Here is a 115,343-nt window from a genome sequence, read left to right as displayed (position 1 = left end):
GGTGTTCCACCAGAAGCACTAAAAGACCAAGTAAAAGCACAAATTATTTTAGGAAACACCTATCATTTGTATTTGCGCCCAAATACAGAAGTTTTGGAAGCAGCAGGTGGACTGCATAAATTTATGAACTGGGACAGACCTATTTTGACCGATAGTGGTGGTTATCAAGTCTATTCATTAGGACAAATCCGTAAAATAAAAGAAGAAGGTGTCGTTTTTAGCTCACATATTGATGGCTCAAAACTCAATTTTACACCTGAATACGTAATGGATATTCAGCGCAGTATTGGTGCAGATATTATTATGGCTTTTGATGAATGTCCTCCTTATCCTTCTGATTACGATTATGCCAAAAAATCAATGGAAATGACGCATCGTTGGCTGACACGTTGTATCAATCGTTTTGATTCGACAGAGGGAAAATATGGATATAAACAAACACTTTTTCCAATCGTTCAAGGAAGTACTTACAAAGATTTGCGTAGAGCTTCTGCCGAATTTGTAGCCGAACAAAACAGAGATGGAAATGCAATCGGTGGACTTTCAGTAGGCGAACCTGCCGAAAAAATGTATGAATTTACGGAGCTTGTTTGCAATATTCTGCCAAAAGACAAACCTCGTTATTTGATGGGAGTAGGAACGCCTGCTAATATTTTGGAAGGAATTGCGCTTGGTGTAGATATGTTTGATTGTGTAATGCCTACTCGTAATGCACGAAATGGAATGCTTTTTACTACAAAAGGAATCATCAATATCAAAAATAAAAAATGGGAAAAAGATTTTAGTGTTTTAGATGATGGCTTGGAATGTCATGTTAGTAATACCTATTCAAAATCTTATTTAAGACATTTGAATAAAGCCAATGAAATTTTGGGAGCTTATATTGCTTCTACTCATAATTTAGCTTTTTATCTTCATTTGGTAGGAGAAGCTAGAAAACATATTTTGGCTGGCGATTTTGCAAGTTGGAAAAAAGAACAACTGGAGATTTTGATGCAGAGATTGTAGTATTTTTTAGTTATGTTGTCGTCAGTGGAGACACCATAGCCGTAAGGTTAAAATTTTTATTGTAATTCTCTTTCGTAGGAACTTCATATTGGTAGAAAAAATGAGAATAAATAATTGTTCCTTGTTCCGTAGAAACTATATATTGGTAGAATTTATGACATTTAAAGACAAAATGCTACCATGATGAAACTCCTACGGAGTAAATGAGGATGTAGCTTTCTCATTTTTTCTACCAATATACAACTCCTAAAGGAGTAAATAACTCTACTTCTATAACCTTACGGCTATGGTGGAGACACCGACAAGGGCATAGAAATTATTTAGTTCAAGCGTCGAAACTTGAACTAAATAATAAAAAAAGTTTAGTCATCATAAAGTATAGATTTTGCAAAATCTATTTGTCCATTTACAGCAGCGATAGTTATCGTAGCAGCTAAAGCAAAATCATAATCCCAATTTTTATTCATATATGCTAAAAGCATAACATTCCTTATTTCACATTCATAATCTGTTAGATACTTTTGGGGGATTTGAAAGCTATCTTCATAACGAGCAATTTCTATTACTCCTATAAGATAAATCATCTCTACATCAGAAAATTTGCACTTTAAAGCTAAACGAATTAATAAAGAAAGAGTCAAGAAAGAAACTAAGTCAACACTTCCTTGATGATAAAGATTATCACAAAACTCATTTAAAATTTCTTTGCGTAGCTCTTCATTATTACTATTCTCTTCCAGTAGTTTTAATTTTGGAATCGGATTATAGCTTCCGTAACAACCTCTGAGATTTTTGAAAATAGGGTCTTCTACTAAAATCATTTTATTTTTTTGATTTACTTTACTACACAAAAAAAGCATTTCCCTACCAAATCTAAATTTAGTAAGAAAATGCTTTTTAATATATAATTTGTCGTTTTCAGTATTTCTACCAATGACAAGTTAATAAAATTTAGTCTAATGTAATTTCAAGAGCAAGACCACGAAGTTCGTGTATCAATACATTGAAAGATTCTGGGATATTTGGCTCTGGCATGTTTTCTCCTTTTACGATACACTCATACGCCTTAGCACGTCCGAGAACATCATCCGACTTGATTGTCAAGATTTCTCTCAAAATATGCGACGCTCCAAATGCCTCTAATGCCCAAACTTCCATCTCACCAAAACGCTGACCACCAAACTGAGCTTTACCACCCAAAGGCTGTTGTGTAATGAGTGAGTAAGGTCCGATAGAACGAGCATGCATCTTGTCATCAACTAAGTGACCAAGTTTTAGCATATACATAATTCCTACCGTAACAGTTTGCTCAAATTTTTCTCCAGTACGTCCATCAAAAACTTCCATCTTACACCATCTTGGTAAGCCTGCTTTTTCGATTTCTGCTTCTACTTCTGCTTCTGTTGCACCATCAAAGATTGGAGTAGCATATTTAGTTCCCATTTTAAGACCTGCGTGTCCTAAGATAGTTTCATAAATTTGCCCCAAGTTCATACGAGAAGGTACACCTAGAGGATTCAAGACAATATCAACAGGAACACCATCGGCAAGGAAAGGCATATCTTCTTCACGAACGATACGAGCCACAACTCCTTTATTACCATGACGACCTGCCATCTTATCACCTACTTTAAGTTTACGTTTCTTAGCAACATATACTTTGGCAAGTTTAACGATTCCTGCTGGAAGTTCATCTCCAACTTCTAAAGCAAAACGCTGACGTTTGAACTCTGCTGTAATTTCATTACGTTTTTGATTGTAATTTTTCACAAGTTCTGCCAAAAGTTCGTTTGTATCTTCATCTTCTGTAAAGTCTTTCAAGATTACATCAGCAATAAAGTTCACTTCTTCTGGTACGTTGTAGTTACTCTCATCACGATATGCATTTTTGCTAGGGAAGAATGCTTGCTCAATATTTTGTTTATTGAAACCTGAATCTTTTGCCAATACAACATCGCCGTATTTATGAACAATTCCTTGAGAAGTTTTGTCTTCTAAAAGTTCTGCCATTTTGCTTATCATCTGCGAACGCATTCCGACAAGGTCACGGCTATATTCTTTCTTCAATGTATCTACTTGCTTACGCACTTTTGCACGCATATCTTTATCCTTTTTAGGACGAGAGAAAAGCTGAGTATTGATTACAACACCTTGAAGCGAAGCCGAAGCACGCATCGAAGCATCTTTTACATCACCTGCTTTATCTCCAAAGATTGCACGAAGAAGTTTTTCTTCTGGTGTAGGATCAGTTTCTCCTTTAGGAGTAATTTTACCTACCAAAATATCTTGTTCTTTTACTTTTGCACCAATACGGATAATACCGTTTTCGTCCAAATCTTTAACTGCATCTTCACTTACGTTTGGAATTTCAGAAGTCAATTCTTCTTCTCCTCGTTTTGTATCACGCACTTCAAGTTCGAACTGGTCAATGTGGATTGAAGTATAAATATCATCTCTTACTACTCTTTCAGAAATAACAATCGCATCCTCAAAGTTATAACCCTGCCAAGGCATGAAAGCAACCATAAGGTTACGACCAAGTGCAAGTTCGCCTTTTTCAGTTGCATATCCTTCACAAAGAACATCTCCTTTTTTGACTTTTTCGCCTTTCAATACAATAGGACGTAAGTTGATACACGTATCCTGATTCGTTCTACGGAATTTAGTAAGTTGATAAGTAGTATATTCATTATCAAAGTTTACTAATTTTTGTTCTTTTGTCCAATTATATTTTACTACAATTTTCTTAGCATCTACATAATCAATAACTCCGTCGTCTTCTGCTACTACTAATGCTCTAGAATCCATTGCTACACGTCTTTCAAGACCTGTACCTACGATTGGAGCTTGTGGACGCAAAAGAGGAACTGCTTGACGCTGCATATTCGAACCCATCAAGGCACGGTTGGCATCATCATGCTCTAAGAACGGAATAAGAGAGGCTGCTACCGAAACGATTTGGTTTGGTGCAACATCCATATACGTAATATTTTCTGGAGCTTCCAAAGGAAAATCTCCTTCCAAACGACATTTTACAAGGTCAGACGTAAATTTATTTTTATTGTCTAATGTTGCATTTGCCTGTGCAATGATTTGCTCATCTTCTTCTTCTGCTGTCAAGAACTTAACTTCGTCAGTTGCTTTTTGATTCTTAACAATACGGTAAGGCGTTTCGATAAAGCCCATACCGTTTACAGTTGCGTGAACACAAAGAGAAGAGATAAGACCAATATTTGGACCTTCAGGAGTTTCGATAGTACACAAACGACCATAGTGCGTATAGTGAACATCACGAACCTCAAAACCTGCACGTTCACGAGAAAGACCACCAGGTCCTAGAGCAGACATTCTACGTTTGTGCGTAATCTCTGCTAATGGATTAGTTTGATCCATAAACTGCGAAAGCTGATTTGTACCAAAGAATGAATTAATAACCGACGATAAAGTACGAGCATTAATCAAATCAACTGGCTTAAAGTCTTCATTATCACGAACGTTCATACGCTCTTTGATAGTACGAGCCATACGAGCCAAACCTACACCAAACTGGCTATAAAGTTGCTCTCCTACAGTACGTACACGACGATTAGAAAGGTGGTCAATATCATCAACTACTGCTCTTGAATTAATAAGAGTAATCAAATGTCTGATGATACGAATGATGTCTTCTTTTGTAAGGACACGAACACTCATTTCTAAATCCAAACCTAGTTTTCTGTTGATTCTATAACGACCAACTTCTCCTAAGTCATAACGCTTTTCACTAAAGAAAAGACTTTGAATTACATCACGAGCTGTTTGTTCGTCTGGTGCTTCTGTATTACGAAGCTGACGATAAATTTGCTCTACGGCTTCTTTTTCTGAGTTTGAATTATCTTTTTGTAATGTATTATAGACAATCGCAAAATCATTAATATTAATATCTTCTCTATGAAGAATGATTGATTCTGTATTCGAATCAATGATAGTTTGGATATGCTCTTCTTCAATTTCAGAATCACGCTCCAAAAGCACCTCATTACGAGTAATACTTACAACTTCTCCTGTATCTTCATCTACAAAGTCTTCTGTCCAAGTACGAAGAACACGAGCAGCTAATTTTCTACCTACTACTTTCTGAATGTTTGCTTTTGTAGCTTTTACTTCCTCAGAAAGACCAAAAAGTTCCAAAATTTCTCTATCTGTACCATATCCAATAGCACGCAAAAGCGTAGTAACAGGGAATTTTTTCTTACGGTCGATATAAGCGTACATGATATTATTTACGTCAGTCGCAAATTCAATCCAAGAACCTTTGAATGGAATAATACGTGCTGAATATAATTTTGTACCGTTTGTGTGCTTACTTTGAGCAAAGAAAACCCCTGGTGAACGGTGAAGTTGGGAAACGATTACACGTTCTGCACCATTGATAACAAAAGAGCCACGCTCAGTCATTACAGGAACATTTCCTAAAAATACTTCTTGTTCGATGGTTTCGAAATCTTCATTGTCCTCGTCATTACAAAGTAAACGTAGCTTTGCTTTTAAAGGCACTGCATAAGTAAGACCTCTATCAACACATTCTTGTACTGAATATTTTGGTGGGTCTATGATATAATCGACAAATTCCAAAACAAAGTTATCTCTTGAATCAGAAATTGGGAAGTTCTCCATAAATACTTTATAGAGTCCGTCTGCTGTTCTTTTTTCAGGAGGAGTACCTAGTTGGAAGAAATCTTGAAACGACTTTACCTGCACATCTAGGAAGTGTGGGTATTCTAAAATGGAGGTCGTTTTGCGAAAGTTTATTCTGCCGTGTTTTAATGTAGCCAAGGCTCGTATAGGTTTGAGTGAACGAAATGGAATGCTTATATTCTTGTCAATTACGAACTGTAAATCAGCATAGCTAATTACGAATTAAAAATTACGAAATGAATGTAAAAATTAATTCTGTTCGTTTTATGGTGTCTTTATTATTTAACTTTTATAGTTCTTATAACTATCCTTTTAGCACTATTTTTTAATCTGAATATATTCAAGTCAGAAAAAGCCCTAAAATTAGGTAAAGAGTTATTTTAATTAGGTTTTAATTAATGATTAGCTCTCTATTAAATTTTACGGTTTAGTTCCTTAATTAAAGAATTGTGAATTGTAGTAGTTTCAAATAATTTGGAATACTTTATATTTCTGATGTACTTTAAATAAATCTGAATAAAATGCAGATAAAAATATAAAAAATGCTATATTTCGACAATCCAAGTTTGATTTAGTCTTGATTCTGCATAAAATTAGAACCAAAGCTAGGCATTTGTAGCCAAAATATCCTGCAAAGATAGTTTTTTTTTACTAGATTCAAAAATAACTGTATAGTTTTTCTTTAATTTCTTGTGAGTTTTTTAAAGTGCTTCTAATTTCATTTCAAAGATTAGTGTTGCCAAAGGGGGAATAATTTCTCTTCCTCCTGATGTAATTCCTGATCCTTTATAGGCGTAGCGAGAAGGAATAAAAAATAGTGTTCTTTCATTTAACTTCATTTGTTTGACAGCTTCTTCAAACCCTATGACTACTGAATTTGTACCTAATTTAAAAGTCAAAGGTTGTCCTGTTTCATAAGAGTTATCAAATTGTCTTCCATACAGCACTTTTCCTATGTAATTTACTGTAACAGAACTAGCAGTAGTTGGCATTTCTGTTCCTTCTCCTTCTTCTAAGACAATATAATAGATTCCTAAATCTGTTTTTTGAGCTGTTAGATTATTCTCTTCTAAATATTGTTGAATAATTTGGTCTTCTCGTTCTGCTTGAACTGTTTCATCTATTAGAGGCTCTATTTCATCATTATTACATGAAGAAAACAGTGAAAATAAAGGAAAAAGCAAGAAAATATATTTTGATAATTTCATTCTAGGATTTAATTTTTACTTAAATTAATTATTATTTTAACTATTTAAGGAAGGGGTTTTCTATTTTTTAGGTTCTCTGACAATTTTTGTACTATGTCGTTGGTGGAGACACCAATATTCAAAATTCGAAAAAATCTAAGGTGCAAAAATTGTCAAACAACCTATTTTTTTATTCTAATTAAATACTTCTACTCTAAAAACTAAAATAGAATAAGGTGCAATACTTCCTGACCCTCTTGCTCCATATCCTAAATGTGAAGGTAGATATAATGTTCCTTTTCCACCTTTTCCAATGAGAGGAATTCCTTCATCCCAACCTTGAATAACTTGTCCTGCTCCAAGAGGAAAAGAAAAGGGAGTTCCTCTATCAAAAGAAGAATCAAATTTTTCACCTGACAGGAGTGTACCTTCGTAATTTACCGTAATTGTTTCGCCAGTTTGGATAGCTGTTCCTTGCTGATCAACAACATAATATAGACCAGATTCTGTTTTTTGAGGAGTAATATTATTTTCAGTAAAATAATCTTGAAGAATTTGGTCTTGTTCTGCTTTACTTGATGGGTTTGTGGTTTCATTATCTTTCTTACAAGAAGTAAATAAAACAAATCCAATGAAAAGCAATGAGATGTATTTTGATAATTTCATTTTGATTTAAAAATTAAATGGTAAAGGTAAAATTATACTTATTCATTAGTCTAATACTTCCACTCTAAAAACAAGTGTCGAATTTGGTTTAATTATTCCACCAGCACCACGCTCACCATATCCTAGATGAGAAGGAATATACAATGTTCCTTTTCCTCCTTTTCCAATGAGAGGAATTCCTTCATCCCAACCTTGAATAACTTGACCTACACCAATTGGAAATTCAATCGGACTATTTCTATCAAAAGAAGAATCAAATTTTTGACCATTAAGCAATGTTCCTTCGTAATGAACTTTTATAGTTTTTCCTTTTTCGATAGGAGTTCCTTGTTGTTCAATAACATAATAAAGTCCAGATTCTGTTTTTTGAAAATTTGTAATTCCTTTTTCTACAAAATAAGTATTTTCTAAATAATCTATTTGGTTTTGTACTTTTATTTTTGCTTCCATTTCTAGTTTTTGTTTTTCTTGTTGTTGTTTTTTAGCCATTTCTTCCATGTATTTTTGTTGCATGACTTCTAACTTAGTGGCATATTCTTGAGCTGTATAGTTTTTTAATAACTTTATTTCGTGTCTTAATGCGCTTCCTTCTGGAATAAAAATAGGACGTATTTGACCATTTTTAAAAACAGAGTCTGAATGAATAAATAAAGTAAGACTATCACCAACTCTACCATCATTCATCAGAATTTCTACAATAGGAATCTGTCTGGTTGTACTATCTCTCAAATCTAAAATAAGAGGGTAATCTTCATCTTCTGTACTTCTCAATAAAGAGTCAGTAGCATTGAAAATCTTCATACTTAGTTCTACAATACTAGAATCTGTAATTGTGAGTGCATTTTTACGCTCTTTTTTCTTAGTATGTAATTGATAACGAATACCTTTGAACTCCTTTTCGTCTTTATTTTTTTTACTCTTATTTTGAGCATTTGCAGTAAATGAAATGCAGCCAATAAGAAAAATGAGAATAAATCTAGATAAAAACATAAAATTCTTTTTTAGATGAGAGTTTGTTTTTTATAAAAAACATCAGACACTTTTTATTCTTACTATAAAGAGTGTCTGATGATTTAATTATTCTGCTTATTTAGGTTTTTTATTTTCCTCCACCTTGCATCATATTTTGTCCTTCTTGTTTTTCACCTTTTGTAACTTCTTCCATTACTTCTACTTTAAAAACAAGCATTGCATTTGGAGGAATTGCACCTGGTGATCCTTGCACTCCGTATCCTAAATTAGAAGGAATATACAAAGTTCCTTTTCCACCACGACCAATAAGTGGAATACCTTCGTCCCATCCTTTTATCACTTGTCCTACACCGATAGGAAACTCAATCGGTTCTCCTCTATCAAAAGAAGAATCAAACTTTTGTCCTGTTTCTAATAGAGTTCCTTCATAATTAACTTTTACCTTGTCTCCAGCTTCAATATCTGTTTTTCCTTGTTTATCTAGGGTGTAGAAAAGACCTGATTCCGTTTTTTTGAAATCTGTAATACCTTTTTCTGGAAAGTATGTATTTTCAATATATTCTACTTGGTCTGCTGATATTTTTGCTGACTCTGCTTGTGCTTCTGCTTGTTTTTTCATCATTTTCTCCATATACTCTTGTTGAAGAGCTTTTTGCTTTGCTTCAGCTTCTGTTGGAGTAAAATGTTTTACTAACTTAATTTCTTGACGTACTGAGCTTCCCTCTTCGATAAAAGGAGGACGAGGTTGTCCTTGTACAAAAATAGAATCCGAATGTATAAACATAGTTACACTATCTCCTTCTTTTCCTTTTTCCATTAAAATTTTGATGATACCCATCTCTTTAGTAGCTGAGTCACTTAAATCTACCATAATAGGCATATCTTCAGTATAAGTATCACGCAATAATGAATCTTTACTGTTATAAATTTTCATAGAAATCTGAACAACACTAGAATCTGTCAATGCTGGACCTTCTCCACGCTGACGAACCATATAACGAATTCCGTCCAGTTCTTTTTCTTTATTGAGTGAATCACAAGACCACGCAGTAAGACCAATAAAAGCAAATAGTATAAAACGATATAAAAAAAGAGATTTCATTTTTTGTTTTTTAGATAAAATAACGATTGGAATAACTAAATTAAATAAGATTTTTAAAATAGACTACATTGAGATTAGCCTGCAAAGGTCTAATATAAAAACCAAAGTAGAAAAGATTTATAGAAAATTAATTTTTTTGATAATAATTAATGAATAGTTGTAAGCTCTGAACGATGCTCTTCGATAAGCTCTTCAAAACGCTCTACCACTTTTTTGAGTGGCTCTGTACTTCTTCCTCCTGCTGCGTTGTGATGTCCTCCTCCTCCAAAGTAATTACGAGCAAAATCAGCGACTGAAAATGTTCCGACTGAACGAAAAGACATTCTGACTTCATTTCCATAATCGATTAGGATAGCTGCAAAATCAATTCCTTCGATAGAAAGGGCATAATTAACAATACCTTCTGTGTCACCTGATTGTGTGTTGTATTTACGAGTGTCTTTTTGTTTTAAGACAAAATAAGCCGTTTTCAAATCATGTCTGACTGTCAAACAATCTGAAAGAGCATGACCTAAAAGACGAACTCTGTTTTCAGTATTGCTATCATAAATCATACGCTGCACATAAGAAGAATCTAATCCCATATCTATCAAATCGGCTGCAATACGGTGTATTTTTCCTGTTGTGTTGGGATGTTTGAAAGAAGCTGTATCTGTCATTATTCCTGCATACAAACATTGTGCTGTCGGAATATCTATCAGATGTCTGTCATTCATCAATAAAATAAGGTCATAAACTAGCTCTGCTGTTGCTGCTGCTGTAATATCCCACAACTCAAAATGAGCAAAATCTGCTTTGCCTCTATGATGATCAACCATCAAAATAGGTGTATCTGGATTTTTTTCTATAAAAGAATCTAAAGGAGCTGTTCGGTTGGGACTAGAAAAATCTAAACAACAAATTAAGGTTGATTCTGCAACTAAACTTTCGACTTCTTTGTGTGTTTTGTCTGAATAAACAACTACTTTATCATTCTCAGACATCCAATTAAGAAAACTAGGGTATTCAGTAGGAGAAATAACTGTCGTTTGATGATTTTTCTTTTGTAAGTAAAGAGATAAAGCCAAACAAGAGCCTAAAGCATCAGCATCAGGGCGTTGATGTGGAAAAATAACCACTTTTTGAGGTGTGCTTAAAAGTTCTGAAAGACCTGCTAAATTTTGCATTCAAATACGCTTAATTGATAAATATTGAAAATCAAAACACTTCATTTTTTATTAATTCTATTAGTAAGAAATAACAATAATAAAACTGATTGATAGATGAATTGAAAATAAACTGTTTCGGCTTCATTGGAAAAACGTTACAAAGATACCAAAACTTTTGAGTTATTTATACTTGGAAAGGATTACGAATTAAATAAATACAAATACGAACTGTTTGAAATCAATAATCGCAAATGTAAAGGTTATCGCTTTATTTATTTTTTGTCTTTAAATATTGTTGTCATCACAACAGTTTTGAGTGATTATTCTTACTCCTATCCTTTTTTTTATTTTGATTTTAAAATTTTAGATTTTTGCTAGTTTGGAGATAATACACAGCCTTTAGGTTTGTAGTAGATAAAATAGATGTAATTTCTTATCTTGTATTTAAGAATTCATCTAGCAGATAGAGAACCTATATCCACGGCAAGATTTTGAAATCTATATCCTGAATCAGCCTCTATCTGCTTTTATTCAATCTCAAACTCAAATAGTTTTCGGAGTATTTTTATTGACCTAAAAATAAACTCATTAGATAAGGTTTTAAGTCTGATTGAATACGATGAATCACTTTAAATTAGTCACCCTAAATTAACTTTTTTATGCCAACTTACCAAAATTTTATAGGTATTGATGTGAGTAAAAACCATTTAGATATAGCTCTTTTTCAAGAAGGCAAACCCATCAAATACAAACATATTGTGAATAATTTAGAAAGTATAACTTCTTACCTTTCTTCTTTTCAAGACAAGCATGAAATTAAAGAAAGTTTGTTTTGTATGGAACATACAGGTGTTTACATTAACTGGCTTTTGGTTGCTTTTAGTGATTTTAAGTGTTCTATTTGGGTAGAAAATGCTCTTCAAGTAAAGCGTTCTGGAGGAGCTAATAGAGGTAAAAATGATAAAGTTGATGCTGGGCGTATTGCTACTTATGCGTTTCGTTTTCAAGACAAAGCAAATCTATATTGTCCACCCAGTGAACAGCTAGAAGACTTAAAAACACTTCAAAAACTACGTAAAACGCTAGTCAATCATAAACAAGAGTTAGAAACGTATGTCAATGAACAAAGTCAATTTAGTAAATCTTCTACTCAAAAACTGCTTGAAGAAAACTCTAAAGCTACTTTAGAGCATTTGACACAAAGGATAAAAGAGCTTGAAGAAGAAATGAACCAAATTATAAAAAACGACCCACATCTTAAAGAACTCTATCAATTAGCTACTTCCGTGACAGGAGTAGGAAAAGTAACTGCTATTCAGTTATTAGTAGCTACTGATGGATTTACTAAGTTTGATACAGCTAAACAATTAGCTTGTTATTGTGGTGTTGTTCCCTTTGAAAATTCTTCTGGAAAATTCAAAGGAAAAGCTAGAGTTTCAAAAATGGCTAATAAGCAACTTAAAACGGCTCTACATATGTGTGCTTTATCAGCTTTACAAGTGGAAGGAGAATTAAGAGCTTATTATTTAAGAAAAGTAGCAGAAGGTAAGAATAAAATGAGTGTCATTAATGCCTTGCGAAATAAAATTATTCAACGCATTTTCGCTTGTGTAAAAAACAAAGTTTTATACGATAGAAATGGAATAAATTTTAACAATTTTTCTAAAGGTTAGACTTGGTTTTACCATAGTTTTCAGGATGCCGAATACATAGTCCTCACTTGCTAGGAAGTAAAGTGAACACTTTTTTTGTATCTTGCGAGGTACAGTGGGGAACTTTTACATTAAAATAGTATAACTATGAATTTGCCTTTATTAAATCCTCGGAAAAAGCTTATTAATTGGTTATTTGACTGGACAATGATTTTATATTGTAAATTCAAGACAAAAGCAGCTTGGGGCATAACTACCAATCAATTACTTGAAATGCCATCTCATAGTTTAGGCTTTCATTTAGGACAACTACTTCATAAAAACAAATTTGAACTCATCCCTAAAGTAGAACGACACGATATATACCATCTAATTACTGGCTATGGCACAACTGTAGAAGAAGAAATCGCCTTGCAATATTGTTGCTTCGGAAATGGGAAGCGTACCCTTTATCTGTATGGAGTTTTGTTAGTAGGGACATTTCTACTGCCAGAATATATTTCAGAGTATATTAAAGCCTATCAATTAGGTCGTAATATCAATAGTTTTCATCACTTTGATTACAAAAAACTCCTTTCTGTAAATTATAAGGATTTTAGAAATAACATATTTACCAAAAGTCATTTTTCTGTTGTTCTTCACAATAAATAAGAAAAACAACTGTTGGGCGTTGTCTTTAGCGCAGCGATGACTACGACCTATCAGTATGGCAAATCTTAGATTTGCGAGTATAAAGTTATTTTAAACCCAAAAAAGATTTACATTTCTTTCAAAAAAAATGAATTTGATTTTACTTCTATTCTCTTAAAAATTAATTCTTATTTTTGTAAAAAATAAAATTAACACCTTTCAAAAAGCAATACCATTGAATAGTTCAGATATAAATACCCAACTCTCAAACGATTTTACAGAACACAAAACCCAAATCTCAACTTGGTTTCAAGGATTACAAAGTCGAATTTGTGAAGCCTTAGAAGAAGCTGATGGAAAATCAAAATTTCAAATCGATACTTGGGAGCGAAAAGGAGGTGGTGGAGGAACTTCTCGTGTTATAGAAAATGGGAATCTGATTGAAAAAGGAGGCGTTAATTTTTCGGCAGTTTTTGGAGAATCTCCTGCTCAAATGCTCAAACTGATGAAACTAGAACCTGCTGATTTTTTTGCAACAGGCGTTTCGATAGTTTTACACCCAAAAAATCCACTTGTTCCGATTATTCACATGAATGTTCGTTATTTTGAAATGAGTAACGGAATTTATTGGTTTGGTGGTGGAATTGACCTTACTCCTCATTATATTTTTGATGAAGATGCAACGTTTTTTCATCAATCTTTAAAAACAGCCTGCGACAAACATCACAAAAGTTATTATTCAGAGTTTAAGAAAAAAGCAGATGATTATTTTTACATTCCTCACAGAGAAGAAACACGAGGAATAGGAGGAATCTTTTTTGACCATCTAAAAGATACAAGTATAGAAAATGAAGAAATTACAAAACAAGACCGTTGGGATTTTGTACGAGAAATAGGAGAAGCCTTTGCACCTATTTACACACAGATAGCAAACAAAAATAAAATTCTTCCTTTCACAAAAGAACAAACAGAATGGCAACGCATCCGAAGAGGACGTTATGTAGAATTTAATTTGGTTTATGACAGAGGAACAAAATTTGGCTTAGAAACCAATGGCAGAACAGAATCTATCTTGATGAGTCTTCCACCAGAAGCAAACTGGCAATACGCACACGAGCCAAAAAAAGGAAGCGAAGAAGAAAGAACAATAAAACTTTTGAAAAAGGGAATTGATTGGGTTTAGAATAAAAATACAACTCCAATGAACGCCCCAGTTTGTCGCAAAATTCCCATCTTATCTCTATTATTTCAGTAAGCATATTCTGACAAAAGAACCAATACAAGATAGAATCTTGCAATAGAATAATATAGTTTTCGTATTTTTGCAATAATCATTTATCAAAATACACAAACTCTATTCAATTCTATGAAAACCAAATCAACCTTATTCCTAAATATCAAATCATTAGTTCAAGTAGAAACACAAAATCAAAAAACACCTTTATTTCGTGCAGGAAAAGAGATGCAAGATTTGCCAAGCATAGAAAATGCGTTTTTGCTAGTAGAAAATGGAAAAATAAAGGAGTTTGGTAAAATGGAAGATTTAGAAAAAATGAACAATGAGCAAAAAACGCTTTGGCTTAATTCATCAGAAATAGAAAAAATAGATGCCACAGGCAAATTTATCTTACCTTCCTTTGTAGATTCTCATACACATATCGTCTATGCAGGAAGCCGAGAAAAAGAATTTGAAGACAGAATACACGGTTTGACCTACGAAGAAATAGCCAAACGAGGAGGAGGAATCTTAAATTCTGCCAAAAGATTACAACAAACTTCCGAAGAAGAACTATACGAAGCTGCACATCAACGACTTTTCGAAATGATAGGATTCGGAACAGGTGCAGCCGAAATAAAAAGTGGTTATGGACTTACTTTAGAAGACGAACTCAAAATGTTGCGAGTAATCAGAAAACTAAAAGAAGTTTCTCCCATAGAAATAAAATCAACTTTTTTGGGCGCACATGCTTTTCCAAAAGAAATTTCAAGAAAAAGTTATATGGATTTGCTTACTCAAAAAATGATTCCACAAGTTGCTGAAGAAAATCTAGCTGATTATTGTGATGTTTTTTGTGATAGAGGTTTTTTTACAGTAGAAGAAACTGATAGAATATTAAATGTAGCCACAAAATACGGCTTAAAAGCAAAACTACACGCAAACGAACTGGATACTTCTGGAGGCGTTCAGATAGGAGTAAAACATGGCGCAAGAAGTGTCGATCATTTGGAACACATGGGAGAAGACGAAATAAACTCATTATTAAACTCTGCCAAAGTCAATAATCAAACTATGCCGACGCTTTTGCCAAGTACAGCGTTTTTCTTGCGTTTGGAGTATGCGCCTGCTAGAAAATTGATTGAAAGTGGTTTGCCTGTTTCATTGGCTACGGATTACAATCCAGGTAGTTCGCCATCTGGAAATATGCCTTTTGTGCTTTCGCTTGCCTGTATTCACATGCAAATGACACCCGAAGAAGTGATTAATGCAGCGACTTTAAACGCAGCTTATGCCATTGAATTAGAAAAAACACATGGTGTTATTCGTAAAAATACAGATGCAAATTTGATTCTTACTAAAAAGATTCCGTCACTTGCTTTTATTCCTTATTCGTTTGGTAGTAATTTGATTGAACAAGTTTTTGTTAAGGGAGTTTAGGGAGTAGATATTAGAACATGGAGAATGGAAATTAGGAATTTCAAGTTTAATTTTATTCTTATTTTCGTTCTCTGTGTTTTCTTCAACTTCTATACTTTAAAACATATTTGAAAATTGTATTTTTGTAATCTACTTCAAATTTCTTACCTCATACCTTATTAAAATGAAACTAATACGATTTGACTGGGCAGTAAAAAAAATCCTTCGCCATAAAGCTAATTTTGGGATTTTAGAAGGTTTTTTGACCGAACTTTTAAAGTTTGATTTGACAATAGAAACTATCCTAGAAAGTGAAGGAAACAAAGAAGACGAATATGACAAATTTAATAGAGTTGATATTCTAGTCCGAACTACAAGTGGCGAACTCGTTTTGGTAGAACTTCAAAATACTGCCGAGCAAGATTATTTTCAACGTATGCTTTATGGTGTTTCCAAACTTGTTACTGAATACATAAAAGAGGGAGAAGTATATGGAGAAATCAAAAAGGTTTATTCTATTAATATTATTTATTTTCAACTTGGACAAGGAAATGATTATATTTATAAGTATGTAGGTAATTTTGTTGGAGAGCATTTGGGCGATACACTTCAAGCCAGTAAAAACCAAAAAGAAAAATTTGATGTTGAAGAAGTATCTGATATTTTTCCTAAATATTATATTTTGAAAGTAAATAACTTTGATGATGTTGCCAAAAATACATTAGACGAATGGATTTATTTCTTAAAAAATAGCGAAGTGAAAAAAGATTTTAAAGCAAAAGGATTAGAACTTGTAGAAGAAAAACTAAAATATGAAAAATTAAATGAAGTAGATAAAAAAGTCTATCAACGTTTTCAAGAAAATAGAAGAATAGAAAAAAGTGTGATGCAAACAGCAATAGAAGAAGGTAGAAAAGAGGGCATAGAACAAGGTAGAGAGCAGGGCAGAGAAGAAGGTGTAAAACAAGGAGCATTACAAGCAAAAGAAGAAGTTGTGAAAAATGCTATTTCAAAAGGACTTGATAATCAAACAATTAGTTCTATTACTGATTTTTCTGAAAAAGAAGTTGAAGAAATAAGACAGAAAATGAATGGGTAAAGATTGCTTTTTTGATTTATTCATTTTCTATATTTTATTTAGCTTTGCTGCTTTGGTAATTCGTAATTTTTAATTGAATGCAAGACACTTTTTTAACAATAAAAAATCCTTCTAAAGGAGAATACAAAGAAAAAGGAAGCAAGTTTATAGCCTTTGCTTTCCAAGTCAAAACAGAAGACGAAGTAAAAGAACGTTTAGACGAAACAAGAAAAAAATACTACGACGCTCGCCATCATTGTTACGCTTATCAACTTGGGCAAGATGGCGAACTTTGGCGAGCCAACGACGACGGAGAACCTAATCACTCGGCAGGAACTCCCATTCTAAATCAAATAAAATCCTTTAATATTACTGATGTTTTGGTTGTCGTTATTCGTTATTTTGGTGGCACAAAATTGGGTGTGAGTGGACTTATCAATGCGTACAAAACTTCCACACAAGAAGCCTTACAAAATGCAGAAATTGAAGAAAAAATTATCACAAAAATTATTTCTTTTTCCTTTGATTATTTAGGAATGAATGATGTTATGAAACTAATAAAAGATTACGAGTTAGAAATCGTAGAACAAGAGTTTACAAATACCTGTCAGATTAAACTCTCTGTTCGTTTGGCTATTTTGGAAGAGATTGAAGCAAAATTACAGAATATAAAAGAAGTAAAAATGGGTTAAATCAAAACTATATTCCATTTTATTAAGTTTTTTCAGAAACTAATTTGCTCGCATCCAAACAATCAATTATATTTATAAGTCTTGAAACTTATGAAATACGATTATATGATGCGATATTTTTTTTTAATTAACTTCTTCCTCACTCTATTTTTTATTATTAATTTTGGATTTGCACAACAAACTCAAAATGACAACATCCTAAAAGTAGAGGCTCTTAATATTCAAAACGGTCTATCACAAAGTACAGTGAATGATGTTTTGGAAGATAGAGATGGCTTTGTGTGGATTGCTACCGACGATGGACTAAATCGTTATGATGGACAAAAATTTACAATCTACAAACATATCCGTAGCGATTCGACAACTATTCCAGATAATGAAGTTAAAAAGTTATATGAAGATAAAACAGGCAAAATTTGGATAGGAACAGTAAGTGGTTTATGTGTTTATGATAAAAATACAAATCAGTTTAAGAGTTATCGCAACCATGAAAAAAACTCAACTTCTCTTATCAATAATTATATAACTGCTATTGAACAAGACAAAGATTTTCTTTGGGTAGGAACGCTAAAAGGATTGAGTAAATTTGATACAAAAAAAGAAATTTTCACAAATTATTTTGTCAAAGAAAAAGACAGTTTAATCTTGGGAAATAATGAAATTACAAGTCTTCTTATTGATAATCAAAATCAGCTTTGGATAGGAACTGCAAAAGGCTTGAATGTTTGGACGGCTGATAGAAAACCAAAAGATTTATTTCGTTATACAATTTGGAAAGATTCTACAACTATTTTAGGAAGCCGAATTAGCTCTCTTTATCAAGATACAAAAAAGCGAATTTGGGTAGGAACAAATAACTGTGTTCATCTATATAATCTATCTTCAAATGATTTTCAGCGTTTTTTACTTCCTAATGAAGGAGTTTATACAGTTTATAAAATTAGAGAAACTCAGAATGGCGAAATTTGGGCTGCTTCTGACGAACTAATCTATAAAATAAACCCTCAATCTATTTCTGTATCTATTTATCGTACTTCTGTTAGTCCAATAGGAAATGTTCAAACGATGTACTCTTCCAAAAATGGAACAATGTGGCTAGGAACAAGAGATGTTGGTTTGATAAAATATAACCCTTCTGCCAATCGCTTTCGACTATACAAGGCTGAAAAAGGAAATAAAAACTCTTTAGTTGATAGAAATATATGGGCAATTTTGAAAGATAATAAAGGAATAGTTTGGGTAGGAACAGATGAAGCTGTTTCAAGAATAAATCGTAATGATACAACTTCAAAGAATCAAGTTTCTTATCATAATTTTTTAAAAGGGAATAAAAACACTGATTATCAAGGAGAAGGAGCGTATTCTATTGCAGAAACAGATAGTGGTAAAATGTGGTTTGTAGTTGGAACTACCATTATTAGAATGGACAGTTTTTCAAAAGAAAAAGGAGGAGTGTTTACTTCTCTTGTAGCTAAGGAAGATTCTAATTCTGTTCAAAGCACACTTTTATACATCCATGAAGACTCCAAAAACACGCTTTGGGCAGCTAGTTTTAATGGAATTTACCAACTTATTCCCACTCCTATTACTAAAGAAAACAAACTAGGCTATACTACAAAAGTCTATTTGAAAGATACCGAAGTTTGGCATATTTTTGAAGATTTTGAAAATACACTTTGGCTGAGTACAAATAAAGGATTAGTCAAAATGATAAGAAATGAGGAAAATGAACCTACAGATTTCGTGCATTATTCCTCTGATTTACAAGATATTGCTTCTATAAGTAGCAATACAGTTCGTTCGGTTACAGAAGATTCAAAAGGAAACCTGTGGATAGGAACAAATAACGGTCTTAATAAAATGGACAAAAAAACAAATACTTTTGAACATTGGGGAGAGCGTAATGAACTGGCAAACTATGCTATCTACGGGATTTTGGCAGATAAAAATGATAATTTATGGATAAGCACAAATAGAGGACTTTTTAAATTTTTGAATGATGAAGAAAGTCAAAATATAGCTGATGACAGGCGAATAATTGTCTATGATACCAGAGATGGTTTACAGAGTTTAGAATTTAATACAGGAGCATTTTATAAAGCAAAAGACGGAGAGATGTTTTTTGGAGGAATAGAAGGACTAAACTCATTCTATCCAAAAGATATTCAAGCCAATCAAGAAAAACGAAGAGTAATTTTGACAGGGCTAAAGGTTTTCGGAGAAAAAATAAAAGTAAATCAAGAAAAAGAAGGGCGTATTTTACTTCCCAAAGCATTAAATAACCTTGAAAAGCTCTATCTTACTTATGAAGACAAAATTATTACCTTCGAATTTGTTTCTCCTAATTTTAATAAACCTGAATATGATACTTATTTATACAAATTAGAAGGGTTTGATGAAGAATGGAACAAAACGACTAACATTAGACAAGCTACTTATACAAATCTTCCAGCAAAAAATTATACCTTTAGAGTAAAAGTAATCAATGGAGATAACATAGAAAGTGAAGAAACTACCCTCAAACTAAGTGTTTCACCTCCGTTTTGGAGAAGTTGGTGGTTTATTTGTCTTTGTGGACTGCTTGTTTTGGGAGCTTCAATAGGATTTTATAAACACAGAATGAAGACTGTAAGAGTTCAAAATGAAAAACTAGAAAATCTAGTTCAACAAAGAACCTCTCAGTTAAAAGAAAAAAATGAAGAAGTAAATCAGCAAAATGAGGAAATTTTACAACAAAACGAACAACTAGAACAACAACAAAAACTCGTCGAAACAGCATATCAAAATGTCAATCTTTTGAGTGAAGTCGGAAAGCAAATTACTTCTAATCTTTCCGTAGAAATGATTATCGAAATGGTGTATGATTCGGTCAATAAACTTTTAGATGCTTCTGTTTTTAGTATCGGTATTTATAATGAAGAAAAAAATGCCTTAGATTTTATAAATGCTAAAGAAAAAAGAAAAACACTTCCCTTTCATCAAACTTTTCTAAACGAGAATAATCTACCTGCTTATTGTTTCAATAAAAATGCAGAAATTAAGATTGATGACTTACAAAAAGAATATGATAATTATATTCCAAATCATAAAATAGAAATAATAGAGGGCGAAATTCCAGAATCACTTATCTATGTTCCTATTATTTATAAAAATGAAACGATTGGAGTACTTACTGTTCAGAGTTTTGATAGATATACATATAACGATAATCACTTAAATATAATCCGAAATATTGCTGTTTATGCTGCGATTGCTCTTGTTAATGCAAAATCATATCAACAAATTGCAGAGCAAAGCAAAGCCATCAATATTCAAAATAAAAATATTACAGCAAGTATTAATTATGCCAGTCGTATTCAACGTGCAATGCTACCACCTATTAAAGAAATCAAAAATGCTTTTGAAGAGGCATTTGTTTTTTGGCTTCCTCGTGATGTAGTAAGTGGAGATTTTTATTGGTTTGCTAAAGTTGAAAATAAAATTTGTATTGCTGCTGTTGATTGTACAGGACATGGCGTTCCAGGGGCGTGTATGTCTATGATTGGAAATGATATGCTCAATCATATTGTACTTGGAAAGAAAATTACTGACCCTGCACTTATTTTATTACATCTTCATGAACAAGTTTCATTAGCTTTGCGCCAATCAGAAACACAAAATCAAGACGGAATGGATATGGCACTTTGTGTCTATGATGAAGATTTGAAAACGATGGCTTTTGCTGGAGCTAAAAATCCAATATATTATGTTCAAGATAAAAAGCTAAAGCAAATAGCAGGCGCAAAATCTCCTATTGGTGGACGATGGAGTAGGAAAGAAGAAGATAGAACCTTTGAAACTCATACAATACAAGTAGATAAACCCACTACTTTTTTCCTTTGTACAGATGGCTATCAAGACCAATTTGGAGGAAAAAAAGACCGAAAACTCATGAAGAAAAAAATGAAATCTCTTTTTGTTGAAATAGCAGAATTAGAAGATATAAAACAAAAAGAAAAACTAGAAAATTACTTCTTCAAATGGAAAAAAGAAGAAGAACAAGTAGATGATGTGCTGGTAATGGGTTTTAAAGTGGGGTAGTTTTTTTTATAGAAAATGAAGTTAAAAAAAGTGTAAATAATAAAAAAATTATTATATTGAAAAAAAATAGAATATAAATCTATTTCACAAAATACTTATATTACCTATCATTACTAGAAATAATGAATCTACATTTTTTCCTTATAAAGAAAATAATTTCTTCCACATTATTTATTTTTCTAATTATACTTTTCTATTTTAATACTCCTTTAGTATATGCTCAATCAGATATAAGTGATAATGCAGCTCCCTTTATTCGCAACTATTCTCCTAAAGAATACCAAGCTAATATAATAAATATGAATGTCAAAAAAGATAACAATGGCATTCTATATTTTACTAATGTATCAGGAATTTTACAGTTTGATGGAAAAACATGGCGTACTATTGATATTCCTAAGGTAGCATTTACACGTAGCCTAGATATTGATAACGAAGAAACTGTTTTTATAGGAGCAATAAATACTATAGGAATGCTAGAGACAGGTTCTACAGGAGAGAAAGAGTTTGTTCCTTTAATGGATTTAATAGATAAAGGTAAAAGAAATTTTGGGGAAGTATGGAAAGTAAAAGCTACTACAAAAGGAGTGTTTTTTGTTACTGATAAGTATCTTTTTCGCTATTATCAAGGCAAAATAACTACTTGGGAAGCTAGAGGAAAATATTTTTATTCAGCCTATGAGGTATATAAAGAAACTTATGTGTTAGATAGTTATTTTGGATTATTGAAAGTAGAAGGAGATTCTCTAAATATGTTATATGATAAAGAAGATATTACTTCACTAGGTGTTTACTTTATTTTACCTTATACACAAGAAGGAAAAAAGGAAATTCTTATTGGAAGAAATAAAGATAATTTTCTTATTTATAATCTTGAAACAAATACAACCAGACCTTTTGAAAGTGAATTAACACAAGATGAAGTAAATTCTATTTATCATGGGATACTAGGTCAGGATGGAAATTATTATATTTCTACAATACGTAACGGAGTGATTTGTCTAAATCCAAAAGGAAAAAAAATATTTCATATCACAAGTCAGAATGGGCTATCAACAGATAAAGTCTATGCAGCAGAATTAGATGAACAAGGAAATTTGTGGTTGGCACTTGTAGAAGGCATAGGAAAAATAGAAACAGGTTCTCCTTTTAAAAAATATAATGAAGAAGATGACTTAGTAGGAATTGTAACAGCGATAAAGTTGTCCAATAACACAACTCTACTAAACATATATTAAACATTATTACGGTTAATTCAGTAATGTTCATTTTTAAATTAACCGTAATAATGTTTAATATTCAAGTGTTTAAGATTTGAGATAATTTTGAAATCTCTCTTCTTTTTTCTAACTCAGTCGCTGCTGGTCAGGTGGAATTGCTTCTTTTTTTTTGCGATCTACTATTCCACCTGTAATTGTAGTCTGTTGCTTTGCAGAAAGTTTTGATGCTGCAAATTTTGTGAATTGTGATAATTTTTTTGAAGTTTTCATTCTAAAAGAATTAAGTTGATTAAAAATAAATTTATTTGTAGAAATTTTCTACATGCAATACTAAGTATTATTTTTTTTAAAAAAAATATTTAAGTACTAAATTTAAAAAAAAGTATTTTTTTTTAAATTTGATGTACTATATAAAACTTTAGAAATAATAAAACAACTAGCTATCGGAACATCAGAAGGCTTATATTACTTAGATATTGATTCAAAAAACTATGCTACTACAAAATTCAATGTGTATATACGAAAAATACTCCAAGAAAATGATACTTTATTTATAGAGAATTATATAGAAAAAAACGTAAATCCAATATTAAATTATGAGCAAAACTCTCTTACTTTTTTCTATAGCTCAAATAATGCTTTTGATGAACAAAATACACTTTTTAGATATAGTAAATGGTTATGATGAGAAATGGTCAGAATGGACAACAGAAACAAAAAAGGAATATACCAATCTTGATGCAGGAAAATACTCTTTTGAAGTAGAAGCAAAAAATATCTATGACACAAAAAGTCAGATTACGAAGTATGATTTTAGAATTAAACCTCCTATTTACAGAACTTGGGGAGCTTATATTGCTTATTTTATTCTTCTAGGGCTTTTTGTATGGGGAGTAGTAAAGCTCAACCTAAAACGTCTGCAACTAAAAAACAAACAATTAGAGGAAGTTGTAAATATAAGAACAGCAGAGCTAAGTGAAAAAAACACAGAAATTACTCAGCAAAATCAACAATTAGAAACACAACAAAAACTGGTAGAGTCAGCCTACCAAAATGTAAGTCTTTTGAGTGACATAGGAAAACAAATTACTTCTCATCTTTCTGTTGAGATGATTATAGAAATGGTTTATGAATCAGTAAATAAACTTTTAGATGCATCTATTTTTATTATAGGGGTTTATAATGAGAAGGAACAAACTTTAGATTTTATCAATTCAAAAGAAAACAGAAAAACACTCCCTTTTCATCAAACTTTTCTGAATACAAATAATTTTCCTTCTTATTGTTTTAATAAAAATGCTGAGATTATTATCAACGATGTACAGAAAGAATATCATGATTTCTTTCCAAATAAAGAACTAAAAGCCTTAGAAGGTGAAATGCCTGAATCACTTATTTATGTTCCTATTATTTATAAAAATGAAACCATAGGAGTTTTGACAGTTCAGAGTTTTGAGAAAAATTCTTATACCAAAAACCACCTTAATTTAGTAAGAAATATTGCTGTCTATGCTGCCATTGCTCTCATTAATGCAAAATCTTATCAACAAATAGAAGAACAAAGTAAAGCTATCAGCATTCAAAATAATAATATTACCTCAAGTATAAATTATGCCAGTCGTATTCAAAAAGCGATGCTTCCTCCAGTAGAGGATATAAAAAATGCGTTTGTTCTGTGGCTTCCTCGTGATGTTGTGAGTGGAGATTTTTATTGGTTTGCAGAAATAGAAAACAAAATTTGTATTGCTGCCGTCGATTGTACAGGACACGGAGTTCCAGGAGCTTTTATGTCTATGATTGGAAATGATATGCTCAATAATATTGTCTTAGAAAAAAGAATTACCAACCCTGCCGAAATTCTTACTCATCTGCACGAGCAAGTTTCGACGGCTCTTCGCCAATCTGAAACACAAAATCGTGATGGAATGGATATGACTTTGTGTGTCTATGACCCAATTACAAAAGAATTACAATTTGCAGGTGCAAAAAACCCATTGTATTATATTCAAAAAGGAGAACTAAAAGATATTGCAGGAAGTAAGTTTCCGATTGGTGGAAAGTGGGGAAATGAAAGAGAGCGAACGTATGAAAATCACACCCTAAAAATAGATAAAGAAACAACCATTTTCCTTTGTACAGACGGCTATCAAGACCAGTTTGGAGGAGATAAAGGAAAAAAACTCATGAAGAAAAAAATGAAATCTCTTTTTGTTGAAATAGCAGAATTAGAAGATATAAAACAAAAAGAAAAACTAGAAAATTACTTCTTCAAATGGAAAAAAGAAGAAGAACAAGTAGATGATGTGCTGGTAATGGGTTTTAAAGTCGGAAATAGTAATATATAGTTAAGAATTGACTATTTTTGTGCAAAATTAATACACTAATTCTATATCAAGAAGGGACGTAATGAAATATTTTTTAGTAATTATATTACTATTTGCACATCATTTTGGATTTTCACAAGAAATTAATGAACAAGAACTCACTTTTGAAACAAAATCATTAGATATAGAAAATGGTCTTTCTCAAAATACAGTTAATGCTTTGTTGGAAGACAAAGATGGTTTTTTGTGGATAGGTACAGATGATGGACTGAATCGTTATGATGGGCAGAGTATTGTTGTTTATAAACATATTCGTAGTGATACTACCTCTATTCCTGACAATCAAATTCAGTCTTTGTATCAAGACAAACAAGAACGTATTTGGATTGGAACAGTTGCAGGACTAGCTCTTTATGATAATAATACCAATCAGTTTATTTCTTTTAGAAATAATGAAAAAAATAGTAATTCTTTAATAAATAATACTGTTCAAGCTATTGTAGAGGACAAAGATGGTTTTTTGTGGATAGGTACGAAAGAAGGATTATCAAAATTAGACACAAAAAATAATACTTTCACAAATTATACAGCTACTCAAAAAGATTCCTTGCTTTTGGGTGGAAATGATATAAAATCACTAGCCATTGATGCTGATAATAACCTTTGGATAGGAACATTCAAAAAGGGAATAAATAAATGGAGTGCCGATAGAAAACAGCACAAATTACATCGTTACAATCAAACTGATTCTACTTCTTTATTTGGATATACAGTTAATGATATTCTAATAGACAAAGAAAATCAAGTTTGGATAGCAACAGATAGAGGTTTTAATAAATACAATCCAAAGGCAGATAATTTCCAGCATTTTACACACAATGGCTATTTCTATAATTTACAAGCCATTACCCAAACTCAAAATGGAGTTTTGTATGGAATCAGTACAGATTATATTTATACATTAAATCCTTCTACTCAAAAATTAAGTCGTTTCAAAACTAATTTTGGTTCTATCGGAACAACGGCTGCAGTTATCGAAACACAAGAAAATACAATTTGGATTGCTACACTAAATTTGGGTGTTGTTTATTTTAACCCTTCCAAAACTAATTTTCAGCTTTATACCAAAGAAAAAAATAATCCAAATTCATTACCTAACACAAATATTTGGGGCATTACCAAAACAAAAAATGGTATTATTTGGGTAGGTACAGAAGCAGGAATTACTCGTATAGACATGGAGAAAAATAAGTACATCAATATTTTTAAAGGAAATAAAAAAAATGACTTTAAAATAAGTGGTGTTACAAGCCTTTATGGAACTAAAAACAAAAATATATGGGTAATGGGAAATTTTACCATTTGTCGTTTAGTAGATTTTTCTGAAGAGGGAGAAACAGTTAAAAGTAAATTTTTAAGTTTAGAAAGTAGCCTTACAGACACAGCAACACTTCAATCAACAAGTTTGGCTGTTTTAGAAGACAAAACCGAAACTTTTTGGATAGCTACTTTTAATGGAATCTATAAATTAGAACCAACAACAGAGTATGAGTTTGGCTATAAAACAAAACGTTTTTTGAAAGAACTAACCATTTGGTCAGTGTATGAAGATAAAAAGGGCATTTTATGGTTAGGAACAAATGATGGGTTGGTCAAAACGAAAAGAGATAACCAAAATAATATCATAGGAACTACTTTTTATACTTCTTCTCAAGATTTAAAATCTATTAGTAGCAATGTAGTTCGTACAATAGCTGAAGATTCACAAGGAAATTTATGGCTAGGTACAACCAATGGACTTAATAAAATGGACAGTAAAACCCAAACTTTTGAGTACTGGGGAGATAGAAATGAACTTGCAAACAATGCCATTTATTCTATTTTGATAGATGAAAGTGATAATTTATGGATAAGCACAAATAGAGGAATTTTTAAATTTTTGAATGATAAAGAAAGTCAAAATTTAGATGATGATAGACGAATAATTGTCTATGATACTAGAGATAATTTGCAAAGTTTAGAGTTTAATTCGGGTGCATTTTTTAAAGCTGATGATGGAGAAATGTTCTTTGGAGGAATAAATGGCTTTAATTCATTTTACCCAAAAGAGATTCAACCCAATACAACAAAAAGAAAGGTAATTCTGACAGAACTCAAACTTTTTGGAAAGACTGTAAAAGTAAATCAAGAAGAAAAAGGTAGGGTTTTATTATCCAAAGCTCTACAAAATACAGACAAACTAAATTTGACGTATGAAGATAAAATCATAACCATAGAATTTGCCTCTCCTAACTTTAATAAACCTGAATATGACACCTATCTCTACAAACTAGAAGGATTTGATGAAGATTGGAACAAAACAAAAACGATCAGACAGGCTACTTATACCAGTCTTCCAGCAGGAAATTATACATTCAAAGTAAAAGTAATTAATAGTGATAACATAGAAAGTGAAGAAACGACACTAAAAATAAGTGTTTCACCTCCTTTTTGGAAAACTTGGTGGTTTATTTCTCTTTTTGCATTGCTACTAATTGGGGTTTCATTCGGATTTTATAAGCAAAAAGTAAATTCTATAAAAGCTCAAAATACTAAACTTGAGAATTTGGTTGATGAAAGAACGTTTCAACTCAAAGAAAAAAACGATGAGGTGAATCAACGTAATGAAGAAATAAACCAACAAAATGAAGAAATATTACAGCATAATCAACAATTAGAAACACAACAAAAATTAGTAGAAACGGCTTACCAAAACGTAAGTCTTTTGAGTGAAGTTGGAAAACAAATTACTTCACATCTTTCTGTTGAGATGATTATCGAAATGGTCTATGAATCTGTCAATCAGCTTTTAGATGCGTCTGTTTTTGCTATCGGAATTTATAATGATAAAGACAATTCATTAGAGTTTATTAATTCAAAAGAACATGGACAAACACTCCCTTTTCATAAAAGGTCTTTAAATGAGTCTAATTTACCAACCTATTGCTTTAATAAAAATATAGAAATTAATATCAAAGACTTACAAAAAGAATTTCATGAGTATATTCCAAATCAAAAAATAACAACAATAGAAGGAGAAATTCCTGAATCATTGATTTATGTTCCTATCAATTACAAAAATCAAACTATTGGAGTTTTGACAGTTCAGAGTTTTGAAAAAAATAGCTATACCCAAAATCATCTCAATTTAGTTCAAAATATTGCTGTCTATGCTGCTATTGCTCTTGTAAATGCAAAATCTTATGAACAAATAACACAACAAAGCAAAGCAATTAATCTTCAAAATGAAAATATAAAAGCAAGTATAAACTATGCCAGTCGTATTCAACAAGCCATGTTGCCTCCTATCGAAGAAATAAAAGACACTTTTCAGTCAGCTTTTGTACTTTGGTTTCCTCGCAATGTAGTCAGTGGTGATTTTTATTGGTTTGCAAAGACAGAACAAAAAATATTTATTGCTGCTATTGATTGTACAGGTCATGGCGTTCCAGGGGCATTTATGTCTATGATTGGAAATGATATGCTAAATAATATCGTTTTAGAGAAAAAAATAACAAATCCAGCCAGTATCTTAACGCATTTGCATGGGCAAGTTTCGACAGCTCTCCGTCAATCCGAAACTCAAAACCGTGATGGAATGGATATGGCTTTGTGTGTTTATGATGAAGAAACAAAGGAGTTAGTTTTTGCTGGAGCAAAAAGTCCGTTATACTACATTCAAAATGGAAAATTAAAAGATATTGCAGGAAGTAAATTTCCTATTGCAGGAAAATGGGGAGTCGAAAGAGAGAGAGTCTATGAGAATCATACTTTAAAAATAGATCAAGCAACAACGTTTTTTTTATGTACAGACGGCTATCAAGACCAGTTTGGAGGGGATAAAGGAAAGAAACTAATGAAGAAAAAAATGAAAGTTCTATTTGAAGAAATAGCAAACCTAGAAGATGATAAACAAAAAGAAAAACTAGAAAACTACTTTTTGGATTGGAAAAGAAATGAAGAGCAGGTAGATGATGTTTTGGTAATGGGTTTTAAGATTGGATAATTTTTTACTCATTTGTAAGAAAATAGCTTGCCCTTTCCTAAACTACTGTATTTATAAAAATAACTATTTTTATTTATTAGAAAGAATAGTTATTTTTAGGTATAATTAAAAAAATGATACAAGTAGAGCATTTACTTCTGACTTCATAATTCTTACTTCTGATTTTACTCATTTATGCCTGATAATCCGAATTTAATTGAAATAAATAATTTGTCTGTTCTCTTCAAAGGAGAAAATGGACACCATAAAGCCGTACAAAATGTAAATCTCAAACTAAAAAAAGGAGAAACAGTCGGAATTGTGGGAGAATCTGGTTCGGGTAAAACTGTTACTTCACTTTCTATGATGCGACTTTTGCCTGATGCACCTTATTGTGATACAGAAGGCGAAATTTTATTCAATTCAAGACAATATGGAGAGGTAAACTTACTCAAAATGCCTTTCAATCAACTTCGTCAGCTTAGAGGGAATGAAATTTCAATGATTTTTCAAGAACCTATGACTTCTCTAAACCCTGTTTTTACATGTGGAAATCAAGTTTTGGAATCTATTGTAAGACACGAAGAAATCACAACAAAATCAGCTAAAGCAAGAGTCATTCAACTTTTTGAAAAAGTACATCTTAGCAATCCTGAACGTATTTATAACGCTTATCCTCACGAAATTTCAGGAGGACAAAAACAGCGTGTTATGATAGCAATGGCTCTCGCTTGTAATCCTCTTTTGCTTATCGCAGATGAACCCACAACGGCCCTTGATGTAACCGTACAGGCTGCTATTTTGGAAATTTTGAGAGAACTTAGAGAAACTGAAGACATGTCAGTTGTTTTTATTACCCATGACTTGGGAGTTGTGGCAGAATTTGCTGACCGAATTATTGTCATGTATCAAGGACAAATAGTGGAAGAAGGAGCTGTTTGGGATATTTTTTCGAATCCTCAACATCCTTATACAAAAGGTCTTTTGGCGTGTCGTCCTCGTTTGGATTTAAAGTTACGTGTCTTGCCAGTCGTTTCTGATTTTATGGCAACTGACGAACATGGACATATTTCAGAAATTACAGAAGCAAAATTTCAATCTGTTGGTCAAGCCTTAATGCTTAACTTTCAGAGTGAAGCCGAACTAAGAAAACATCACGAAAAATTAGTACAACAAACACCATTACTTCAAATAAAAAATCTGACTAAAGAATTTATCAAAACAAAAGGTTTTTTTTCAAATAAAAAAGAAACAGTAAGAGCTGTAAATGATGTTTCTTTTGATGTTTATCCAGGAGAAATTTTGGGTTTGGTAGGAGAATCTGGATGTGGAAAATCTACTTTAGGCAGAAGTCTTTTAAGATTAGTAGAGCCAACATCTGGAGAAGTAATTTTTGAAGGAAAGAATGTTTTGGGATTAAATCAGAAAGAAATGCGTGCTATCAGAAAAGACATGCAAATCATTTTTCAAGACCCGTATGGCTCACTCAATCCTAGAATGACCATTGGGGAAATTATCATGGAACCGATGCGAATTCATTCTATTATGAGTAATGATAAAGAAAGAAGAGCTTATGTCATCGAACTTTTAGAAACCGTAAATCTAAATGCGTATCATTTTAATCGTTATCCTCATGAGTTTTCGGGTGGGCAGCGTCAGCGTATCTGTATTGCTCGTGCGCTTGCTTTGCAGCCTAAATTTATTATTTGTGATGAATCAGTTTCTGCTCTTGATGTTTCGGTACAAGCACAGGTTTTGAATCTTTTGAATGAACTAAAAGAAAAATTTAATCTTACGTATATTTTTATTTCTCACGATTTGGCTGTTGTAAAATTTATTGCTGACCGTATTTTGGTCATGAAAGACGGGCAAATTGTAGAAACTGGTTTTTCAGAAGATATTTACGACAAACCAAAACGAACTTATACTAGAGAACTAATAAAAGCCATTCCTAGAGGAGATTTGGATACAATTAGAAGAATTATGCTAAAAAGAAAATTGCAAAAGTCTAGTTGATGGTTTCCCTTATTTTAGAAAAAGTCAAAAAAAGACCTTATCAAATGTAATGATAAGGTCTTTTTACGTTGTAAAAAATTATTTTTAATAAATAATCGTAACTGTTCCTGTTTGTTTTATAGTTTTACTTTTATCACTTGGACTTGTATAAGTTACTTCGTAGTAATAAACACCAGCAGGAACTTTTTTACCTTTATATGTTCCATCCCAAAATGTAATTTCATCATCATTTCGTTTTTGAAGAGCTGAATAAACTTCCATTCCCCAACGGTCAAGAACTTTGATGCGAAGATTTGAATAAAAACGTCCAAAGATTTCCCATTCTTCATTCAATCTGTCTTGATTAGGAGTGAAAGCCTGTGGAATAAAAATCTGAGGGTCGCAATTTGCTTCTACTTCTAAACTTGTGATGGCACTACAAGAATTTGCATATTCAACCGTTACTCGTGCTAGATAAACGCCTCCAAATTCAACATTTAAGAGAGAATCTTGTCCGACCAAATTTTCATTTTCATCAAACCATTGATAACGATAACGAGCCGTAGAATCATAGTTATCTATTTCTACTCCTATTTGATGGAAAATACGGTCTTGGTTTTCATCTTCAAAACATAGAATTGTATCTTTTGCACTTAAAACAGGTGGCTCAATAAAATTAATCTGAACACTATCTGTATAACTACATTCATTGATGCTCACTTCTACATAATACAAACCACTTCTACGAATACGAATAGAATCCGAAGTTTCTCCTGTATTCCATAAATAAGTTGCTCCATAAGGACGAGGCGCACCAATACTAGCCGTATCTCCTTCACAAAGCTGCTGTTCTTGACCTAAATCTATTTGAGGTTGAACCAAAACAACGGTTGTATCTGTAGAAGAGCAGCCCAAAGTGTCAAAGCCTGTAACTACGTAAGTAGTTGTATCTGTTGGATAAACAACAACCGTATCGCCACTATCTGCTGGCGACTGCGACCAAGAATAAGTAAACCCACCATTTGCAATAAATTGAACAGAATCGCCTGCACAAATACTGATTGTATCTGGCTTGTTTAAAGTAATTTTTGGAATGTCTTTAAACTGAACCAAAATACTTGTTCCTGTGCTATCACACACATTTTGATTGGTGTCATCTCCATAACTTCCAATTACTGTATATCTAAAAACACCTGCCGAATCAGAAGAAATAGTTATTTCTTGTGTTGTTTCGCCAGTATTCCATCTAAAATTAGTTGCTCCTGTTGCACGAAGCGTAATTTCTTCGCCTATACAAACAAGCGTATCAGAAGCTGTAATTTCTGTAATCGAAGTTCTATTAAAAGTAACTGTAATCAGACTTTCTGCACCACAACGACCACCACCAAGTGTATCATAAACACCCACTCGGTACGTTTGAGGTTCGTAATTGATGTTAGCAGAATCTTGTTTGAAAACGTGAATTGCTAAAGTATCGATGATTTCTCCTGTGTTTTCATTAATCCATTCATAAATATAACGAGGCTCATGAGAAGGCAAGAAAGCATTTACTTCAACTGAATCATTCTCACAAATAACTAGACTTTCTGGAATATCAATTTCAGGAACAGGAACAACTCTAAACTTAATAGTATCAGCACTTGCACCACACAAATTAGGAGTAGAGAAAATCCCATTTACAATAAATGTATAAAAACCTGCTTCAGTTGGTGTTACTTCAATCGTTGAGGTGGTTTCTCCATTACTCCATTGATATGAATCTGCTCCAACGGCTGAAAGCGTTTGTGTTTGTCCTAAACATAATGTTTTGATGAAAGTAGAATCAATCTGAACACCTGATTTTCTGTCAAAACGAACATTAATTGTATCTAAAACACTACAATTTCCTCCACCTGTTAAATTTGGGTCAGTTACTTTTACTTCAAAACGATTGGCTACATAATTATCAACCATGCTATATGTAATAGCAATTTTTGAATTTGTAGAGACTGTCTGATTACTTTCAATTACTCGCCATTGATACGTAAAATTATTGTTGTGTTCTGGTCTGAAGGCATCCAAAACTAAAGAATCTCCTTCACAAAGACGAATGGTATCACTTGCTGCTGATGTACTTATTCCTAAATCAATATTCGGACGAACAAAAACTTCAACAGATTGCGTATAACTACAATTTGCTGTTGTGCTGGTGTCGGTTACGGTTGCTGTATAAATTCCACTTACATTAACGATAGCAACTTTATTAGAATCTGAAACAGAAACAATTCCATCTCCAAACCAATTAATTATCATTCCTCTTACATTTGTTCTTTCAATTCTGAGCGTATCAAACGTGGAACAATTTGGATTTTCAGCTCCAGTAATGACAAAATCAGGAGTAGGTGCAAAATTAATCCGAACAGTATCGCTAATTCTACATCCTCTAGGGTCTTGAATAACGACACTATACATATTTTCTGCTGTTACATCCAAAACAGAATCGCTTCCAATAATCGTATTTTCTCCTGTTACATACCATTCATACGTTGTTCCGTTGAGGTGTGATAAATCACTTCCTACCAATCTATAAGGCAAATCAGATGGATCACAAACCGTTTTATCTTCTCCCAAATCTACAACTACTTCATCATCAAAATTAAAGATTTTTACTCGGTTACTTATCGTAGAACAGCCTGTAATCGTATTTTCTAAACGAATAAAATACGTTCCTGTGTCCAAAGCAAAAAGTGTATCATTGCCATTTCCTACTGAAATTATAGAACCATCCACATCCAGTTTTTTCCAATCGTAAGCAAAATCACCTTCTGGAGCAACCAGTAAAGCTGTATCAGTTTTACATTTGTACCTATCAACTCCCAAATCTACAACAGGAAGAGGATAAACAATCATTGTCATAACACGGCTAGTATTAGGACAGCCGTTATTTGCTCCTCCAATAACCCAAACACGATCTCCGTTTTGAAAAGTACCAACTGGAGGAGTATATTCATTTACTGGACTTGGAGAAGTCATTGCTACTCCATTTTTATAAAAAACATAACTTGTTGCTCCTTCTGCTCTAAAAGTAGTCGTTTCGTTTGTACAAATTACTGTATCAGGTGATGAAATGGTTACTCCTACAAAGGCTGGATCACGAGTTACATTTACAGTTTGTGTTTTGGTTACAGTATTTCCTGCTTCATCAGTTGCTCTCCAAGTTACGATTGTTGTACCTATTAGGAAATTTGTTGGAGCATCACTTGTAACACTTGCAATCGCACAGTTGTCACTTGTTGCTGGTACTGTGAGGTTATTTGTAGCTGTACATGCTCCTATATCTATAAGTAAATTTACAGAAACAGGGTCTGCCATAATTGGATCGACTGTGTCTAAAATAGTTACAGATTGTATTGCTGTGGCTACATTTCCTGAATTATCTGTTGCTGTCCAAGTTACAGTAGTTATTCCTGATGGAAAAATAGTCGGTGCATTATTAGTTACAGTTACAACACCACAATCATCTGACGTTGTAGGGTTTCCTAAAATTACATCAGCAGGACAATTAGCACTTACATTAGGGGGGGCTATAATAGTTGGGTTTTGACCATCTCTAACTGTTACAATTTGTGTAGCTGAAGATGTATTTCCTGCTCCATCTGTTGCTGTCCAAATTACGGTAGTATTTCCAATAGGAAAGAGAACAGGGGCATTATTTGTAATAGTTGGAGTACCACAATTATCAGTTGCAGTAGGCGTTACCAAAAACCCAGAAGCTGTACAAAGTCCTATATCTGTATTAGCTGTAATTGTTGCAGGAATTGTAATGATTGGATTTTCATTGTCTGTAACTGTTACAATTTGTGTAGCCGAAGATGTATTTCCCGAATCATCTGTTGCTGTCCAAACTACGGTGGTATTTCCAATAGGAAAGAGAGCAGGAGCATCATTTGTAATAGTCGGAATACCACAGTTATCAGTTGCAATAGCCGTTCCTAGAATCACAGAAGCTGTACAACGTCCTACATCTGTATTAGTTCTTACTGTTGCAGGAGCTGTAATTGTTGGGTTTTGAATTTCTGCTAATCCATTTCCACTTACACGAAATGTATATGCTCCTTCATCGGAATCATCATTCAAAATTTTAATTATAGCTTCTCTGTTTCCTACCCCAGAAGGACTAAAGGTAACTGTAAATGTTTCACTTCCACCTACTGCTACAGTTGTAGGAACAGAACTTATCACAAAATCACTTGCATTTGTTCCTGTGCTAGTAATTCCAGTAATGTTCAATACAGCATCACCTGTATTTTGAATAGTGAAACTAGCTACTACAGTAGCGTTTAAACATCCTATCACATCTCCAAAATTGGTATTATTAGTTATACTTGTAGATAAAGTTCCACTAAAGATAGTATTTCCATTTCCTACTAGGTTTATTTCTGCTCCAGAAGGACACAAAAGTGCATCACCTGTAATTGTCCAATTATTTGGTGCAGAAATCAGTGCATTCCTTTCTGTTTGGGCATTACAATATCTTAGTCCTAATGCTCCTAAATTTATATTTGGTTGTACAGTTTGTGAGTTCCAACCTATTAAAGTGGCATCGTAGTTAGCAATACTTAGACCTGAATTACGCAACATCGCTGTCATATCTGTTACTGCCTCTGTATTCCATCCACCAATATTTTGATTAAAAGAGGTAGCTCCATAAAACATACTGTTCATTACGATTACTGCCTCTGTATTCCATCCACCAATATTTTGATTAAAAGAGGTAGCTCCAGAAAACATGCCCCCCATATAAGTTACTGCACCTGTGTTCCATCCACTAATATCTTGATTAAAAGAGTTATCATTAGAAAACATGGCACCCATACCAGTCACTGCCTCTGTATTCCATCCACCAATATCTTGATTAAAAGAGTTAGCTCCAGAAAACATATAACTCATATTAATTACTGCCTCTGTATTCCATCCACCAATATCTTTATTGAAAGAAATTGCATAACTAAACATTCTAAACATGTTAGTAACTGTTGCTGTATTCCATCCCCCAATATTTCCATTAAAAGAAGTGCAATTTTCGAACATTCTTGATAAATCTGTTACTCCAGTAAGATTAGGATTGTCAGTAGCAGTATAAGTAAGGTTTGAACAACCATAAAAAGCAGATGCCATGCTACTCCATTCTATATCTCCCCATTCTTCTATAGTCCATAATTTTGTTTTCTCTATGGCATTATCATTCATATAAAAACGAGGAAAATCTCCTGTAATAGCTACTTCATACGTATCGCCATTTGTTAAGCCATTAATAATATAACTTCCTGTTTGTGCTATTGCAGAACCATTTCCTACTCCTGCATTAGTTAGGTTTGTCCAAGAAATGTCATAGTTGTATCCCCCTCCATTAGTGGGGATAGTAATTGTTCCGTCTGTAGTTATCCACGTAGTACGGAAGGCTTGAGCATTTACTGTCTGTTTGCTTAGTCCTGCAAAGAATAAAATAAGAAGCAGTAAAGAAGTGAAAAAGATTGAGGTTTTGATAGTATTCAAAGGCGATATAGAAATATGTTTCATTAGAATTAAAGGAGAGTAAGGCTATAAAGGGAATTCTTTATCAGAAATTCTCTTTTTGTAGTTATTGATGTTAGCAAATATTTTTTTAAATATTCAGAATCTGTCGTTATTGTATCTTCTTACATTTAACATTGTCTATTCAAAATAAAAATAGATTGCTTTCATTTGATTTTTTAGTGGTTGAAAGTACAAATGTACTGATTATTTATATAAATTATATTAGCTAAAAAGAATAAACAATTTGTAAATATAAATTGTAATAAAGCCACTATGAAGGCTACTTATAATGAAAACAAGACAAATTTTATTCTAGTCAAATCTGTAAAAAAATAGTAACTTATGAATTTTTCTTTGTGGTTAGAAAGTCTTTCAATGGCGTTGAGAGCATTAAAAAGCAATTTATTACGAACTCTCCTTTCGCTTTTGGGTGTAACAATCGGTATTTTTGCCATTATTGGCGTTCTTACTTTTGTCGATGCATTGGAAAAGGGAATAAAAGGCAGTTTGTCATTTTTGGGAGAAAGTGTGATTTATGTTCAAAAAATGCCTTGGATTTTTGCTTCTGATTATCCGTGGTGGAAATACATCAACCGTCCAGATCCAAGTATGGAAGAGTTTCGCTTCTTAGAAAAAAATCTAACTCAAGCACAAGCTGTTTCTGTTTTTGCTATCCGTGGTGGTTTTACAGCAAAGTATAAAAAAAATAGTCTTTCGGGTTTGGTAGTCCAAGGAATCACATTTCAACATAATGTTGTAAGTGATATTCCTATCGAATATGGTCGTTATTTTACTCAAATTGAGATTGATAGAGCCGTCGAAGTGGTTATTTTAGGAAATACAGTAGCAAAAGATTTGTTTGGAGAAGAAAATATAGAAAGTGCAATTGATAAAGTAATTAAACTCAAAGGAAGAAAGTTTAGAATCATAGGAATTCTTAAAAAACAAGGCGATAATCTCTTGGATGCTCCCAGTAATGATAATATTACAATTATGCCATATTATACCTTAGCCAAAATGATTCCTGAAGGAAAAACAGGCATTCAACCTTCTATTTCTATAAAGGGATTTGAGGAGGATAAAGATTTGCAAAACATACAAGGAGAAATTACAGGACTTTTACGAATAAAGCGAGGACTACGACCAAAAGAAGAAGAAAATTTTGCTCTAAATAGACCTGAGCAGTTTGCCGTTTTTTTGGATGGTGTAATCGGAGTTCTGACAGTTGCAGGGTGGATAATTGGTAGTTTTTCAATAGTAGTAGGAGGTTTTGGGATTGCAAATATCATGTTTGTTTCTGTCAAAGAACGCACTTCTTTGATTGGAGTTCAAAAAGCTTTAGGAGCAAAACGAGCTTTTATTTTGTGGCAGTTTTTGTTGGAAGCTATTTTACTTTGTATTATTGGAGGAATTGGAGGACTTATTTTGGTTTCTCTTCTATCCTTTTTTTCTAGTGATACCTTTGTGATTTCACTTTCAGTTAGCAATATGATTTTGGGAGTAAGTGTAGCAACTGTTATTGGAGTTGGGGCTGGAATTATTCCTGCTATTTTAGCTGCTATTTTAGACCCTGTCGAAGCGATGCGTTCGGTTTAATTCTTTTTAATATAATTAATGACAAATGAGAAATTTACTTTTTGTGCCAATTATTCTTTTTCTACTTATTGTTATTTCTTGTACAAAAGAAACTGAAATTTATGAAAATAGTATAGAAAAAGCACGATTTTCCCGTATTGTTGTGCGTAATAAAATAGATAACTCTAAAGAGTTTTATGATAAATCTAATGAAAAAAGATTTGTTCCAATGGGATATAATTATACACATGTACGCCAGTTTGTCTATGACGGCATTGAATTGACAGGGCATTGTACATTCAATATCGATATGTATGATTCGGAAGAAGCGCAACAAATGCTTGCTAAACTTCATACAGCAGGTTATAATACAGTTAGAGTTTTTCTAAATCCTTTATCTATGGCTGATAATGAAGGAAAGTTAGAATTGCAATATGTGGCAAATGTTGCTGATTTTTTAACTCAAGCTGAAAAACAAGGAATGAGTATAATCATTACTTTGGATATGATTCCTTTGAAATTGTATGGAACACCTCTAGAAAGTGAAGCAGATATTTGGTGGTGGAATCAACAATATATGGATGAAAATCAAATAGTTCTTGAAGTCAATTTTTGGACATCTTTCATTCAATCTCTCAAACAAGCAAATGCACCCTTAAATGCCATTCTTTCTTACGAACTTCGCAACGAATTCTTCTTTCACTCTGAACATGCTCCATTGAATCAAAGTGATGGACAAATAATTCATCCAAATGGAAAAATATATGATATGAGTAAAGAAGATGATAAGACAAAACTCATTGAGGATAGTTTTGTGTATTGGTCTTCTTCGGTAAGAAATGCCATTTTAGTTCAAGATATTGATGCGTTGGTTAGTGTAGGTTTTTATGCACCAGAACCTTATGGTAAGCCTTCAATAATTGCCATAGAAAAATCAGAATTAGATTTTGTAGATGTGCATTTGTACCCTAATAGTTATCAGAAAAATCAGTATGCTGATTATTTTAAATTATCTCAAAATAGCAATAAATTGATTATTATGGGCGAATTTGGAATCATAGAAGAAAATAATCATTCAACAAAAGAAATTGCTAATCAATTATTTGCTTGGAAAAATGATTTTGTAGAAGAATATAAAATTGATGGATGGTTGCTGTGGACATGGGAAACAAAAAATAGTGCAAAAATTAGTATTTCAGATACAGAACAGTTTATTTTTAAAAAGATGAGTCCAAAAAACTAATTTTTGTTTTTTACCATCTGTTGAGAAGATATAAGTAATATGTTTGCTTTAAACTGTGTATTTTCCATAAAAAACTCATGTCATTTTTCCTCGCCGTTGAAAACTATGGTAAAACCAAGTCTAACCTTTAGAAAAATTGTTAAAATTTATTCCCTTTCTATCGTATAAAGTTTTGTTTTTTACACAGGCAAAAATGCGTTGTATAATTTTATTTCGTAAGGCATTAATCACACTCATTTTGTTCTTTCCTTCGGCTACTTTTCTTAGGTAGTAATCTCTCATCTCCCCCTCTACTTTCATAGCAGATAAAGCACACATGTGCAAAGCTGTTTTGAGGGTTTTGTTCGCCATTTTTGACACTCTTGCCCTTCCTTTAAATTTTCCAGATGAATTTTCAAAAGGCACAACACCACAATAAGAAGCTAGTTGTTTGGCAGTATCAAATTTGGTAAACCCGTCGGTAGCTACTAGTAACTGAATCGCTGTTACTTTTCCAACACCTACTACAGAAGTGGTGAGCCGATAGAGTTCTTTAAGCTCAGGGTCATCTTTGATAATTTGATGCATTTGTTTTTCTATTTCTTCTATGCGAAGACTCAAGTGTTCCAACGTTGTTTTAGAGCTTTCCTCTAGAAGCTGCTGAATAGACGCTTTGCTAAATTGACTCTGCTCACTAACGTAGGTTTCTAGCTCCTGTCTATGAGTAACTAGCTTTTTTCGTAGTGTCTGCAAGGTTTTTAGGGTTTCTAGCTCTTGAGTAGGAGGAGTATATAAGTTCGCTTTGTCTTGAAAACGAAAGGCATAAGCTGCGATATTTTCAGCATCAACTTTGTCGCTTTTGAGCTTTTTGACACCCATAGAACGTTTAATTTGAATAGCATTTTCTACCCAAATGGCACAATCAAATTTCATCAAAGCGATAACAAGCCAGTTGATATACATACCTGTATGTTCCATACAAAACAAACTTTTCTCTAGCTCATAAAGGTCTTGAAAAGAAAAAAGATAGGTCTGTATTGTCTTTAAATTATTTGCAATACGCTGGTGATCTACTAACTTTCCTTCTTGAAGAATAGCAATATCTAAATGTTCTTTACTCACATCGATGCCTATAAAATTTTGGTAAGTCTGCATAAAAAGTTAATTTAGGGTTACCTAATTTAAAAAATGATTCATCATATTCAATCGGACTTAAAACCTTATCTAATGAGTTTATTTTTAGGTCAATAAAAATACTCCGAAAACTATTTGAGTTTGAGATTGAATAAAGGTAGGAAGAGGCTGTTTCGAGAGATAGATTTTTATAGTCTGGCTCGTTTCATAGGTTCTCTTCCTACTAGATGAATTCTTAAATACAAGATAAGAAATTACATCTATTTTATCTACTACAAACCTAAAGGTTGGTTTTTAGTTTCAGTTTGCCGTTACGATGACAAACATACACGCACACACTCCAGTTGGGCTTAGAATAGATCGAAAATAAAAACAACAACTGTTGGGCGTTGTCTTTAGCGCAGCGATGACTACGACCTATCATTTCAGCAAATCTAAGATTTGCAAGTCAAGTACTGGGAACTACGGAAAACTCAAAAAACTGATTATACAACATATAAATATTGTTTACCAAAAGAATAAAATTTGGATTTGAACTATAAAAGTTATTATTCGAATACTTTTTGACTGAAAAACAGAATTTTATTTTTTTAAGACTTATTTGTAAGTTATTGATAATCAATTAGTTAATAACTACTCCGTAGTTCTCAGCAAGTAGGTATTTTTGTAATTACTTTGTCACATAAATCTGAAGATTTATATAACTGATAGATCTTTGTTATAAACTAAGCTCAACAACTAAACAAGTATTTTAATACTTGTTTAGTTGTTGAGCTTAGTTTATCTACAAAAAACTGTATCTTTCCAATAAAAAAATATGAGCGAAAGAGCATAGAGTATCAATAATCCTGATGGTATTTATTTTATTACTTTTTCGGTTGTAAACTGGATAGATATTTTTGTTCGGCAACGATATAAGGATATTGTTGTGGATAGCTTGAAGTATTGTCAAGAAAACAAAGGATTAGAGATTTTTGGGTGGTTGAGTAGCCATATTCATTTGATTATACGAGCAAAGGAAGACTATAATCTGTCTAATATTCTACGTGATTTTAAAAAATTTACTTCTTCTCGTCTTATCAAATCTATTTCTGATAGGGATCAACCAGAAAGCAGAAGAGAATGGATGTTGTGAATGTTCGAAAGAGCAGCCAAGAAAAATAGTAGAAATACAAATTATCAACTTTGGCAGCAAAATAACCACGCAGAAGAGCTTTTTAGTGATAAATTTTTGCATCAGAAACTAGATTATATTCATAATAATCCAGTTGTTGAAGGCATTGTAGAGGAAGCAGACCAGTATTTTTTTTATAAAGAATCAATTTCATTTTTCTACTTTTGTAACTTTATATCTACCTTTAAATCTTTAGGTTTAAAATAAAGTCAGAAAAACACACAAATTACGTCATTCTATGCTTCATCAAATATCAAATCAAACTATTTCTATTCAAGAAATTTATCAAATAGCTAAAAATCACACAAAAATAGAGCTTTCAGAAGAAAGTAAAGCACAAATAATAAAAGCGCAAGCCTATCTAGAAAATCTTATTACACAGAGTGAAGAAGCCGTTTATGGTGTCAATACAGGTTTTGGTTATTTGTGTAATTACAAAATCCCTAGAGAACAGATTAGTGAATTACAAGAAAATTTGGTTATGTCGCATGCCTGTGGAATGGGTGATGAAGTACCTACTTTTATAGTTCGTTTGATGCTCCTTCTCAAAATTCAATCTCTTTCTTACGGACATTCAGGCGTTCAGTTACAGACTGTTCAACGACTTGTTGATTTTTATAATGAAGATATTTTACCTGTTGTGTATGAATTAGGTTCTTTGGGTGCATCTGGCGATTTAGCTCCTTTGGCTCATCTTGCCTTACCTGTTATTGGAATGGGAGTTGTTCAGATTAAAAATAAAGATGGAGTTTATCAAAAACACCAAGCAGAAGATATTTTAAAACAAAATAACTGGAATCCAATAAAATTAAAGGCAAAAGAAGGCTTGGCAATGCTCAACGGAACTCAGTTTATGAGTGCTTATGGCGTTGCGTGCATGGTAGAAGCTGAAAATCTAAATACTATTGGCGATACCATCGGTGCGCTTTCAGCAGATGCTTTTTTATGCCGTTCTGAACCTTTTGATGAGCTTACACACAAAATTCGTCCACACAAAGGACAAATTGCCACAGCAAAAACAATTAGAGAGCTTTTGGAAGGAAGTGAAATTATGGCGCAGCCCAAAGCACACGTTCAAGACCCTTATTCTTTCCGTTGTATGCCACAAGTACAGGGAGCAAGTAAAGATGCTTTTACGTATATCAATTCTGTTTTTGAGTGTGAAATTAATTCTGTTACAGACAATCCAAATGTTTTTCCTGATGAAGACAAAATTCTTTCAGGAGGAAATTTTCACGGACAACCTTTAGCTATTTCATTAGATTTTGCTGCGATTGCACTAGCAGAATTAGGAAGTATTTCGGAACGAAGAACCTATTTATTGATGGCAGGAGAACGAAACTTACCTCCTTTTTTGGTGCGTGATTCGGGCTTGCATTCAGGAATGATGATAGCGCAATATACAGCAGCTTCGATAGTTAGTCAAAATAAACAACTTTGCAGCCCTGCAAGTGTGGACAGTATTATTTCCTCAAAAGGACAAGAAGACCACGTAAGTATGGGAGCAAATGCAGCAACAAAACTCTATAAAATTCTTCAAAATGTAAAACGAATTTTGGGAATAGAACTCATGGCTGCAGCACAAGCAATAGAATTTAGAAGACCTTTAAAAACATCAGAAAAACTAGAAGAATTTTTATCAAATTATAGAAATTACGTAGAACCTTTACAAAAGGACAGAGTTCTGCATGATGATATGATAAAAAGTGTCGTTTTCTTGGAAGAATATGAACTTTAATTTTTATCTTTATGAGATAATTATATTACAAAATAGATTAAAGTAAGATGTTTTATTTATTGAAACAATTTTTTGGGCATTCTCAACTTCGTTTAAAAGTAAGTCTAGTTGTCATTTTGTGGCTAGGCTTATTTTTGTATGGAGTAAAAACGATGGCTCAAAACCTGTCTATTGAGCAAATGATAGAACAAGTATATCAACTTCCAGAGAATAAAAAGAAAGTCGATATGTTGAATGACATTGCTAAAAAATATTATACTTCTGACTTAGAAAATACACAAAAATATGCTCAAGAAGCTATCAGTTTAGCACAAAAAATAAAATATTGGAAAGGAGAAGGTTTGTCAAATAGTCATATAGGTATAGCTTATTATTATTTAGGAAAGTACGAGGAGTCAAAAAAGCTTTGGTTAAAATCACTTGAACTCTATCAAAATTGTGATTGTGAGGTAGATAAAGCAGGTATGTACAATAAATTAGGAAATTTATCCAAAAATCAAGGCAATTATTCTTTGGCTTTTGAGTATTTTGATAAATCTCTAAAAATTCGTCAAGCTAAAAGCACCTATGAAGATGTTTATGCAACTTACAATAACATAGGGAATGTACATTTCTACTTAGGTGATTATCCCAAAACCATAGAAGTTTATCTAAAATCACTCAAAATAGCAGAAGACAACGACTATAAATTTGGAATAGGAACTTCTCTATCTAATCTAGGAGTCGTTTATGAAAGAATGGGAGAGAATCAAATGGCTTTAGATTATTACAAGAGGTCTTTAAAAATCAAAAAAGAAATTGATGATAAACGAGGAATGGCTATTTCGTATAGTAATATTGGATTGATAGAACTAGATTTAAAAAATAAAAAAGATGCTTTAATAGCCTTTCAAGATGCTCTCAAAATCTTAACAAAGGATGTCAATGATGCTCGTACAGAGGCGTATGTTCATAATAATATAGCTGAATTGTATCTTGCCGATTCTACAACGAACAGCATCAAAATAGCAAAAGAACATTTAAAAACAGCAAAAAGTATTAGTCAAGATATTGGAGACCAATATACCTTAGCAAGTTCGTATATTATATTTGCGAGAGCTTATCAGCTAGAAAATAAATATGATTCGGCTGAATATTCTGCCAAAGAATGTTTGAAGATAGCAAAAGAAATTCAAGCACCAGATTTAGAAATGACAGCGTATGAAAATCTTAGTACTTTGTATGAAAAACAAAATAAATATGATGAAGCCTATACCTATTATAAACTATATGCAAAAACAAAAAATGATTTGCTTGATGAAGAAAAATCAAGTCAAATAACTAAACTGAATGCTATCTATGATACACAAAAAAAGGAAAAAGAAATTTTAGAACTCAATCAAAAAAATATTCTCAATCAATTAGAAATTCAAAGGCAAAGAAACACAGCACAAGAAAGACAAGCCAAACTTAGTCTTATCGAAAAAGAAAATGAACTACAACAACTTGAGTTTTTGAAAAAACAAGCTCTAAAACAAGCCCAATATAACCTACTCAAAAAAGAAAAAGAACTAGAAAGAAATATTAGTGAACAAGAAAAAGTCAAACAAGATGCTCTTTTAGAACTTAAAGAAACACAACTCAATCAAAAAAATTATTTGATTTGGGGGCTTTCTCTGATTGCAATTTTACTTGTTGGTGCTGGAATTTTAGCATACCGAAATATTTTATTCAAAAGAAGAACAAATAACCTTCTTCTTCTCAAAAACCAAGAAATAAATCAACAAAAAGAAGAATTAGAAACTATTACTGAAAATTTACAACAAGCAAACGAAGAAATTACTGTAAATAGTACTGCTTTAGAACAAGCCTTTACAGCCATAGCGAGCAAAAATACCCATATTACAGCAAGTATTAATTATGCTCAACGCATACAACAAGCTCTTTTACCTCTTGAGCAACAGTTTAAGCAACTTTTACAAAGTCATTTTGTGTTTTTTAAACCTCGTGATATTGTAAGTGGAGATTTTTATTGGATAAAAGAAGTAGAAAACAAAATTTGGTTAGCTGTTAGTGATTGTACAGGACATGGCGTACCAGGAGCTTTTATGTCTATGTTGGGAACAAGTGCATTAAATAATTTAGTTTTGCATAATTCAAATGTTACACCAGCCAATATTTTGAAATTATTAGATAAAGAAATATCTGAAAGTTTGCATCAAGCTACCACAAAGAATCGTGACGGAATGGATATAGCTCTTTGTTGCATAGATAAAGAAAAAAACGTGCTTACGTTTGCAGGTGCAAATTCACCAATTATTTATATTCAAAATGGAAATTTAAACGAAATTAAAGGAGTAAAACAGGCAATTGCAGGCTACTATAAAAAGAAAACCATTATAGAATTTGAAGATGTAATCATTCCTATTCAAAAAGACACCACTTTTTATCTATTTTCAGACGGATATAAAGACCAATTTGGAGGAGAGCATCAAAAAAAGGTAATGAGTAAGCGATTTAAAAATCTATTATTAGAAAATCACAATCAAGAATTAGACACTCAAAAAGAAATTTTAGAAGACTTTTTGGAGGATTGGAAAGGCAATGAAGACCAAATAGATGATATTTTAGTAGTCGGATTTAAAGTATAAATATGATTTATTCTCATAAATTATCAAGCAAAAATAAAAGACATAAAAGTTTTTTAGAAGAAAAACGAAATGACCCAATTACTGGAGATAAAATTATCGAAGGAAATGAGATTGTACTTTGTGGAGCTTGTAAATCTGCTTTTTTGTTGGATTCTTGGAATTATATGGCTCATAGTCATTGTAATCAACCTTTTACGTTGAAAGAAATTCCTACCAAGCAGCATGTTGTAAAAGAAATAAAAGTACAGAAAGAGAAAGAAAGAAAATATAAATTTATACTCAAAAAGCAAAATGAGTTACTTAAGACTCTTTTAATAGTTCCAAATTTATTATTTTCATTCCCTATATTTCTTATGTCTGTTATTGAATTTAATTTTTTTATTCAATCCCCAGACTTAAGCTTGACTGCTATTGTTTTAGCATCTATCTTTACTCACTTGTTTGTTAAAAAAGCTAAAGTAAAAATCAGTAAAAATAAATTGGTACTTTCTCTACATTTTAACATAAAAACAATCTACCTATCAGAAATAGAAAAATTAGACTTTTTTAGTTCTTCAGAAGATAGAAATATATTTTTCTTAGTGATTTTTTTAGAAAGTGGAAGAACTAAAAGATTGAAGTTAATAAAAAATAAAAATCTTATTTCAGAACTAAAAGAACTACAAGAATACTTTGAAGAAAATAATCTGAGTGATAAACTTTCTGTTAGCCAACAGGCATTATAAAAATCAGCTATAAAAAATGATTTATTCTCATAAATTATCAAGCAAAAATAAAAGACACAAGAAATTTTTAGAAGAAGAACGAAATGACCCAATTACTGGAGATAAAATTATCGAAGGAAATGAGATTGTACTTTGTGGAGCTTGTAAATCTGCTTTTTTGCTGGACTCTTGGAATTATATGGCTCGTAGTCATTGTAATCAACCTTTTACGTTGAAAGAAATTCCTACCAAGCAGCACGTTGTAAAGGAGCTAGAGCCAGAGAAGGAGTATTTCTTTGATAAAGCAACAAAAACAACAATTATAGAAGAGAGAATAATTTTTAACATAGCGATGGGAGTCCTATTGTTTCCAGTTATAGTTTTTTTATCAATGAAGTTTTTGGATATGATGACTGCAAAAAAACCAAAAATAGAAGACATAAACCAACAATCAACTATTTGGCTATGGATAGTTTACATGGTTTTTATTCTTATTGTTTATTTTATACTTTATTTTTCAAAAGAATTGAGATTTGTAAAAATTACTACATCAGAACTAAGTTTTTGTAAAAAAAAGAAAAAGGCTGTACGTGAATATTATCTTTCTCAAATCGAACTCATTCGCTTTTTTATTCCACAAGAAAATTCAGCAGAAATAGAAATAACTTTATTTTTACTAGAGGAAAAGACTAAAAGTATAATCATAAAAAATTCACCTCAAGCAATTTTGGATATAAAAGAACTACAGAAGCTATTTGAGGTAGAAAATAAGATTTCATTTGTTCAAGCATATTGATTGCTACTTCCCTTTGTCGCTCACAAAAAAGAACTCTCGCTTATATCTTGTGGGGAAGCAATATTCGACTTCCAGTCGTGCATTTGTATTTGAAATTCGGATATAACTATAAATTTGTGTTCTAGTTGGTGTTCTAAACCTTTAATTCACTATTTTTTACTCAAAACTTTTGAGATACGAATAATAAATACTACTTTTGCAGTTAAATTAAATACGCTTCTAATCTATTCTAATTGAGTTTGAGTAAGAAGCTATCAAGAAAAAACTAAAACGTTTAATTGATTTAATCATCATAACGAATGGATTACGCTATTTTGAATTATTTGCTTAGTTTGTAATTCTCAATTAGCTTCGCTGAATATTCATTTCGTAATTCGTAATTAATAAATATGGCAACAACAGGCAAAATCGTTCAAGTAATTGGTCCCGTAGTGGACGTGAGTTTCGTAGATGGTACTTTACCTCATATCTTAGACGCTCTTCAAGTAACAAAAGAAGACGGTACACTCGTTGTACTAGAATGTCAGCAACACTTAGGCGAAGACCGTGTACGTACTATCTCTATGGAAGGTACTGAAGGGCTTAGACGTGGAATGGTTGTTACAAATACAGGTCAGCCAATTTCTATGCCTGTTGGAGAAGATATAAAAGGACGTTTGTTCAACGTAGTTGGAGAAGCTATTGATGGCATTCCTCAACCAAAAGGCGAACAAAGGTTACCTATTCACCGTGACCCTCCTGCTTTTGAAAACCTTTCTACTTCAACAGAAGTACTTTTTACAGGTATCAAAGTAATTGACCTTTTAGAGCCATATTCAAAAGGTGGTAAAATTGGTCTTTTTGGTGGTGCAGGTGTAGGTAAAACAGTACTTATTCAAGAGCTTATCAACAACATTGCAAAGGCTTATGCTGGTCTTTCTGTATTTGCAGGTGTGGGTGAGCGTACTCGTGAAGGAAATGACCTTCTTCGTGAGATGTTAGAATCTGGTATTGTAGATTATGGTAAAGACTTCTTACATTCTATGGAAGAAGGTGGATGGGATTTGTCTAAAGTAGATCAAGAAAAAATGAAAGACTCTAAAGCTACTTTCGTTTTTGGTCAAATGAATGAGCCTCCAGGGGCAAGAGCTAGAGTGGCTTTGTCTGGTCTTACACTTGCAGAATACTATCGTGATGGTGATGGACAAGGAAAAGGACGTGATATTCTTTTCTTTATCGACAACATTTTCCGTTTTACACAAGCAGGTTCGGAAGTATCAGCACTTTTAGGTCGTATGCCTTCTGCCGTAGGTTATCAACCAACATTAGCAACTGAAATGGGTGTAATGCAAGAGCGTATTACTTCTACTAAGCGTGGTTCAATTACATCTGTACAAGCTGTTTATGTACCTGCGGATGACTTGACTGACCCAGCTCCAGCAACGACTTTCTCTCACTTGGACGCAACAACAGTACTTTCTCGTAAGATTTCAGAGCTTGGTATTTATCCTGCCGTAGATCCATTGGATTCTACTTCACGTATTTTGAGTGCCGAAATTGTAGGTGATGAGCATTATGACACAGCACAACGTGTTAAAAACATGCTTCAACGTTACAACGAACTTCAAGATATTATTGCTATCTTGGGTATGGACGAACTTTCTGAAGAAGATAAATTAGTTGTTACTCGTGCAAGACGTGTTCAACGTTTCTTATCTCAACCGTTCCACGTAGCAGAGCAGTTTACAGGTCTTCAAGGACAATTAGTTGATATTAAAGATACTATTCGTGGATTTAATATGATTATGGATGGTGAGCTTGACCAATATCCTGAAAAAGCATTCCTTTTGAAAGGAACTATCGAACAAGTAATCGAAGCTGGTGAAAAACTTCTTAAAGAAGCAAACGCTTAAATAAAGTTAGAATTAAGAAGTCAGAATTAAGACTATAACCTCTTGATTCTGACTTTACATAAATATATAAAATTATGTTTTTGGAAATTATCACTCCAGACGATAAAGTATTTTCAGGACAAGCAACAGGTGTTTTAGTGCCAGGGTCGGAAGCAAAAGGTTCTTTCGAAGTTTTGGACAATCATGCTGCTCTTGTTAGTTCTTTGCAAGAAGGAAAAGTAAAAATACGTACCCAAGAAGGAAAAGAAGTTTTCTATACTATTAGTGGTGGCGTAATAGAAGTACTTAACAATCACGTTATTATTTTGGCAGAATCTTCTAAATTAGATGAGTTTGCTAAATAAATAATTACAACAAGAAAAAATATAAAAAAAGCCGTTTTATTCATTTTTGAGTAAAACGGTTTTCTTATTTGTAAAAAATAATTAAAAATTAAAGTTATGTTTAAAATAAAATCAAGAGTCTATTTAAAAGCCTGTTTCGTTATATTATCTATTTTTATGTTTGGTTGTGCATCAAATAACCAAACAAATAATCAAAAAACACTCAAAAAAGAAGGTGCATTTGATTATGGAGAAGTGAAAAATGGAAAATATACTAATTCTTATTTTGGACTTCAAATAGATATTCCTAAAGATTGGGCTGTTCAAAGTAAAGAACAAATAGAGCTTGTTAGGAATCTAGGCAAAGAAGTGGTAGCAGGAGATAATGAAATGATGAAAGCAATTATCAAAGCATCAGAAGTAAATTCAGCTACTTTATTACAAGTCTTTCAATACGAATTAGGTACTCCAGTAGATTATAATTCTAATTTTACTATTGTTGTTGAGAATGTAAAATTATTTCCAGCTATCAAAACAGGAGAGGATTATCTTAAAAATGTGAGCAAATTACTTCGTCAGTCACAAGTAAAATACAATCATATAGATGAAGAATTTGAAAAAGTAACTTTCTCTGGACAAGAATTTTATCTTATGAATACCAATGTAGAGTATGCAGATAAATCTATTCGTCAAAAGTACTATTCTACCATATTGAAAGGTTTTTCAGTAGGTATAGTTGCATCGTATATCACACCAGAACAAGAAAAAGAGCTTGATAATGTTATGGAGAGTTTGAAATTTAAAAATTAATAAAAAAAATAACACAAATGAATTCAAAATTATTTTCAAAAACACACTTGATTTCACCTATTATTTTTTTGTTCTTTATTTGGAGTTGCGCCCCACGTCCAAAAACAGAAGAAAAAGAAATACCTATTGCAAAAATAGAAGGGTTTAATGTAGAAAATGGCAAGTATTACAACTCAGAACTTGGCTTAGACATAGATATTCCTAAAGATTGGTTTGTACTTAGCCAACAAGGGTTAGATAGTATGATTGCCAAAATGAAAGAAGAAGCAATCAAAAAAGACCCAAGTAGAAAAGAAATTATTGAGGCTTCTGATATTGGAATGAATTATTTACTTCAAACTTTTAAATACCCACTTGAAACTTCTGAAAAATACAATCCTAGTATAGCTATTTTTGTAGAAGACGTTACAGCTGCACCTGATATTCATAGAGGAACTGATTATTTGGCTTATCTACGTAGAAGTAGGTCAAACTCAGCAGTATTAGATTTTATGCAAGATGGATTTACTTTAAAAACCTTTTCAAATAGAGATTTTTATTTTATGAATGCTTCACAAAAGTTATCTGACTATACGATTTATCAAAAGTATTATGCTGTGGTTATAAATAGGTCTGCATTAGCAATGGTTGTTTCCTATTCCACAGAAGAAGAGGGAAAAGAAATTGATAAAATTTTGGAAACTATAAATTTTGAGAAGTAATAACTAAAAATAAAAAACCATTTTAATCACTTTTTGACTAAAATGTTTTTTTATGAAAAGAGATGAAAAGTAATTTATTCCATCAAATGAATTTCTATTGTTTTTCCACCCGAAAAAATACCTGTTGGTTCTAATGTGGTAATGAATTTTATTCTATTGTAAGGAAGGTAAAGTGTAGTTTTATTTCTTTTATTTTCAATAATTACATAACTTTCCTTAAAAATAAAACCCAAAAAAGGCGAAAGAAGACAAACAGCAGGTTTTTGTACGCTAGAATCTGTTGTCAGAATATGAGTAATAATAGAAATTTGTCTAAAATCACTTATTTCCAAACTTCCCAATATTTCTTCACAAGAGTTTTTATCTAATTGAGCAAAACTAGAAACAGAACAAAAAAATAGCAAAAAAGAACAAGTAAAAAAAATAAAAACCGATTTAACAATTTTCATAAACGATAGATTATTTAAAGGATAAGTTGAAATAAATATATAATCAAGATGCAATCTCAAACTTTTGGTTGCATAATGATTAAACTTTCTTATTTCCTGTATTTTTATTCCCATTCCTAAAATGTCTTTAATTTTATTATCAAATATTCTTGTTACAGCTTTTTTGGTTGGTTTGATTTGGTTTGTGCAAATTGTTCATTACCCTATTTTTAAGGAAGTAGGCAAACAAAATTTTTATGAGTTCCACCTTGCTCATACTACAAAGTAGTAATTTTGCCAATGCTTTTAGAACTTGGACTTTCTTTTTGGCTTGTTTGGGAAGGATATGAAATAAATTATGCACTAACTACAAACGATGTGAGTAAAGAGATGATGATGAGAATGGGTAATTTCTATTTTTCTTCAATTATAGCTTTACTCCTTACTATTTCCCTTTGGATTCTGACAGCTTGGGTTTTTGTTCCTTTACATGGAAAGCTAGGGGATATAACTAAAGGCTATGATTTAGAAATAATAAAGAAATTAGTGTTTAGAAATTGGTTCAGAACTGTTTTTTGGTCGCTTCGTTTAGCTATTTTAGTTTATATATTGGTCAGAATGACAAGTGATATGTAACCAAAGTATCAAAATATTATATCTTATAGTTCTTCTAGTCAATTTATGGCTTAATTTCTACCTTAATTTTTTTATATTTGTATAAAATAATAGTAAGTGAATTTTAGAGTAGATTTCAAAGTAAATCAGAAATAGATTTTATAGGATAGAAAAGAATTTTAATCAATTTTATATTATGGCACTCAACGAAGAAATTTATAACGAAGTAAAAAAAATATTTACAGCATATTTAGAAAACAAATCATTACGCAAAACACCAGAGCGTTTTGCAATTTTAGAAGAAATTTATACACGAGGAGGACATTTTGATGTAGAATCACTTTATATTAGCATGAAAAATAAAAATTATAGAGTAAGTCGTGCGACAGTCTATAATACATTAGATTTGCTAGTAGATTGTGATTTGGTAAGCAAACATCAATTTGGTAAAAACATGGCACAGTACGAAAAGTGTTATGGCTACCGTCAGCACGATCATTTGATTTGTACCGATTGTCATAAAGTAATTGAATTTTGCGACCCACGTATTCATAATATTCAGACAATGGTAGGTGAACTTCTGAATTTTAAAGTGATGCACCATTCTTTAAATTTATATGGAGTTTGTGCTGATTGTCAAGCCAAAACACAACACGAAAACGACCAAAAAGAAAAACTCAAAGAAACAGAGAAAAATCAACCACAGAAAATCAACTAGAGAAAAAGAACTAATTAATCTTAATCATACATTTTTCATTAATTTACTCAAAAATGAATTTTACACACACGCTCAAAGACAAAGTTCTTTTCTTAGAATTAGAAGGCGATTTGTTGGGAGCAAATAAGGAAAGCGAAGTATTGGAAGTTGTCAAAGACCAAATTGAAGAGAAAGTTGCTTCTTGTGTCATCGATATCTCAAAAGTGGGATACATGAATAGTACAGGACTAAGTTTTCTTATTCGTTTGCTTACTCGTTTTAGAAATGCAGGTGGAGATTTGGTGCTTTTGAAGCCATCAGAACAAGCCAAAAAATTACTTGTTATTACAAAACTCAACAATATTTTTTCTGTTGCTCAAACAGAAGAAGAAGCTGTAAAACTATTTGACTAATACTAATCACGAACTCTTTTGCTTTTTTGTAAAAGAGTTTTTTCATGCATAAAACTAAATTTGATTTATCAAATTATTATCTTTAAATGAAGTAGAGGTTTAATTGATTAAACCAAAATACTGTTGTTCGTTTCTTTCATAGAGCAACATTCAATATAAATAACTAAAATGGATATTCTACTCGGCTTACAATGGGGTGATGAAGGCAAAGGCAAAATTGTCGATTTTTTAGCTCCTAAATATGATGTTGTGGCTCGCTTTCAAGGAGGCCCAAATGCTGGACATACACTTTTCTTCGATGGACTAAAACATGTCTTACATCAAATTCCATCTGGTATTTTTCGTCCTACAATCCAAAATGTAGTTGGAAACGGTGTTGTTTTAGATGCTGTAATTTTAAAAAGAGAAATCGAAGCTCTACAAAAATTAGATGTAGATGTAAAGAAATCATTGTTTTTCTCTAAGAAAGCACAGCTTATCTTGCCTACTCACAGAATTTTAGATGCTGCTCAAGAAAAAGCAAAAGGAAATAATAAAATCGGTTCTACATTAAAAGGAATTAGTCCTACTTATCAAGACAAAATTGGTCGTTCTGGACTTCGTTTGGGAGATACTCTATATGCTAATTTCAAAGAGCGTTATGAAGCTACTAAAACAAAACATGTAGAAAGACTTAGAGATTTGAATAATGAGGGAACAAATGAAAGTATCTTACCTTCAGATTTTCCTCACATCGAACAAGAGTTTTTTGATGCGATTGAGTTTTTGAAAGAATTCAAGATGATTGAAAGCGAGTACTTTATCGATGATGCTATCAAAGAAAAAAAGAAAGTATTAGCAGAAGGCGCACAAGGAACACTTTTAGATATTGATTTTGGTTCATACCCTTTCGTTACAAGTTCAAATACAGTTTCGGCAGGTGCTTGTACTGGTTTGGGAGTTGCACCGAGTAAAGTAAAAGAAGTATTTGGAATTTTTAAAGCCTATTGTACACGAGTAGGTAGTGGTCCTTTCCCAACAGAGTTAGAAGATGAAACAGGAGAAGCTCTTCGAAAATTTGGAGGCGAGTTTGGAGCAACAACAGGAAGACCTCGTCGTTGTGGTTGGTTAGATTTGCCTTCCTTAAACTATGCTGTTATGATAAATGGAGTTACTCAACTTTTTATGATGAAAACGGATGTTCTTACGCCATTTGATGAAATAAAAGTATGTACACATTACAAATTAGAAGATGGAACAATTACAGATAGAATTCCCCACGATATTGTAAATCAAAAAATAGAACCAATTTACAAAACATTTAAAGGTTGGGAAGATATTAGAGAAGGAATTACTTCTTTTGAGCAACTTCCTGAAAATTTACAAACTTACATTCAGTTTATAGAAGAAAATGTAGGCGCACCAATTACGCTTGTTTCTTTTGGTCCTGAAAGAAATGCAACACTTATGAAAGATGAGTTGCAAGTAGTTTAGAATTTTTTAGTAAAAAAACAGCACACTTCTTATAAAAAGTAATTGCTGATAGATTGAATAGAAAAGCCACTTTTATGTTATTATAAAAGTGGCTTTTATTAAAATAATCAAGTGTGTTTTTGTTGGTCATCACAACAGAAAAGCAAAATTAAAGACCAATAAAGACTACGATAAAAAAGTTAAATGAAATTAGAGATGAGTTTCAAAATTGGAATATTAAGTTCGATTAAATCAAAAACACAAGCAAGCTTGGAAAAATCGATAAAAAAGAATATTTTTAAGAAAAAATCGTCAATTAAGTAACTGAGCAAAATAAAACATATCTAAAAAAGAATTAGAAAATGGAAATTTAAACTGTCAAGACATTTTTGAGGTGTCTGACAATTTAGCCCAACATAGCTGTCTGACACTCTGAAGTGTCTGACAGGGAATTACCACAATTTAGGTATATGTATGAAAGTTTATTTTGTTTATAAATAAGTTGTATTTAATTTCCCCAAAAATGAAAAAAATCATTTTACTATTTATCCTTTCTCTTGTTTTTAATCAATTATTGGCACAAGAAGGTAATATTCATAACAGAGCTTCTAATACGTTAGTGGAGTTTAACGAAATAATTGACTTCTATAATAATGAAAACAAAAAAGGAGGTCAAGATTCTGATGTAAATACTTATGCTTCAACTTTTGGATACTTAAGTTTAATTGAAGGTAATGGAGAAATAAGACAAATATCTGATACAAAATTAAATTGGTTAAATTCAATTTTTAAGTCGTTGAGTATCCCTCAAAAAGCTAGTGACTTATTTCAAGAGGAAGTATTGATTGAATCAAATAATAAAAAGTATTGGTTGCCATTACAAAAAGGACTAGTTGGTTACTGGAGAGAGGAAGTAAAACCGAATACTAAAATATTAATCTATTTAAGAACTTTTGGTTCAATAAAAGATTTAGATGAAAACAAATGGTTATTTACCATTAATTCATTTACTACTAATTACTATGATGTACTTTGGGAAGAGGTACTTAATAGCTTTGATACTAATGATTCGACAAATGCTTTAAACTGTATAGATAAATTAATAGAACTAAATCCTAAAGATGGAAGGAACTTTTCAATGCTGGGGTTTTATTACTATGATAAAGCCTATCCTTCAAATACAGAATTATTAAAAAAAGCTGACTTATGTTATTCAAAAGCAATTGAATTAACTCCAAATGATAGTTATGTGTATTATCAAAGAGCATTAGTGAAAATGCAACTATCTGAATACTTTAAAGCTTGGGATAATATTGAAATTGCTAGAAAATTAGGAGAAGAAAATATCGAAGAGAATAAATTGGCAGAATTGGAAAATAAACTTGCTTATACAGAATATTTGAAGTCAAAAGACTAAACACAATACAGTATATCCAAACAATTTTTGTAAAATTTTGATTTTTACTCCGTAGGAGTTGTATAGCATTTTTTACTACCTATTCTAAATACTACCAATGTGTAGTTCCTAACGGAACAGAATACAGTTTCTAGCTTCTTAACTTTGCTACCAATATCAAGTTTCTACGGAACAGAAAGGCAAATAAGTCTATTAATGAGCTGTAATTTAACTACCCATGTTACACGCTCCACAAAAATTGTCAGATAACAAAAAAATACTGCTTTCTGAATAAATCAAAAAGCAGTATTTTACTATAAATTTATAAATCTAAGATTTTATTTAAACTTCTTGATTTCTCCAGATTTGATTTTCCTAAAATATTCTCTCAAATCCTTCCGTACCTCTGGTGACAAGATTATTAGACCTAAAATATTTGGAAATGCCATTCCCAAAATCATCATATCTGAAAAATCTACTACTGCACCTAGTTCGATAGAAGCTCCAATTACAACGAAAACTAAGAAAACACCTTTATAAACAAGACTTGCTATTTTGCCTTGTCCGAAAAGATAAGCCCAAGCTCTCTCTCCATAATAAGACCAAGAAATCATGGTAGAAAAAGCAAACAAAACAATAGCAATCGTCAATACATAAGGAAACCAAGGAATTGATTTTCCAAAGGCTTTTGAAGTCAAGATTGCACCTGATAAACCTTCTGTATTTGCATATTCTCCTGTAAAAATAATAACAAGTGCCGTCATTGTACAAACAATAACTGTATCAATAAATGGTTCTAAAAGAGCTACAATTCCTTCACTTACAGGCTCATCTGTTTTGGCAGCCGAGTGAGCAATAGAAGCCGAACCTACACCAGCTTCATTAGAGAAAGCAGCACGACGGAAACCTTGAATCAAAACACCAATAAAACCACCAGCAGCAGCTTCAGCATTGAAAGCACCATCAAAAATAAGCATAAAGGCATCTCCAACAGAAGCAATATTTATTACAATTACGATAAGAGCAGCCAAAACATAAATACCACACATAAACGGAACAATCTTATCCGTTACTTTAGCAATACTCTTGATTCCTCCAATAATTACAATTCCTACTAAGACAGCAAAACCAACTCCAAACCAAACTCCATTACCTACTAAAGCAGGAATTTGTCCTTCAAGTTGTGCAAAGGCTTGGTTTACTTGGAACATATTTCCACCACCAAAAGAACCTCCAATACAAAGAACTGCAAAAGTAACAGCTAGAATTTTACCTAATGTTCCTAGACGTTTTTTGGCAAGTCCTTGACTCAAATAATACATAGGGCCTCCAAAAACAGTCCCTTCTTTATCAATAATTCTATATTTTACACCGAGTGTACATTCTACAAACTTAGAAGACATTCCTAAAAAGCCTGCTGTAATCATCCAAAAAGTAGCACCAGGTCCTCCGATAGAAATTGCAATAGCTACACTAGCAATATTTCCCAAACCAACTGTTGCAGAAAGTGCCGTAGTAAGTGCTTGAAAGTGAGAAACTTCTCCTGCATCGTGATTAGGGTCATCAAATTTTCCACTTACCAAATCAATAGCATGTTTGAAACCTCTAAAATTGATAAAGTTCATTTTGAAAGTAAAATAAATTGCTCCCAAAACAAGCCAAAAAACAACTAAAGGAATTGATTTTGTTTGAGGTGTGCCGTTAGGGTGTAAAAGAGCTTGTACTTGGTCATAATCTATAATTCCTAAAACGCCACCATTTGTACGTACAACATCTCTAGCATCTTTATTTTGATTGACATCATAAACAGTCATTCCTTCTTTAAGAGCAATATTTACTGTGCCATCAAATTGTGCATAAATTTCTCTATCTCCTTTATTTGAACTTACAGTAGCAATCAAATCACCTTTTTTTACTTTTGCTTTATCTGCAACAAGCCATTTTTTGACAGTAATTTTAGTAAGCGACTTATCCATAATAAAAGGAGGTTTTATTTTTCCTTCTTTTACTTCAATTTTTGGGTCATAGATTCCTATGGCAGCAAAAGGGTCAAAAAATAAGACCGTTGCCATTGCATTTACTAGAGGCGTAAAAGTTGCGTTTAGATTTTCACCACCCGACTCGGCTTCTACAATAATACTAAAGGTTGCTTCTTGGTCGGCTGCATCAATTACTTTCAACGAAACTGTTGCGCCTTCAGTATTTCCTTTACAGGTATCAGCTACAATTGGAGTGGCTGTATTTGACCATTGATAACGATAGGGAGGTGTTCCTCCTTCTATTTTTGCAACTACGATTCCGTCATTTATACTAGGACTTGGATTGATAGTTTCTAATCTTCCTGTGGGTTTGTCTTGTGAGAAAGCAGAAAAGGAAAAAAGAACAGAAAAAAGTAGGGTAAATAAAAAAATACTACTCTTTTGTAATAGCTTTTTTGGTGGAAATTTCTTTTGTACGGAATAAATCATAAGGAAATACAATTATATTTTGATAAACTTGAGTTAATTGAAATAATGTTTGTGAAATACTACAAACCTATTAGATATGCAAATTAAGGCAAAATTTACTTTATATAACATAAAAGTTACTAAAAAAGGTGTATTTTAAGAATTGAATGACTTTATTTTGGACAAAATACAATCTATTCGAACAAAAAAGTAGAATTATCAAACTGTTTTCTTAAAATATCTTTTTTCAAAAAACCTAATTTGATAAGTTAGATTGTTATACTTTAAACACATCATAGAGCTTTAATTATTTAAGTAGGAATATAATTTTATTGAGCAGAAAAGCACTCTAGAATATAAGTTTTTTGGTTCTTTATGAATTCGGTTGCAAATACACTTTATCACTAAAAATAAATCGTATCATTTTCTTGAAATTATGAGTGTATCTAAATCCTCTAGCTACTCTTTTAATTACCTGTATAGTTGAATTAATTCCCTCTAAAATACCATTTGTTAGTTTAGAAGAAAAGTAATTTATAATACCTTCAAAATGACGATATATTGTCTTTGTGAATGGATTTTTGGGTTTTATTTCTTCTGCAAAATCAGCCATAAACAGTAATTGTGCTTTGGCTTCTTCTATTGATTTGTTCTCGTAAAAACTTTCAAGTTTTTCCATACTAAGTACTAGACTATCATAAATTGGTGTTTTCTTTAACTTTTCTAAGTGTTTGTATAATAACTTAATTACATGCCATTTATCAAAAGTAAGAGCTGCATTTGGAAAATATTCATTGGCTGCACTAATGAAAGCAGGAGACATATCAATAGAAATCTCCTTTACTGTATTAGGATTAGGATGGTGTAGAGCTAATTGCTCAAAAGTAGCCCCTGATTTCCCATCTTCTATTGCAATTATTTTTGAAGTTTCCATATCTATAAAAGAAGTGATATAATCATGTCCTTTTTTAGTAGAAGTTTCATCTGCTCCTATTTTTCTAACTGCTCCTAGAGGTGGATTTTCATTTAAGTCTTGCGTATAATAGTGATAAATGTGTTCCACTCGCTGTGTATAAATACCTAGTTGTTTAGCTACTTTTTGAAAACAATGATATATTTTTAGTAAATCCATTACTTTTTGCTCATAAAGTAGAGTAAAACGAGAAAACTCTCTAGAAAAATCTACTTTAAGTTGAGAAGTTTCTTTAGTAATTTTGTTTTGATAAATAGGTAGTTTACAATGAATAAAACAGCGATATTCAAAAATATTTAAATGCTCCCACTCTCTATCTTTATAGCTATGAATACGCCAGTCTTCAAAAGCAGAAGGACGGTAAGTAGAACAAACTTCAACATAAACATGAACCTTTTTGGCTAATTCATCTTTATCAATTTGACGAATATGAAAAGGAGCGACAATATGTAATAATTCATCAAAAACAATTACACTATCCATAAAAATGATATTTGTAATAAAGAGAAAATAAATGCTAATTTAAACATTTGCAACTAAAATCATAAAGAACCAGTTTTTTTTAGTTTCTTTTAAAGAAATATTTTACCTTTGATTCCTAATTTGAAAAAACTTAATTTAGTGTAAAATGACTTTAAAAGATAGTTTATATCGTGATAAAAATAGTATTGGTTTTCTAAGAATTCTTTTAGCAACATTTGTAGTAATAGAACATGCTTATGTTTTTTCTCCTTTAGCAGAAGAGCCTATGGGTAAAATAATAAAAGGGCTTAGCTTTGGAAACTTAGGAGTTTATGGTTTTTTTGTAATTAGTGGTTATCTCATAACTGCTAGTTTTATTCATTCTAAATCACTTACTGGTTTTTTTTGGCGTAGAGTGCTACGTATTTTTCCAGCTTTTTGGGTTTGTCTTTTGCTTACAGTTTTCTTATTTGCTCCTATTATTTATTATACCCTAAACTCAACACTAGAAGGGTATTGGTTTGGAAGTCCAGAAAACTCTCCTTTTGGTTACTTATACAAAAACATGTTGTTATCTATTTATCAGCTAGATATTAATAATATGATGACAAACAATGCAGAAAATGGTATCTTGGCTGCAACATGTTTAAATGTTTCTCTTTGGACTCTTATTCATGAATTTAGGTTATATATTTTAACTGGGGTTATAGGTTTTTTCTTACTCAAAAATCCTAAAAGACACTGGATATTTTTTGTAATTTTTGTTTTATATACACTACACCATTTTTTAGACCCTTTAAAAAGTAGGATTTTATATAAATTATATACAAATAACGCAACTGTACTTTTACCTGTTTATTTTTTTATAGGCTCTTGTTTTTATCTACTTCGTGATAAAATAAGAATAAATACACTCGGAATCGTAATAGCAATTTTAATAACAGTTATTAGTGTTTATTTTAAATTTAATTATTATATATTTCCTTTTACTTATGCCTATATTTTACTTTGGTTGGCTGTAAAATTACCTTTTAAAGACTGGGAGAGAAAATATGGAGATTATTCTTATGGGATTTATATTTATTCTTTTGTTATTCAGCAAATTTTTATATTAAAAGGCTGGATCATTAATATGCACCCTTTAGTTTTTAGTCTCATTTCATTACTTGCCACACTGCCTTTTGCTTTCTTAAGTTGGAAATTGATAGAAAAACCTGTATTACGTTTAAAGGATTGGAATATGAGAAAAGAGTATAGTAATTTTTTTGATAAGAAAGCTCAATCAGATATAGTATAAAACTCTATCTTAATCAAAAATTAAACTTGTAAATTTTAATACAAAATGACTTTAAAGGACAGTTTACATCGTGATAAAAATAGTATTGGTTTTCTAAGAGTTCTTTTAGCAACATTTGTAGTAATACAACATGCTTATGTTCTTCGTCCTTTAGGAAAAGAACCTGTTGGTAAAATAGTAGAGGGACTTAGCTTTGGAAATTTGGGAGTTTATGGTTTTTTTATAATTAGTGGTTATCTCATAACTGCTAGTTTTATTCATTCTAAATCACTTACTGGTTTTTTTTGGCGTAGAGTGCTACGTATTTTTCCAGCTTTTTGGGTTTGTCTTTTACTTACAGTTTTTTTATTTGCTCCTATTATTTATTATACCCTAAACTCAACACTAGAAGGGTATTGGTTTGGAAGTCCAGAAAATTCTCCTTTTGGTTATTTATATAAAAATATTCTGTTGTCTATTTATCAGTTAGATATTAATAATATGATGGCAAATAATACAGAAAAAGGTATATTAGCTGCAAATAGTTTGAATGGCTCACTATGGACTCTTATTCATGAGTTTCGATTATATATTTTAACTGGAATTATAGGTTTTTTCTTATTCAAAAATCCTAAAAGACACTGGATATTTTTTGTAATTTTTGTTTTATATACACTACATCATTTTTTAGATCCTTTAAAAAGTAGAATTTTATACAAACTATATACAAGTAACGGAACCGTCCTTTTGCCTGTTTATTTTTTTATAGGTGCTTGTTTTTATCTACTGCGTGATAAAATAAAAATTAATACAATAGGAATTGTGATAGCAATTTTAATAACAGCTATTAGTGTTTATTTTAAATTTAATTATTATATATTTCCTTTTACTTATGCCTATATTTTACTTTGGTTGGCAGTAAAACTACCTTTTACAGATTGGGAGAGAAGGTATGGAGATTATTCTTATGGGATTTATATTTATTCTTTTGTTATTCAGCAAATTTTTATAGTAAAAGGTTGGACAACTAATATGCACCCTTTAGTCTTTAGTGTAGTATCATTAGTTATTACTCTTCCTTTTGCTTTCTTGAGTTGGAAGTTGATAGAAAAACCTGTATTACGTTTGAAAGATTGGAATATGAGAAAGGAGTATAGTAAATTTTTTGATAAGAAAGCTCAATCAGACATAGTATAATATATAGGAGTTATGCACCTTAACCCTTACGTAATTTTAACTTTAGTTTCTAGTTATCTAATATTGAACTAAAATTACACAATAAAACTATTAGAATAAACCCCACGTAACATTAGAGTATTTAACTTCTTCTATGTTTTTTATCATAGCAACTCTTATTTTCTTTTTAAGTAGTTAGCTAATACAAATTTGTTAATTTGAATTTATAGTACAATTTTTCAAAAATGAGCTTTTCCCTTGACAATCGTCGTTTTCCAAAGAAAAACAGACGTTGGCAATGGGAATTGTGACTGTAAAATTGTACGATCCAACTACTTAATTCGATATTTGATAAGAAAAAAAGTATAAATAAATATTTATCAAAAAAAATAATTTGTTTTCATTATCACAAATCTCCTTTTATGTTTAATTTAATTGCTTCTTCGTTTGGTGGAGATATTCCTATCGATTTGCTTATAGATTTTATCCTTCCTCTTGGGATAGTTTTTTTATTTTATGTTGTTCGTGGTGTTTGTTTGTGGGTAATCTTCAAAAAAGCAGACAAAACACCTTGGACTGGGCTTATTCCTATTCTTAATTTTGTCATTTTACTAGACATTACTGAAAAGCCTAAAGGTTGGATATTTGGTTTGTTTTTCCCTCTCCTAAACTATATTTTATACTTTTATATATATATAGAACTTGCCAAAAAATTTGATAAAAATGCTTGGTTTGGTGTTGGAATGGTTCTTTTGCCATTTATTTTTCTTCCAATGCTTGCCTTTGGTGATGCAAAAATCAAAGGAAAAAAAGAGGTCTTTTATGACGATGATATTTTAGATAGAGGGTAATTTTTTATTGTTTTTGTTCTACCTTTGCCAAATGAACGAACAAACTTTCTATTTTTTTTCTTGGCAAGACATAAATTTCCTCAAATCAGAATTACTTTTAGTAGTGGCTTGGTTGGCTGCTTTTTGTGGTCTTCTTTTACCTAAAAAAACATCTTCTTTTTTTGTTCCTTTTATTTGTATTTTGGTTCTTTTAGGAAATATTGGTTTGCTTATTTTTTCCTTAGATGAAATAAAACAACTGACCAATACAACTACTTTTTTTTGGAACGATTTATTGTATCAAAATAGATTCACTCATTATCTCAAAATCCTGACTTCAGTTTCAGCACTTTTTAGTATTTGGATTCAATATTCTTATAACAAATCAAATCAAAATACTATTTCAGAATGGTTTGTTATTCTTTTGGGAGGAGTTTTGAGTACACAATTTTTACTTATTTCAGCTAATTTTTTTGGAATTTATGTGAGTTTAGAAATGCTTTCTATTTGTGGTTATTTGTTGGTTGCTTTTTATGATAAGAATTTAATTAATGATAAATCTAATTTTAAAAAAGGAAAACTGATTGCTTCTTCCTTCAATTATCTTGTTTTTGGTGCTGTTAGTTCTGCTTCTTTACTTTACGGTTTTTCTTGGTGGTATAGTTTGAATGGCTCTTTTTCTATTCCTATTATTTTTCATGCTAGTTTTAATATTTCTGATATTTTTCTTCATGTTTCTTCAACAGAATCAAATCAAATTACTTTTCTGATTGGTTTTCTTTTAATAGGAATTGGTTTTTTATTCAAGCTGGCTGCCGTTCCTCTTCATTTTTGGATAAGTGAAATCTATAAGAATGCTTCTTCTGGAACTATTTTTTTCTTGGCTACTATTCCAAAAATTGCTGTAAGTGGAGTTTTATTTTTTATTCTGAATTATTTAATAAGTATTCCTTCAAATCTTCAAGAAATTATTTTTTCTAGTCTATCTGTTTTGGGAGTTTTGTCAGCTATTTTTGGAGGCTTTTTGGCTATTCAACAAACAAATTTCAAACGATTTTTTGCTTATTCAGGAGTTTCTCAAATGGGATTTTTGATTCTTCTTTTAGTTTATAATTTCAAATATCCTGTTATTTCTACGAATGGAATTCTTATTTTTTGGATTTTTTATGTTTTATCAAATGTGATTGTATGGAAGTTTTGTGCAGAATTAGAAGGTAATAATATTGATTTATCAATTAGAAACTTAAAAAATCTTCCTTTTCTACCAAAAATAGTCATTTCTATTGCTTCTCTTTCTTTGGCTGGTTTTCCTCCTTTGGGTGGTTTTTTGGTAAAAATGATTGTGCTTTTTGTGGTTTTTCAAAATTATCAAACTCAAAGTTTAATACATTCAGAAAATTCTATCTACCTTTTTTCTCTTATCGGAATTGGAATAGCTACTCTAATCGGCTTCTTTTATTATCTCAAAATTCCTTATTATTTGTTTTTGAAGTCATTCGTGGAGACACCAAAAATGGCAGTGTCTGAAGTAAAAGAAAATACAAGTTATAAATTTTCTAATCTGACACTTTTTTATTCTATTTTATTAATTATAATAAATGTAGTTTTGGCTATTTATGCAATTCGTTTTTTATAATTACACTTCAAAACCAATCACAAGTACATCATCTATTTGTTTTTCACTTCCTTTCCATTCAATAAAATTGCGTTCTACTTCGTGTTGAAGTTCAAAAATATGAAAGACTTTTAGTTTCTCTATAAATAACTGAAAACGTTTTGAAGAGTATTTTTTACTGTGTTTTCCTCCAAATTGGTCTAAATAACCATCTGTAAGTAAATAAAAACGAGTTCCTTTTTGAGGTTTTATTGTATGTGCTGTAAAATCTCTTTCTATTTGTCTTGCAACACCTCCCACATGATGACGGTCACCTTTAATTTGATTTACTTTTCCATCTGGAGTAATAAAAAGTAATGAGTTTTTTGCACCTGAATATTCTATTTCGTTTGTTGTTGTGTTCAATACACACAAGGAAATATCCATTCCATCACGGTTTTCTGTTTCTTCTTGTTTGAGTGTTTGTACAATTCCATTATGAAGTTCATTCAAAATCAAATTACTCTCTGTAATTCCTCTCCAAACAACAATTTGAGTGAGCAAATCATTTCCAATGACAGACATAAATGCCCCTGGAACACCGTGTCCAGTACAATCAACAGCAGCAATTACAATTTTATCATCTTTTTCTGCAAAGAAATAAAAATCACCACTTACAATATCTCTAGGATTGAAATAAACAAATGATTTTGGTAAAATTTCTTCTAAAAGGTTTTGACTAGGAAGCATTGCCTTCTGAATGCGTTTTGCATAATTAATACTTGCCGTAATATTTTTATGTTGAAGTTGAATTTTTTCTTGTTGCTCTTCTAAGTATTCATTTTGTGCATAAATAGATTGATTTTGAGATTCTACCAAATCACGTTGAGCGAGTATTTCTTCGGTTTGTTGTTCTAATTCAGCTTTTTGAGCTTGTAATTCTTCATTTTGTTGAAATACTTCTGCTGTTCGTTCCAAAATCCGACTAACAAGTAAGTTTACATCTTTTGAAAGTCTTCCTATTTCGTCTTTGTGTTGTATCGGAATTGGTTTCCATTCTACCGAAAAATCACTTTCAATTACATTATGAATTGTTTCTGAGATTCGTTTTATAGGTGTTCCTAGTTTTCGTATCATCCATAATCCCAAAATTAGATTTAAAAGAATACTTGCTGTTACTACCCAAATGAGCCTTTGGCGACTTTGTGTTCTAAAATTTTCACTTTCTTTATGTACTTCTCTATTTATCTCTTCAATCGCTATTTCTATTTGATTGGATAATTGATTGAGTTTTCCTTTTAAGCCTAATTTACTTCTATAACCAATTTTACGTTCAGTTCCTGCTAATCTTCGCCATAAGGTTTCATATTTATTGGCGAGTTCTTTCCACTCTGTGCGTTTTTCGGTTCTGATAGCTATATTTTGATATTTTTTTTGGGTAAAACTCTCAATATGACTTTGAAGCTCTATCAAAAGTGCATTTACTTGTTCGATTTGAGATTCTTCTTTGTATAAAAGAAAACGCTGCTCGGCTTGTCGAATTTTATAGAGTAAAAGTTTGTCTAAAGGTGTTTTGAGAAGTGAATCCAAATGTTCACTCATTTTACCTTCATAGCCTTGATTTTTAAATCCTCTTTGATAAATTTTGGTAACCAAATCATCAAATGTAACTTCATATTTGATAACCGAACGACGAAGTGTATCGATACGATGACGCAAATTTGTAGAAGGAATAAGTGGATGTGTTCGTAGGTCTAAAAGGTCTTTACGTAGTTTTGAAGTCAAATCTCTATGTTGTAAGACATAATAACTATCTCCTGTTTCATAAAAATCTAAATTGAGGGCTTCTGAGCTAAAAAAATCACGTTCTAACTTATCGGTTTGGCGAATATCCAAATCAATTTGAGAAAGTGTTGCCGTCAGTTTTTCTATTCGGTGCATCTGTGCATCATACCAAAAAAGCATTGCTGCAAGTGTGGTAGTTGCGAAAAGAAACACCAAAAAGGAGAGTAACAATTTGGATTTTATGGTAAAAAGAAACTTCAAAAGGGGAGTATTAGCTTAGTTTGTAGTGATAGGATTTTAACTTAAAAATACGCATTAAAATAGATTAGCGCAAATTTCAAAATTAAGTAATCAATAATTTATTCATTGACCTATTTAAAACGTTAGTTTAGCTAGATAAATTATGTAAAGAGCAAATAAGTTGAAATAAAACAAAAATTACTTGTATTTAACCCAAATCACTTATTTTCCGTTATATTGCCTAAACAATCAATTAAAATTACCTCTCATTAATCAATAAAAAATCAACTATTTATGGCTAATTCAAGAAATAAACCTTCAATATCTCCAAAAACAGTATTTTTTGGAATCGGAACTTTTGCAGTTATTATAATAGCTCTAGTATTTTTGTTCAGAACCTTTGTCGTTGTCGAATCTGGACAAGTGGGCGTTGTGGCTAATTTTGGAGCAGTTCAAGACATTTTGCTTCCAGAAGGCATGCACGCTGTTAATCCTTTTGTTTCTACGGTCATTCAACTTGATGTTCGTGTTCAGAAAATGGAAGCCTCTGCTTCTGCCTCTTCGAAAGATTTGCAACCTGTTACTTCGAAAGTGGCTCTCAATTTCTTTTTATCTAAGGAAAAAGCAAATGTTATTTATAGAGATTTGGGACTAGATTACAAACGAACTATTATCGAACCTGTCGTTCAAGAATCTATTAAATCGGCTGCTGCTCGTTATACGGCTGAAGAATTGATTACAAAAAGACCTGCCGTAAAAGAAGATGTTTATGAGTATATCAAAAAACGATTGGCTCAAAATAATATCATTGTTACTGATTTTTCTATCATAGATTTTAATTTTTCGCCAGAGTTTAATTCAGCTATTGAGTTAAAACAAATTGCAGAACAAAAAGCCTTAACTGCTTTAAACGATTTAGATCGTATCAAAACAGAAGGTGAACAAGAAAGAGTAAGAGCGCAAGCACAATCTGACGCACAAAAATTACTTCAATTATCTTTAGATGATGAGCTTTTAAGATTGAAGGCTATCGAAAAATGGGATGGAAAACTGCCTGTTATTTCGGGTGGTGGAGAAACATTTGTCGATGTAGCAGATATTTTGAAGTCTAATCGAAAATAAATAAGTCTTTTTTGATAGGTTAATCACACCACATTGGGGTATTTTGTAGGGAGAAGACACATCTTTGCCTGTTTAGTTAGGAAATTGTATGAGATAAATGAATAACCATTTTTGGAAAAGGCCTGCCTTTTCCCTACAAATTATCAAAAACATCTAATAGAAATGAATTTAGAAAAAGATTTTACCAGCCAAACTCTACATCTAAAAGACGATTACGAAGGAAAAGTAATTGCGACACTTATTTCGTGCAATGCAAATACAGGAAATCGAAAAAGTATAATTTATATCCACGGCTATATTGATTATTTTTTTCATCCTCATGTAGCTAAAAAATTCATCGAAAATGATTTTGATTTTTATGCACTTGACCTTCGAAAATATGGGCGTTCGTGGCTTCCTCATCAAAAAGAAAATTATTGCAAATCCATTACTGAATATTTTGAGGAAATAACAATGGCTATTAATCAGATTTATGAAAAAAATCAATCTGATATTTATCTCTTAGGACACTCAACAGGTGGACTTACAGCTTCTAATTATGCCAATTTTGGAGAACAAAAAAGCAAAATAAGTGGTCTTATCTTGAATTCTCCTTTTTTAGATTTCTATGATAGTGAGTTTAGAAAGCATATTACTTTGGCTGCTTGTAATGTCTTTACGCTTTTTTCTGATTTTGCGTATATCAAAAACACACTTTCGCCTGTCTATGTTCAGAGTATCCATAAAGACTTTAAAGGAGAGTGGGATTTTAATTTAAAATGGAAATACACAGAAGGTTTTCCTACCTATTTTAAATGGGTTTTGGCTGTGTATGATGGACATGAGAAATTACGCAATTATTCTAATCTTCAAATTCCTATTTTGGTTATGCACTCTTCGTCTTCTACCAAACTTTTTAGATTTTCGGAAGAGGCTATGAGGAATGATATTGTTTTAGATGTAAAAGATATAAAAAAACGAGGAACAAAATTAGGCTTAAAAGTTACTTCTCTGGAAATAGAAAATGCTATGCACGATATATTTTTATCTCCAAAAATAGTTAGGGAAAAGGCTTTTGAAGGAATGTTTGAATGGTTAAAGGAGATTGAAAAACAATAAAATTAATAACTAGAAAATACTTCAACTCTTTATCACTAAAGCGAAATTAGTTTTCAATTTTTTCAATACTGTCAGTACAGTTAAGAAACAAAATTAATTGAGTATATGAAGTGCATTTTCGAAATGTTACAAAATAAAAAAATAGTATTTTGAGTTTATCTGTATTTTCAAATTCTATTAATTCTACCAACCCTTAACTAAAAATCAGTTACAAAATAGGTTTACATAAATTTTATTCTTTCAAATCACACATTTTTGACTAATTTAGTGTTAAAGTCAGAAATTACAGTTTTATAAAAATATATAAACCATTTTATGAGTACAGTTGATAATAAAGTTATATTTTCGATGGCAGGTGTGAGCAAAACATATCCTCCTCAAAAACAAGTATTAAAAGATATTTATCTTTCATTTTTTTATGGTGCTAAAATCGGTGTCATTGGTCTGAATGGTGCAGGTAAATCTACCATTCTCAAAATTATTGCAGGTTTGGAAACAGAATATCAAGGAGAAGTTGTTTTTTCTCCTGGTTATTCTGTGGGTTATTTAGAGCAAGAACCAAAACTTGACCCAACCAAAACAGTAAAAGATATTGTACAAGAAGGCGCACAAGAAACGGTTGATTTACTCAAAGAATTTGAAGAAATCAATCTAAAATTTGGTGACCCAGAAATTTTGGACGACCCAGATAAAATGGACAAACTCATCGAAAAACAAGCAAAAGTTCAAGAAAAATTAGATGCTTTGGATGCTTGGAGTTTGGATACAAAATTAGAAAAAGCAATGGACGCACTTCGCACACCTCCAGAAGATGCCATTATTGGTAATCTTTCGGGTGGAGAAAAAAGACGTGTTGCCCTTTGTCGTTTGCTCTTGAAAGAACCTGATGTTTTGCTTTTGGATGAGCCTACCAACCACTTGGACGCAGAGTCGGTACACTGGTTAGAGCATCATTTGAGAGAATATAAAGGAACAGTAATTATTGTTACTCACGACCGTTATTTCTTGGATAATGTAACTGAATGGATTTTGGAATTGGATAATGGAAAAGGTATTCCGTGGAAAGCAAATTATTCAGATTGGTTAGACCAAAAGCAGAAAAAAATGTCTGAAAACGAAAAAACTGCTTCTCGTTATCAAAAGGCATTACAAAAAGAGTTGGAATGGTCAAGAATGAACTCAAAAGGCAAACAAGCAAAATCGAAAGCTCGTATGTCTTCGTATGACAAGATGATGAGTGAAGACCAATCTCAAAAAGAAGAAAAACTAGAAATTTTTATTCCTGCAAGTGAGCGTTTGGGAGATGTGGTTATTGAAGCAAATGAAGTTTCAAAGGCATTTGGAGATAAATTATTATTCGAAAATCTTAACTTCTCATTGCCTAAAGGTGGCATAGTTGGAGTAATAGGACCAAATGGAGCAGGAAAAACAACTCTTTTCAAAATGATTATGGGAACTGAAAATCCTGATGGTGGAACATTTAAAGTAGGCGAAACCGTACAAGTAGGTTATGCAGACCAAGAACACATACACATAGACAATGAAAAATCTATCTTCGAAACTATCACAGGAGGAAGTGAACTGATGATGCTCGGAGGAAAAGAAACAAATTCTCGTGCTTATGTAAGTCGTTTTAATTTTGGAGGTTCAGACCAACAGAAAAAACTAAAAGAGCTTTCGGGTGGAGAGCGTAACCGAGTGCATTTAGCCTTGACATTGAAAGAAGGAGCAAACTTACTTCTACTAGATGAACCTACCAATGATTTGGACGTAAAAACTCTGCGTGCTTTAGAGGAAGGTTTGGATAATTTTGCAGGTTGTGCTGTTGTTATTTCTCACGATAGATGGTTTTTGGATAGAGTAGCAACACATATTTTAGCATTTGAAGGAGATTCACAAGTTCGTTTTTATGAAGGAAACTTTAGCGAATATATGGAAGACCGTCAGAAAAGATTAGGAGATGAAATCCCTAAACGTCTGAAGTACAAAAAGTTAGTTTAAGGTGATTATTAGTGAATTACTTTTTCTAAAAACTGTTTCAAATTTTTATATTTGAAACAGTTTTTTTTATTTAGAAATAATTTTCTAAAAAATTGATGATAAATTCGAAACGCTGCTCATCAGTTTTGTTTTCTAGGTTTTATGGTAATGTTGTTGGGCGAAACAACATTACCATAAAACCTCTTCAAAATTACCTTTTCTACTGAAAAGCATTCTTATTAGAGCTTGAAAAATATTAGCTTTCTACTATTGGAGTGACAGAAGATTTGCTATATAAACAGAAACAAAACTATACAATGAGTATGAAATGCCTTCACATAAAACACTAAATAAAAGCAAAAAATACAAATAGCTTCATAGTCAAAAATCTAACGGAATAGTATCTTGCGCTGCTGTACAAACTCTTGATGATACACTCGTAGTACATAAAACCCTTTTAAATCTCCTAACCCATCCCAAACAACACTACCTCCCGAAAATTCAGTTACATTTTTAGTGGTAATGACATTTCCAAACAAGTCAACCAACTCAAATTTAACTTGCTGAAGTTTTGTGTTAAGTACGATTGTCAAATGATCTTGTACTGGGTTTGGATAGACGTATAATTCTACTTCTTCTTGACTGTAATAGTGTTTTTTGTATCTTACCATTGAGATACTGTAATTACCATCAGAATCCACTTGCCTCAGTCGATAATAAGTGCCTCCATCTAAGGGAGCTGGATCTGTCCATTCGTAGTTTTGTGCTTTGTTAGTTGTTCCTTGCCCTGCTACACTTCCAATAATCTGAAAATCATCTCCTTTGGAAGAGCGTTCTATGAAGAAGTGAGAGTTATTATATTCAGAGCTTGTTTCCCATCGAAGTACAACATCACTCTCTTTTGATTCTATATTAAAGAATGTAAGAAAAACTGGGAGTAAATTATTGCAGTTTGCAGGACATCCTTCGGTAGCTGAACCAGCATAAGAACCATCCCCACCACCAAGTGGCTGTCCACTACTTCCTGAGATAAAACTTCCACCTTGATAACAGAATAATAATTCACTATCGTCAGATATAGGATTATTAATTTGTGCAGAATTATTTATAGTAAAACCACCACAGGTATTAGTACAAAAGCTATTATCTTCATTATTAGCTGCCAAAATGCCTACATTAAGATTTCCATTACTTTCCACACTAACAGAATTATTACCTGAATTAACAGTCAGAGTTGTAATATCAACCTGACCTAGTACATTTAGTGTATGCCCTGGGTTAGCAGCTGTACCATTCATTGATAGTGAATTAATAGATAATACAGAACCTGTAGAAGTATTTATGGTATTATTTCCATTTTGCATATTATAACTTCCTGACATATCTAAAGTACCATAAACGTTTATCTCAGCATTCCCATTCATATCAAAGCTGTTCGTAATATCAAAACTACTTCCTGTAAGTACATTTAATGTTCCTGAACCAAAGTTTAAATTTCCTTGTACAAAACCACTACAAATTTGAAGTTCTCCTCCATTAAGATTGATGTTAGTGAGTGATACTGGACTACCGACAGTTCCTCCTTGCACACAGACTACATCTCCTGCATTGATATTAAGCCCACCAGTAGATGAGTTAATAGTAGAAGTACAAGTAGTACAGGCTGGTTCACCAGGAATACGATAACCATTACATAGAATTGGATTTCTCAATGTTTCACAATCTGTAGGACTACCTGCCCCTGCATCACTTGGATCTCCAGGACAAACAACACACCATGTTAAGTCACCTGTAACTTGACCAGCACCACCACTACCTGAAAAGCAACCCTCTACAAGAAGGTCTCCATCGCCATTTATATCGATGTTACCTCCGTTATTACTAATGTCCAAATCTCCATTCACAACAAGAGAAGCATCATTGATTGTTAATGTGCTATTGTTATTGACTTCTAAATCACCATTTATTGTTAGAGAAAAATCGCCATTTATTGTTACATTATGTGGAGATCCTCCTGTTCCTTGACATATCCTGAATCCATCAATCGTAACGTCAGCAGTCAGTGTTATTGTTAGTGCATCATCTACACACACCACACCTGCTGTTGGAGTAGGAGGCCAAGTTACAGAACCAGTAACAGAGGTTGTACAATCTCCACCACACTGCCCAAAAACCTCAAAACTTGCAGTCAATAAAAATAATACAAAGCACCCTAAAGTAATAAAACGGAAGTAACTTTTTTCTTTCATGTATCACAGGTAGTTGATAATAAACACTTTTTTATTAAACGATGAAAATTAAGTTTAATTGTAATATAAACTATGAATTGATTATACTTTAGTACTTTAGGATTAAAAGTAAAAATATAAAAATAAGATATATTTGAAGGTTCTAAGTGAGTAGAAAAAACAAGTAAGGGCTACACTTACATAACTTTGTAGTGCATATCTACATCTAATTTGTAAATTAGACAAACTAATTATTATCGATCTAAACTAGACTACAGGGTCAAAAACACTTCTACAGTTTGAATCAAACTTTGCCTTCTTTGTAGCTAGAGCAAATTTATGACATTGAAATTACCAAATCAAATCGAACTTAGAAGAGCTTTCTACAACATGATTTTTTAATGTAAAAGATACAAAAAAATGGCTATTTCCCATAAAATAGAGCTTATAAACCATGTTTTTCTGTATTTTGTCTGATTCAAAACCTGCCAAAAATCATCTTTCCTACTGAAAAGCATTCTGTTTTTAGGCGTTTGAGTGCCGTAAATTTGTAGTATAGAAAATCAAAAAAGAGTTTTCAAAATTAATCTACTCTTACAGGGCATGTTCATAAAAAATAATTGAGCTTGTGAATATGTTTAATCAAATAAGTTATAGCATTTTTTTAACTTTGACAGTCCTTTCAGAAGACTGTCAATAGTTGGAAAAATAAGCTCGTCTGTACCTAAACTATTGTCAGAGTTATTTTGGATTACCAAAAACTACTGACAAAGTTTTTATGAACATGCCCTGTCTACTCTTATGAGTTTCAATTATTCAATTCAAAATTACACTCAAAATTATATACAAGATGAAAAATACAATCGTTTCTTTATTCGCAAAATCTTCTAGCCAAGTAACTAAAAAAATAAGCAAAATTGTTGGTGTCTTTTTCTTTATGCTAACAATGCTATTTTCTAACTCCACTTTTGCTCAATCTGCAAGTGGTAAGGCAACTATTACCTTACAAGAAATCGGACTTCTTTCACTTGGAGCAATAACTGTTTTTATAGGTGTATTGTTGGTTATGGCTGCTTTCACAATTTATAGCAATAGCCGTACAATGTTCAGAGGAAAATAAAATCTACTTCCACGCACACTCACTTACTATTTTACAAACACCTTTTAAGGAAACAAGGAAGGTGTTTTTTTATGCTTTTTATCAAATACAAAAACCTGTCAAAAGTCATATTTACTACTGAACACTCTCCTATTTATTGGAGGTAAAGCAGCCTAAATTTGTAGTATAGAAAATCAGAACGAAAGCATTTATCAGTTTCTATTCTCAAAAAATAAAAAATATGCAGGTTTTAATTGTCCTAGTTGTATGTAGTTTAATTGTCGCTCTTGGTTTTTTGGCTGCCTTTTTTTGGTCAGTCAATGACAATCAATACGACGATACTTATACACCAAGTATGCGAATTTTATTTGATGACAATGAAATTGCCCAAGAGACAGATTCAAAAGAAATTCAAAAATAGAATCTTTGAAAAAAATATATCAATTGTACAGGGTTTTAACCCTGTCTGATAGATAAAAATAGAAATTCAATCAAGAACAAAATCTAAAATTCTATACATCAATTCATATAAATAATCTATGGAAAATCAAACCTCCAATCCAATTACACCCGAAAGCCCTCCTCAAAAAAAAGGAAAATGGGAAGGCTTACAACTAGAGCATTTTTCTTATGATAATACTATCGTAAGAAATTTCGCTTATGCAACGACCTTTTGGGGACTTGTCGGAATGCTAGTCGGCTTACTGGCTGCACTTCAAATGGCACATCCAATGTTTAATTTTACTGAATATTTTACCTTTGGGCGTGTTCGCTCTGTTCATACCAACGCTGTTATTTTTGCTTTTGTAGGAAATGGAATTTTTACGGGTGTTTATTATTCACTTCAACGTCTGTGTAAGGCTCGTATGTTTAGTGATGTGCTTAGTAAAGTGCATTTTTGGGCGTGGCAACTTATCATCGTTTTTGCTGCTATTACTTTGTTTATGGGATATACAACCACTAAAGAATATGCAGAATTAGAATGGCCTTTAGATATTGCGATTGCAGTAGTTTGGGTTATTTTTGGTATTAATATGATGGGAACAATCATCAAGCGCAGAGAACAACATTTGTACGTAGCGATTTGGTTTTATATTGCGACTTTTGTTACTGTTGCTGTCTTACACATTGTAAACTCAATGGCTCTTCCTGTTTCTTTTATGAAAAGTTATTCATTGTATGCAGGCGTGCAGGATGCACTTGTTCAATGGTGGTATGGTCATAATGCTGTTGCATTTTTCTTGACAACTCCTTATTTGGGACTGATGTATTATTTTGTTCCAAAGGCTGCTAATCGTCCTGTTTATTCGTATCGTCTTTCAATTATTCACTATTGGGCATTGATTTTTATTTATATCTGGGCTGGTCCTCACCACTTGCTTTATACAGCTTTACCAGATTGGGCGCAATGGCTAGGAACTGTTTTTTCATTGATGCTAATTGCTCCATCTTGGGGTGGAATGCTCAACGGACTTCTTACTTTGCGTGGTGCTTGGGATAAAGTTCGTGAAAATCCTGTATTGAAGTTCATGGTTGTTGCCTTGACATCTTATGGTATGGCTACGTTTGAAGGTCCAATGCTTTCTTTCAAAAATGTAAATGCAATTAGTCATTATACAGACTGGACAATCGCTCACGTACATGTAGGCGCATTAGGTTGGAATGGATTCTTGACTTTTGGAATGCTTTACTGGCTTATGCCTCGTCTTTTCAGTACAAAATTATTCTCTACCAAATTGGCGAATGTTCATTTTTGGATAGGTACTTTAGGAATTTTATTCTATGTAATTCCGATTTACTGGGCAGGTTGGACACAAAGTTTAATGTGGAAAGAATTTACTCCTGCTGGCTTCTTGAAATATGAATTTTTAGAAACAGTTACACAGATTTTGCCAATGTATTATATGCGTGCATTTGGTGGTACTTTATATATCATTGGTGCATTAATTATGGTTTATAATATCTTCAAAACTATCCAACAAGGAAGATTTGTACCAGAAGAAAAAGCATCTGCACCAGCTATCAAAGTTCAGAAAAAAGAAAAAGGTGGACACTGGCACTCTTGGATTGAAAAACGTCCATTACAACTTTTATTTTGGAGTACAATCGCTATTCTTATTGGGGGAGTTATCGAATTTGTGCCTACATTCTTGATTCGCTCAAATGTTCCTACTATTGCAGCCGTCAAACCTTATACGCCTTTAGAATTAGAAGGACGTGATTTGTATATCCGTGAGAACTGTGCCGTTTGTCACTCTCAAATGATACGACCTTTTAGAGATGAAACCGAACGCTACGGAGATTATTCTAAAGCAGGAGAGTTTGTCTATGACCGTCCGTTCTTATGGGGTTCGAAACGAACAGGTCCCGATTTGCAACGTGAAGGTGGAAAAATGCCTGATTCGTGGCACTTCAATCACATGTACGACCCACAATCTACTTCTCCTGGTTCGATTATGCCTCCTTATTATTGGCTTATCGAAAATCAATTAAATACTTCTTTGACAGAACGAAAAATTGAAGCAATGCAAAGTTTGGGAGTTCCTTATCCAAAAGGATTTGAGAAACAAGTACATGAAGATATGGCAAAACAAGCAAAAGGCATTCAAGAAAATTTAGCTAAAGATAATATTGAAGTAAAGGCAGACCGAGAAATTATTGCCCTCATTGCCTATCTACAACGATTAGGTACAGATGTGAAAAAGGTCGACCCTCAATATTTGCCTAAAAAATAAACTAGATATTAACTAGACCCTAAGGGTTTTCAGAAACCCTTAGGGTCTAAATAAAAAACATAAAAACTATGTACAAAGACGTAGCTAGAGCTATCGAAGGCATTGATATTTATCCAATGATAGGAGTGATTATTTTCTTTTCTGTCTTTGTGATAATGATTGTCAATGTGTATTCAGCCAAAAAATCAAATGTAGCACATTGGGAAAAATTGCCCTTAGAAGATGCTACTGAAAATACTTATTCTAATTCATTTACTCAAAATACAATTAAAAATGAAACAGAAATTATATAATGTTTTAAATCTAAGAGAAAAGAAAAAAGCAATTCTTTTGCTAGTACTTGCTCTTTTTATTTCTCAAAATAGTTTTGCTTTATCTATTACAGAACCTACAAAATTATCTACCGATTTTACTCCTTTAGAATTAGGTGTTTTGATACTCGTTGCACTTACTTTTTTTGTAGTGATTTTGGTTCTTATTGCCAGTCTTTCTATTTATAATCATAGTATTTCTGTTTTGAAAAAAGATAGAATTGCTAGAGGAGAAGAAGTAGAAGCTGATACAGAATCTTTTTCAGAATGGTTTTGGAAGAAATTTAATGCTGCCAAACCTGAAAGAGCCGTTTTGATGCACCACGATTACGATGGCATCGAAGAATTAGATAATGACCTTCCACCTTGGTGGAAATATGGTTTTTATCTATGTATCATAGCAGGAATTATTTATTTGTATGTCTATGCCAACGGAATTGCTCCCGATTCGACACAAGAATATCAAGTAGCTATGGCAGAAGGAAATGTATTAAAAGCGCAATATTTGGCAGACATGGCAAATTCTATTAATGAAGAAAACGTAACTCTAGCCAATGTAGCAGGAGTAACAAAAGGAAAAACCATTTTTGTAAAGAAATGTAAAACCTGTCATGGTGAAAATGCAGAAGGACTTTCAGGTCCTAACTTGACAGACGAATATTGGCTACACGGAGGCGATATAAAATCAATTTTCAAAACTGTAAAATATGGCGTTCCTGCAAAAGGTATGATTTCTTGGAAAGACCAATTATCTCCTCAAGAAATGCAAGAAGTAGCCAGTTTTATTTTGTCTTTGAAAGGAACGAATCCTCCAAATGCAAAAGACCCACAAGGAGAAAAATATGAGCCGATAAAAGAGTAAATCAGCAAAAAAAGACCCTAAGGGTTTTGAAAACCCTTAGGGTCTAAATAAAGATAAAATACCAAAGCTATGAAACCAGAAAAACCAACCAAAAAGAAGAGGTATAAAGTTAGCGATTATGATAAAGACGAATTTAGGGATAGTATTTCTACCATAGATTCTTCTGGTAAGCGTGCTTGGATTTATCCAAAATCTCCAAGTGGGAGGTATCATTTTTATCGAAAAATTGTAGCTGCTTTTTTGTTAGTATTTTTATTTGGTGCGCCTTTTATCAAAATAAATGGAAATCCATTATTACTTTTTGATGTACTTTCAAGGCGTTTTGTGATTTTGGGACAACTTTTTACACCCCAAGATTTTCACTTGTTTGTTTTGGGAATGTTATTGTTTGTGGTTTTTGTAGTGATTTTTACGGTAGTTTTTGGTAGAGTTTTTTGTGGTTGGGTGTGTCCTCAAACAATTTTTATGGAAATGGTTTTTCGTAAAATTGAATATTTCATTGAAGGAGATGCAGCAGCACAAAAGAAACTCAACAAACAAGAATGGGACACCGAAAAAATTGGAAAAAAGACTGCCAAACATCTGATTTTCTTAGGAATTTCATTTTTGATAAGTCATACTTTTTTGGCGTATATCGTTGGTGTAGATAGGCTTTGGGTTTTGTTTGAAGATACACCTACTACTCACATGTCTTTATTTATTGCTTTGATTGTCTTTACATTTTTGTTTTATGGTGTTTTTGCTTTTTTGAGAGAACAGGTTTGCACTACAATTTGTCCGTATGGTCGTTTGCAAGGTGTTTTATTAGATAATGATTCGATTGTTGTGGCGTATGATGATGTGCGTGGCGAACCAAGAGGAAAAGGAAAACGAGAAAGTGACCCAATAGAACGAGCAGCAGACCCAAGGGGAGATTGTGTAGATTGTCATTTGTGCGTAGATGTATGTCCGACAGGAATTGACATCCGAAATGGAACACAGCTAGAATGTATAAATTGTACGGCGTGTATTGATGCGTGTGATTCGATTATGACTAAATTTGATTTGCCTACTGGGCTTGTTCGTTATGCTTCAAGAAATGAAATTGAGAAAAAACAAAAATTTAAGTTTACAACTCGCATGACAGCTTATTCGGTTGTTTTGATGTTACTAATGATTGCAATGGTCGGACTTTTGGCAGTTCGTACACAAGTAGAAACGATTGTTTTGAGAGCGCAAGGAACAACGTATCAAACCACTGAAAAAGGAGATATTCGAAATATGTTTACGCTTCTTTTAATCAATAAAACAAGTGATACACTAAATATTAATGTAAAATTAGAAGAGAAAAACGGAACTATTCAGATGATTGGAACAGACAAATACATTTTGCTTCCAGAACAAACTGTCAAAGAAGTAATCTTGATAGATTTTCCAAAAGATAAATTACCTCCAAAGCGTTCAGATATTCATTTACAAATATTTTCTAATGGAGAACAAATAGAAACTGTAAATACTAAATTCTTATCGCCTTTTGTTGCTAATTAAAACCTAAAAAACTATGAATACTTTAACATCACTTTGGTCAAAGTTTAATTGGGGAACAGGTATTTTTCTGTTCTACTCTGCTTTTGTAATTTTTATGTTGTCGCTTGTTGTTATGTCAATGCAACAGAAAATTGAGTTGGTAACAGAAAATTATTATACAAAAGGAGTAGATTTTCAAAGTCAAATAAACGAGCAATCCAATGTGGCTGCACTCGTAGAAAAACCAACCATAAAGCAATTAGAAAATGGAAATGTAGAAATAAAATTTCCCAATTCTGATAATTCAGAAACTTCTAAAATAATGGGTGAAATTTCTTTTTTTCGTCCTTCTGATAAAGATTTGGATTTTACTGTTCCTATTCAATTAGAAAAAACAAAAAATCAAATCATTACTCAAAAAATAGAACAAGGACTTTGGAAAGTAAAATTATCATGGACGCAACAAGACAAAATAGGAAATGATAAAAAATTCTTTCAAGAAACGACTTTGGTAGCTTCGAACTAAAAAAAGTATAACAGACTTTTGCCGTTGTCGGTGTTTTATCATAGCGACACCAACAACTTAAAATACAAAACAATTATGAAAAACTCATTTCACACTTTTTATATTACTCACAGAGAGGCAAATGTACCAATTAGAGAGCGTTTTTCTTTATCCGAACGAGAAACCGAAACGCTTTTACTTGCTCTACAAAGTTCAGAATCTATAAAAGAAGTTTTTGTACTTTCTACTTGTAACCGTACCGAAATTTATTGTTATGGAACAGAAGATTCTCTATCTATCATAAAGGAAAAATTTGCTCAATTAAAATCTATTTCTAGTGAAAAATTGATAGAAATGGGTTTCAAATCAAATAGCAATTCAGAAGAAGTAGTCAAACGTTTTTTTCAGATTAGTGTAGGTGTAGATTCTCAAATTGTAGGTGATTGGCAAATTACGCATCAAATAAAACAAGCCTATCAACTTGCTGACGAACTAGGAACAATCGGAAAATATTTTCATAAACTAATAAGTTTTGTTTTGCAGACAAGTAAGAAAATTACTACTCAAACAGTCTTTAGAAGTGGAGCTGCATCAGTTTCTTTTGCTACGGCTGATTTGATTCGTCAGTTATCACAAAAACAAAATAAAGAACTAGAAATATTAGTAGTTGGAGTCGGAAAAATAGGCTCAGATACGGTTCGTAATTTGAGAAAAATGGGCATCAAAAATGTCAAGATTACAAATAGAACTATTGGGAAATCAGCGATGCTTGCCACCGAAAATGCCTATGAAATTGTAGAGTTTGAAGATGTTTTTCAAGAAGTTCAAAAAGCTGATATTATAATTAGTTCGGTTTCTCAACCCAATTTTTTCAATATTTCTAATATTGACGCACGAAAAATGCGTCCTAATCAATGTTTTATAGATTTATCGATGCCTAGAAGTATTGAAAACAAACTCACTAATTTTGTCAAAATTTATAATATTGATGACCTAAAAGAACAAACAAAAGCTGTTAGAGAAGAACGAATGGCATCTTTGCCGTTAGTTCATGAGATTTTAGAAAAAGGAATACAAGATTTCGAACAATGGAAAATTGAAAATGAATATATTTCTGTTCTACAACCTTTCAAAATGGCATTGGAAGAATTAAAAAATAACATTTCGAATAAATACAGTTCTGAATTAGATGACAAAAATAAAGATTTGATGATACAAATGCTGACTGATTTTGAACAAAAAGCAATGCGTATTCCTGTCGTTAATCTCAAAACACAACTCAATAATTCATCAAATTCGGATAATCCAAAACCATTTTTAGATACACTTCAACAATTATTTTCATAAAGTATAACAGACTTCCAGTCTGTGTAAAAATATTTTTTCCGACAGACTAGGAAGTCTGTCATACATAAACAATCATGTTTTTTCCAGCTTTACTTCTCGGTCTTACAGGTAGTTTGCATTGTGTGGGAATGTGCGCTCCTCTCACATTTGCGTTTATGCAAGGCAAAAATTTTGTTCAAAAACTTTTTTTCTATCAGTTAGGCAGAATTCTAATGTATGCCATTTTAGGAATGGGAGTTGGTTTTGTCGGACAGGCTTTATTTTTTTCCAACTGGCAAAGTTATGCAGCTTTTTTGTTGGGTGGAACGCTGATTTTGTCTGGTGTCTTTAGCTTTAATTTGGATAAAATAACCAATCAAATTTCTGTTTTGAAATGGATTTCTTTAAAAATAACACCTTTGATGGGAGATTATTTATTTGATAAAACACCCTACAAATTATTTTTTGCAGGACTTTTAAATGGTCTTTTGCCTTGTGGTTTGGTTTATTTTGCACTTTTGGGAGCAGTTGCAGCAGGAACAAGTCTTGAAGGTGGAATTTTTATGACTGGTTTTGGATTAGGAACACTTCCTTTACTTCTTACTTCCTTATTTTTTTCAAAATATTTCTCTCAAAAAATAAATACAAAAAACATCATTTTTCAAAAATTAAAAATCATTTATCCCTATGCTTTTATTCTTATGGGTATTTGGTTTATTGGAATGGGAGTTGTTTCTTGGCAAAGTGGTATAGTTAATTGTCATTAGCTTGATTTTGATTAGATTGTTGTTTAATTTTATAAAAAATACAACCAATCAATAAATGAGAAAGTAATATCACTATGAGAAAGAAAAAAGTTGAATTCCCAAAATGTGAAACCTGTCCTAAGCGTGCTTCTTCTGTATTTTGTGATTTATCAGAAACAGAAGTAGTTAATATGTCAGCTAATAAAGGCTGTAATTTTTACAAACGAGGTCAAAATCTATTTTATGAAGGTTCTCGTGCTATTGGCGTACATTGTATTTATGAAGGAAAAGTAAAACTAACAAAATTAGGAATTGATGGAAAAGAACAGATTGTCAAAATAGCTTCTGATGGTGAAGTTTTGGGCTACAATTCTGTACTAAGTCAGATGCCTTATAATGTTTCTGCTGAGGCATTGGATGATGCTGTGGTGTGTTTTGTGCCAAGTTCTACTTTTTCAGAACTCATTGATGATAATAAAAATTTTCCTCGTAAAATGATGCAATTAATGGCAAAAGACACCCAAGATATGGAACAACGTCTTACAAATTGGATGCAAAAATCAGTGAGAGAACGCCTTGCAGAAGTACTTTTACTTTTACATAATCGCTACCAAGATAAGGAAAAACCTCAAGTTATTGATGTTCGATTGAGCAGAGAAGAAATTGCAAATCTTGTAGGAACTGCTACTGAAAGTGCTATTCGTTACCTTTCCGAACTCAATACAGATAAAATTATAGAATTAAAAGGAAAAGAAATTATTATCTTGGATAAAGAAAAACTCATTAAAACTGCAAACTTAGGAGAATAAAGTTTAGTACTGTACCCTATATTTTTGTATTACTAGAGTTAAGATTCGTTGAACAAAATCACAAATTCAAAATAATACGATAATTCAATCTATACTCTTCAAAAGAATGTTCGAAGGCTTGCATTTGTTCGGCTACATCTGAGTCAATATTATCTTTTAACATCGCATCAATTTCAGTGGCTATTGTTGCCATTCTATCAACTCCCAAAGTAGCAGCACTTCCTTTTATGGTATGAACATGAAGTTTAAGAGTCTGTCTATCATTTTGATTATGTGCCATAATTGCCTCAATCAAAAGTCCTGTTGTTTCTGTTTCGAAAAGCTCATAGGATTCATCGACAAGTTCTCTTCCTCCCCATTTTTGAAGCTGTTGAGCTGTTTGTGTATTTACAATAGGTAAATATTTTAAAGACTCTGGTGAAGATTGACTGGCTAAACTCGCTTGATTTGCAGATTCTTGCCCCTCGCTTTCTGTATTCTCCTTTGAGTTTTTATCATTCAAATTGTGAAACTTAACATCTATCCATTGTTTTGTTTTTTGAATAAGAGTTTCTGCTTTTACAGGCTTAGGAAGATAATCATCCATTCCTGCACTAATAAAGCGTTCTTTTTCATCTGCAACTGTAAAAGCTGTCAAAGCAATAATAGGAGGTACAGATATTTTGAGCCTTTTTATAAAACGAGTAGCTGTTACGCCGTCCATTTCAGGCATCTGAATATCCATATAGACGAGTTCGAAATTATTATTTTTTATTTTTTGAATCGCTTCTTTTCCATTTACTGCCGTAATTATCTGACAACCAGATTTTTCTAGTATTTTTTTAGCTACCGTTAGATTAGTTGTATTATCATCAACAACTAAAATTAGAGGATTATTTATAAATGAATTTTCCCACTTTGATTTTGTCTCAGAAGTTATTTTATTGCTTTGGCTTTCACTTTGAGTTTCAGAATTATTTATCAAATCCGTTTCTGTACTTTTCAGAGCCTCAAAAGAAAAATGAAATGTACTTCCTTCTTGTTCTTTTGACCAAACCTGCATTGTTCCTCCCATTATTTCTACGAGTTGTTTGGCTATTGTCAATCCCAGTCCTGTTCCACTTACTGTTTTTTGATAATGATGTTGTAGCTTAGAAAAAGAATCAAATAAAAACTCTTGATTTTCTTCTGAAATCCCAATTCCTGTATCTTTTACTTCGCCTTGCAAAAGCAGTTTGCCTTCTTCTTCCTTTATTGTATCTACTGAAATAGCTATTTTTCCGTGCTGAACATTATATTTAATGGCATTCGAAAGTAAATAACTAAAAATTTGTAACAAACGACTTTTATCAGCAATAATTCTGCTAGGAGTTTTATCTGTAATCTTGATAGAAAACTGTAATGACTTTGCCTTAATTTCCTTTGTAAAGAGTAATGAGAGTTGTTCTAAAAGAGGTTTCAACTCAAATGCTTCAGGTTTTAAAAGCATTTTATTAGCTTCAATTTTAGATAAGTCTAATACATTATTCAGAATAACTAATAAATCATTTGAAGAAGATTCAATCGTATTTAAAAAATGATTTTGTTCTTCATCTAGTTTTGTGGTACGCAGCAAATCAATCATTCCAATAATTCCATTCATGGGCGTTCGAATTTCGTGTCCCATGTCAGCTAAAAATTGTTTTTTACTCTCCAAAATTCGCTCTATATTCTGTTTTGATTTTTGTGCTTCTTGATTTATTTTTTTGTTTTCGTTTATTTCTCGTGCAATACCTTCTATTGCTACTATATTTTTAGTTGCCTTATCTTCTATCACTTGAAAATTACAAAGCAATGTTTTTGATGTTCCTAGTTTTGATACAACAGTTACCTCATAATTTTTGATTTTTTTGCGTTCTTTCAATATAAAAAGAAGATTTTCTAATTTTTCTTTTGATAGAAGAAAAGAATGAATTTCTTTATTGATAAGCTCTTTTGGTTCATATTCCAAAATAGCTTTTATAGATGGACTAATAGTCGTTATAATTCCATTTGGAGTAGCTTGAAAATAAATATCTTGAAAAGAATCAAAGATAGTTTTGAATTTTATATCATTTTCTTGTTTGTCTAATCGTACCAAAGCCGACAAAATCATTTGATAAAAACAATCCAAAAAACTGATTGTCTGATTATCTAGAGTTTGATAACTATTTTGAGAAAGGCAAACAAAAATATTCAATAATTGATTAGACTTCTGAATTGGAATGTACAAAAAATGACTATTTATTTCATTTTGAGTAAAAACGAGCTTTTGTAGTTTACTCTTTTTTTCTAGCCTATTTACTTCTTCTTCACTCAAAAAAAATGTTGCTTCTGAATATTTATTTGAATAAATAATCTGATTAGAGGCAATCACAATGCTAAAATTTATTTCAAAAACTTTATTCAAATGCTCAAAAATAGAATCATAAAGGGCATCAAAAGAAATACAAGTATTTGCTGATTTGAGAAAAGAAAATAAAGCCTCTGCTTGATTTTGAGAAGGCACAGAAAAACTGGAAGATGTTGTAGTAGTGGTAGGAGATAAAACTTCAATATTTATCATATAAAATCTGTTTTTACTTTTTTTATCCTTTAAGTCTATCTTAAATTTATTTGAATGACTATCTTTGCACTTTGCTTCAATTTAAGAAATTATTGCATAGTCTAACAAGCTATTTTGAAAAAAATGTAACTAATCCATTTATTTTTTCTAAAAAACTTTGCCAATTCATATACAATTTACACCCAACTAAATAACTATATTTTTTTTATGTCATCTAATCGCTATCAAACACTAAAAATAAAAGAAATTGTCAGAGAAACTCCTGATACTATTACTATTCATCTCAAACAACCTCTTTTTAGAAAGATACCTTATTATGCAGGTCAGTTTTTGACACTTATTGTCAAAGATTCAACTGGTAAAAAATACCGTCGTGCTTACTCGTTGTGTTCTGCGCCTCACTTGGATAGCACACTTGCTGTAACTGTAAAACGAGTAGAGGGTGGAGTAGTTTCGAATCTCTTGAATGATACTTTGAAAGCAAATGAGAAGCTAGAAATAATGGAACCAATGGGTAATTTTGTGTTAAGAACACACCCAGATAACAATCGTCATATTGTTCTTTTTGGTGGAGGAAGTGGAATTACGCCTTTGATGTCAATGCTAAAAGTCGCTTTGAGTTATGAGCAAAATAGTGTTGTTTCTTTGATTTATACATGTAGAGATGAAGAAAGTGTTATTTTCAAAAATCAATTAGATAAACTAAAAGAAAAACATGGAGATAGATTTAATTTGATTTATGTTCTGACACAACCAAAGACCGATTTATCAAATCAAGAAAATCATTTTAAAGGTCGTATTACAAAAGAATTCATCCAAACAACTTTAGAAAAACTCCCAAATATTAAAGACCGAATTTTCTACCTCTGTGGTCCTGAAGGCATGATGGATACAATACAAGAAACTTTATCAGGATTGAATGTACCAAGTGATACTGTTCATAAAGAAAACTTTTTTGCTCCTGTTAATACTGATGATGAAAATGGAGAAATTGTTCCTGATGGCAGAAAAACAGTCAAAGTTATTTTGAATGGAGAAGAATCAGAAGTAGCTGTTGATGCCAAAAAGACAATTTTAGAAGCTGCTTTAGATGATGAAATTGATATGCCGTATTCGTGTCAGAGTGGACTTTGTACAGCCTGTCGTGGTCTTTGTTTGTCTGGAAAAGTAACGATGGATTCGAATGAAGCTCTTAGTGAAGCCGAAATTACAGAAGGTTATATTCTGACTTGTCAAGCGCATCCACTTACGGATGATGTGAAAGTGGATATGGATGCTTAATTTTCAATTACGGGTTACGAATTACGATACGGCTTGCTTTTTAGTGAGCCGTTTTATTTAACTATAAATTTATAAAAAATGATAGATAAAAATTGGTTTAATCTTGAAAAATGTAGAATTGTAGATGAATATATAGAAGAAGGTAGGCAAGAATTTAATATAAAATGTAAAAAACGAAACTTTCAGCTTTATATAAACGAACATAAAAATCACTTTAAAGATAGAGAAAGCCTTATTTTCATAAATACAGATGTTTTTTTATTAGAAAACGACATACATATAGCTTCTTATCGTTATGATGTTCCTTTATCTGAAGAATATAATATTCCTCTCAAAGAAATAAAGATTCTTTTTCAAAAATGGTTGTTAGAGGAAGTTTCATTAGAAGAATTGAAATTAAAAATTCCAGTCTTAGAATTTCTAGAAGTCTATCCCTATTATTTGCAGGGAAAAGAAGGAGTAAATGAATATAAACTAAAACAAGTTCGTAAACATCTAAATCATCAACCCACAAATGAACAAACTATAGCGACCTTAAAGCTATTTGATATATACAAAGAATCCAAAATACTCAAATCCCTTTTTCCTTATACAAGTGTAGGAAGATTGTGTTTGTCTTTAGGGGAAGATGCAGGCAATGACAATGATTATTGTTCTTTTTACTGCACAAAAGAAAAATTTTGGCTTTCTATGAATAAAGATGGTAGCGAATATTGTTTCAATTCAGCAGAAGAAACGATTAATTTCCTTGAAAAAAAATTTCAAAATCTTTAAAGAATAATCAATATTACGACTTTCCAAACTCAAAACTAGGTAAAAACAAAGATTCTAACTTTGAAAAACTTTTTTGAGTAATATAATAATTTTGAATAATCATTTGCACAAGACGATGAGCAGAATATTCAAATTGAATGGGTGCTGGGCTTTCTTTTTTCAGCCATTTTTCTACTTTTTCATACCTTTTTGATTTGATATTTTTCAAAACAGTTGCTCCAACGGCTTCTAATCCTGCTGCGTTATAATGCTGTTCATATTGATTTTTCATTGGAATAATCAATAGTTTTTTACCTAAAAAAAGTGCTTCTGCTGGTGCTTCAAAACCTGCCCCACACACAAAACCTTTACACGTCCTCAAACTTTCTGTAAAACTTTCTTTATTGACAGGACGAATATATGCGTTTTCATCTCGGTATTCTGTATCTGTATGTTTTGAAAATATTTCCCAATCAATATAAAAAAAGTGCTTACAAAACCTCAAAAGCTGTTTTTGGTCGTAAGCAGGTAGATAAATTGTATAATGTTCTTTCGTTGCAACTACTGCATTACGAATTTCAGAACGCACCAAAGGAGGAAAAACAGTTTTAGCTAATGGCAAAAAATGAAAACCATACCCTTCTGAAGTCGGTGCATAATTTTTGATTACAAAATCGCCTATTTTGTCGCTGTGTTTTGGTTTGGGAATATTGGGCAATTTTATGGCTTCTTGATTACTAATTCCGATACATTTTTTTCCTTTAAGTTTGCACGCCCAAGCCGAAACAGGTTCAAAATCAGAAATTATAATATCATATTTTTCAACAGGTAGAGAAGTTACGGCTTTGATAAATGGCTTAAATTTTACTTTTCGAAATGTATCTATAAAATCTATCCCTCCATTTTTCCCAAAAGTAAAACTCAGTCCTTTAAAATTATAATCTACATCAAAAGGTAATTTTAGTTCGGCAGAAGTTCCACTAATCAAAACATCTACATCAGCATATTTTTGAAAAATCGGAATTAGTTCGCAAGCACGACTAATATGTCCGTTTCCTGTTGCTTGAAGTGCATAAAGTAAGCGAGGTTTTGAGTGATTATTTTTCATAATTTTATTTTTTTTCTATTCAAATTCTTTCAAAAGCTGTTCGAATAAATATTCATTGGTCAATGGATTTTCGGAAACCATTTTTATATCTTCTTCTGTCAGATTCTCATCTATTTTATGAACATAAAGTGTCCATTTTTTGTCATTATATTCTAAAGCCGTCATATTTTCTACCCAATCACCAGAATTAAGGTAACAAACTTTATCATTTTCTATTTCTATATCTTTTATGATGGGTTGATGAATGTGTCCACAAATCACATAGTCATAACCATTTTGGATAGCAATCTCGGCAGCCGTCGTTTCAAAATTATTTTTAGATTTAACTGCTGATTTTACACTATTTTTGATTTGTTTTGAAAGTGAAATTTTACCTTTTCCTACTTTTTTGAGTACAGAATTTACAGCTTTGTTGAGCAGAATCAAAAAACCATACCCATCTGCACCCATTTTGGCAATCCATTTTGAGTGACGCATCGTAACATCAAACACATCTCCATGAAAAATCCAAGCAAGTTTTCCATCAAGAGATAAAACAACTTTATTTACAATTTTAGCATTCGAAACTCCAAAACCGACAAATTTTCGCATCATTTCATCATGGTTTCCTGTAACATAATAAAGCTGAACACCTTTACTTACCCAATCCAAAATCTTTTTGACCACCTCTACATGAGAAGTAGGAAAATATTTTCTACTAAATTGCCAGCCATCTATAATATCGCCATTCAAAACGACTATTTTGGGTTCGATACTATTCAAATAATCTAAAAGAGGAAGAGCTTTTGAACCATACGTTCCCAAATGCACATCTGAAATAACAACGACTTCTACTTTGCGTTTCATAGTTTTTATGATTAATGTAAATCTGTTTTGTTGGATTGTATGATTTATCTATGTGCAAATTACACAAAGCAAATCAACTCTATTTTATAGAAAAATGAAGTTGTAATAAATATTTTGCACTAAAAACAAGTGAATATGAACAAACTATATATTTGAAAATCAACCCCTTACCAAAAAAACCTTTTCTAAATCCTAAAAAAAACCACAAAAATCAATTTTAGTGTAAGTTTTGATTGCCTTAAACAACTTACTTGTAGAAACGTTAATTCATTTTATAAATCGTCAAAGGCAAGCCTTTAACCTACAAATATATTTTATTGTATTTATTAAATTTCTAACTTCATACTTCTAACTTTGTATTTTATATGTCTAATAAAAATCTTTTTATCATTATTGGTGCTGTCGTCTTACTTGTTGTTTTGGGTGTTACAGGAAAAAAAATGGGTTGGTTTGGTGCTGAAGATGGAATTGAAGTAGAGTTTTCTCCAGTCAAACGCATTCAAATTGTCGAAAGAGTAAGTGCATCAGGAAAAATTTATCCCGAAGTAGAAGTAAAATTATCTCCAGATGTTTCGGGAGAAATTACTGAATTATTGGTAAAAGAAGGTGATTCGGTAAAAGAAGGACAATTACTTCTAAAAATCCGTCCTGATACATATCAAACTGCCGTCGACCGAACTCGTGCTTCTCTAGGTTCGCAAGGAGCAAATATCGAACAAGCCAATGCACGCTTACAACAAGCAAAAGCACAATATTTTAGAGCAAAGGCAGATTTTGGAAGACAACAAAAACTCTTTGATGATAAAATAATCTCATTACAAGATTTTCAAGCAGCAGAATCTACTTTCAAAGTAGCTGAAGCAGAACTCCAAGCTGCCGAAAAAACAGTAGAATCTGCAAGATATTCTCTCCAAAGTGCTAGAGCAACATTAGAAGAAGCACAAGCAAACTTATCACTTACTACTATTTTTGCTCCTCAAAGTGGAATTATTTCTTCTTTGAATGTCGAACAAGGTGAGCGTGTCGTGGGAACTGTACAAATGACAGGAACAGAACTTTTGCGTATTGCAGAATTCAAAAATATGGAAGTCAGAGTAAACGTAAATGAAAATGATATTATTCGTATCGAAATGAATGATACGGCGTATGTAGAAGTTGATGCTTATCCAGACCAAAAATTTATAGGAATTGTTACTTATATTTCAAGGTCTGCCAATAATTTACAGACTGTTACGGCTGATGCTGTTACTGAGTTTGAAGTAAAAATTAGAATGAGTAGAGATTCGTATAAAGAATTATTAGAAAAAAGAAATTTTCCTTTTCTTCCAGGGATGACGGCAAGTGTTGAGATTATAACAAACAGAAAAAATAATGCGTTAGCTGTTCCACTAGCAGCCGTTACAGTAAGAAACAGTAAATATAATAATGAAGAGGAAAAAGAAGATTCGCCTAGAGGAAAACCTAAAAAAGAAACAACTAAAAATGAAAAATTAGAAGAAGATAAAATGAAAGAAGTAATTTTTGTCAGAGATGGCGAAAATCAAGTAAAGATGGTAGAAGTAAAAACAGGACTTAGTGATTTTGATAATATCGAAATTTTGAGTGGTGTAGAAGAAGGAAAAGAAGTAGTTGTTGCTCCTTACAATGCAATTTCTAAAACTTTAGAAGATGAAAGTACTGTCAAAATTGCAAAAGACAAAAAAGCAAAGTAACTTGTAGGTTAATTCATTAACACAAAACTTAATAGCTTACTAAGCTATGTTTTTTGTTGAAAAAAGATTTCCTTTTAATAGAACTGCTTTATACCAAATAGCCTATTTTTTTACTTCATAATACAATTATGACTTTAGCTAACATTGACTTTTATAGAAATATTCAGATAGAAAAATTTAAAGAACTCGCAGGAGTTACAGGATTTGATACAGGAGTAGATATTGATGAGATTTATCCCCAAATAAAAAATGCAAAAGCCATTGCAGAATTAGGAGTAGGATATGGAAGGGTCGTCGATGAACTTTTAAAACGTGGTTTTGAAGGTAAAATTTATGGTGTCGAACGAGTAGAGTCTTTTGTCAATTATATGGAAAAAGAGCATAAAAATGAAAATGTCTTTATGCTCCATCAAGATATAGAAGAACTAAACTTACCTGAAAAAGTAGATGCCGTTTTATGGCTTTGGTCTGGAATACTAGAGCAAAACCTAGAACAACAACGAGATTCTATTTGTAAAATAAGAAAATACCTCAAAACAGGTGGCAAATTATTTATAGAAGCTCCTCAAGACAAAATTAAGTTTGTCGGAATGAAAATAAACAAACATTATATCCGTGTAGAAATGGATTGGGGAACACTAGATGCCTATATGCCTTACGAGGAAGATATGCACCTTATCAAAGAATCTTGTCATTACAAATCTTTAGAAATGATTAAATACCAATCTCTTACTGGTTTGGATAGAGTTTTTTATGTTTTTGAAAATTAAGTTTTTTCATTTTCCAATATCTAATTTCCAATCCCTAATTCCCAGTCATTGATTACAACAAAACTTCCAAAAGTAGGCACAACTATTTTTACGGTCATGTCTGCGCTTGCCCAAAAACATAATGCTATCAACCTTTCACAAGGTTTTCCAGACTTTAAAGTCAATGAAAATTTAGTAAAAGAAGTAACCAAGGCAATGAATAGCAACTTTAATCAGTATGCTCCAATGGCTGGTTTTATGCCTCTGCGTGAACAAATTGCTCAAAAAATTGAAAAAATATATGGTGTTACTTCTGACCCAGATACAGAAATAACGGTTCTTTCGGGTGCTTCAGAAGGAATTTTTACTGCCATTGCTGCCACAGTCCGAGAAGACGATGAAGTAATTATTTTTGAGCCTGCTTATGATTTGTATGTTCCTGCTATCGAACTTCAAGGAGGAATTGTAAGACATATTTCTTTGTCTGCTCCTAGTTTTAGACCTGATTTTGAACAGTTAAAACGCCTTATTTCTCCAAAAACTCGTTTGATTATCTTCAATACGCCACATAATCCAACAGGAACAACTTGGACAAAAGATGATTTGAAAATGTTGGATTCGCTTTTAGAAGGAAGTAGTATTTTGGTAATTAGTGATGAAGTCTATGAACATCTTATTTTTGATAATCAGAAACATCAAAGCGTGCTTTCTTATCCAAACTTGCGAGAACGTTCGTTTGCTGTCTTTTCGTTTGGCAAAACTTTTCATGCAACAGGTTGGAAAGTGGGGTATGTAGTTGCACCAAAAAAATTGACTGCCGAGCTTCGTAAAATTCATCAATATATTACTTTCAGTACTGTTACACCAATTCAAGTTGCGTTATCAGAGTTTTTGAAAGATGAAGAAAATTATATTCATTTAGCCGATTTTTATCAACAAAAAAGAGATTATTTGTGTAGTCTTTTAGGGCAAACTAATTTTACTTTTACACCCACACAAGGAACATACTTTCAACTCGTAGATTATTCCAAAATATCTGACCAAAAAGACACTGATTTTGCTATTTGGCTGACTGAAAAAATAGGTGTGGCAAGTATTCCAATTTCTCCTTTTTATCAAAATGAAAATGACAATTCAGCTAAAATCCTACGCCTTTGTTTTGCGAAAAATAATGAAACCTTGGAGAAAGCTGTGGAAAAATTGAGTAAACTTTAGCATTTAAAACTTATAAAAAATCATGATAGAAATTAAGGAGTGGACAAAATATAAAAAGTTAGAGTTTAAGGACCAAAAGTTGGGAGATATTGATTTGAGCTTGTTAGATTCTATTGATAATAATTTTTTTGATTTTGATACAGAATTAGTATTTGAAAATTGTGAAATAAAATTATTTAATGCTGTCTGTATATGTTTAGAAAAATCTATAACTTTTATAAACTGTAGAATAGACGAGTTATACTGTCATGCAACTTATTTCTGTGGGGGATTTAGTATGACAAACACCATAATTTCCAAACATTCTACATTTGATTGTGGAGGACATAATATTGCTCCAAATGAATTTATTATTGATAATTGTGTGTTTAATGGATACTGTGATTTTTTTGATGTTTATTTTGATGGAAAAGTAAAAATAACTGATAATTTTTTCAATAGAGGAACTAATTTAGAAATGTATTTAGCTTCTCCTTATGGTATAAAGGAAGGAATGCCTTTAATATTAGAAAATAATAAAGGCAATCTAAATCAAGTTGCTGAATAATAAAACAGTTTAGTTTTTAGCCGTTGTTAGTGTTTTAGTAGGTTAATCGCACCAAATAATGATGTTTTTTATACTTATTCAATGAATTTTAGCTACAGAGTAGCGTAATATTGGTAGAAAAAATAGTTCTTCTTCTATCAAAAGCTGCGTAACTGCGTAATTTTGTTTTTTCGTGCTTTCCAAAACATCAAGCTGCAATATTACGCAGCTACGCAGCTAAAAGTCAGAAAAACGTCCAAATTAGATGCGATTAACCTAGTGTTTTAGCGAAACGACACCAACAATATAAAACTACTCCTTCCCCAATTCCTTCCAAACTTGAAAGTATCCTTTTTGGAAATTTTTATTGAGTGCTGGGTCTAGCAAAACATATTTTGTAATAATTTCTTCAGGGTTTGCAGTCGGTTGAAGATAATAATCTTTCTTTCCGATGTCTTGACCAAGCTGTTGCCATTCATTCTTAGAAATATCTGTTTGAGTAAGACGTTTTAAAAGAGAATTTGTCAAAGGTAAATTGAGTTGAGAATAACGAGCTGTTGCATAAATCAATAAATCTTTATGATTTTGTTGTTGGTCTAATGTCTGAATTTTTTGTCCTACTTCCTTCCAAAACAGACTAGAATCAGAATAGGTAAGTCCTGTTTTCAATCCTACATTTAGTTCAAGAGCTTCCAGTGCTTCCTCCCAATTTTGAATAATTATGGCATCATTAGTACGCTTTTCTAGTTTCTGTGTTAGTAGTTCAGTATGTTTTTTTAGCTCTCCTTCGGGTTCTTGTTTTCCTATTATACTTTTTGATTTAACTACAAAACCAACAGCTTCTGATAAATTATTTTCATACAAAGAATTTCTAATTTGTGCATCTAAGTATTCTAACTGGTCTTTTTTTGCATTGGTAAGTCGTGGAGCTAACTGCTCAGTACAGTTAGGCAAAAATGGATTTTGTTCACAAATTTCTTCTGCTTGAGAAAAGAAATTGAAAGCCTCATCAAATTCTAAATTTTTGGAAGCATAATCTCCTTTTCGGATAAAAAAAGCAAATAAATCAAAATAAACACTTTCTATGGCAGTCTGCAAATCACTTTCTTCTTTTAATGCCGTTGTTAGCTCTTCTCCTTTTGGAAGATGGGAAAGGTCTTGACGAGCATTATCAAATTTTCCTTCTTGATAAAATAATTGCGCCCTACGAATCAAAGAAGGAACATGAGTAGGACATCTTGCCAAAACAGAAGTAAAGGAAAGTTGTGCAGAGTTTGCTTTTCCATTTTCTAAATATTGTTTTCCTTGCTGGTACTCATCTTGACAGGCTTTTTCAGATTCTGCTGTTGCAGTAAAAAGCATCGAACGAGTTTGTGTATAAGACGTTTTGAGTTTACTGAGTTGCTGACGAAGCTTTACAGGGTCTTCTTCGTCTGTAATAAGTTCGCTTGCATAAGCATCTAACTTACGAATAGCACTTTCGATGGGTTGTAATTTTTGCTTTGCTTCCAATTCCTTTTTAGAATTTGGTTCAAATCCTTTTTCTTTTTGAATAGCATTCAAATCAGTCAAAAAACTTTCAATTTTCTGTGATTCGTTATAATATTCATCAATCAGTTTGATACGAGAAGTTAGTCCTTTTTCTTGTAAGTCGCCATAATGAAAAACTATCTTTTCTATCAAAATAGGGCGATAATCTGCTGTAAGAGGAAATGAAACATCAACACTTACTTTGTGATTAATATCAAATTCTACTTTAGAAAATTCTTTTTTTATTGTTTTATTATCTTTTTTATCATCTTTTGTTTTGTGTCCCCAAGTTACATCAAAACTAACTTGTTCTGGCAACAAATAATCTGCTATCGAAAAATTACGATACATTCCTCCGATTACTTCCTTAGAAATAAAAGTAATTGTATAATTATCTTCACTTTCAGAATTGAGTGCAATTTCTACATCATACTTTAACTTATAAGAAGTGGTTGTTTCATGTTTGGATAAAATTTGTATCGCTTTTTGAGGAAACTCATCTTCCTTTAGTGTTGGAGATTTATCTTTCTCAAAAACAAATTCCATTATACTTATTTCATTATCACTTGCTTCATTTTGGTCTTCCGATTGAGCAAAAGTCAGTGAAAAAAATGAGTGAAAAATCACAAGAAATAGAGTTGGAAACAATCTTGAACTAACAAAATGGTTTTTATTATAAAAAAAATAGTTCATAAGTTTTGAAGAGTATTATAGATAAATTTTTCTGTCCTTCTGATTTAGTTTTTCAGAATTTTATAGCTTTATAACGGAAATATACGCAAAACCTTATAAAAACACACAAAGAGTAAAACTAAGAGATTAAGTTACTTCTGTTAGCTTAACCTTATCAACAAGCTATTTTTGCATTTTTTTTCAGCTTATCTGAATTCTATCAATAAAATTTCTCAAAACATTTCTCAAAAAAAAGTATTTATTCATTTTGATAAGTAACTTTGTGCCTTTGATTTGTAGATTTTCACTTACTTCGCCGTTGTTAGTGTTTTAGCAAAGCGACACCAACAACATTTATTACCTTCATAACTCATGAATTTTTCTGTAACCGACAACGTTTTTTTTAAGGAGACTTCTCTTCTACAAAAAGAAGACAAAAAAGGAACAATTACTCATAAAAGTCCTTCAAATATTGCACTCATAAAATATTGGGGAAAACATGGAGTTCAACTTCCAAATAATCCGTCGCTTAGTTTCACACTTACCAATGCCTTTACAGAAACAAAATTGGAGTATAAAAGCAAAACAGAAGGCGAATCAAAAGCTGAAATTTCTTTAGAATTTTGGTTTGAAAATAAGAAAAATGAAAAATTCGAACAAAAAATACGCAAGTTTTTAGAAAGTCTTTTGCCTAATCAACCCTATTTAGGTTTTGTTCATCTCAAAATCTATTCTCAAAACTCCTTTCCTCATTCGGCAGGAATTGCTTCGTCAGCTTCTAGTATGGCTGCTTTAGCGTTGTGTTTGTGTGATTTGGAAAGGCAACTTTTGAATACTTTAGAGAATAAAAAAGAATTTTATCAAAAAGCATCTTATTTGGCTCGTTTGGGTTCTGGAAGTGCTGCTCGTTCGGTTTATTCCAACATTCCAATCACAACTTGGGGGCAAACAGAAAGTATAAAAAATACTTCTGACCTTTTTGCAAGTCCATATTCTCTACCCATTCATGCTATTTTTCAAAATTATCAAGATACAATTTTGATAGTTTCGGCAGAAGAAAAAAGTGTTTCTAGTCGTGCTGGTCATGCACTTATGGAAGATAATCCATTTGCAGAAACTCGTTATAATTTAGCTCATTCGAATCTCAAAAAATTAATTGATGCTTTATCAACAGGCGATACAGGAACTTTTATTGAAGTTGTGGAAAATGAGGCTTTTGTCTTGCATGCACTCATGATGTGTAGCTCACCTCCTTTTATTTTGATGGAAACAGGAACGCTTACCATTATCAAAAAAATACAGAAGTTCCGTCAAGAAAAAAACATTCCTATCTGTTTTACACTTGATGCTGGTGCAAATGTACACGTCTTATATCCAAAAAAATACGAAAAAGAATGCTTAGACTTTATAGAAAGAAAGCTAAAACCATTTTGTTTTGAAGGAAAGTATCTAAAAGACCATGTCAGTTACCAGTCATCAGTAAAATAAAGTTAGAAGTCAGATTTAAAAAGTCAGAAGTAAAATACAATTCTGTATTTGAAAATGTTTTTTTATTATCCTGCCTTTCATCATAAAAATCATATAAATCATTTACCAATCCTACCCCATTTGTAATTAGCTATGCTGATTATTTCATAATTCGTAATTAATAAAAATGAAATCTCCTTTTTTTAACTCAAAAATTCTACTTTTTGGCGAGTACGGCATCATTCACGAGGCAATGGGACTTGCTCTTCCTTACGATTTATTTCAAGGAAGGTTAATATTTAAAAATGTAACGCAAGTTTCTTCTAAGATTCTTCAATCCAATAATGAACTTCGCACCTTTGCTGATTATCTTAGAAGGCTTGTAAAAGAAGATGATTTTCCGATTGATTTTGATTTTACTTCACTAGATTTTGATTTGGAGCAAGGACTGTTTTTTGAATCTACCATTCCACAAGGTTTTGGTGTGGGAAGTTCGGGTTCACTTACGGCTGCGATGTATCAACGTTATGCACGCAGAAAATTACCGATTGCAAACGGAGTTCCGACCACAGAAGAAATTAGTAATTTGAAAAAAGTTTTTGCTAGAATGGAAAGTCATTTTCACGGTTCTAGTTCTGGTTTTGACCCTTTGATTTGTTATTTGAATATGCCTTTGCTTATAAAAAGTAAAAAGGAAATTGAAGTAACTCAAATTCCAGACTTTGAAGAAAATAAAGAAAATAGTACAGAACTCAATAAAGGAGCAGTTTTTTTATTAAATACAGGAAGACCACGCAGAACCGAGCCTTTAGTAAACCTTTTTTTAGAGAAATGTAAAAATAAAGACTTTGCAGATGCCTGTCAGAATGAGTTTATTCCTTTGAATAATGCTTGTATAGAAACATTTTTAGCCAATGATTTAGAAGCAATGTTCAAAAACTTGAGTGACTTATCTCATTTTCAATATAAGAATTTTCAGCCTATGATTCCGTCTTTATACCGTCCACTTTGGAAATACGGATTACAAACCGATGATTATTATTTGAAACTCTGTGGCGCAGGTGGTGGAGGTTTTATCTTAGGTTTTGCAAAAGATTTTGATAAAGTAAAACATCATTTTTCACAGTATCAAGTTAGAGTGGTTTATGAGATTTGATTGTTTTTTTTGGAACACAAAATACACGGCTACAAGCTGAATACATATTATTCACTCGTTAAAAACGAGCGAGAATCATTTTTTTTGCGAGCGATAGCTGGGGATTTAGTATTAGAAATATTATAGCTTCTGATAGTAAGAATTAAAAAACATAAAAATAGCCTTAAAAGTATTTCCCATATTTCTAAGGCTAATTCAATGTAAAAAAGTGATTTTTACTCTTTTATTAATTTAATGTGAATTTGGTATTTTTTCTCCTTTTTTGTCAAATTTTAGTTATTAATTTCAACGTTTTCAAGTCATAAATACCAATTTCATTCTTGTCAGTCTTATCGTACTTGCCGTTATTGTTTGTGTCATAGTGTCCAGTAATTATGATAGTTCCTGTTTTTCTATTTACTACCCAAGTACGAACAAATAATTTGCTATCAGTTAGTTGAGTTCTCTCTTTTCCATCTGTTGATAAAATAATTATTTGCTTAGGATCGTTCCAGTCAATCCCTTTCTTTCCATCTAAATCAACTGTCTGAGCAGATACAATAATTTTGTTTATTCCTAATTCGTCGATTTTTACTTGCTCAATTTTTTCAAAATATCCGTCTTTGGGAATATCAACTTGATTTGTCTCTCCACTCTTTGTGTCAATAAAAAGCAAATAACGACTTTTGGTATCTATTTTTCCTCGGTTTTCAATAGTCGCAATGACATAGTCGGTTCCTTCAATTTCTGTCAATTTATTGAATTGTGTGTAGTTGTGCTTGTCTTGTGCATAAGATGTGAAGGTTAGCAAAATCAATGCAAGAGTGATAAGTTGTTTCATATTTAGTGATTATTTTAAATATATGTTTCTCAAATGTAAAAAATTCCATCAAAAGGCAAAAACTGTCAAACAGCTTTTTAATTAAAAATAAGAAAAGTCTTAACTCCTATTTTCTGTATATTTCTGTTATTACTACTTCAAAATTGATAGACTGTTCCTTTCATTGAGAAACAATACAAAATTTTATTTCCTATCTGCATAGACTTCAATAGTTTTCCTTAAATTTGTCGATACTCATCTTTTTAGAAAAAATAGACATTAATTTACGAATGAAAAAAATACTTATTGCAGGTGCAGCAGGATTCTTGGGTTCACATCTTTGCGACCGTTTTATTGCAGAAGGTTATTATGTTATCGGAATGGATAACCTTCTGACAGGAAATATCAAAAATATCGAACATCTTTTTGAACTTCCTAACTTCAAATTTTATCATCACGACATTACTACTTTTGTGCATGTTCCTGATGATTTGGATTATATTTTACACTTCGCTTCTCCAGCTTCTCCGATTGATTATCTCAAAATGCCTATCCAAACCTTGAAAGTAGGCGCATTGGGAACTCATAATCTTTTAGGACTTGCAAAAGCAAAAAAAGCTAGAATTTTGGTGGCTTCTACTTCCGAAATTTATGGCGACCCAGAAGTTCATCCTCAAACAGAAGAATATTGGGGACATGTAAATTCTGTTGGTCCTCGTGGTGTTTATGACGAAGCAAAACGCTTTTTGGAATCAATCACAATGGCATATCACAATGCACACGCAGTAGAAACTCGTATGATTCGTATCTTCAACACGTATGGTCCTCGTATGCGATTGGATGACGGACGTGTTTTGCCTACTTTTATGCGTCAAGCGATTGAAGGAGAAGATTTGACAATTTTTGGCGATGGTTCTCAAACTCGTTCTTTTTGTTATGTAGATGATTTGGTAGAAGGAATTTATCAACTTCTTTTGAGTGATTATCATTTGCCAATGAATATTGGAAATCCTAGTGAGATTTCTATGTCTGATTTTGCAGAAGAGATTATCAAACTAACAGGAACTTCTCAAAAAGTAGTTTATCAAGACCTTCCAGTAGATGACCCAAAACAACGCTGTCCAGATATTACAAAGGCAAAAAATATTTTAGGTTGGACTCCAAAAATTGATCGTGCAGAAGGATTGAAGCGTACTTATAAATTCTTTAAAGAAATATTAGATAAAAAAGCTGCTGATAATTCAGTAAAAGCATAATTTTTATAAAATAGATAGACATTTAATCTAACATTTTTACTGCAACGCATGTTTTGATTCTTTCGTCTTAGGAATAAAATGCACAAATTTGATTTATCATTTTCTAGCATCTTTACTTATTTCTAAAAGGCGAAAGAATCATTTTTTTATAGTCTATTTTAGAAGAAAAAACACAAAATAATAAATCAATAATTATGATAAATAAAAAAATAATTGATAGTTTAAGTATCAAAATTGCAGCTTTTCTTTTTGTAGGGTTATTTTTTCTTACAGGTTGTTTTGCAGAACCTGATTACCCAAACACACCTCAAATTGAATTTGTAAGTTTACAAAACCTAGCAAGTAAATCAAGAACAAATGTTGATTCTGTAGTAATTACTCTATTTTTTCAAGATGGCGATGGCGATTTGGGACTTACCTCAACAGATACTTTACCTCCTTTTTCTGATAGAAATTCAGATGGAACAGTCAATCGTTTTAGACATAATTTTTTTGCTGATGTAGAGCGTTTGAATGAAGATGGAGAATTCGAACCTGTTACTTTTGCTTCTCAAAACTTTAATCTAAACTCTCGTTTTCCAGTTCTCAATACACTAGAAAAAGAAACAGCTCTAGAAGGCGACCTTAGATATTCTCTTACTTTATTTGCTACTAGCTTTTCTCCTGTTCAGAATGGCGATGTTTTGAGATACAAAATAAGTATTGCTGACAGAAATCTTAATGAAAGCAATGTTATTGTAACCGATCCAATGACAGTAGGTGTTTATGATGAATAAAGTAAAACAAATTTAGATTTTAGAGGCTAGGTTTTAGAACTAAATACCTTATATTTGAGTTCTAAGTTTATTACAATGTCAATTCGTTCAGAATGTTAATTTCTAATTTATGTTATTACTTCTGAATTCATACTTCTAACTTCTAATTTTATTTAATTTGGTAGAAAAAATAATACCTTTAAAAGATATTTCTTTAGTTGATTTTTTGGGCGTAGAAAACAGAAATATCAAAGAAATTTCACTCTCTTTTCCCAATAGTAAGATAGTGGCTCGTGGAAACGAACTTCGCATACAAGGTAATCGCCCCGAACTTTTGCACATTAACGAAATTATAAATCTCCTTTTGGAACATTATAATCGTTATGGCTTAGTTTCTGTCGAAGATGTTCGTAGTTATATTGAGCAAGATGCTGATATGATTTCGCAAGCTCGTCAAAAAGACGAAAATTTGGTTTATGGCATACAAGGCACACCTATCAGAGCCAAAACTCCTAATCAAAGAGAACTTGTAGAAGCTGCATCAAGTAACGATGTTATCTTTGCACTTGGACCAGCAGGAACAGGAAAAACTTATATTGCTGTTGCTTTGGCTGTTCGTGCATTGAAAAACAAACAGGTCAAAAAAATTATTATTACTCGCCCTGCTGTCGAAGCTGGAGAAAGTTTAGGCTTTTTACCAGGGGATATGAAAGAAAAAATTGACCCTTATTTGCGTCCGATTTATGATGCTTTGGCTGATATGATTGCACCCGAAAAGCTCAAATTTTATCAAGATACTAATGTCATTGAAATTGCTCCGATTGCTTATATGCGTGGTCGTACACTTTCAAATGCTTTTGTCCTATTAGATGAAGCTCAAAATACGACAACGATGCAACTCAAAATGTTTCTTACTCGTTTGGGATTGGATTCGAAGATGATAATTACAGGAGATATGACACAGGTAGATTTGCCTAGAAATGTTTCTTCTGGACTGGCACAGACTGTCAAAATCCTCAGAGATATTGATGGAATTTCGATCATAGAACTTTCTGGAAAAGATGTCGTTCGTCATAAACTTGTTCGTCATATTATTTCAGCGTATGAGTCTTTAGAAGACCAAATTGCCCAAAAATCAGAAGAACGAAGAGAAGCAATTATCAAGGAAAGTAGAGAAAGTAGAGCAAAAAAACAAGAAGGTAGAGAAAATGCTTTTGATAAATTGAAACGTCAAGATAACTCAGAAGAAGAGTAATTTTTGAAATATCTATTTTCTCAGAGCAAATTCAAAAAGCTACTTTAAAGCTATTTTGAAGAGTTAATGTCGTCCAAGTCTTCAAAAATTACCTTTTAAATTTTGCAAAACTGCTTATTTAACCGTAAAAACCTTATAATCAACAAGTTAAGCGTGTCGTCGTACCCTAGGAGTTTTCTTATTACTGGAGAGCGACGACAAGCAAGTTATTTTTATAAATAAAAAAGTTGGTTTCTATTGCAGAAATCAACTTTTTTTCTCATATTACAACGGAATTAATCGTAGCCATTTTGGTATTGAAACAAAAAATACTAATTGCTAACTGCTTTCTTTGCTGTTAATTAATCGTAGCCATTTTGGTATTGAAACGGAACAATAAAGGTTTACAACTCTTTTCGTAATGTTAATTAATCGTAGCCATTTTGGTATTGAAACGTGATAGCCAGTAGCCATTTTTTTTCTGCTTCTTCGATTCTTCGAATTAATCGTAGCCATTTTGGTATTGAAACAAATAAATGAATATTTAGCTAAAGCATTAAAAGATTAATTAATCGTAGCCATTTTGGTATTGAAACTTAGACCTTTCAAAAAATAGCTATTTAAAAATTACCAATTAATCGTAGCCATTTTGGTATTGAAACATTTTCATAGGTCAGTTATTTTGTTGTAAAAATGATAATTAATCGTAGCCATTTTGGTATTGAAACACCCACAAACTAAAAGTTTTGATTTTCTTGAAATTCTCAATTAATCGTAGCCATTTTGGTATTGAAACGAGGTTTAGGAGATACCTTTCTAATTTCATAAAACTACTTTCCTTCTTTTTCTTCCTCCCTTTTTTAAAAAACTCTTCATATTTTCTCTTCTGTTCTTTGTACTCTATGTAACCTCCAACGCAACTATAAAAATAGAATAGCTAAGGATTATCTTTGCAATAATAACCAGAATACCAAATCGTTTTCCAATAAGAGATTTTATGGCTCAGTATATGTATTTTGTGTAGCAACAAAAGGAGTTATAAAGATGAAAACTAACATAGAAAAATACTTTTTATAAAAAACTTCGTTACTAGATTGAACAGACTTAAACAAAAATTAAGTGTTTTATCTGTTAGAATATTGAATTTACCGAAAAATGAATCAAAAAAACACAATGTAATTTTTTTTCTAAAATAAAACCATTAGATTTGCATTAACAATCTACTTACATACCCAAGGATTATTGATTATTATTTTGCTTGATTTTAACATTCTATTTTTTTAGACAAACAGAATTTTATAAAACAACTGAAATATTACAAAAACATACAACTAACTACATTAAAATGGATTCAGCTCATTCTAACCTCAAGAAGAAGTTCAAATTTACAGCCCTGCAATGGTCGGCTCTTGTTATCTTGCCCCTGTTTATATTTGCTCTTGTTATCAAGGTACAAGAAAGACAAGAAAGTGAAAATACTGTTGATAAGGTAGTTAACACACAAAACTCTCAAACAGAAAGCTATATGATTCAGACAGTTTCTCAACCTGTAGTTCATGATTCTGAACGTTCTAAAAACTCTGATTCTGCTAAATAAATACTACCTCCACAGCTATTTTTTGTTGCTCCTGTAACTGAAGCTAATGTATTGGTTTCTTCTCTAAGTCTTAAAACTCCCAAAAAGGCAAAAATTAGAGCTTCTTTGTAGGCGATAAGTGTTTCATCTCCTTTTTCTACTTCAATTTCTGGTAATAGTTCACTCAAATAATTGATTAACAAATCGTTATGCACTCCTCCTCCTGTAACTAATATTTTCCTTTTTATTTCTTTTTTTGGTAAAGTCAATTCAACTTTCTTGATACTTTCAGCCATCTGAAAAGCCGAATGATACGTACAAGTGTGTAATAAATCCTTAATGACTGATTTTTCTTGATTGGGTTGTTGGGTTTCTAACAAAGGAAACACAAATTCTTCTACCCATTCTCTGCCTAAAGATTTGGGATAATCTTGCTTATAAAAACCTAAATCATTCAACTTTTGAAGTAATTTGTCATTGATTTTTCCTTCTTTTGCTAACTTTCCTCCTTCATCATACTTAAAACCTATTTTGTTGGATAAGTAATTCAAAACCATATTACAAGGACAGATATCAAAGGCAAAACGAGAATTTATACTTTTTTTATTTTTGGTAAAAGAGATATTTGCTATACCTCCCAAGTTCAAACAAAAATCATAGTCAGAAAAAAGAAGCTCGTCTCCTATCGGAACAAGTGGCGCACCTTGTCCACCTAAAGCAACATCTACTTGACGAAAATCACAAACAACTTTAAAACCTGTCTGTGCTGAGAGCATTGCACCATTTCCAATTTGAAGTGTAAAACCACCTCCTTTGTTATTTCCTTCCTTTTTTGAATAAGGTTGATGAAAAATAGTATGCCCATGTGAAGAAAGACAATCTAAAGAGGAAAAATCAAACAACTCACTTTGCAAAACAAACTTATTTACCTCATCTACTAAAAATTTTGTCCATTCTGTTTCTAATTCTTTGAGTTTGAAGGCTGACAAAAAATGTGCGTTTTGCAATTTTTGCTTCCAAATTTTATCATATTCTACAAATTTAGTGTTGATGATTTTATACTTCCATAATGACGAATTTTTTTTTTTATTTTCTTCGTTATAATTTTCAAATTTACAAAGTGCAATGTCTAATCCATCTAATGAAGTTCCTGACATAAGTCCGATACTATAATAAATATTTTTCATAATTTGCTTTAAAATAGGAATAAGTCTATTTGATAAATATAAAATGATATTCAACGTAAAAATTAAGGATTAAAATCTCAATAAAGTTGTTTGTTTGAGAGAATCTAAGTAATTTTTGGTACTAATTACAAAATAAGATGCTATTCTTTGTACTAACTTCTTTTATCTGTATTTTTGTCTATTAATTTTAATACAGAATTATGATGTTAGCTAAAAGATTAACCAACAAATAAATGGAATCAACCTATCTCTTGCAAAATTTTTTTCAAATTTTAGCTTTAAATCATATAGAAAAAATAATTAGCTCAAAAAAATTATTTTTTGTAATTATTTTGTCATTTTTAACCTCTACTACTGTTTTTTCACAAGAGCTAACTTCTTATGGAGTAACAGGAAGGGGGGGAGTAGCCACTACTTTTGCAACTGATTATCAAGCCATTGGAGTCAATCCTGCTAATTTAGCTATTCGAAAAAGTTTTAGAGACCCCAAAATTACATTCGGTTTCTTAGAAGGCAATATTGGTTTTTTTACAGAAAATGTAACATTTGGTCAGATTCTCAACAGTTATTTTCCAAAAGCTTTTAATAGTGGAAATAATTACCAACTTACTTATGCTGAAAAGCAAAAAGCAGCAAGAGACCTTACCAATACACCTCTTTCTGCTACCATCAATGCAACTTTATTTGGTTTTCATGTAAGCTCCGAAAAATTTGGTGGTTTGGCTTTTAGTGTTCGTGATAGACTAGATTTTTATAGCAAAACCAACTCTACACTTAGTGAAATTTTATTTTTAGGACAGAATGCTTCTTACTTTACTAATCTTTTACTTTCAAATGGAAATATCATTCCTAATAATTCAGATGTATCCCAAACTCAAAGGGATCAAGTAGTTTTTGGATTTCGCAATGAGAGTGATAGTCTTTTTAATTATGGAACAGTTATGAATAACTCTTCTATTCAGATGCTTTGGACAAGAGAATATAATGTTGCTTATGGAGCAAAAATAGTGGATAGTTATGATGTACAAGTATTTGCAGGAGTAGGTGTTCGCTATATTAGTGGTATTTCATTAATAGATTTAGAAGCACAAAACAATGAATTTGTGGGAAAAACAATCGCTCTGTCGCCTTCTTTCCCAGTAGAAGGCTTTGATATTGATAGTCCTACTAATGAAGGGTATCAGCCAAAAAATGGTTTTGCTCGTTTTGCACTTCCCAAACCTATTGGAAATGGTTATGGAATTGATGTTGGAATAAATATAGTAATTAAGAGAAATTTATATCTAGGTGCTTCTCTCGTCAATTATGGAAAAATGTCTTGGACAGGAAATGTATATAATATATCTGACGGAGTTTTGGCGCAAACACAAGGTTCGGGATTTGATAACTATAATTTTATTGAGTTTTCTCCAGAAACCTTTCAATTAGGTGGTGAGGGTTCGGCTCTATCTTGGGAAGGAAGTTCACAATTTGATGATGATTTGCCTGCTATGGTTCGTATGGGAGCAAGTTATGAATTTTTCAAAACAGCTCATTTGGGTTTTGATGTCCTTGTACCTCTTAATATAGATGCCCCAGGTAGTCTAGCAAGTAATTTATATGCTATCGGTGGCGATCTTCGTCTAACCAAATTATTAACGATTTCTTCTGGGATTAGTACAGGAGGGAATCAAGATTTTAATATTAATATTCCTTTTGGTTTAACTTATCACGCACGAAGAGGGCATTATGAAGCAGGTTTTAGTACGCAAGATGTTTCTTCGTTTATTGGAGATATAGAAGGTGGAGGAAATAATATTTCTTTTGCGCTTGGTTTTCTCAGATTCAAATTCTAACATTAGTGGTTAGTGCCAAATGACATTTTGATTTTTATTAGTATAAATCAGTACGTTTTTTTAGTGCAAAAAATTCGTAATTCGTAATTCGTAATTAAACATTTATTTTTTCTTGACTAATCGTATTCCTAAAAGTTTATCAAACTACGAGTACTTTTTTTCTAAATTTTCCTTTACATAATAAATATTTATAATAAAGATTATTGCCCCCATAAAGAATAAAGATACATCTCCAAGTTGATCATTTAAAACACCTATAATTAGATATAATAACGTAAAAACACCATTCATTACCCAATAAAGCAAATTTCTACCTAAAGTTTGCCAAGCTGTAGCTGGTAGATTTGTAGCCACATCAATAAAATACATTCGTTGAAGAGCTTTACCTATACTTTTATTTATCAAAATGCTATCTCTAAAAGTAAATAAGATAAAACTCAAAATGGCATAAAAATAAGGAGAAATAGAAACGTGCATTCTGATAAAAATAGCTGCCATGGCAATACAAATTCCTACCAAAATCAGTATATCAACAAAAAATGCAGCACTTCGATTGTCTGTATCTACAAAGACAAAAGGTAATTCGATAGGTTTTTGAAGAGTTAATTTTTTAGTTTTTGGAAAAATAGGCAAGGTAGCACGTTGGTCACAATGTTTATTTCCCATATACACCCAAGAATCTTTCAAAAAAGCAGATTTACAGACACTACAAAAAACCACCTCATCACCTTCTGAAAAACTATCACCCGTAACTGGGTCGTTTCGCTCTTCTAATAAAAAATGTTGATGTTTTTCTTCCCTAATCTGATAAGAATTAATTGACCTAAAACGCATTTTGGAACAAATTGTGAAGTAAAATAAACTAGCTTTGCCTATTGAATAAATAACTGAATAATCAAAATTCTAATTATACCTATAAATCCTTTCTCAAAATCTACTTATGAATATTATACCTACCTATTCACTTTCGAATCTATTATCTGCATTACTATTCTTAGTATTTACGCAGTTTATCTTTATCAGTTCTGTTTTTTCTCAAAATTTTTCTTCTGACACTTCTAATAAAACAAAATACTGGGTTTTCTTTTCTGAAAAAGACACAACAAATTATGATTATACGACTGCTATTTCTGCACAAACTATCGAAAATAGAATGTTGCAAAACCTTTCTTTGTGGCAATATAGTGATATTTCAGTTTCTGAAAAATTTATACATAAAGTAGAAAACTCTGCAACAGATAAATCAATCGTAAAATCAAAATGGCTGAATGCTATTTCTATTTACTTGAATGAAGAAGAAGTCAAAAAAGTTCAGAATTTACCATTCGTTACGCACCTACAAGCCTTGACTACAAAATGGAAACCTCTCTTTTATACCAAAACACAAAAAGCAGAAGAAATGAAAAGAGAAATGGGAAAAGCCATGGAACAACTAGAACTCTCTGCTTTTCAAAAAGAAAATCTAACAGGAAAAGGTGTTATAATTGGTGTTATTGATGCAGGTTTTTATGGAAGTGATAAAAGTAATTATTTGAAGCACTTAGATACAAGTCGTGTGTTGGGAATGCGTGATTTTGTAAACCCAAAACAAAAAGACCTTTTTAGAGAAAAAGAAACTTCTGATGATTCGCATGGAAAAACTGTTTTGGAAATGATAGGAGGATATAATGATGACAAAGATGATTCAAATCAAGTCGGTGCAGCTTCTGAAGCACAATTTTATTTGGCAAGAACTGACCATGGCGTAACAGAAACTCGTTCGGAAGAAGATTTTTGGGTGGCAGCTATGGAATGGATGGATAGCTTAGGCGTAAAACTCATCAATACTTCGCTTGGTTATTCTGTTGGTTTTGATGATAATAACGATAATTATGACATTTCTCAAATGGATGGCAAAACAAGTGTAGTCAGTAAGGCAGTCAATACAGCTTTCAATGAAAAAGGAATTTTGATTGTCGTTTCGGCAGGAAATGAAGGCTGGGACGATTGGAAAATTGTTTCTACCCCCGGAGATAGTCCATTTGCGCTTTCTGTTGGAGCAACCAATGGAGCAGGTCTGAAAATGGGTTATAGTAGTATTGGAGCAGATTTTGTAGAATTTTTGAAGCCAAATGTTGCTTGTTATTCGCTTACAGGAACATCATTTTCTGCACCAAATATCACAGGTTTTGCAGCATGTTTATGGCAAAAAAATCCAAAAGCAACAAATAAAGAAATCTTTGCAACGATAGAAAAATCAGCTTCTTTATATCCTTTTGGAAATAATTTTATAGGTTATGGAATTCCCAAAGCATCAATGGCAATCAAAATTTTGGAAGGTAAAAAAGTAAAAACTACAATCAAAGAAGTAGAAGAAAAAGGAAATTCTTTTAAATTTGATTTGCCAGCAGGGAAGCGTTATGTTGTTTTTCATAAGCAAGACAAACGAATTGTAGTAGAGCAAGATTCTGAAAAAGCTGCCAACAAAAAAGACATCAAAATTACTATTAAAAGACCTAAGGATACCAATTTTAGTACAATTTATATAGATGATTTGGGTGGTTTTGAAATTGAATGGAAGTAGAAATAAAGTATGAGGTAAGAAGTCAGAGGTAAGAAGTAAATACAAAAGCAAAAGTATCTGACTTCTAAATTCATACATCTGACATCTTACTTTGTATTCACTTCTTACTTTATTTTTCCAATCTCTTCATCTGTAAAGCTGATTTTTTATAATAATTACTCGTTTGTAGTTGTTGTTGATTTTTCCAAAAGGCTGCTAGATTTTCATAACGTTTTGATAAAGGAAGATTAAGATTAGAAATAATTTTGGCATCACAGACAGGACAAAAATAGGAAGGATGCCCATCAATTTCTTTCAAATTATTTGCTCCCTGCATAGCACAACGGTAAAAAATACAATGTTGCAGCGTAAAAATATGACCAATTTCATGAACAGCCGTTTTGCATGTTCGTTGTAGAGCCAAATTGAAAGCATCAACATCTTTATGTATCAAATCAGCATCTCCAAAACGAGCCATCGACCAAACTCCTACTCGGTCATGCAATCGTGCTTGCCCAAAAACATAATTCCATTTTTTACTTGGATATAAATCGGCTGTGGTAAAACTCACTAACAAAACACCATCATTAGGCAAGTTTTTTTCTAAAGAATCCAATATAAAACCTGTCTTTACTTGAAAACCATTTCGTGTATGTACTCGCCAGTTTGCAGTATCTAGGCTGGTAGAATCAAGGCTTTGTTGTTCCAATCTCTCAATCGGTAATTCATAAAAAATAGACAAAAAATGCTGCACCGAATCCATCAAACGAAGTTGTGTTTCATCAAAATTTCCATATAATTGAAGATAGATTTTTTTTCTTTGTTCTGTGGGCTGAACAGGTTGAATAGTGCTGTTTTTATTCCAATATTGTGTAAAAGTTTGTCCTCGTTCTTTATTTCGTTCTAGCCATTCTCCAGACTTTGGTTCTTCTATATAAAACTGATTTTTTTGTAATACAAATTCCATGGAGTCAGCCAAATTACCTAAGCCTTCTTCTGGAAATGGTTTTGGTTTTGGGCTACAAGAAAAAATTAGGAAAAGTAAAATGATATAGAAATAACTTTTTTTCATCTCAAAATAGGTTAGGTAAAAAATCCTTGAAAATTTTGTAAATTTAGAAACATTGTTTCGTTCAAAATAAAAATACACTTATGAAAACTACGAGTTCATTATTCCTAATTCTAATTTCTTCTTTACTTTTTTGTTCTTGTAAACAGGAAACTTCATTTAGTTTTAATAAAAAAATGATTGAAGAGACCTACAAGAAATTTCCCAACTTTGAATGTTCAAGCCTGACAAGCTACTGGAAAATGGATTTTGAAGGATTACAAAAAGGGGTTTTAAACCCACAAAAAAATACTTTTGACCAAAGTTATAAACTTATTTTTGAAAAACGATGGATTAATAATTTGGCGCAATGGGTACCAACTACCTTTAATGTGGGTGGAAGTGGTGAATCTATGATTGATTTTACTAAAATTCCTGTCTATCCATCTTGCCATTTTTATTTAGAAAACCCTAACAGTAATTATGTGAGTTATGATATAGAATTTGAGATTTTAGTAGCTGAAGATGAGAGAATGATTAGTTTTCCATTTCCTCCAGAATATAAATTTGTAAATTACAACAGAGATATAAAACAAATTGATAATTTTAAAATTGCTCATCAAGATATTTATGAAACTAGCGATTTAGAAGAAGAAAATTATGTTTCTATAAAAAGTAAATTACGTTTTCAGAATACCATAGAAGGATTAAAATTTATCGAATCATCAGGATTAGAAGAATCTACAAAATCAATTATTGGTTTCAAGGATTTTTATGATGTAAAAGTTACCGAATATCTTGATACGACTCTTTTTATAAAAACAGAACATCCAAATAGTGCTTCTTTTGGAAGAGCAGGAATTTGTATTTATTTAGATGAATTAGATTCGATGATAAACTCCATAAACATAACAGAACAAAAATAACCATTTTATGAACAAGTTACTTTTAAAATCTATTTTACTGATTCTCACATTTATCTTTAGTCATTCTCTACTGGCTCAAATAGATTCTACCAAAACAAGTTTGTATCTAAAATGTGCAAACGAAATTCTTATTCATTATCCAAAAGATATAGATACGACAAAGATTACTTTTGAGGTAAAGGGAGGAGATATTTATCAACTAATTTCTAAGAAAAAAATCGTTGTTGTTCCTTCTTCATCTACTTTAAGTCTTGATGTTTTTTATAATGAGAAACTATTTTCTAGTAGAAAGTACACTATAAGATTCGTTGGAAAACCAGATTTTATAATCATAACTGATAAGACAGATAAGAAAAAATTTCCTAGGAAATTGAGAGCAGAAATAGTGGCATCAGATAGTTCTTTTATTCGTAACTGTCCTTTAGACTCTCATTACAAGATTTCTTATTGGGTTAGCTTATCTAATGGTAAAGGATTCAGAATGTCAAATATATTTACTAACGAAAAAACAGAGATAGATGACAAAACTTGGTTGGAAATCAAAAAAGCTGTAGAAAAAGAACCTAATGCAGACTGGAAAATAATAATAGAAGAAGGTGGAGCAGCAAGACAAAATTACAAAGGAGAATGGGAATATGGAGGGTGTGGTTTTATGAGGAGTTATCATTACACCTTAGAATCTTTTGAAGAATAGAATTTATACTTTCTAAAAAAGTCTATTAACACTTTTATTTTTTATCTTGTAAGAATAATAATTTTCTCAACTAACTATATTTTCATGAAACATATCAATTTGTATTCTCTATTTTGTCTATTGCTGCTTACTTTTTCTAGTGGCTTGTTATTCTCTTGTGGAGAAACTAATCAAAAAGAAACAACAACTAATGAAGCTGATTCTGTAACTCTAAAAACTGAAACAGTTGTTGAAACAACTAATCCATCAGAAGAATATCAAACTTTTGTATCTAGCTTGGACACAACACAAATGAGTTCTTCCAAAAAAGCAGCCGAAAAATATAAAGAATTATATACCTCTGCGACACCAGAACAAGCCGATGAAGGTTTTTTGATTTTTGATAAATTATATAACTCTCTTGCTTTTAATTTAGATGAACAGCATTATAAAAATAGCTCTAAAAGTGGTGAGTATGATAAATATGACCAAATTGCAGGAATATACAATGGATATAATGATGGAAAAGATGCACCACCCGAAATGATGTCTTATCATAATGAACTTGCCAGTCACGGTTTTGGAATCGGTATGACAGAAGGTTCTACCTTTATTCTTCAAAATAGGGATTTTTTGAAAGATGTTTTTTATGACAAAGTTTCTGAATCAATGAAAAAATATTTGGTTCAAAAAAATAAAGAAGCAAAAGAAGTATTTTCAAGTGATGGTGGCTTGATGATTTCTCCTACTCGTTTGGCAGAACGTGTTATTTGGGCAGAGAATTTTATGAAAGAAAATCCTACTTTTCATTCTAAATTAATGGAAGAGGTAAAATGGTCTAAAAAATCTTATCTAACCTATCTTTTGGAAGGAATGGATAATACACCACTTTTTGATTATCAAACAAATCAATTAAGTTCAGATTTTGAAGATGCTTATCAGACAGTTACAAGTAGTTATTCAGATACTGAAACGGCAGCTATTGTAAAACCTTATTATGAAGCTATCAAAAACAAAAACACCAAAAAACAAGAAGAATTGATGGCAAAATATCAAGCCGAAGGTAAGATTTATAAAAATGAATATTAATTTTGAAATTTATGTAATAGGGACAAAGTAAGCTTTGTCCCTTATTATTTTTGCTTTAAGAAATACTCTTTTTGAAGGCTTCAAAAAGTTCTAAAAGACGAATATCTCCACTTGTAGAAGCCAACGGTTCGGCAGCTACATCTCTTGAAAAAGTTGGGCGATACAAATAACCTCCAGTAACATTATCTTTTCGCTCATAAAAATAAATACTAGGAATATTATTAGTATATGTATTTTTATCAAAAAATAAAGGCGAAAGATTCAGTATTTCTTCTTCTAAATTGGTTTGTTTGGTAATACAAACCGAATGACTATCTGTATAAAAATTCAGAGGTTCTTTTTTGATTTGTCCTGATTGATTAGTGTCAGCGTAAAGATGATTTAAGGAATGAACAAAGTTAGCTTTACTATTTTTAAGTTTGATAACACGAATACTTCGGATAGAAATAAGTTCGTATTTGGTCAGAAAAGCTAATTGTTCTAAAATAATAGTTAGATTATTTTCAGCTTCTTCGCAATGCTCTTCTATTTTTGCTTCATTCCAAGTTGCTGCTTGTGTACGCCAGTTTTGATACAGACTTTCTAAAGAATAATAAGCAGTTGCAAATTTTTCTTCCTCTAATTCTTTTTTCCACTCACTAAGTTCTGAAATATAAGGTGTTCTATTATTCTTTAAAAATAATTCCAAAATTTCTTCTATCAATGGCAAATAAAGTGAAGGAGTAGGATTGTCTATTTCCTTAAAAAGAGAACCAAAATTCGTAGAAATTGAAATTTGACTTTTCACTTTTTCGTCCCAAAGCTCTGCCAAAAGAAGATATGCCACATAACGCATCGTAGAAAAATAGGTACGCAAAATTTGATTTATTCGTCCTAAATTTCGCTCTTGTTCGGAAGGAGAAGGCGCAAAAAGGCGTTTTAGTTCTTCAGCAATAAATAAAGGAAAATAACGCACCACTTGATTGGCTCGCTGTGTAAGTTGAAGGTTTTCGGTATAATCTGTATCTCCTTCGTCATCTTCAAAATAAGAACTCAATTCATCGTCAGCAAAGGGATTTTCGATTTCTAAATCTCCCTCTTCTACCACCGTTCCGATTTGCAGGTTTCTATATTTAGCAACAGCATAAAAAACAGGTAAAATAATATTTCGGTTGAGTTGTGTAGAAGGGACAACTGTATTCGAATTATTTTTGGCAAAAATCAATTCTTGAACCAAATTTGTATTTACTTGGCGAGGCTGAGGAAAACCTTTTGAAGTTAGATTTTTTTCTAATTGAAGATAAATATCACGTAATGCAAGTTCAGTTTTGCGAATATTAATTCCATTTTCTAAGATATTAATAAACTCATTTGTAAAGGCTGAATATTCTTCTGCTGGAGGATATTTTG

General features: G+C 31.9%; 88 protein-coding genes and 1 CRISPR repeat array (2 of these 89 only partly in view). Of the genes, 64 read left to right on the top strand and 24 right to left on the bottom strand.

All coding sequences use genetic code 11. The features are described from left to right. A protein-coding gene (gene tgt, locus ACE193_RS20785) for a tRNA guanosine(34) transglycosylase Tgt (protein ID WP_375560127.1) crosses the window boundary here: on the top strand, positions 1-1,008 show its 3' portion. It extends 123 nt beyond the left edge of the window; only the last 1,008 of its 1,131 coding nucleotides appear in the window; its start codon lies beyond the left edge, outside the window; its stop codon occupies positions 1,006-1,008. 362 nt (positions 1,009-1,370) lie between these two features. Here tgt and ACE193_RS20780 read toward each other — a convergent pair whose 3' ends face one another. The 7 genes from ACE193_RS20780 to ACE193_RS20750 form a co-directional block, all read right to left on the bottom strand. Continuing rightward, complete coding sequence (locus ACE193_RS20780) at positions 1,371-1,829, bottom strand: hypothetical protein (RefSeq protein ID WP_375560126.1); 459 nt, start codon at positions 1,827-1,829, stop codon at positions 1,371-1,373. 130 nt (positions 1,830-1,959) lie between these two features. Further along, positions 1,960-5,823, bottom strand: coding sequence for a DNA-directed RNA polymerase subunit beta (gene rpoB / locus ACE193_RS20775; protein ID WP_375560125.1), 3,864 nt, complete (start codon positions 5,821-5,823; stop codon positions 1,960-1,962). Positions 5,824-6,386: 563 nt separating this feature from the next. Further along, the gene (locus ACE193_RS20770; RefSeq protein ID WP_375560124.1) at positions 6,387-6,893 is read right to left on the bottom strand and encodes an FKBP-type peptidyl-prolyl cis-trans isomerase; all 507 of its coding nucleotides are present in this window, start codon (positions 6,891-6,893) and stop codon (positions 6,387-6,389) included. A 174-nt stretch (positions 6,894-7,067) separates the two neighbouring features. Further along, a complete protein-coding gene (locus tag ACE193_RS20765; RefSeq protein ID WP_375560123.1) occupies positions 7,068-7,538 on the bottom strand; it encodes an FKBP-type peptidyl-prolyl cis-trans isomerase in 471 nt (156 codons plus the stop codon). A 45-nt stretch (positions 7,539-7,583) separates the two neighbouring features. Further along, on the bottom strand, positions 7,584-8,528 hold the full coding sequence (locus tag ACE193_RS20760) for an FKBP-type peptidyl-prolyl cis-trans isomerase (protein WP_375560122.1): 945 nt from the start codon (positions 8,526-8,528) through the stop codon (positions 7,584-7,586). A gap of 109 nt (positions 8,529-8,637) precedes the next feature. After that, positions 8,638-9,612, bottom strand: a complete 975-nt coding sequence (locus ACE193_RS20755; RefSeq protein WP_375560121.1) for an FKBP-type peptidyl-prolyl cis-trans isomerase — start codon at positions 9,610-9,612, stop codon at positions 8,638-8,640. A gap of 146 nt (positions 9,613-9,758) precedes the next feature. Beyond that, entirely contained in the window at positions 9,759-10,778 is a 1,020-nt protein-coding gene (locus ACE193_RS20750) for a bifunctional oligoribonuclease/PAP phosphatase NrnA (RefSeq protein WP_375560120.1), read from the bottom strand. Between the two features lie 641 nt (positions 10,779-11,419). On the opposite strand from ACE193_RS20750, the gene ACE193_RS20745 reads away from it, so the two are divergent. The 8 genes from ACE193_RS20745 (at position 11,420) to ACE193_RS20710 (ending at position 22,765) form a co-directional block, all read left to right on the top strand. Next, entirely contained in the window at positions 11,420-12,433 is a 1,014-nt protein-coding gene (locus ACE193_RS20745; RefSeq protein ID WP_375559131.1) for an IS110 family transposase, read from the top strand. Positions 12,434-12,559: 126 nt separating this feature from the next. Further along, the gene (locus tag ACE193_RS20740) at positions 12,560-13,063 is read left to right on the top strand and encodes a Coq4 family protein (RefSeq protein ID WP_375560119.1); all 504 of its coding nucleotides are present in this window, start codon (positions 12,560-12,562) and stop codon (positions 13,061-13,063) included. A gap of 214 nt (positions 13,064-13,277) precedes the next feature. Continuing rightward, the gene (hemF, locus tag ACE193_RS20735; protein ID WP_375560118.1) at positions 13,278-14,225 is read left to right on the top strand and encodes an oxygen-dependent coproporphyrinogen oxidase; all 948 of its coding nucleotides are present in this window, start codon (positions 13,278-13,280) and stop codon (positions 14,223-14,225) included. A gap of 183 nt (positions 14,226-14,408) precedes the next feature. Beyond that, the gene (hutI, locus tag ACE193_RS20730) at positions 14,409-15,698 is read left to right on the top strand and encodes an imidazolonepropionase (RefSeq protein ID WP_375560117.1); all 1,290 of its coding nucleotides are present in this window, start codon (positions 14,409-14,411) and stop codon (positions 15,696-15,698) included. Between the two features lie 163 nt (positions 15,699-15,861). Then, positions 15,862-16,776 (top strand): Rpn family recombination-promoting nuclease/putative transposase, encoded by a 915-nt coding sequence (locus ACE193_RS20725; RefSeq protein WP_375560116.1) that lies wholly within the window; start codon positions 15,862-15,864, stop codon positions 16,774-16,776. Between the two features lie 77 nt (positions 16,777-16,853). Next, positions 16,854-17,447, top strand: a complete 594-nt coding sequence (locus ACE193_RS20720) for a YigZ family protein (RefSeq protein WP_375560115.1) — start codon at positions 16,854-16,856, stop codon at positions 17,445-17,447. A gap of 90 nt (positions 17,448-17,537) precedes the next feature. Next, positions 17,538-21,527 carry a two-component regulator propeller domain-containing protein gene (locus ACE193_RS20715; RefSeq protein ID WP_375560114.1) on the top strand — a complete coding sequence of 1,330 codons (3,990 nt, stop codon included), beginning with the start codon at positions 17,538-17,540 and terminating at the stop codon, positions 21,525-21,527. Between the two features lie 122 nt (positions 21,528-21,649). After that, positions 21,650-22,765, top strand: coding sequence for a hypothetical protein (locus ACE193_RS20710; RefSeq protein ID WP_375560113.1), 1,116 nt, complete (start codon positions 21,650-21,652; stop codon positions 22,763-22,765). A 108-nt stretch (positions 22,766-22,873) separates the two neighbouring features. Here ACE193_RS20710 and ACE193_RS20705 read toward each other — a convergent pair whose 3' ends face one another. After that, complete coding sequence (locus ACE193_RS20705; RefSeq protein WP_375560112.1) at positions 22,874-23,017, bottom strand: hypothetical protein; 144 nt, start codon at positions 23,015-23,017, stop codon at positions 22,874-22,876. 326 nt (positions 23,018-23,343) lie between these two features. Between ACE193_RS20705 and ACE193_RS20700 the strand changes: the two genes are divergently transcribed. From ACE193_RS20700 to ACE193_RS20690, 3 genes are all read left to right on the top strand, one after another. Then, positions 23,344-25,092: a SpoIIE family protein phosphatase gene (locus ACE193_RS20700; RefSeq protein WP_375560111.1), complete on the top strand. Its 1,749-nt coding sequence runs from the start codon at positions 23,344-23,346 to the stop codon at positions 25,090-25,092. Positions 25,093-25,153: 61 nt separating this feature from the next. Beyond that, positions 25,154-29,116 (top strand): two-component regulator propeller domain-containing protein, encoded by a 3,963-nt coding sequence (locus tag ACE193_RS20695; protein WP_375560110.1) that lies wholly within the window; start codon positions 25,154-25,156, stop codon positions 29,114-29,116. Between the two features lie 174 nt (positions 29,117-29,290). Then, a complete protein-coding gene (locus ACE193_RS20690; protein ID WP_375560109.1) occupies positions 29,291-31,111 on the top strand; it encodes an ABC transporter ATP-binding protein in 1,821 nt (606 codons plus the stop codon). Positions 31,112-31,195: 84 nt separating this feature from the next. On the opposite strand, the gene ACE193_RS20685 is transcribed toward ACE193_RS20690, so the two are convergent. Further along, a complete protein-coding gene (locus ACE193_RS20685) occupies positions 31,196-36,649 on the bottom strand; it encodes a BspA family leucine-rich repeat surface protein (protein ID WP_375560108.1) in 5,454 nt (1,817 codons plus the stop codon). A 339-nt stretch (positions 36,650-36,988) separates the two neighbouring features. Between ACE193_RS20685 and ACE193_RS20680 the strand changes: the two genes are divergently transcribed. Then, the gene (locus tag ACE193_RS20680; protein ID WP_375560107.1) at positions 36,989-38,242 is read left to right on the top strand and encodes an ABC transporter permease; all 1,254 of its coding nucleotides are present in this window, start codon (positions 36,989-36,991) and stop codon (positions 38,240-38,242) included. A gap of 25 nt (positions 38,243-38,267) precedes the next feature. Then, the gene (locus ACE193_RS20675) at positions 38,268-39,464 is read left to right on the top strand and encodes a cellulase family glycosylhydrolase (RefSeq protein ID WP_375560106.1); all 1,197 of its coding nucleotides are present in this window, start codon (positions 38,268-38,270) and stop codon (positions 39,462-39,464) included. A 120-nt stretch (positions 39,465-39,584) separates the two neighbouring features. On the opposite strand, the gene ACE193_RS20670 is transcribed toward ACE193_RS20675, so the two are convergent. After that, positions 39,585-40,598: an IS110 family transposase gene (locus tag ACE193_RS20670; RefSeq protein ID WP_375560105.1), complete on the bottom strand. Its 1,014-nt coding sequence runs from the start codon at positions 40,596-40,598 to the stop codon at positions 39,585-39,587. Between the two features lie 817 nt (positions 40,599-41,415). Between ACE193_RS20670 and ACE193_RS20665 the strand changes: the two genes are divergently transcribed. The 10 genes from ACE193_RS20665 (at position 41,416) to ACE193_RS20620 (ending at position 51,345) form a co-directional block, all read left to right on the top strand. After that, the gene (locus tag ACE193_RS20665; RefSeq protein WP_375563373.1) at positions 41,416-41,712 is read left to right on the top strand and encodes a transposase; all 297 of its coding nucleotides are present in this window, start codon (positions 41,416-41,418) and stop codon (positions 41,710-41,712) included. After that, positions 41,713-41,958, top strand: a complete 246-nt coding sequence (locus ACE193_RS20660) for a hypothetical protein (RefSeq protein ID WP_375560104.1) — start codon at positions 41,713-41,715, stop codon at positions 41,956-41,958. It begins immediately after the preceding gene. 31 nt (positions 41,959-41,989) lie between these two features. Beyond that, complete coding sequence (gene hutH, locus ACE193_RS20655) at positions 41,990-43,489, top strand: histidine ammonia-lyase (protein ID WP_375560103.1); 1,500 nt, start codon at positions 41,990-41,992, stop codon at positions 43,487-43,489. 59 nt (positions 43,490-43,548) lie between these two features. Continuing rightward, positions 43,549-46,119, top strand: coding sequence for a tetratricopeptide repeat protein (locus ACE193_RS20650; protein ID WP_375560102.1), 2,571 nt, complete (start codon positions 43,549-43,551; stop codon positions 46,117-46,119). A 2-nt stretch (positions 46,120-46,121) separates the two neighbouring features. Beyond that, positions 46,122-46,844: a hypothetical protein gene (locus ACE193_RS20645; RefSeq protein WP_375560101.1), complete on the top strand. Its 723-nt coding sequence runs from the start codon at positions 46,122-46,124 to the stop codon at positions 46,842-46,844. 16 nt (positions 46,845-46,860) lie between these two features. After that, positions 46,861-47,619 carry a hypothetical protein gene (locus ACE193_RS20640; RefSeq protein ID WP_375560100.1) on the top strand — a complete coding sequence of 253 codons (759 nt, stop codon included), beginning with the start codon at positions 46,861-46,863 and terminating at the stop codon, positions 47,617-47,619. 389 nt (positions 47,620-48,008) lie between these two features. Next, on the top strand, positions 48,009-49,511 hold the full coding sequence (gene atpD, locus ACE193_RS20635) for a F0F1 ATP synthase subunit beta (protein WP_375560099.1): 1,503 nt from the start codon (positions 48,009-48,011) through the stop codon (positions 49,509-49,511). A 74-nt stretch (positions 49,512-49,585) separates the two neighbouring features. After that, positions 49,586-49,855 (top strand): ATP synthase F1 subunit epsilon, encoded by a 270-nt coding sequence (gene atpC / locus ACE193_RS20630; RefSeq protein WP_375560098.1) that lies wholly within the window; start codon positions 49,586-49,588, stop codon positions 49,853-49,855. 96 nt (positions 49,856-49,951) lie between these two features. Next, a complete protein-coding gene (locus ACE193_RS20625) occupies positions 49,952-50,644 on the top strand; it encodes a hypothetical protein (protein WP_375560097.1) in 693 nt (230 codons plus the stop codon). Between the two features lie 17 nt (positions 50,645-50,661). Continuing rightward, positions 50,662-51,345, top strand: a complete 684-nt coding sequence (locus ACE193_RS20620; protein ID WP_375560096.1) for a hypothetical protein — start codon at positions 50,662-50,664, stop codon at positions 51,343-51,345. A gap of 74 nt (positions 51,346-51,419) precedes the next feature. Here ACE193_RS20620 and ACE193_RS20615 read toward each other — a convergent pair whose 3' ends face one another. After that, positions 51,420-51,794: a hypothetical protein gene (locus ACE193_RS20615; protein ID WP_375560095.1), complete on the bottom strand. Its 375-nt coding sequence runs from the start codon at positions 51,792-51,794 to the stop codon at positions 51,420-51,422. A gap of 121 nt (positions 51,795-51,915) precedes the next feature. Between ACE193_RS20615 and ACE193_RS20610 the strand changes: the two genes are divergently transcribed. The 6 genes from ACE193_RS20610 to ACE193_RS20585 all read left to right on the top strand — a co-directional run bounded on the left by ACE193_RS20610 (position 51,916) and on the right by ACE193_RS20585 (position 56,367). After that, positions 51,916-52,062 (top strand): hypothetical protein, encoded by a 147-nt coding sequence (locus tag ACE193_RS20610; protein WP_375560094.1) that lies wholly within the window; start codon positions 51,916-51,918, stop codon positions 52,060-52,062. 11 nt (positions 52,063-52,073) lie between these two features. Further along, on the top strand, positions 52,074-52,409 hold the full coding sequence (locus ACE193_RS20605) for a hypothetical protein (RefSeq protein WP_375560093.1): 336 nt from the start codon (positions 52,074-52,076) through the stop codon (positions 52,407-52,409). 175 nt (positions 52,410-52,584) lie between these two features. Continuing rightward, positions 52,585-53,106: a Fur family transcriptional regulator gene (locus tag ACE193_RS20600; protein WP_375560092.1), complete on the top strand. Its 522-nt coding sequence runs from the start codon at positions 52,585-52,587 to the stop codon at positions 53,104-53,106. A gap of 53 nt (positions 53,107-53,159) precedes the next feature. Continuing rightward, positions 53,160-53,498, top strand: a complete 339-nt coding sequence (locus ACE193_RS20595; RefSeq protein ID WP_375560091.1) for an STAS domain-containing protein — start codon at positions 53,160-53,162, stop codon at positions 53,496-53,498. A gap of 168 nt (positions 53,499-53,666) precedes the next feature. Then, positions 53,667-54,971, top strand: coding sequence for an adenylosuccinate synthase (locus ACE193_RS20590; protein ID WP_375560090.1), 1,305 nt, complete (start codon positions 53,667-53,669; stop codon positions 54,969-54,971). Between the two features lie 502 nt (positions 54,972-55,473). Beyond that, positions 55,474-56,367, top strand: a complete 894-nt coding sequence (locus tag ACE193_RS20585) for a tetratricopeptide repeat protein (RefSeq protein WP_375560089.1) — start codon at positions 55,474-55,476, stop codon at positions 56,365-56,367. A gap of 317 nt (positions 56,368-56,684) precedes the next feature. Here ACE193_RS20585 and ACE193_RS20580 read toward each other — a convergent pair whose 3' ends face one another. Together ACE193_RS20580 and ACE193_RS20575 are read right to left on the bottom strand one after the other, a co-directional pair. After that, positions 56,685-58,814, bottom strand: a complete 2,130-nt coding sequence (locus ACE193_RS20580; RefSeq protein ID WP_375560088.1) for an amino acid carrier protein — start codon at positions 58,812-58,814, stop codon at positions 56,685-56,687. A 352-nt stretch (positions 58,815-59,166) separates the two neighbouring features. Next, the gene (locus ACE193_RS20575; RefSeq protein WP_375558860.1) at positions 59,167-60,249 is read right to left on the bottom strand and encodes a transposase; all 1,083 of its coding nucleotides are present in this window, start codon (positions 60,247-60,249) and stop codon (positions 59,167-59,169) included. Between the two features lie 145 nt (positions 60,250-60,394). Here ACE193_RS20575 and ACE193_RS20570 point away from each other — a divergent pair, with 145 nt between their 5' ends. The 4 genes from ACE193_RS20570 (at position 60,395) to ACE193_RS20555 (ending at position 65,146) form a co-directional block, all read left to right on the top strand. Continuing rightward, positions 60,395-61,525 (top strand): acyltransferase family protein, encoded by a 1,131-nt coding sequence (locus ACE193_RS20570; RefSeq protein ID WP_375560087.1) that lies wholly within the window; start codon positions 60,395-60,397, stop codon positions 61,523-61,525. A gap of 45 nt (positions 61,526-61,570) precedes the next feature. Further along, positions 61,571-62,701, top strand: coding sequence for an acyltransferase family protein (locus ACE193_RS20565; RefSeq protein ID WP_375560086.1), 1,131 nt, complete (start codon positions 61,571-61,573; stop codon positions 62,699-62,701). 401 nt (positions 62,702-63,102) lie between these two features. Further along, positions 63,103-63,531, top strand: a complete 429-nt coding sequence (locus ACE193_RS20560) for a DUF5684 domain-containing protein (RefSeq protein ID WP_375560085.1) — start codon at positions 63,103-63,105, stop codon at positions 63,529-63,531. Positions 63,532-63,562: 31 nt separating this feature from the next. Beyond that, complete coding sequence (locus tag ACE193_RS20555) at positions 63,563-65,146, top strand: NADH-quinone oxidoreductase subunit N (RefSeq protein ID WP_375560084.1); 1,584 nt, start codon at positions 63,563-63,565, stop codon at positions 65,144-65,146. Here ACE193_RS20555 and ACE193_RS20550 read toward each other — a convergent pair whose 3' ends face one another. Continuing rightward, complete coding sequence (locus ACE193_RS20550) at positions 65,147-67,102, bottom strand: SpoIIE family protein phosphatase (protein ID WP_375560083.1); 1,956 nt, start codon at positions 67,100-67,102, stop codon at positions 65,147-65,149. 321 nt (positions 67,103-67,423) lie between these two features. Here ACE193_RS20550 and ACE193_RS20545 point away from each other — a divergent pair, with 321 nt between their 5' ends. The 3 genes from ACE193_RS20545 (at position 67,424) to ettA (ending at position 71,350) form a co-directional block, all read left to right on the top strand. Next, positions 67,424-68,251, top strand: coding sequence for a prohibitin family protein (locus ACE193_RS20545; protein ID WP_375560082.1), 828 nt, complete (start codon positions 67,424-67,426; stop codon positions 68,249-68,251). Positions 68,252-68,413: 162 nt separating this feature from the next. Continuing rightward, on the top strand, positions 68,414-69,349 hold the full coding sequence (locus ACE193_RS20540) for an alpha/beta hydrolase (RefSeq protein ID WP_375560081.1): 936 nt from the start codon (positions 68,414-68,416) through the stop codon (positions 69,347-69,349). Between the two features lie 315 nt (positions 69,350-69,664). Next, a complete protein-coding gene (gene ettA / locus ACE193_RS20535; RefSeq protein ID WP_375560080.1) occupies positions 69,665-71,350 on the top strand; it encodes an energy-dependent translational throttle protein EttA in 1,686 nt (561 codons plus the stop codon). Positions 71,351-71,718: 368 nt separating this feature from the next. On the opposite strand, the gene ACE193_RS20530 is transcribed toward ettA, so the two are convergent. Next, positions 71,719-73,578 (bottom strand): T9SS type A sorting domain-containing protein, encoded by a 1,860-nt coding sequence (locus tag ACE193_RS20530; protein ID WP_375560079.1) that lies wholly within the window; start codon positions 73,576-73,578, stop codon positions 71,719-71,721. Between the two features lie 829 nt (positions 73,579-74,407). Here ACE193_RS20530 and ACE193_RS20525 point away from each other — a divergent pair. The 10 genes from ACE193_RS20525 to ACE193_RS20480 all read left to right on the top strand — a co-directional run bounded on the left by ACE193_RS20525 (position 74,408) and on the right by ACE193_RS20480 (position 83,456). Beyond that, positions 74,408-74,677 carry a hypothetical protein gene (locus ACE193_RS20525; RefSeq protein WP_375560078.1) on the top strand — a complete coding sequence of 90 codons (270 nt, stop codon included), beginning with the start codon at positions 74,408-74,410 and terminating at the stop codon, positions 74,675-74,677. Between the two features lie 220 nt (positions 74,678-74,897). After that, the gene (gene ccoS / locus ACE193_RS20520; RefSeq protein WP_375560077.1) at positions 74,898-75,077 is read left to right on the top strand and encodes a cbb3-type cytochrome oxidase assembly protein CcoS; all 180 of its coding nucleotides are present in this window, start codon (positions 74,898-74,900) and stop codon (positions 75,075-75,077) included. A 118-nt stretch (positions 75,078-75,195) separates the two neighbouring features. Then, the gene (gene ccoN / locus ACE193_RS20515) at positions 75,196-77,391 is read left to right on the top strand and encodes a cytochrome-c oxidase, cbb3-type subunit I (protein ID WP_375560076.1); all 2,196 of its coding nucleotides are present in this window, start codon (positions 75,196-75,198) and stop codon (positions 77,389-77,391) included. 68 nt (positions 77,392-77,459) lie between these two features. After that, positions 77,460-77,684: a cbb3-type cytochrome c oxidase subunit 3 gene (locus ACE193_RS20510; RefSeq protein ID WP_338790798.1), complete on the top strand. Its 225-nt coding sequence runs from the start codon at positions 77,460-77,462 to the stop codon at positions 77,682-77,684. Beyond that, entirely contained in the window at positions 77,665-78,564 is a 900-nt protein-coding gene (locus tag ACE193_RS20505; RefSeq protein ID WP_375560075.1) for a cbb3-type cytochrome c oxidase N-terminal domain-containing protein, read from the top strand. The genes ACE193_RS20510 and ACE193_RS20505 overlap by 20 nt, the downstream gene beginning before the upstream one ends. Positions 78,565-78,633: 69 nt before the next feature. Beyond that, on the top strand, positions 78,634-80,091 hold the full coding sequence (gene ccoG / locus ACE193_RS20500; RefSeq protein WP_375560074.1) for a cytochrome c oxidase accessory protein CcoG: 1,458 nt from the start codon (positions 78,634-78,636) through the stop codon (positions 80,089-80,091). 13 nt (positions 80,092-80,104) lie between these two features. Continuing rightward, a complete protein-coding gene (locus tag ACE193_RS20495; RefSeq protein ID WP_375560073.1) occupies positions 80,105-80,596 on the top strand; it encodes a FixH family protein in 492 nt (163 codons plus the stop codon). A 75-nt stretch (positions 80,597-80,671) separates the two neighbouring features. After that, the gene (gene hemA / locus ACE193_RS20490) at positions 80,672-81,922 is read left to right on the top strand and encodes a glutamyl-tRNA reductase (RefSeq protein WP_375560072.1); all 1,251 of its coding nucleotides are present in this window, start codon (positions 80,672-80,674) and stop codon (positions 81,920-81,922) included. A gap of 74 nt (positions 81,923-81,996) precedes the next feature. Beyond that, a complete protein-coding gene (locus tag ACE193_RS20485; protein ID WP_375560071.1) occupies positions 81,997-82,668 on the top strand; it encodes a sulfite exporter TauE/SafE family protein in 672 nt (223 codons plus the stop codon). Positions 82,669-82,742: 74 nt separating this feature from the next. Continuing rightward, a complete protein-coding gene (locus ACE193_RS20480) occupies positions 82,743-83,456 on the top strand; it encodes a Crp/Fnr family transcriptional regulator (RefSeq protein WP_375560070.1) in 714 nt (237 codons plus the stop codon). 58 nt (positions 83,457-83,514) lie between these two features. Here ACE193_RS20480 and ACE193_RS20475 read toward each other — a convergent pair whose 3' ends face one another. Then, complete coding sequence (locus ACE193_RS20475) at positions 83,515-86,019, bottom strand: response regulator (protein ID WP_375560069.1); 2,505 nt, start codon at positions 86,017-86,019, stop codon at positions 83,515-83,517. 207 nt (positions 86,020-86,226) lie between these two features. Between ACE193_RS20475 and ACE193_RS20470 the strand changes: the two genes are divergently transcribed. Beyond that, positions 86,227-87,300, top strand: coding sequence for a 2Fe-2S iron-sulfur cluster-binding protein (locus tag ACE193_RS20470; RefSeq protein ID WP_375560068.1), 1,074 nt, complete (start codon positions 86,227-86,229; stop codon positions 87,298-87,300). A gap of 78 nt (positions 87,301-87,378) precedes the next feature. Next, positions 87,379-88,074, top strand: a complete 696-nt coding sequence (locus tag ACE193_RS20465) for a hypothetical protein (protein WP_375560067.1) — start codon at positions 87,379-87,381, stop codon at positions 88,072-88,074. A gap of 13 nt (positions 88,075-88,087) precedes the next feature. Here ACE193_RS20465 and ACE193_RS20460 read toward each other — a convergent pair whose 3' ends face one another. Next, positions 88,088-89,161 carry a glycosyltransferase family protein gene (locus tag ACE193_RS20460; protein ID WP_375560066.1) on the bottom strand — a complete coding sequence of 358 codons (1,074 nt, stop codon included), beginning with the start codon at positions 89,159-89,161 and terminating at the stop codon, positions 88,088-88,090. A 15-nt stretch (positions 89,162-89,176) separates the two neighbouring features. Continuing rightward, a complete protein-coding gene (locus tag ACE193_RS20455) occupies positions 89,177-90,007 on the bottom strand; it encodes a UDP-2,3-diacylglucosamine diphosphatase (protein ID WP_375560065.1) in 831 nt (276 codons plus the stop codon). Positions 90,008-90,372: 365 nt separating this feature from the next. Between ACE193_RS20455 and ACE193_RS20450 the strand changes: the two genes are divergently transcribed. The 4 genes from ACE193_RS20450 (at position 90,373) to ACE193_RS20435 (ending at position 94,230) form a co-directional block, all read left to right on the top strand. Continuing rightward, positions 90,373-91,719 carry an efflux RND transporter periplasmic adaptor subunit gene (locus ACE193_RS20450; protein WP_375560064.1) on the top strand — a complete coding sequence of 449 codons (1,347 nt, stop codon included), beginning with the start codon at positions 90,373-90,375 and terminating at the stop codon, positions 91,717-91,719. Between the two features lie 128 nt (positions 91,720-91,847). Next, positions 91,848-92,489, top strand: a complete 642-nt coding sequence (locus ACE193_RS20445; protein WP_375560063.1) for a class I SAM-dependent methyltransferase — start codon at positions 91,848-91,850, stop codon at positions 92,487-92,489. Positions 92,490-92,537: 48 nt separating this feature from the next. Then, complete coding sequence (locus ACE193_RS20440) at positions 92,538-93,683, top strand: methionine aminotransferase (protein WP_375560062.1); 1,146 nt, start codon at positions 92,538-92,540, stop codon at positions 93,681-93,683. Between the two features lie 22 nt (positions 93,684-93,705). Further along, positions 93,706-94,230: a hypothetical protein gene (locus tag ACE193_RS20435; protein ID WP_375560061.1), complete on the top strand. Its 525-nt coding sequence runs from the start codon at positions 93,706-93,708 to the stop codon at positions 94,228-94,230. 291 nt (positions 94,231-94,521) lie between these two features. Here ACE193_RS20435 and ACE193_RS20430 read toward each other — a convergent pair whose 3' ends face one another. Next, positions 94,522-96,366 carry a tetratricopeptide repeat protein gene (locus tag ACE193_RS20430; RefSeq protein ID WP_375560060.1) on the bottom strand — a complete coding sequence of 615 codons (1,845 nt, stop codon included), beginning with the start codon at positions 96,364-96,366 and terminating at the stop codon, positions 94,522-94,524. 417 nt (positions 96,367-96,783) lie between these two features. Here ACE193_RS20430 and ACE193_RS20425 point away from each other — a divergent pair, with 417 nt between their 5' ends. Continuing rightward, the gene (locus tag ACE193_RS20425; protein WP_375560059.1) at positions 96,784-97,899 is read left to right on the top strand and encodes a diphosphomevalonate/mevalonate 3,5-bisphosphate decarboxylase family protein; all 1,116 of its coding nucleotides are present in this window, start codon (positions 96,784-96,786) and stop codon (positions 97,897-97,899) included. A 166-nt stretch (positions 97,900-98,065) separates the two neighbouring features. Further along, positions 98,066-99,034 (top strand): mevalonate kinase, encoded by a 969-nt coding sequence (locus tag ACE193_RS20420; protein ID WP_375560058.1) that lies wholly within the window; start codon positions 98,066-98,068, stop codon positions 99,032-99,034. Positions 99,035-99,299: 265 nt separating this feature from the next. Here ACE193_RS20420 and ACE193_RS20415 read toward each other — a convergent pair whose 3' ends face one another. After that, positions 99,300-99,854 (bottom strand): hypothetical protein, encoded by a 555-nt coding sequence (locus tag ACE193_RS20415; protein ID WP_375560057.1) that lies wholly within the window; start codon positions 99,852-99,854, stop codon positions 99,300-99,302. Between the two features lie 269 nt (positions 99,855-100,123). On the opposite strand from ACE193_RS20415, the gene ACE193_RS20410 reads away from it, so the two are divergent. The 4 genes from ACE193_RS20410 (at position 100,124) to ACE193_RS20395 (ending at position 104,675) form a co-directional block, all read left to right on the top strand. Next, the gene (locus ACE193_RS20410; protein WP_375560056.1) at positions 100,124-101,089 is read left to right on the top strand and encodes a UDP-glucuronic acid decarboxylase family protein; all 966 of its coding nucleotides are present in this window, start codon (positions 100,124-100,126) and stop codon (positions 101,087-101,089) included. Between the two features lie 194 nt (positions 101,090-101,283). Then, a complete protein-coding gene (locus ACE193_RS20405) occupies positions 101,284-101,865 on the top strand; it encodes a hypothetical protein (protein ID WP_375560055.1) in 582 nt (193 codons plus the stop codon). A gap of 157 nt (positions 101,866-102,022) precedes the next feature. Beyond that, positions 102,023-103,099, top strand: coding sequence for a PhoH family protein (locus ACE193_RS20400; protein WP_375560054.1), 1,077 nt, complete (start codon positions 102,023-102,025; stop codon positions 103,097-103,099). Between the two features lie 273 nt (positions 103,100-103,372). Beyond that, positions 103,373-103,874: a CRISPR direct-repeat array (repeat unit 30 nt; unit sequence AATTAATCGTAGCCATTTTGGTATTGAAAC). A 549-nt stretch (positions 103,875-104,423) separates the two neighbouring features. Further along, positions 104,424-104,675, top strand: coding sequence for a hypothetical protein (locus ACE193_RS20395; protein WP_375560053.1), 252 nt, complete (start codon positions 104,424-104,426; stop codon positions 104,673-104,675). Here ACE193_RS20395 and ACE193_RS20390 read toward each other — a convergent pair. Continuing rightward, complete coding sequence (locus ACE193_RS20390; RefSeq protein ID WP_375560052.1) at positions 104,633-105,841, bottom strand: anhydro-N-acetylmuramic acid kinase; 1,209 nt, start codon at positions 105,839-105,841, stop codon at positions 104,633-104,635. The genes ACE193_RS20395 and ACE193_RS20390 overlap by 43 nt on opposite strands. 332 nt (positions 105,842-106,173) lie before the next feature. On the opposite strand from ACE193_RS20390, the gene ACE193_RS20385 reads away from it, so the two are divergent. Continuing rightward, entirely contained in the window at positions 106,174-107,676 is a 1,503-nt protein-coding gene (locus ACE193_RS20385; protein ID WP_375560051.1) for a DUF5723 family protein, read from the top strand. A gap of 144 nt (positions 107,677-107,820) precedes the next feature. Here ACE193_RS20385 and ACE193_RS20380 read toward each other — a convergent pair whose 3' ends face one another. Then, positions 107,821-108,510, bottom strand: coding sequence for a hypothetical protein (locus ACE193_RS20380; protein WP_375560050.1), 690 nt, complete (start codon positions 108,508-108,510; stop codon positions 107,821-107,823). A gap of 106 nt (positions 108,511-108,616) precedes the next feature. Here ACE193_RS20380 and ACE193_RS20375 point away from each other — a divergent pair, with 106 nt between their 5' ends. Next, the gene (locus tag ACE193_RS20375) at positions 108,617-110,239 is read left to right on the top strand and encodes a S8 family serine peptidase (protein ID WP_375560049.1); all 1,623 of its coding nucleotides are present in this window, start codon (positions 108,617-108,619) and stop codon (positions 110,237-110,239) included. A gap of 109 nt (positions 110,240-110,348) precedes the next feature. Here ACE193_RS20375 and ACE193_RS20370 read toward each other — a convergent pair whose 3' ends face one another. Then, positions 110,349-111,290, bottom strand: coding sequence for an archaemetzincin (locus tag ACE193_RS20370; protein WP_375560048.1), 942 nt, complete (start codon positions 111,288-111,290; stop codon positions 110,349-110,351). 80 nt (positions 111,291-111,370) lie between these two features. Between ACE193_RS20370 and ACE193_RS20365 the strand changes: the two genes are divergently transcribed. The 3 genes from ACE193_RS20365 (at position 111,371) to ACE193_RS20355 (ending at position 113,954) form a co-directional block, all read left to right on the top strand. Continuing rightward, positions 111,371-112,192 carry a hypothetical protein gene (locus tag ACE193_RS20365; protein ID WP_375560047.1) on the top strand — a complete coding sequence of 274 codons (822 nt, stop codon included), beginning with the start codon at positions 111,371-111,373 and terminating at the stop codon, positions 112,190-112,192. A 7-nt stretch (positions 112,193-112,199) separates the two neighbouring features. Next, positions 112,200-112,886 carry a hypothetical protein gene (locus tag ACE193_RS20360; RefSeq protein ID WP_375560046.1) on the top strand — a complete coding sequence of 229 codons (687 nt, stop codon included), beginning with the start codon at positions 112,200-112,202 and terminating at the stop codon, positions 112,884-112,886. An 84-nt stretch (positions 112,887-112,970) separates the two neighbouring features. Then, positions 112,971-113,954 (top strand): hypothetical protein, encoded by a 984-nt coding sequence (locus ACE193_RS20355; RefSeq protein WP_375560045.1) that lies wholly within the window; start codon positions 112,971-112,973, stop codon positions 113,952-113,954. Between the two features lie 55 nt (positions 113,955-114,009). Here ACE193_RS20355 and ACE193_RS20350 read toward each other — a convergent pair whose 3' ends face one another. Continuing rightward, positions 114,010-115,343, bottom strand: partial view of a caspase domain-containing protein gene (locus ACE193_RS20350; protein ID WP_375560044.1) — the 3' portion only. It continues 487 nt past the right edge of the window; only the last 1,334 of its 1,821 coding nucleotides appear in the window; its start codon lies off the right edge, out of view; its stop codon occupies positions 114,010-114,012.

The sequence above is a fragment of the Bernardetia aquimarina genome, from assembly GCF_042180575.1.
Classification (GTDB): domain Bacteria; phylum Bacteroidota; class Bacteroidia; order Cytophagales; family Bernardetiaceae; genus Bernardetia.
This window is presented reverse-complemented; position numbering and strand designations above follow the sequence as displayed.

Coding starts and splice junctions, on each gene's coding strand:
- hutH (WP_375560103.1), top strand. CDS start 41,990: ATGCTTCATCAAATATCAAATCAAACTATTTCTATTCAAGAAATTTAT.
- ACE193_RS20540 (WP_375560081.1), top strand. CDS start 68,414: ATGAATTTAGAAAAAGATTTTACCAGCCAAACTCTACATCTAAAAGAC.
- ACE193_RS20700 (WP_375560111.1), top strand. CDS start 23,344: ATGAGCAAAACTCTCTTACTTTTTTCTATAGCTCAAATAATGCTTTTG.
- ACE193_RS20360 (WP_375560046.1), top strand. CDS start 112,200: ATGAACAAGTTACTTTTAAAATCTATTTTACTGATTCTCACATTTATC.
- ACE193_RS20355 (WP_375560045.1), top strand. CDS start 112,971: ATGAAACATATCAATTTGTATTCTCTATTTTGTCTATTGCTGCTTACT.
- ccoN (WP_375560076.1), top strand. CDS start 75,196: ATGGAAAATCAAACCTCCAATCCAATTACACCCGAAAGCCCTCCTCAA.
- ACE193_RS20595 (WP_375560091.1), top strand. CDS start 53,160: ATGAATTTTACACACACGCTCAAAGACAAAGTTCTTTTCTTAGAATTA.
- ACE193_RS20680 (WP_375560107.1), top strand. CDS start 36,989: ATGAATTTTTCTTTGTGGTTAGAAAGTCTTTCAATGGCGTTGAGAGCA.
- ACE193_RS20695 (WP_375560110.1), top strand. CDS start 25,154: ATGAAATATTTTTTAGTAATTATATTACTATTTGCACATCATTTTGGA.
- ACE193_RS20770 (WP_375560124.1), bottom strand. CDS start 6,893: ATGAAATTATCAAAATATATTTTCTTGCTTTTTCCTTTATTTTCACTG.
- ACE193_RS20710 (WP_375560113.1), top strand. CDS start 21,650: ATGAATCTACATTTTTTCCTTATAAAGAAAATAATTTCTTCCACATTA.
- ACE193_RS20460 (WP_375560066.1), bottom strand. CDS start 89,161: ATGAAAAATAATCACTCAAAACCTCGCTTACTTTATGCACTTCAAGCA.
- ACE193_RS20545 (WP_375560082.1), top strand. CDS start 67,424: ATGGCTAATTCAAGAAATAAACCTTCAATATCTCCAAAAACAGTATTT.
- ACE193_RS20555 (WP_375560084.1), top strand. CDS start 63,563: ATGAACGAACAAACTTTCTATTTTTTTTCTTGGCAAGACATAAATTTC.
- atpC (WP_375560098.1), top strand. CDS start 49,586: ATGTTTTTGGAAATTATCACTCCAGACGATAAAGTATTTTCAGGACAA.
- ACE193_RS20395 (WP_375560053.1), top strand. CDS start 104,424: ATGGATTCAGCTCATTCTAACCTCAAGAAGAAGTTCAAATTTACAGCC.
- ACE193_RS20740 (WP_375560119.1), top strand. CDS start 12,560: ATGAATTTGCCTTTATTAAATCCTCGGAAAAAGCTTATTAATTGGTTA.
- ACE193_RS20725 (WP_375560116.1), top strand. CDS start 15,862: ATGAAACTAATACGATTTGACTGGGCAGTAAAAAAAATCCTTCGCCAT.
- ACE193_RS20615 (WP_375560095.1), bottom strand. CDS start 51,794: ATGAAAATTGTTAAATCGGTTTTTATTTTTTTTACTTGTTCTTTTTTG.
- ACE193_RS20465 (WP_375560067.1), top strand. CDS start 87,379: ATGATAGATAAAAATTGGTTTAATCTTGAAAAATGTAGAATTGTAGAT.
- ACE193_RS20645 (WP_375560101.1), top strand. CDS start 46,122: ATGATTTATTCTCATAAATTATCAAGCAAAAATAAAAGACATAAAAGT.
- ACE193_RS20690 (WP_375560109.1), top strand. CDS start 29,291: ATGCCTGATAATCCGAATTTAATTGAAATAAATAATTTGTCTGTTCTC.
- ACE193_RS20435 (WP_375560061.1), top strand. CDS start 93,706: ATGATAGAAATTAAGGAGTGGACAAAATATAAAAAGTTAGAGTTTAAG.
- ACE193_RS20390 (WP_375560052.1), bottom strand. CDS start 105,841: ATGAAAAATATTTATTATAGTATCGGACTTATGTCAGGAACTTCATTA.
- ACE193_RS20760 (WP_375560122.1), bottom strand. CDS start 8,528: ATGTTTTTATCTAGATTTATTCTCATTTTTCTTATTGGCTGCATTTCA.
- ACE193_RS20715 (WP_375560114.1), top strand. CDS start 17,538: ATGAAATACGATTATATGATGCGATATTTTTTTTTAATTAACTTCTTC.
- ACE193_RS20640 (WP_375560100.1), top strand. CDS start 46,861: ATGATTTATTCTCATAAATTATCAAGCAAAAATAAAAGACACAAGAAA.
- ACE193_RS20455 (WP_375560065.1), bottom strand. CDS start 90,007: ATGAAACGCAAAGTAGAAGTCGTTGTTATTTCAGATGTGCATTTGGGA.
- ACE193_RS20480 (WP_375560070.1), top strand. CDS start 82,743: ATGAGAAAGAAAAAAGTTGAATTCCCAAAATGTGAAACCTGTCCTAAG.
- ACE193_RS20370 (WP_375560048.1), bottom strand. CDS start 111,290: ATGAAAAAAAGTTATTTCTATATCATTTTACTTTTCCTAATTTTTTCT.
- ACE193_RS20575 (WP_375558860.1), bottom strand. CDS start 60,249: ATGGATAGTGTAATTGTTTTTGATGAATTATTACATATTGTCGCTCCT.
- ACE193_RS20530 (WP_375560079.1), bottom strand. CDS start 73,578: ATGAAAGAAAAAAGTTACTTCCGTTTTATTACTTTAGGGTGCTTTGTA.
- ACE193_RS20745 (WP_375559131.1), top strand. CDS start 11,420: ATGCCAACTTACCAAAATTTTATAGGTATTGATGTGAGTAAAAACCAT.
- ACE193_RS20365 (WP_375560047.1), top strand. CDS start 111,371: ATGAAAACTACGAGTTCATTATTCCTAATTCTAATTTCTTCTTTACTT.
- ACE193_RS20505 (WP_375560075.1), top strand. CDS start 77,665: ATGAAACAGAAATTATATAATGTTTTAAATCTAAGAGAAAAGAAAAAA.
- ACE193_RS20420 (WP_375560058.1), top strand. CDS start 98,066: ATGAAATCTCCTTTTTTTAACTCAAAAATTCTACTTTTTGGCGAGTAC.
- hemA (WP_375560072.1), top strand. CDS start 80,672: ATGAAAAACTCATTTCACACTTTTTATATTACTCACAGAGAGGCAAAT.
- ACE193_RS20705 (WP_375560112.1), bottom strand. CDS start 23,017: ATGAAAACTTCAAAAAAATTATCACAATTCACAAAATTTGCAGCATCA.
- ACE193_RS20445 (WP_375560063.1), top strand. CDS start 91,848: ATGACTTTAGCTAACATTGACTTTTATAGAAATATTCAGATAGAAAAA.
- ACE193_RS20375 (WP_375560049.1), top strand. CDS start 108,617: ATGAATATTATACCTACCTATTCACTTTCGAATCTATTATCTGCATTA.
- ACE193_RS20755 (WP_375560121.1), bottom strand. CDS start 9,612: ATGAAATCTCTTTTTTTATATCGTTTTATACTATTTGCTTTTATTGGT.
- ACE193_RS20475 (WP_375560069.1), bottom strand. CDS start 86,019: ATGATAAATATTGAAGTTTTATCTCCTACCACTACTACAACATCTTCC.
- ACE193_RS20425 (WP_375560059.1), top strand. CDS start 96,784: ATGAATTTTTCTGTAACCGACAACGTTTTTTTTAAGGAGACTTCTCTT.
- ACE193_RS20495 (WP_375560073.1), top strand. CDS start 80,105: ATGAATACTTTAACATCACTTTGGTCAAAGTTTAATTGGGGAACAGGT.
- ACE193_RS20590 (WP_375560090.1), top strand. CDS start 53,667: ATGGATATTCTACTCGGCTTACAATGGGGTGATGAAGGCAAAGGCAAA.
- ACE193_RS20620 (WP_375560096.1), top strand. CDS start 50,662: ATGAATTCAAAATTATTTTCAAAAACACACTTGATTTCACCTATTATT.
- ccoG (WP_375560074.1), top strand. CDS start 78,634: ATGAAACCAGAAAAACCAACCAAAAAGAAGAGGTATAAAGTTAGCGAT.
- ACE193_RS20580 (WP_375560088.1), bottom strand. CDS start 58,814: ATGATTTATTCCGTACAAAAGAAATTTCCACCAAAAAAGCTATTACAA.
- ACE193_RS20610 (WP_375560094.1), top strand. CDS start 51,916: ATGTCTTTAATTTTATTATCAAATATTCTTGTTACAGCTTTTTTGGTT.
- ccoS (WP_375560077.1), top strand. CDS start 74,898: ATGCAGGTTTTAATTGTCCTAGTTGTATGTAGTTTAATTGTCGCTCTT.
- ACE193_RS20560 (WP_375560085.1), top strand. CDS start 63,103: ATGTTTAATTTAATTGCTTCTTCGTTTGGTGGAGATATTCCTATCGAT.
- ACE193_RS20415 (WP_375560057.1), bottom strand. CDS start 99,854: ATGAAACAACTTATCACTCTTGCATTGATTTTGCTAACCTTCACATCT.
- ACE193_RS20750 (WP_375560120.1), bottom strand. CDS start 10,778: ATGCAAAATTTAGCAGGTCTTTCAGAACTTTTAAGCACACCTCAAAAA.
- ACE193_RS20380 (WP_375560050.1), bottom strand. CDS start 108,510: ATGCGTTTTAGGTCAATTAATTCTTATCAGATTAGGGAAGAAAAACAT.
- ACE193_RS20570 (WP_375560087.1), top strand. CDS start 60,395: ATGACTTTAAAAGATAGTTTATATCGTGATAAAAATAGTATTGGTTTT.
- ACE193_RS20660 (WP_375560104.1), top strand. CDS start 41,713: ATGTTCGAAAGAGCAGCCAAGAAAAATAGTAGAAATACAAATTATCAA.
- ACE193_RS20510 (WP_338790798.1), top strand. CDS start 77,460: ATGTACAAAGACGTAGCTAGAGCTATCGAAGGCATTGATATTTATCCA.
- ACE193_RS20765 (WP_375560123.1), bottom strand. CDS start 7,538: ATGAAATTATCAAAATACATCTCATTGCTTTTCATTGGATTTGTTTTA.
- ettA (WP_375560080.1), top strand. CDS start 69,665: ATGAGTACAGTTGATAATAAAGTTATATTTTCGATGGCAGGTGTGAGC.
- ACE193_RS20410 (WP_375560056.1), top strand. CDS start 100,124: ATGAAAAAAATACTTATTGCAGGTGCAGCAGGATTCTTGGGTTCACAT.
- ACE193_RS20405 (WP_375560055.1), top strand. CDS start 101,284: ATGATAAATAAAAAAATAATTGATAGTTTAAGTATCAAAATTGCAGCT.
- ACE193_RS20685 (WP_375560108.1), bottom strand. CDS start 36,649: ATGAAACATATTTCTATATCGCCTTTGAATACTATCAAAACCTCAATC.
- ACE193_RS20675 (WP_375560106.1), top strand. CDS start 38,268: ATGAGAAATTTACTTTTTGTGCCAATTATTCTTTTTCTACTTATTGTT.
- ACE193_RS20605 (WP_375560093.1), top strand. CDS start 52,074: ATGCTTTTAGAACTTGGACTTTCTTTTTGGCTTGTTTGGGAAGGATAT.
- ACE193_RS20470 (WP_375560068.1), top strand. CDS start 86,227: ATGTCATCTAATCGCTATCAAACACTAAAAATAAAAGAAATTGTCAGA.
- ACE193_RS20485 (WP_375560071.1), top strand. CDS start 81,997: ATGTTTTTTCCAGCTTTACTTCTCGGTCTTACAGGTAGTTTGCATTGT.
- ACE193_RS20525 (WP_375560078.1), top strand. CDS start 74,408: ATGAAAAATACAATCGTTTCTTTATTCGCAAAATCTTCTAGCCAAGTA.
- atpD (WP_375560099.1), top strand. CDS start 48,009: ATGGCAACAACAGGCAAAATCGTTCAAGTAATTGGTCCCGTAGTGGAC.
- ACE193_RS20720 (WP_375560115.1), top strand. CDS start 16,854: ATGCAAGACACTTTTTTAACAATAAAAAATCCTTCTAAAGGAGAATAC.
- ACE193_RS20670 (WP_375560105.1), bottom strand. CDS start 40,598: ATGCAGACTTACCAAAATTTTATAGGCATCGATGTGAGTAAAGAACAT.
- ACE193_RS20600 (WP_375560092.1), top strand. CDS start 52,585: ATGGCACTCAACGAAGAAATTTATAACGAAGTAAAAAAAATATTTACA.
- ACE193_RS20780 (WP_375560126.1), bottom strand. CDS start 1,829: ATGATTTTAGTAGAAGACCCTATTTTCAAAAATCTCAGAGGTTGTTAC.
- hutI (WP_375560117.1), top strand. CDS start 14,409: ATGAAAACCAAATCAACCTTATTCCTAAATATCAAATCATTAGTTCAA.
- ACE193_RS20450 (WP_375560064.1), top strand. CDS start 90,373: ATGTCTAATAAAAATCTTTTTATCATTATTGGTGCTGTCGTCTTACTT.
- ACE193_RS20585 (WP_375560089.1), top strand. CDS start 55,474: ATGAAAAAAATCATTTTACTATTTATCCTTTCTCTTGTTTTTAATCAA.
- ACE193_RS20565 (WP_375560086.1), top strand. CDS start 61,571: ATGACTTTAAAGGACAGTTTACATCGTGATAAAAATAGTATTGGTTTT.
- ACE193_RS20625 (WP_375560097.1), top strand. CDS start 49,952: ATGTTTAAAATAAAATCAAGAGTCTATTTAAAAGCCTGTTTCGTTATA.